General features: G+C 69.5%; 97 protein-coding genes (1 of these 97 cut by a window edge). 48 read left to right on the forward strand and 49 right to left on the reverse strand.

Annotated elements, in window-relative coordinates:
- Window positions 1-182: the 5' portion of a hypothetical protein gene (locus tag ACIRGA_RS14465; protein ID WP_400940862.1), read on the reverse strand. The gene continues 16 nt to the left of window position 1, outside the view; the window shows 182 of its 198 coding nt (coding positions 1-182); its start codon is at window positions 180-182; the stop codon falls past the left edge of the window.
- 32 nt (window positions 183-214) lie between these two features.
- On the opposite strand from ACIRGA_RS14465, the gene ACIRGA_RS14470 reads away from it, so the two are divergent.
- Window positions 215-1,168, forward strand: a complete 954-nt coding sequence (locus tag ACIRGA_RS14470) for a helix-turn-helix transcriptional regulator (protein ID WP_400940864.1) — start codon at window positions 215-217, stop codon at window positions 1,166-1,168.
- Here the strand turns inward: ACIRGA_RS14470 and ACIRGA_RS14475 are convergent.
- Window positions 1,147-2,085, reverse strand: coding sequence for an AraC family transcriptional regulator (locus ACIRGA_RS14475; protein WP_400940866.1), 939 nt, complete (start codon window positions 2,083-2,085; stop codon window positions 1,147-1,149). The genes ACIRGA_RS14470 and ACIRGA_RS14475 overlap by 22 nt on opposite strands.
- 81 nt (window positions 2,086-2,166) lie before the next feature.
- Here ACIRGA_RS14475 and ACIRGA_RS14480 point away from each other — a divergent pair, with 81 nt between their 5' ends.
- Together ACIRGA_RS14480 and ACIRGA_RS14485 are read left to right on the forward strand one after the other, a co-directional pair.
- The gene (locus tag ACIRGA_RS14480; protein ID WP_400940869.1) at window positions 2,167-2,994 is read left to right on the forward strand and encodes an NmrA family transcriptional regulator; all 828 of its coding nucleotides are present in this window, start codon (window positions 2,167-2,169) and stop codon (window positions 2,992-2,994) included.
- 32 nt (window positions 2,995-3,026) lie between these two features.
- On the forward strand, window positions 3,027-3,518 hold the full coding sequence (locus tag ACIRGA_RS14485; RefSeq protein ID WP_400940870.1) for a DUF1772 domain-containing protein: 492 nt from the start codon (window positions 3,027-3,029) through the stop codon (window positions 3,516-3,518).
- Between the two features lie 59 nt (window positions 3,519-3,577).
- Here the strand turns inward: ACIRGA_RS14485 and ACIRGA_RS14490 are convergent, their stop codons facing one another.
- From ACIRGA_RS14490 to ACIRGA_RS14500, 3 genes are all read right to left on the reverse strand, one after another.
- Window positions 3,578-4,351 (reverse strand): alpha/beta fold hydrolase, encoded by a 774-nt coding sequence (locus ACIRGA_RS14490; protein WP_400940873.1) that lies wholly within the window; start codon window positions 4,349-4,351, stop codon window positions 3,578-3,580.
- 76 nt (window positions 4,352-4,427) lie between these two features.
- Window positions 4,428-5,660: an RNA polymerase sigma factor gene (locus ACIRGA_RS14495; RefSeq protein WP_400940875.1), complete on the reverse strand. Its 1,233-nt coding sequence runs from the start codon at window positions 5,658-5,660 to the stop codon at window positions 4,428-4,430.
- Window positions 5,657-6,793, reverse strand: a complete 1,137-nt coding sequence (locus ACIRGA_RS14500) for a glycosyltransferase (RefSeq protein ID WP_400940877.1) — start codon at window positions 6,791-6,793, stop codon at window positions 5,657-5,659. The genes ACIRGA_RS14495 and ACIRGA_RS14500 overlap by 4 nt, the downstream gene beginning before the upstream one ends.
- An 83-nt stretch (window positions 6,794-6,876) precedes the next feature.
- Between ACIRGA_RS14500 and ACIRGA_RS14505 the strand changes: the two genes are divergently transcribed.
- Genes ACIRGA_RS14505 through ACIRGA_RS14525 form a run of 5 tightly spaced genes read left to right on the forward strand, consistent with a single transcriptional unit; the run spans window position 6,877 to window position 10,323 of the window.
- Window positions 6,877-7,815, forward strand: coding sequence for a hypothetical protein (locus ACIRGA_RS14505; protein ID WP_400940879.1), 939 nt, complete (start codon window positions 6,877-6,879; stop codon window positions 7,813-7,815).
- A gap of 37 nt (window positions 7,816-7,852) precedes the next feature.
- On the forward strand, window positions 7,853-8,140 hold the full coding sequence (locus ACIRGA_RS14510; protein WP_400940882.1) for a hypothetical protein: 288 nt from the start codon (window positions 7,853-7,855) through the stop codon (window positions 8,138-8,140).
- Window positions 8,137-9,537 carry a WXG100 family type VII secretion target gene (locus ACIRGA_RS14515; RefSeq protein ID WP_400940884.1) on the forward strand — a complete coding sequence of 467 codons (1,401 nt, stop codon included), beginning with the start codon at window positions 8,137-8,139 and terminating at the stop codon, window positions 9,535-9,537. Before ACIRGA_RS14510 ends, ACIRGA_RS14515 begins: the two co-directional genes overlap by 4 nt.
- Complete coding sequence (locus ACIRGA_RS14520; RefSeq protein WP_400940886.1) at window positions 9,521-10,060, forward strand: hypothetical protein; 540 nt, start codon at window positions 9,521-9,523, stop codon at window positions 10,058-10,060. The genes ACIRGA_RS14515 and ACIRGA_RS14520 overlap by 17 nt, the downstream gene beginning before the upstream one ends.
- Window positions 10,061-10,083: 23 nt before the next feature.
- Window positions 10,084-10,323, forward strand: a complete 240-nt coding sequence (locus tag ACIRGA_RS14525) for a hypothetical protein (RefSeq protein WP_400940889.1) — start codon at window positions 10,084-10,086, stop codon at window positions 10,321-10,323.
- Between the two features lie 113 nt (window positions 10,324-10,436).
- On the opposite strand, the gene ACIRGA_RS14530 is transcribed toward ACIRGA_RS14525, so the two are convergent.
- Window positions 10,437-11,231 carry a TetR/AcrR family transcriptional regulator gene (locus ACIRGA_RS14530; RefSeq protein ID WP_400940891.1) on the reverse strand — a complete coding sequence of 265 codons (795 nt, stop codon included), beginning with the start codon at window positions 11,229-11,231 and terminating at the stop codon, window positions 10,437-10,439.
- Window positions 11,232-11,299: 68 nt separating this feature from the next.
- Here ACIRGA_RS14530 and ACIRGA_RS14535 point away from each other — a divergent pair, with 68 nt between their 5' ends.
- Both ACIRGA_RS14535 and ACIRGA_RS14540 read left to right on the forward strand, forming a co-directional pair.
- Window positions 11,300-14,017 (forward strand): DEAD/DEAH box helicase, encoded by a 2,718-nt coding sequence (locus tag ACIRGA_RS14535; protein ID WP_400940893.1) that lies wholly within the window; start codon window positions 11,300-11,302, stop codon window positions 14,015-14,017.
- Window positions 14,014-15,174: an SWIM zinc finger family protein gene (locus tag ACIRGA_RS14540; RefSeq protein ID WP_400940896.1), complete on the forward strand. Its 1,161-nt coding sequence runs from the start codon at window positions 14,014-14,016 to the stop codon at window positions 15,172-15,174. Before ACIRGA_RS14535 ends, ACIRGA_RS14540 begins: the two co-directional genes overlap by 4 nt.
- On the opposite strand, the gene ACIRGA_RS14545 is transcribed toward ACIRGA_RS14540, so the two are convergent.
- The 6 genes from ACIRGA_RS14545 to ACIRGA_RS14570 all read right to left on the reverse strand — a co-directional run bounded on the left by ACIRGA_RS14545 (window position 15,111) and on the right by ACIRGA_RS14570 (window position 19,679).
- Window positions 15,111-15,758 (reverse strand): DUF4865 family protein, encoded by a 648-nt coding sequence (locus ACIRGA_RS14545; RefSeq protein ID WP_400940898.1) that lies wholly within the window; start codon window positions 15,756-15,758, stop codon window positions 15,111-15,113. The two genes, ACIRGA_RS14540 and ACIRGA_RS14545, sit on opposite strands and share 64 nt — an antisense overlap.
- 87 nt (window positions 15,759-15,845) lie before the next feature.
- A complete protein-coding gene (locus ACIRGA_RS14550; protein ID WP_400940900.1) occupies window positions 15,846-16,277 on the reverse strand; it encodes a hypothetical protein in 432 nt (143 codons plus the stop codon).
- 148 nt (window positions 16,278-16,425) lie between these two features.
- Window positions 16,426-18,045 (reverse strand): acyl-CoA dehydrogenase family protein, encoded by a 1,620-nt coding sequence (locus tag ACIRGA_RS14555; RefSeq protein WP_400940903.1) that lies wholly within the window; start codon window positions 18,043-18,045, stop codon window positions 16,426-16,428.
- Complete coding sequence (locus tag ACIRGA_RS14560) at window positions 18,029-18,634, reverse strand: TetR/AcrR family transcriptional regulator (RefSeq protein WP_400940905.1); 606 nt, start codon at window positions 18,632-18,634, stop codon at window positions 18,029-18,031. The genes ACIRGA_RS14555 and ACIRGA_RS14560 overlap by 17 nt, the downstream gene beginning before the upstream one ends.
- Before the next feature lie 32 nt (window positions 18,635-18,666).
- Window positions 18,667-19,125, reverse strand: a complete 459-nt coding sequence (locus ACIRGA_RS14565) for a peroxiredoxin family protein (RefSeq protein WP_400940907.1) — start codon at window positions 19,123-19,125, stop codon at window positions 18,667-18,669.
- A 20-nt stretch (window positions 19,126-19,145) separates the two neighbouring features.
- Window positions 19,146-19,679, reverse strand: coding sequence for an RNA polymerase sigma factor (locus ACIRGA_RS14570; RefSeq protein ID WP_400940910.1), 534 nt, complete (start codon window positions 19,677-19,679; stop codon window positions 19,146-19,148).
- A 144-nt stretch (window positions 19,680-19,823) separates the two neighbouring features.
- Between ACIRGA_RS14570 and ACIRGA_RS14575 the strand changes: the two genes are divergently transcribed.
- The 4 genes from ACIRGA_RS14575 to ACIRGA_RS14590 are packed head-to-tail and all read left to right on the forward strand — an operon-like array spanning window position 19,824 to window position 22,516.
- On the forward strand, window positions 19,824-20,339 hold the full coding sequence (locus tag ACIRGA_RS14575) for a DinB family protein (protein ID WP_400940912.1): 516 nt from the start codon (window positions 19,824-19,826) through the stop codon (window positions 20,337-20,339).
- A 2-nt stretch (window positions 20,340-20,341) separates the two neighbouring features.
- Entirely contained in the window at window positions 20,342-21,109 is a 768-nt protein-coding gene (locus ACIRGA_RS14580) for an NAD(P)-binding domain-containing protein (RefSeq protein ID WP_400940915.1), read from the forward strand.
- On the forward strand, window positions 21,106-21,864 hold the full coding sequence (locus tag ACIRGA_RS14585) for a putative protein N(5)-glutamine methyltransferase (RefSeq protein WP_400940917.1): 759 nt from the start codon (window positions 21,106-21,108) through the stop codon (window positions 21,862-21,864). Before ACIRGA_RS14580 ends, ACIRGA_RS14585 begins: the two co-directional genes overlap by 4 nt.
- 10 nt (window positions 21,865-21,874) lie before the next feature.
- Window positions 21,875-22,516 (forward strand): class I SAM-dependent DNA methyltransferase, encoded by a 642-nt coding sequence (locus ACIRGA_RS14590; protein ID WP_400940919.1) that lies wholly within the window; start codon window positions 21,875-21,877, stop codon window positions 22,514-22,516.
- A gap of 1 nt (window position 22,517) precedes the next feature.
- Here the strand turns inward: ACIRGA_RS14590 and ACIRGA_RS14595 are convergent, their stop codons facing one another.
- Together ACIRGA_RS14595 and ACIRGA_RS14600 are read right to left on the reverse strand one after the other, a co-directional pair.
- Window positions 22,518-23,357, reverse strand: a complete 840-nt coding sequence (locus tag ACIRGA_RS14595; protein WP_400940922.1) for a class I SAM-dependent methyltransferase — start codon at window positions 23,355-23,357, stop codon at window positions 22,518-22,520.
- A gap of 49 nt (window positions 23,358-23,406) precedes the next feature.
- Window positions 23,407-24,246: an SDR family oxidoreductase gene (locus tag ACIRGA_RS14600; protein ID WP_400940924.1), complete on the reverse strand. Its 840-nt coding sequence runs from the start codon at window positions 24,244-24,246 to the stop codon at window positions 23,407-23,409.
- 92 nt (window positions 24,247-24,338) lie between these two features.
- Here ACIRGA_RS14600 and ACIRGA_RS14605 point away from each other — a divergent pair, with 92 nt between their 5' ends.
- Entirely contained in the window at window positions 24,339-24,710 is a 372-nt protein-coding gene (locus tag ACIRGA_RS14605) for a winged helix-turn-helix transcriptional regulator (RefSeq protein ID WP_400940927.1), read from the forward strand.
- Here the strand turns inward: ACIRGA_RS14605 and ACIRGA_RS14610 are convergent.
- Window positions 24,676-25,116, reverse strand: a complete 441-nt coding sequence (locus tag ACIRGA_RS14610; protein ID WP_400940929.1) for a VOC family protein — start codon at window positions 25,114-25,116, stop codon at window positions 24,676-24,678. The genes ACIRGA_RS14605 and ACIRGA_RS14610 overlap by 35 nt on opposite strands.
- A 102-nt stretch (window positions 25,117-25,218) precedes the next feature.
- Entirely contained in the window at window positions 25,219-25,740 is a 522-nt protein-coding gene (locus tag ACIRGA_RS14615; RefSeq protein ID WP_400940932.1) for a DUF4303 domain-containing protein, read from the reverse strand.
- 608 nt (window positions 25,741-26,348) lie between these two features.
- Here ACIRGA_RS14615 and ACIRGA_RS14620 point away from each other — a divergent pair.
- Window positions 26,349-27,329: a tyrosine-type recombinase/integrase gene (locus ACIRGA_RS14620; RefSeq protein ID WP_125787875.1), complete on the forward strand. Its 981-nt coding sequence runs from the start codon at window positions 26,349-26,351 to the stop codon at window positions 27,327-27,329.
- A gap of 1 nt (window position 27,330) precedes the next feature.
- Here the strand turns inward: ACIRGA_RS14620 and ACIRGA_RS14625 are convergent, their stop codons facing one another.
- The gene (locus ACIRGA_RS14625) at window positions 27,331-27,714 is read right to left on the reverse strand and encodes a hypothetical protein (RefSeq protein WP_400940935.1); all 384 of its coding nucleotides are present in this window, start codon (window positions 27,712-27,714) and stop codon (window positions 27,331-27,333) included.
- Window positions 27,715-27,780: 66 nt separating this feature from the next.
- Between ACIRGA_RS14625 and ACIRGA_RS14630 the strand changes: the two genes are divergently transcribed.
- Window positions 27,781-28,560 carry a glycerophosphodiester phosphodiesterase gene (locus tag ACIRGA_RS14630; protein WP_378415854.1) on the forward strand — a complete coding sequence of 260 codons (780 nt, stop codon included), beginning with the start codon at window positions 27,781-27,783 and terminating at the stop codon, window positions 28,558-28,560.
- A 57-nt stretch (window positions 28,561-28,617) separates the two neighbouring features.
- Here ACIRGA_RS14630 and ACIRGA_RS14635 read toward each other — a convergent pair whose 3' ends face one another.
- Window positions 28,618-29,292, reverse strand: coding sequence for a transglycosylase family protein (locus ACIRGA_RS14635; protein WP_400940938.1), 675 nt, complete (start codon window positions 29,290-29,292; stop codon window positions 28,618-28,620).
- Window positions 29,293-29,562: 270 nt separating this feature from the next.
- Here ACIRGA_RS14635 and ACIRGA_RS14640 point away from each other — a divergent pair, with 270 nt between their 5' ends.
- The 3 genes from ACIRGA_RS14640 to ACIRGA_RS14650 all read left to right on the forward strand — a co-directional run bounded on the left by ACIRGA_RS14640 (window position 29,563) and on the right by ACIRGA_RS14650 (window position 32,326).
- Complete coding sequence (locus ACIRGA_RS14640; protein WP_400940940.1) at window positions 29,563-30,963, forward strand: MFS transporter; 1,401 nt, start codon at window positions 29,563-29,565, stop codon at window positions 30,961-30,963.
- 30 nt (window positions 30,964-30,993) lie between these two features.
- Complete coding sequence (locus ACIRGA_RS14645) at window positions 30,994-31,752, forward strand: thymidine kinase (RefSeq protein ID WP_400940942.1); 759 nt, start codon at window positions 30,994-30,996, stop codon at window positions 31,750-31,752.
- A 226-nt stretch (window positions 31,753-31,978) separates the two neighbouring features.
- The gene (locus ACIRGA_RS14650) at window positions 31,979-32,326 is read left to right on the forward strand and encodes an RNA polymerase-binding protein RbpA (RefSeq protein ID WP_005151365.1); all 348 of its coding nucleotides are present in this window, start codon (window positions 31,979-31,981) and stop codon (window positions 32,324-32,326) included.
- A 231-nt stretch (window positions 32,327-32,557) separates the two neighbouring features.
- Here the strand turns inward: ACIRGA_RS14650 and dapA are convergent, their stop codons facing one another.
- Window positions 32,558-33,460, reverse strand: coding sequence for a 4-hydroxy-tetrahydrodipicolinate synthase (gene dapA, locus ACIRGA_RS14655; RefSeq protein WP_400940944.1), 903 nt, complete (start codon window positions 33,458-33,460; stop codon window positions 32,558-32,560).
- A gap of 73 nt (window positions 33,461-33,533) precedes the next feature.
- Here dapA and ACIRGA_RS14660 point away from each other — a divergent pair, with 73 nt between their 5' ends.
- Window positions 33,534-34,526 (forward strand): LysR family transcriptional regulator, encoded by a 993-nt coding sequence (locus ACIRGA_RS14660; RefSeq protein WP_400940947.1) that lies wholly within the window; start codon window positions 33,534-33,536, stop codon window positions 34,524-34,526.
- Here ACIRGA_RS14660 and ACIRGA_RS14665 read toward each other — a convergent pair.
- From ACIRGA_RS14665 to ACIRGA_RS14675, 3 genes are all read right to left on the reverse strand, one after another.
- Entirely contained in the window at window positions 34,419-35,204 is a 786-nt protein-coding gene (locus ACIRGA_RS14665) for an SDR family NAD(P)-dependent oxidoreductase (protein WP_400940949.1), read from the reverse strand. The two genes, ACIRGA_RS14660 and ACIRGA_RS14665, sit on opposite strands and share 108 nt — an antisense overlap.
- Before the next feature lie 63 nt (window positions 35,205-35,267).
- Complete coding sequence (locus tag ACIRGA_RS14670) at window positions 35,268-36,536, reverse strand: RNA polymerase subunit sigma-70 (RefSeq protein WP_400940952.1); 1,269 nt, start codon at window positions 36,534-36,536, stop codon at window positions 35,268-35,270.
- A 33-nt stretch (window positions 36,537-36,569) separates the two neighbouring features.
- On the reverse strand, window positions 36,570-36,944 hold the full coding sequence (locus ACIRGA_RS14675) for a DUF4406 domain-containing protein (RefSeq protein ID WP_378371139.1): 375 nt from the start codon (window positions 36,942-36,944) through the stop codon (window positions 36,570-36,572).
- Between the two features lie 51 nt (window positions 36,945-36,995).
- On the opposite strand from ACIRGA_RS14675, the gene ACIRGA_RS14680 reads away from it, so the two are divergent.
- Window positions 36,996-37,793, forward strand: a complete 798-nt coding sequence (locus tag ACIRGA_RS14680; protein WP_400941095.1) for a DeoR/GlpR family DNA-binding transcription regulator — start codon at window positions 36,996-36,998, stop codon at window positions 37,791-37,793.
- Here ACIRGA_RS14680 and ACIRGA_RS14685 read toward each other — a convergent pair.
- From ACIRGA_RS14685 to ACIRGA_RS14695, 3 genes are read right to left on the reverse strand one after another with little or no spacing between them, the layout of a single operon-like run.
- Entirely contained in the window at window positions 37,747-38,514 is a 768-nt protein-coding gene (locus ACIRGA_RS14685; protein ID WP_400940955.1) for a polyprenol monophosphomannose synthase, read from the reverse strand. The genes ACIRGA_RS14680 and ACIRGA_RS14685 overlap by 47 nt on opposite strands.
- 26 nt (window positions 38,515-38,540) lie before the next feature.
- Window positions 38,541-40,133: an apolipoprotein N-acyltransferase gene (lnt, locus tag ACIRGA_RS14690; RefSeq protein WP_400940957.1), complete on the reverse strand. Its 1,593-nt coding sequence runs from the start codon at window positions 40,131-40,133 to the stop codon at window positions 38,541-38,543.
- Between the two features lie 9 nt (window positions 40,134-40,142).
- Window positions 40,143-41,753 carry an amidohydrolase gene (locus tag ACIRGA_RS14695; RefSeq protein WP_400940959.1) on the reverse strand — a complete coding sequence of 537 codons (1,611 nt, stop codon included), beginning with the start codon at window positions 41,751-41,753 and terminating at the stop codon, window positions 40,143-40,145.
- Between the two features lie 142 nt (window positions 41,754-41,895).
- Here ACIRGA_RS14695 and ACIRGA_RS14700 point away from each other — a divergent pair, with 142 nt between their 5' ends.
- The 16 genes from ACIRGA_RS14700 (at window position 41,896) to ACIRGA_RS14775 (ending at window position 68,606) form a co-directional block, all read left to right on the forward strand.
- Window positions 41,896-43,287: a KamA family radical SAM protein gene (locus tag ACIRGA_RS14700; RefSeq protein ID WP_400940962.1), complete on the forward strand. Its 1,392-nt coding sequence runs from the start codon at window positions 41,896-41,898 to the stop codon at window positions 43,285-43,287.
- A 162-nt stretch (window positions 43,288-43,449) separates the two neighbouring features.
- Complete coding sequence (locus ACIRGA_RS14705; RefSeq protein WP_400940964.1) at window positions 43,450-44,193, forward strand: SAM-dependent methyltransferase; 744 nt, start codon at window positions 43,450-43,452, stop codon at window positions 44,191-44,193.
- A 151-nt stretch (window positions 44,194-44,344) separates the two neighbouring features.
- Window positions 44,345-45,250: a LysR substrate-binding domain-containing protein gene (locus ACIRGA_RS14710; RefSeq protein ID WP_400940967.1), complete on the forward strand. Its 906-nt coding sequence runs from the start codon at window positions 44,345-44,347 to the stop codon at window positions 45,248-45,250.
- Window positions 45,250-46,353, forward strand: a complete 1,104-nt coding sequence (locus ACIRGA_RS14715; RefSeq protein ID WP_400940969.1) for a mandelate racemase/muconate lactonizing enzyme family protein — start codon at window positions 45,250-45,252, stop codon at window positions 46,351-46,353. Before ACIRGA_RS14710 ends, ACIRGA_RS14715 begins: the two co-directional genes overlap by 1 nt.
- Window positions 46,354-46,379: 26 nt before the next feature.
- Window positions 46,380-47,231, forward strand: coding sequence for a catechol 1,2-dioxygenase (catA, locus tag ACIRGA_RS14720; RefSeq protein ID WP_400940973.1), 852 nt, complete (start codon window positions 46,380-46,382; stop codon window positions 47,229-47,231).
- Between the two features lie 25 nt (window positions 47,232-47,256).
- Entirely contained in the window at window positions 47,257-47,535 is a 279-nt protein-coding gene (gene catC / locus ACIRGA_RS14725) for a muconolactone Delta-isomerase (RefSeq protein ID WP_400940976.1), read from the forward strand.
- A gap of 89 nt (window positions 47,536-47,624) precedes the next feature.
- Window positions 47,625-50,063, forward strand: coding sequence for an ATP-binding protein (locus ACIRGA_RS14730; RefSeq protein ID WP_400940978.1), 2,439 nt, complete (start codon window positions 47,625-47,627; stop codon window positions 50,061-50,063).
- A gap of 258 nt (window positions 50,064-50,321) precedes the next feature.
- Window positions 50,322-55,331 carry an amino acid adenylation domain-containing protein gene (locus ACIRGA_RS14735; RefSeq protein WP_400940981.1) on the forward strand — a complete coding sequence of 1,670 codons (5,010 nt, stop codon included), beginning with the start codon at window positions 50,322-50,324 and terminating at the stop codon, window positions 55,329-55,331.
- Window positions 55,328-62,170, forward strand: coding sequence for an amino acid adenylation domain-containing protein (locus tag ACIRGA_RS14740; protein WP_400940983.1), 6,843 nt, complete (start codon window positions 55,328-55,330; stop codon window positions 62,168-62,170). Before ACIRGA_RS14735 ends, ACIRGA_RS14740 begins: the two co-directional genes overlap by 4 nt.
- A complete protein-coding gene (locus ACIRGA_RS14745; RefSeq protein ID WP_400940986.1) occupies window positions 62,167-63,111 on the forward strand; it encodes a threonine/serine dehydratase in 945 nt (314 codons plus the stop codon). Before ACIRGA_RS14740 ends, ACIRGA_RS14745 begins: the two co-directional genes overlap by 4 nt.
- Window positions 63,098-64,093 carry a 2,3-diaminopropionate biosynthesis protein SbnA gene (sbnA, locus tag ACIRGA_RS14750; RefSeq protein WP_400940989.1) on the forward strand — a complete coding sequence of 332 codons (996 nt, stop codon included), beginning with the start codon at window positions 63,098-63,100 and terminating at the stop codon, window positions 64,091-64,093. Before ACIRGA_RS14745 ends, sbnA begins: the two co-directional genes overlap by 14 nt.
- A 10-nt stretch (window positions 64,094-64,103) precedes the next feature.
- Window positions 64,104-65,024, forward strand: coding sequence for an ornithine carbamoyltransferase (locus ACIRGA_RS14755; RefSeq protein ID WP_400940992.1), 921 nt, complete (start codon window positions 64,104-64,106; stop codon window positions 65,022-65,024).
- Window positions 65,025-65,026: 2 nt separating this feature from the next.
- Complete coding sequence (locus ACIRGA_RS14760) at window positions 65,027-66,064, forward strand: ornithine cyclodeaminase (protein ID WP_400940994.1); 1,038 nt, start codon at window positions 65,027-65,029, stop codon at window positions 66,062-66,064.
- Between the two features lie 21 nt (window positions 66,065-66,085).
- Entirely contained in the window at window positions 66,086-66,466 is a 381-nt protein-coding gene (locus tag ACIRGA_RS14765; RefSeq protein WP_400940997.1) for a YrdB family protein, read from the forward strand.
- 41 nt (window positions 66,467-66,507) lie between these two features.
- Window positions 66,508-68,241 carry a tetratricopeptide repeat protein gene (locus ACIRGA_RS14770; RefSeq protein WP_400941000.1) on the forward strand — a complete coding sequence of 578 codons (1,734 nt, stop codon included), beginning with the start codon at window positions 66,508-66,510 and terminating at the stop codon, window positions 68,239-68,241.
- On the forward strand, window positions 68,238-68,606 hold the full coding sequence (locus ACIRGA_RS14775; protein ID WP_400941098.1) for a hypothetical protein: 369 nt from the start codon (window positions 68,238-68,240) through the stop codon (window positions 68,604-68,606). The genes ACIRGA_RS14770 and ACIRGA_RS14775 overlap by 4 nt, the downstream gene beginning before the upstream one ends.
- Before the next feature lie 7 nt (window positions 68,607-68,613).
- Here ACIRGA_RS14775 and ACIRGA_RS14780 read toward each other — a convergent pair whose 3' ends face one another.
- The 5 genes from ACIRGA_RS14780 to ACIRGA_RS14800 form a co-directional block, all read right to left on the reverse strand.
- Window positions 68,614-69,822, reverse strand: coding sequence for a hypothetical protein (locus ACIRGA_RS14780; protein WP_400941003.1), 1,209 nt, complete (start codon window positions 69,820-69,822; stop codon window positions 68,614-68,616).
- On the reverse strand, window positions 69,806-71,098 hold the full coding sequence (locus tag ACIRGA_RS14785; protein WP_400941101.1) for an RNA polymerase sigma factor: 1,293 nt from the start codon (window positions 71,096-71,098) through the stop codon (window positions 69,806-69,808). The genes ACIRGA_RS14780 and ACIRGA_RS14785 overlap by 17 nt, the downstream gene beginning before the upstream one ends.
- A gap of 185 nt (window positions 71,099-71,283) precedes the next feature.
- Complete coding sequence (locus ACIRGA_RS14790; protein ID WP_400941006.1) at window positions 71,284-72,042, reverse strand: hypothetical protein; 759 nt, start codon at window positions 72,040-72,042, stop codon at window positions 71,284-71,286.
- Window positions 72,043-72,193: 151 nt separating this feature from the next.
- Window positions 72,194-73,225: a hypothetical protein gene (locus ACIRGA_RS14795; RefSeq protein ID WP_400941008.1), complete on the reverse strand. Its 1,032-nt coding sequence runs from the start codon at window positions 73,223-73,225 to the stop codon at window positions 72,194-72,196.
- 129 nt (window positions 73,226-73,354) lie between these two features.
- Window positions 73,355-74,923 carry a discoidin domain-containing protein gene (locus tag ACIRGA_RS14800; RefSeq protein WP_400941010.1) on the reverse strand — a complete coding sequence of 523 codons (1,569 nt, stop codon included), beginning with the start codon at window positions 74,921-74,923 and terminating at the stop codon, window positions 73,355-73,357.
- Window positions 74,924-75,096: 173 nt separating this feature from the next.
- Between ACIRGA_RS14800 and ACIRGA_RS14805 the strand changes: the two genes are divergently transcribed.
- From ACIRGA_RS14805 to ACIRGA_RS14825, 5 genes are all read left to right on the forward strand, one after another.
- Window positions 75,097-76,632, forward strand: a complete 1,536-nt coding sequence (locus tag ACIRGA_RS14805; protein ID WP_400941012.1) for a PucR family transcriptional regulator — start codon at window positions 75,097-75,099, stop codon at window positions 76,630-76,632.
- 109 nt (window positions 76,633-76,741) lie between these two features.
- On the forward strand, window positions 76,742-78,004 hold the full coding sequence (locus ACIRGA_RS14810) for an NAD(P)/FAD-dependent oxidoreductase (protein WP_400941015.1): 1,263 nt from the start codon (window positions 76,742-76,744) through the stop codon (window positions 78,002-78,004).
- Window positions 78,004-78,174: a hypothetical protein gene (locus ACIRGA_RS14815; RefSeq protein ID WP_400941017.1), complete on the forward strand. Its 171-nt coding sequence runs from the start codon at window positions 78,004-78,006 to the stop codon at window positions 78,172-78,174. The genes ACIRGA_RS14810 and ACIRGA_RS14815 overlap by 1 nt, the downstream gene beginning before the upstream one ends.
- Before the next feature lie 89 nt (window positions 78,175-78,263).
- Complete coding sequence (locus tag ACIRGA_RS14820; protein WP_400941019.1) at window positions 78,264-78,725, forward strand: GreA/GreB family elongation factor; 462 nt, start codon at window positions 78,264-78,266, stop codon at window positions 78,723-78,725.
- A 201-nt stretch (window positions 78,726-78,926) separates the two neighbouring features.
- Window positions 78,927-79,904 (forward strand): DMT family transporter, encoded by a 978-nt coding sequence (locus ACIRGA_RS14825; RefSeq protein WP_400941021.1) that lies wholly within the window; start codon window positions 78,927-78,929, stop codon window positions 79,902-79,904.
- Here ACIRGA_RS14825 and ACIRGA_RS14830 read toward each other — a convergent pair.
- Window positions 79,852-80,526 (reverse strand): GntR family transcriptional regulator, encoded by a 675-nt coding sequence (locus ACIRGA_RS14830; protein ID WP_400941023.1) that lies wholly within the window; start codon window positions 80,524-80,526, stop codon window positions 79,852-79,854. The genes ACIRGA_RS14825 and ACIRGA_RS14830 overlap by 53 nt on opposite strands.
- Window positions 80,527-80,585: 59 nt before the next feature.
- On the opposite strand from ACIRGA_RS14830, the gene ACIRGA_RS14835 reads away from it, so the two are divergent.
- Entirely contained in the window at window positions 80,586-81,602 is a 1,017-nt protein-coding gene (locus ACIRGA_RS14835; RefSeq protein WP_400941026.1) for a proline racemase family protein, read from the forward strand.
- Between the two features lie 12 nt (window positions 81,603-81,614).
- Window positions 81,615-82,541, forward strand: a complete 927-nt coding sequence (locus ACIRGA_RS14840) for an ornithine cyclodeaminase family protein (protein ID WP_400941029.1) — start codon at window positions 81,615-81,617, stop codon at window positions 82,539-82,541.
- On the opposite strand, the gene ACIRGA_RS14845 is transcribed toward ACIRGA_RS14840, so the two are convergent.
- From ACIRGA_RS14845 to ACIRGA_RS14925, 17 genes are all read right to left on the reverse strand, one after another.
- Complete coding sequence (locus ACIRGA_RS14845; protein WP_400941031.1) at window positions 82,514-82,918, reverse strand: SRPBCC family protein; 405 nt, start codon at window positions 82,916-82,918, stop codon at window positions 82,514-82,516. The two genes, ACIRGA_RS14840 and ACIRGA_RS14845, sit on opposite strands and share 28 nt — an antisense overlap.
- The gene (locus ACIRGA_RS14850) at window positions 82,891-84,078 is read right to left on the reverse strand and encodes an 8-amino-7-oxononanoate synthase (RefSeq protein ID WP_400941104.1); all 1,188 of its coding nucleotides are present in this window, start codon (window positions 84,076-84,078) and stop codon (window positions 82,891-82,893) included. The genes ACIRGA_RS14845 and ACIRGA_RS14850 overlap by 28 nt, the downstream gene beginning before the upstream one ends.
- Before the next feature lie 15 nt (window positions 84,079-84,093).
- The gene (bioB, locus tag ACIRGA_RS14855) at window positions 84,094-85,101 is read right to left on the reverse strand and encodes a biotin synthase BioB (RefSeq protein WP_400941033.1); all 1,008 of its coding nucleotides are present in this window, start codon (window positions 85,099-85,101) and stop codon (window positions 84,094-84,096) included.
- Window positions 85,102-85,125: 24 nt separating this feature from the next.
- A complete protein-coding gene (locus ACIRGA_RS14860; RefSeq protein WP_400941036.1) occupies window positions 85,126-85,311 on the reverse strand; it encodes a tautomerase family protein in 186 nt (61 codons plus the stop codon).
- A gap of 72 nt (window positions 85,312-85,383) precedes the next feature.
- Window positions 85,384-86,355, reverse strand: coding sequence for a biotin-dependent carboxyltransferase family protein (locus ACIRGA_RS14865; RefSeq protein ID WP_400941038.1), 972 nt, complete (start codon window positions 86,353-86,355; stop codon window positions 85,384-85,386).
- The gene (locus tag ACIRGA_RS14870) at window positions 86,345-87,238 is read right to left on the reverse strand and encodes an allophanate hydrolase subunit 1 (RefSeq protein ID WP_400941040.1); all 894 of its coding nucleotides are present in this window, start codon (window positions 87,236-87,238) and stop codon (window positions 86,345-86,347) included. Before ACIRGA_RS14870 ends, ACIRGA_RS14865 begins: the two co-directional genes overlap by 11 nt.
- Window positions 87,235-88,602 (reverse strand): acetyl-CoA carboxylase biotin carboxylase subunit, encoded by a 1,368-nt coding sequence (locus ACIRGA_RS14875; RefSeq protein WP_400941043.1) that lies wholly within the window; start codon window positions 88,600-88,602, stop codon window positions 87,235-87,237. The genes ACIRGA_RS14870 and ACIRGA_RS14875 overlap by 4 nt, the downstream gene beginning before the upstream one ends.
- Entirely contained in the window at window positions 88,599-88,847 is a 249-nt protein-coding gene (locus ACIRGA_RS14880) for an acetyl-CoA carboxylase (protein ID WP_400941045.1), read from the reverse strand. The genes ACIRGA_RS14875 and ACIRGA_RS14880 overlap by 4 nt, the downstream gene beginning before the upstream one ends.
- Before the next feature lie 52 nt (window positions 88,848-88,899).
- A complete protein-coding gene (gene pxpA, locus ACIRGA_RS14885) occupies window positions 88,900-89,622 on the reverse strand; it encodes a 5-oxoprolinase subunit PxpA (RefSeq protein ID WP_400941048.1) in 723 nt (240 codons plus the stop codon).
- 19 nt (window positions 89,623-89,641) lie between these two features.
- The gene (locus ACIRGA_RS14890; protein ID WP_400941050.1) at window positions 89,642-89,977 is read right to left on the reverse strand and encodes a Rieske 2Fe-2S domain-containing protein; all 336 of its coding nucleotides are present in this window, start codon (window positions 89,975-89,977) and stop codon (window positions 89,642-89,644) included.
- 14 nt (window positions 89,978-89,991) lie between these two features.
- Window positions 89,992-91,023 carry a 2Fe-2S iron-sulfur cluster-binding protein gene (locus ACIRGA_RS14895; protein ID WP_400941052.1) on the reverse strand — a complete coding sequence of 344 codons (1,032 nt, stop codon included), beginning with the start codon at window positions 91,021-91,023 and terminating at the stop codon, window positions 89,992-89,994.
- A gap of 7 nt (window positions 91,024-91,030) precedes the next feature.
- The gene (locus ACIRGA_RS14900) at window positions 91,031-92,017 is read right to left on the reverse strand and encodes an aromatic/alkene monooxygenase hydroxylase subunit beta (protein WP_400941055.1); all 987 of its coding nucleotides are present in this window, start codon (window positions 92,015-92,017) and stop codon (window positions 91,031-91,033) included.
- Window positions 92,014-92,340: an MmoB/DmpM family protein gene (locus ACIRGA_RS14905; RefSeq protein ID WP_400941057.1), complete on the reverse strand. Its 327-nt coding sequence runs from the start codon at window positions 92,338-92,340 to the stop codon at window positions 92,014-92,016. Before ACIRGA_RS14905 ends, ACIRGA_RS14900 begins: the two co-directional genes overlap by 4 nt.
- A 9-nt stretch (window positions 92,341-92,349) precedes the next feature.
- Window positions 92,350-92,604, reverse strand: coding sequence for a toluene-4-monooxygenase system B family protein (locus ACIRGA_RS14910; RefSeq protein ID WP_400941060.1), 255 nt, complete (start codon window positions 92,602-92,604; stop codon window positions 92,350-92,352).
- A 24-nt stretch (window positions 92,605-92,628) separates the two neighbouring features.
- The gene (locus ACIRGA_RS14915) at window positions 92,629-94,125 is read right to left on the reverse strand and encodes a YHS domain-containing protein (protein ID WP_400941062.1); all 1,497 of its coding nucleotides are present in this window, start codon (window positions 94,123-94,125) and stop codon (window positions 92,629-92,631) included.
- A gap of 38 nt (window positions 94,126-94,163) precedes the next feature.
- Window positions 94,164-94,868 (reverse strand): hypothetical protein, encoded by a 705-nt coding sequence (locus tag ACIRGA_RS14920; RefSeq protein ID WP_400941065.1) that lies wholly within the window; start codon window positions 94,866-94,868, stop codon window positions 94,164-94,166.
- Window positions 94,869-95,012: 144 nt separating this feature from the next.
- Window positions 95,013-96,521: a PucR family transcriptional regulator gene (locus tag ACIRGA_RS14925; protein WP_400941067.1), complete on the reverse strand. Its 1,509-nt coding sequence runs from the start codon at window positions 96,519-96,521 to the stop codon at window positions 95,013-95,015.
- Window positions 96,522-96,677: 156 nt separating this feature from the next.
- On the opposite strand from ACIRGA_RS14925, the gene ACIRGA_RS14930 reads away from it, so the two are divergent.
- Genes ACIRGA_RS14930 through ACIRGA_RS14940 form a run of 3 tightly spaced genes read left to right on the forward strand, consistent with a single transcriptional unit; the run spans window position 96,678 to window position 102,023 of the window.
- Window positions 96,678-97,652: an allophanate hydrolase subunit 1 gene (locus tag ACIRGA_RS14930; protein WP_400941070.1), complete on the forward strand. Its 975-nt coding sequence runs from the start codon at window positions 96,678-96,680 to the stop codon at window positions 97,650-97,652.
- Window positions 97,649-98,656 carry a biotin-dependent carboxyltransferase family protein gene (locus ACIRGA_RS14935; RefSeq protein ID WP_400941072.1) on the forward strand — a complete coding sequence of 336 codons (1,008 nt, stop codon included), beginning with the start codon at window positions 97,649-97,651 and terminating at the stop codon, window positions 98,654-98,656. The genes ACIRGA_RS14930 and ACIRGA_RS14935 overlap by 4 nt, the downstream gene beginning before the upstream one ends.
- A gap of 19 nt (window positions 98,657-98,675) precedes the next feature.
- A complete protein-coding gene (locus ACIRGA_RS14940) occupies window positions 98,676-102,023 on the forward strand; it encodes a molybdopterin-dependent oxidoreductase (protein ID WP_400941075.1) in 3,348 nt (1,115 codons plus the stop codon).
- Between the two features lie 35 nt (window positions 102,024-102,058).
- Here ACIRGA_RS14940 and ACIRGA_RS14945 read toward each other — a convergent pair whose 3' ends face one another.
- Window positions 102,059-102,280, reverse strand: coding sequence for a hypothetical protein (locus ACIRGA_RS14945; RefSeq protein WP_400941077.1), 222 nt, complete (start codon window positions 102,278-102,280; stop codon window positions 102,059-102,061).
- Between the last annotated feature and the right edge of the window lie 891 nt (window positions 102,281-103,171).

The raw sequence follows: 103,171 nt of genomic DNA on the forward strand, positions 1-103,171 counted from the left end.
GACAGCTCTCCCGGAGTGTCGGCCTGGATGATCGCCGCGTTGTAGACCGCGACATCCGGTTCGCCGTGCTCGTGTGCGGCGGCGTCGAGGGCGGCTTTGAAGGCAGCCTCGTCGGTGACGTCTGCCCGGTCCCGAGCTCGGCGGCCAGCGGCTCCAGGGTCGCCGCGCCGCAAAGTGTTCACCGGGTGAGCGGTTTGGCTGCGAGACTGGGTGCATGCGTGCCGATCGCCTGGTGGCCACCCTTCTGCTGATGCAGGCACGTGGTCGCGTCACGGCTTCAGAGCTGGCGGACGAGCTGGAGATCTCGGTCGCCACCGCCCGGCGTGACCTCGAGGCGTTGTCGGCCGCGGGCGTGCCGGTGTACCCGCAGCCCGGCCGGGGCGGCGGATGGTCGCTCGTCGGCGGCGCGCGGACCGACCTCAGTGGACTGTCGGCGCCGGAGGCTCAGGCGCTGTTCCTGCTCGCCGGCCCGGCCGCGTCGATCTCGCCCGACGTGAAATCCGCGCTGCGGAAGCTGGTCCGGGCCCTGCCGGACACTTTCCGTGCCGACGCCCAGGCCGCCGCGGACGCGGTCGTCATCGACCCGTCGCGGTGGGGCGAGCGGGAGAAGGAACGGCCTGAACCGCTCACCGTGCTGCAGTCCGGGATCGTGCGCCGCCGCAAAGTCCGCTTCGGCTACGCGAAGAAGGGCACGGAACCGGTGGAGCGGGTCGTGGATCCTTGGGGGCTCGTGGACAAGGACGACATCTGGTACCTCGTCGCGGGCACCGAGAAGGGGCAGCGCACCTTCCGCGTCGACCGCATGTCCGACGTCGAGGTCGTCGACCTGCCCGCCGAGCGTCCGGACGATTTCGAACTGTCGCGGGCGTGGGAGCAGGTGGTCGACCGGGTCGAGCAACGGCGTTCGGGGCTGGACTCGACCGTGCTCATCGCCGAACGGCATCTGCCGATCCTTCAGGACCACTTCGGACGGCAGGCGCACGTCGAGGAGACACTCGACGACGGGCGCGTGCGGGTGACGGTGTCGGCTCCGGCGGCGTGGATGATCGCCCGGCAGCTCGCGGGCTGGGGCTCGATGATCGAGGTACTGGGCCCGCCCTCGGTCCAGGAGGAACTCGCGCGGATCGGCGCGGAACTGGTCGAGCGTTACGCGGCCCCGGTGCGGTAACCCTGCGGGCTGACGCCGTGTTCGCGTTTGAACGCGGTGCTGAGCGCGAACGAACTGCCGTAGCCGACCTGCCGGGCGACCGCGCCGATCGTGACGTCCGGGTGCTGGCGCAGGAGATCCGCGGCGAGCGCGATCCGCCAGCTCGCGAGGTAGGCCATCGGCGGTTCGCCGACCGCGGCGGTGAACCGCCGGGCGAACGCGGCACGGGAGATCCCGGTGTCGGCCGCGAGGCTCGCCACGGTCCACGGTTCGGAAGGCTTGTGCTGCAACAGTTTCAGCGCGCGCCCGACGACCGGATCGCTGTGCGCGCGATACCAGGCGGGTGCGGCGGCGTCGGGCCGGTCGAACCAGGTTCGCAGCGCGGCGACCAGGAGCAGGTCGAGCACGCGGTCCAGGACGGCTTCCTGACCGGGGGTGTCCTTGACGATCTCGCCGGCGAGCAGTGTCACCAGCGGGTTGTCCCACTCCTCGTCCCGGACGACCAGCAGCGGCGGCAGCGCGTTGAGGAGCCGTTTGCTGATCTCGCCCTCCAGCGGATAGGTGCCGGTGAGCAGGACGACGGGGCCGTCCGGATCGTCACCCCAGGTGCGGACGCCGAGATCCGACAGTTCGGTGAGGTGTTTTCCGTCCGGGGTCAGGCATTCCTGTCCCGGCAGGATCATCGCCTGCGGTGGGGTGGCCGGGTCGTCCGCGACGAGATACGGGTCCGGGCCGCGGGCGATGGCGATGTCTCCGGTGCCGAGGCGGACCGCGTCCCCGTGATCGGGCACGACCCAGGACTCACCGCGGACCTGCGCGATCACCGTCAGCGGCGCTTCGTCCTCGATCCGCAGCGACCACGGCGGGGTCATGACCGACTTCAGCAGGAACGCGCCGCGGGCGCGGGGTCCGTCGAGCAGACCGGCGAGAGGATCCATGCCGAGAAGTGTAGACGATGAAACATGGAAGAGAGTCTTTGAACTATGTTCCGTCTCATCCGTAGGCGCTTGACTAGTGCCATGACGAACACGAAGAACAACGAGACGGTCCTGGTCCTGGGTGCGACGGGCAAGACCGGGAGCCGGGTCGCGCAGCGGCTGACCGACCTCGGGATCGACGTCCGGAAGGCCTCGCGGCCGGCGTTCGACTGGGACGACCGGTCGACCTGGACGGCCGCGGTCACCGGAATCAGCGCCGCCTACCTGACCTACTACCCCGACCTCGCCTTCCCCGGTGCCGCCGAAGCGATCCGCGACTTCTCGAAGCTGGCCGTGGACCACGGTGTCCGGCGGCTGGTCCTCCTGTCCGGCCGCGGCGAAGAGGAAGCCGTCGTCAGCGAACAGGGTGTACGGGACTCCGGTGCCGAGTGGACGGTCGTGCGGGCCAGCTGGTTCGCGCAGAACTTCAGCGAGCACTTCCTGCTGGAACCGGTGCTCGCGGGGGAGATCGTGCTGCCCGCCGGGCCGGTGACCGAGCCGTTCATCGACGTCGAGGACATCGTCGATGTCGCGGTGACAGCGCTGACCACCGACGGGCACGACGGCAAGGTGTACGAGCTGACCGGCCCCCGGCTGCTGAGCTTCGCGGACGCGGCCGCGGAAATTGGCAAGGCTTCGGGGCGGGATGTCCGGTACGTTCCGGTCTCCGCCGCGGAATTCGCCGCGGGAGCGGCCGAACAGGGCGTGCCGGAGGAGGAGATCGAGGGCCTGACCGACCTGTTCACGCGAATCCTCGACGGCCGGAACTCTTCGCTCACCGGTGACGTCGAGCAGGTGCTGGGCAGGCCCGCGAGGGACTTCTCCGAATACGCCACGAAGGCCGCAGCGACTGGGGTATGGAATCGATGAAACGAGCTGGAATCGGAAGGGAGGCGACAGGAATGGTGACGCTGAGCGAGATCGTCCTGATCGCGGCCGTCATCACGGCGGGGTTGATCGCCGGCTTGTTCTACGCCTACACGTGTTCGGTGATGCCGGGGCTGGGGCGGGCGGACGCCCGGACATATGTGACGGGGATGCGGGAGATCAACATCGCGATCCTCAACGGCTGGTTCGCGCTGAGCTTCGGCGGCGCACCGTTGCTCGCCGCCGCGGCGGCGGCGCTGCACTTCCGCTCGGAACTGCGGTCGGCGCTGCCGTGGATCATCGCGGGATTCGTCCTGCTGCTGGTGATGCTGATCGTGACGATGGCGATCAACGTGCCGCTGAACAACGCGCTCGAAGCGGGTTTCGACGGCGACAACACCGACTTCGAGGCACTGCGCGCGAAGTTCGAGGGTGTCTGGGAACGGTGGAACCTGGTCCGGACCTTGGCCGCGATCGGCGGCTTCGGCGCTCTGGTCGGCGGGCTGATCGCACACGTCCGCGCCTGACGCAGGTCGGGAAAGGGTCGTTCAGGACGAAAAACGTCTTGGACGACCCTTTCCCGACGTCAGGCGTCGAGCAGTGCCAGAAGCTGCGGGGCGAACGCGGCGGCCTCGGCGGCGAACCCACCGTGGTCGCCCGGGAAGTAGGCCGGTTCCACCCCGAGACGGCCGGCGGCCAGCACCGCCGCCTCGTGCGCGGGTTGCCCGGCCGAATCCTTCCCGACACCGACGACGATCCGGGTCCCCGACGCCTTCAGCGCCTCGTAATCCGGAGTGAAGTCCCCGATCATCTTCATCAAGTGCACGACGAAGAACTCCATGTTCTTCCGCATCTCCGGCGGGAGCGCGCTCGCGTCCATCTCGAAACCCGCGTCGGCCATGAACTTCGCCATCGCCGCCTCGATGCCGTGCTTACGGTGCAGGCGCAGCAACTCGTCCGGGTCACCGTCAGGCTGGCCGGGCAGCAGGGTCGTCAGCGGCGGCTCGTGCGCCAGGAGCGTCTTCACCCGCCCGGGATGGCGGGTGACGAGTTCGAAGGCCTGCATGCAGCCACCACTGGACGCGAAGATCACCGCGGGTTCCGTGCTCACGCTGTCGAGCAGGCGCAACGCGTCGTCGGCGTGGACCTCGATCCGTTGCTCCTCGTCCGGATCGTCGAGGACGCTGCGGGAGATCCCGCGCGGGTCGTAGGTGATCACCGTGTAGTGCTGCGCGAGCAGGCCCGCGATCGGAGCGAACATGGCGGAATCGGCCGCGCCACCGGGGATGCACAGCAGTACCGGACCGCTGCCGGTCACGGTGTGGTGCAGCCGGGCGCCGGGGACGTCGAGAACGGCCATCGGGATGACCCCTTCCTCTTCTTCGGGACTTGTCGCCCACCGACGAACGGCGACGCCGGGAACAGACAGCCGGAAGTCAGGAGATCTCGGCGAGTTTTCCCGACAGGTAGGCGCGCTCGGCGTCGGTACCGGCGAGCGCGAGCGCCTCGCGGTATGCGTCGGCCGCCTCCTCGCGCCGGTCGAGCCGCCGGAGCAGGTCCGCGCGGGTCGCGGGAAGCAGGTGGTAACCGGCGAGGCCGTCGTCCGCCGTGAGCTCGTCGACCAGTGCCAGCCCGGCCTCGGCACCTTCGGCCATGGCGACGGCGACCGCGCGATTCAGCTCGACGACCGGCGAGGGCACGAAACGCAGCAGTTCCCCGTACAGGGCGGCGATCTGCGCCCAGTCGGTGTCGGAAGCGCGGACGGCCGTCGCGTGGCAGGCGGCGATCGCGGCCTGGATCTGGTACTGCCCGGGAACACCACGACGGAGCGCGGTCTCCAGCAACTCCGTGCCCTCGGCGATCTCGGCGGTGTTCCAGCCGCCGCGGTCCTGGGCTTCGAGCGAGACGAGCGTGCCTTGACCGTCCACACGGGTGGCGCGGCGCGCGTCGTGCAGGAGCAGCAGGGCCAGCAGTCCGAGGACCTCCGGTTCACCCGGCATCAGGCTCACGAGGATGCGGGCGAGCCTGATGGCCTCCGCGGACAGGTCGGGCCGGAGCAGATCGGTGCCGGCACTGGCCGAGTAGCCCTCGTTGAACAACAGGTACAGCATCCCCAGCACCGCGGCCGTGCGCTCGGGCAGCAGATCCGCGGGCGGGACCCGGTACGGGATGCCCGCCGTGCGGATCTTCCGCTTCACCCGGACCAGGCGCTGCGACATCGTCGCCTCGGAGACGAGAAAGGCGCGGGCGATCTCGGCGGTGGTGAGCCCGGCCAAGGTCCGCAGCGCGAGCGCGACCTGCCCTTCGAGCGGCAGCGCGGGATGACAGCAGGTGAAGATCAACCGGAGCCGGTCGTCGTGGACGCCGCTCTCGTCCCGATCCGGCTCGGCGGGCGCGTTCAGTTCGGCGGCTTCGCGTAGTTTCGCCGCGCCGACCGCCTCTCGCCGGATCCGGTCGGTGGCGCGGTTGCGTGCCGTCGTCGTCAGCCAGGCGCCGGGTTTCGCCGGGACGCCGTCGCGGGGCCAGGTGCGCAACGCGAGCGCGAACGCCTCCTGGAGGCATTCCTCGGCCAGGTCCCAGTCGCCGGTGACGCGGATCAGGGTGGCGATCACCTGGCCCGATTCCTCGCGGAACGCCCGGGTGATCGCGGCGTCGAGTTCGGAAGTCACCTGAGCAGCCCTTCCAGCAGCGGCACGACCTTCTCCGGCGCCGGGTACGCGGTCACCTCGTCCCGCAACCGCCCGGCCGCCTCCCGGTAGGACGGTTCCCTCAGCACCGTGGACACGGCGTCGCGGATGTCCTCCGGTGTCGCGTGGATGACATCGAGGACGGTGCCGAGCCCGAGTTCGGTGACCCGATCGCCGTTGTGCGGCTGGTCGGCGCCCATCGGGAGCAGCACCATGGGCAGCCCGTGGGCGAGCGCGCCGAGCAGGCTGCCCGAACCGCCGTGGCTGAGGACAGCGTCGCAGTACGGGAGGACGTCGTCCTGCGGCAGGTAACGCGTGAGATGGATGTGCTCGGGCTGAGGACCGAACTCGGCGGGATCGACGAGGTTCCCGACGGTCACCACACAGGTCGCGTCGACCTCCCGCAGGCCTGCCAGCGCCCGGGCGAACAGATCTCCGGATTCGGTGTTGAAGATCGTGCCGAGGGTGAAGTAGACGGTGGGGCGGCCTTCCACGTGCCACTCCGGCACCCGCCCGCGACCGGGAAGCGGACAGTGGAACGACCGCGCGGTCGACGGCAGCGGGAACCGGGGATCGCGGAAGCTCGACGGGAACGGGGAAAGCACGAGGTGGCGGTACGCCATCTCCAGGTTTCGTTGCGGCGGGAGACCATGGACGGCGCGGACCTCGTTGAGCGCGTCGTCGATCAGCTCGGCGCGGATGAGAACGCCCGCCGCGATCACCAGGACGGTGGCGTGGGGGAGACCGAGCCCCTCGGCGGCGATCATCGCACCGTGATCGGCTTCGTCGCAGACGAGCAGATCCGGCTTCCACTCCTCGCAGAGCGCCATGACGTCCTTCGCGCGCCGGGGCGCGGTGCGGCGGACGAAACCGTCACGGAGGTCGCTGTCCTCACGCTCCCGGTCGACGGCGAGCAACGGGCGAAGTCCACCGCCGGCACTGCCGAGATTCGGCCCCGACGGGAACGCGGTGAACCCCGTCGCCTCGACGATCGGGACCATCAGCGGTTCGCCGGTGAACGCGATCGTGTGCCCGGCGTCGGCGAGGGTGCGGGCGAGGGGGAGCAGCGGCTGGAAGTGGCCGTTGCCGCCGGCGAAGGTGAACAAGACACGCATGTCAGCGACCCTATCGGCGGGACCAACCGGTTTCCCGGTGTCGCCTCGCGTCTCGCGCGGGCGGACGGCGCTACCCTGCTGCGGTGATCGATACGGACGCCGACGAGGTCCGGCTGTGCGCGCTGGAAGGCTGCGAGAATCCCTTGCCCCCGCCCGCGGTGGACGCCGAGGGGAAACGCAAGGGCGGCCGTCCCTCCGCCTACTGCGGTAAGGCGCACGCCGACGCCGCGTCACGTGCCCGGCGGGCGGCCGCGGTGGCGAGCGTGGCCGATCCGCTGCTGGAGGTCCGCCGGATCGCCGACGAGTTCACCCCGGCCGCGGCGTCGCTCGTGGAATTGCTGGCCGCGATGCGGTCGCGGTTCGACGACGCCTCGAAGGCGGCGCTGGGCCGGGTGACCGAAGCCGAAACCGACGCGGCCACGGCCCGGCGCGAGGCCGAGGACGCGCAGCAGGCGGCGGCGAAGGCCGACACCGCGCGCGCGACCGCGCTGGCCGCGTCCCGCGACGACAAGGCGGCCAAGGCCAAGGCGGAACGCGCCGCCGAACAGGCCATGAAGGACGCGGAGGAGATCCGGCAGCGCTCCTGGAGCGAGGTCGCCGCCCACGAACGGGCCCGGGGCGCCGCGGAAGCCGCGACCGTCGCGGCGGAGCGCGCCCGCGATGAGCTGCTCGCCGAGCTTCGGACGCTGCGTGAGGAGAAGACCCGGCTGACCGGGAAGCTGGCCGAACGCGACACGGCGCTGGCCCGGGCGGCCGCGGAACTCGAAGCACTGCAGCACCGGCTCGACGAGGCCAAGACGCGGACGACGGTGTCCGAAAAGGAATCGGCCGGGCTTCGGGCGTCGCTCGCGGAAGAACACACGGCCAGGAGCCTCGCCGAAGCGCGGGCGACGGCTCTCGCCGAGGAACTGGAGCGCGCACACGCCCGTGCGGCCGCCGATCAAGCACGATACGACGACGTCATACGGCGGCTTGCCGCCCCTTCGCGCGAAACGACTGTGGAGACTTCCGAGCTGACGTAGAGTGCCGCTCACCTATCCAGGGTTGGGGGCACGGGCTGTGAGCGGGTACGAGGTCCAGATCGGTCAGCTGCGGACCGCGGCCAAGGCCGCGGGATCCGCCGCAGACCAGGCCAGAGCCGTGGAACCCGGCACCGGTTTGGATGCGATCGCGACGGCATTGCCCGGCGGAGAAGCCGCGAAGAACGCGTCCACGCTGGCGTCGACGTGCACTGAGCGCGCGAAGGGATGGGCGGGCGAGATCGACCGCTGGAGCGAATCGATCACGAAAGCCGCCGACGCGTACTCCGAAAACGAGAACTCCGCGGAGGAGGCTTTCGGAGGATGACGGCCGGCTACGACGACGTCCGCAAGTGGGACGCTGAGGCGCTCGAGACGACGGCCACCAACCTGGGTGGGCGGCGGGACAAGCTCATCGGGCTGCAGGACGAACTCGACGACGCGAGGAAACTGCCCGATTGGCGCGGCCCCGCCGGCGAGCGCGCACGCGGTTCGCTGGGCGATACCCGGAACAAGGCCGAGATCCTGATCGCGGAGCTGTCCGCCCTCGAAACCGCCCTGCAGAACGCGTCGGACGACGTCGCCGCCCTGAAGACCAGGGTGGCCAACAACGACTCCCTCGCCGGCACCTACCAGTTCCGCATCGCCGCCGACGGCGCGATCGTGGACGACAAACCCGCAGACCCTCCGCCGAAGTCGCGGTTCGAAGCCGAGGAGTACGCCGAGGCCCGACGGCACCGCGAAACCATCAAGAAGCAGCTGGAGCAGGAAACCAAAGCGATCCTCACCGCGGCGAACAGCATCGACGCAGGCCTCGCCCGGGTGATGCGGCTCGTCCAGGACGGCCAGATCAGCGACCACGAGGCGACCGACCTGGCCGGCGCCAAAAAGGGCGGGGAGATCGACGCCAAGGTGATCGACATGGAGCAGGCGCTCCGCGACGCCGGTCTGCTGAGCGGGCCACCCGCCTCCGGGCACTACCGGCAATGGCTCGAGAACGCCGTACGCCGGGGCGTATCGATCGACACCATCAAGAAGATCGCCGACGAACACGACATCACGCCCGAGGACTTCAAGGTCCTCGACGGCATGGAGGAGATCCGCGAGGACGAAGACGGCGACGGGACCTACAAGTCGTACTTCCTGATGCCGACCGACATCAGCGGGGACGACGCCGCCAAGGCGGTGCGGATGACCTACATCATGAACGCGGGCACCGACTACGGCACCGAAGGCGAGAAGACCGACTTCGCGCCGACCCCGTACGGATCCGAAGAGCTGCGGCGGATCACCGACCGGCAACGGGAGAACTCCTGGAGCTATGACGACGATGTGGGCTTCGTGCACGACAACGGCGGGCGGCTGGTGACCACCCCGAACGGCATGATGATGGGCTTGGGCGGAAACCTCGTCCAGGACCAGTTCAGCCAGCGCGGCGGGACCACCTGGGGCGACACGTTCATGCTGAACATCGACGACCCGAAGGATCCGGCGCAGCAACTGCGGGAGGTCGCGAAGTCGGGCCACGCCTGGTACGAGGACGACAACGGCGCGTCCCAGGGCTCGCTCGACATGGACCGGTTGCTGCACCACGAGGAGCGCCACTCCCGGCAATGGGGGCGCGAAGGCTATGCCGGCTTCCTCGCCTCCTATTTGTGGGAGCAGGCCACCGGCGGCAACGAAACCGAGGAAGACGCGGGACTTTCCGATGGCGGATATCACTAGGCGGGCCTGCGCCGCGTTGCTCGTGGTGGCCGTGACCGCGGCGTGCGACACCAAAGCGCAGTTCGCGCCGTCGCTGCCGCCCGAGGCCGGTTTCCGCGTCGACGACGGCGTCCTGAAACTGTGGACGGGCACTCCGTGCGAGGGCGTCACCGGCCTGAGGCTGACGTTCGACTCCGGTACCCAGGCGAGCACGGAGCAGGTGTGGACCGCGCCGCGGCCGGGCGTGCGGGTCGAGCGGCTGGATCTGCTCGGGGTGTCCTTTCTGGACACCGCCGGCCCGCTCCAGGTGCGGACACCGCTGCCCGCGGGTTACGACTGGACCAAGGCGGGCTCGATCACCGTCACCGTCGACGGCCCGAAAGCGTACGGTGCCAAGGCCGACGTCGCCCAGGTGCTTCGCGAGTCGGCCAGCCATCCGTCCGGGAGCTACCTGTTCGGCCGGAGCGGCTGGCTGGACGCGTCGGACGTCCAGCGCGAGAACCGGAAGTCGTTCCTGACCGTCTGCACTCCCGACCCGGAGTGACGTTTCGAGCAGCGGAGCCGCATATGGACACGCCGGAAAGTACATCGCGGACGGTGTTCCGACGCGTCGTGCTCGGCGCTTTCGCCTGCATCGCGGCGGTGATCGTGCTGCTCGTCGGCAGTGTGGTGCTCAGCGCGACCGGATCGTCGTCCGATCCGCATGGCTACGGGATTTTCGCGGGGATCCTGTTCACGGCGATCCTGATGCCGGTCGCGCTGGCGCTGTGGCTGCTGTACCGCTCACTGCGACGACGCGGCAAGTGATCCCGGCGCTGCCAGGAAGCCGTGAAGGCCTCCTTCCCTACCTTCAGGGTAGGCAAGGAGGCCTTCACGGACCTGCGAACACCTGGCCCCGACTTCAGAATGACCCCACGCGCTCACGAGGGAAGTTCGGTCCCCGATGCGCCGGAGCCTCCGGTGATCAGCTGCTCGACCCCGTCCAGGATCCGCGCCAGCCCGAACCGGAAGGTGTGCAGTGGCGCGCTCGCCGCACCGTGGGTTTCTCCTGCCGCCTGCCCGATCCGCGCCGCCAGCGGGAACAGTCCCGCGTCGGCTTCGGGGATCTCCGCGAGCACAGGCGCGCTGGCCGTCCACCACTCCATGTCGGTCAGGCCGGACCGCCGCACGAGGCTCGCCGATTCCACGGAACCGCGCGCGATGCCCTGGACGAACCCGTTGACCATCGCCACGACGGCGTCCATCTCCAGGTCGGTGAGCCCGATCGCGTCGACGGCCTCCAGCTCGCGTTCGTGCTTGGCGAAGGTGTGCGGGCCGAGGGGCAGACGGCCGGTGGTGAGCTGGAGCATCCACGGATGCCGGTGGTACATCTCCCAGGCGTCTTCGGCGAGGATCGTCATCGTGACCCGCCAGTCGTGGCTCTCCGGGGGATCGGTCAGTTCGCCGTGGACCCGGTCGATCATCAGGTCGAGCAGTTCGGCGCGGCTGGCGATGTAGGTGTAGATCGTCATGGGGGAGACGCCGAGTTTCTCCGCGCCCCGGCGGACCGACAGCGCGGTGATCCCCTCGGTGTCGGCGATCTCGATCGCGGCGGTGACGATCTCGTCGACGCTGAGCTTGGGTTTGGGGCCGCGACGGGGTTTCCCGCGCACGCCCCAGAGCAGTTCGATGGTCCGTCGTGGATCGCCCGTCCCGCTGTGGTCCGCGTCCGTCATCACGTTCTCTCTACGGTGTACAGAGTTGTGTTATCCTGAACTGTACACCGTACAGAGATTGGGGTTGAGTGGCGTCTCACGACGGTTTCGGCAGTGTTGTTTTCGAACCGAAGAATCCACCTCGGACCAGCGGATTCGTCTTCTGGAACGCCGAGGGGCACACGCCGGGGACCGGGGAGGTGACAGTCGCCCTCCCCGAGATCGTCACCGTGCCGTGCGTACGGCTCTCGATGGCCGAGGCGCTCCCCGCGCTGCTGCGGCTCAGTGAGAGCGACGATCCCTCCGCGCGTTTCTGGAGCACAGCCGCCGCGGCGGCGTTGAAGCTCGCCGAGGCGGGCCGGTTGCTTCCCGGGCTCACGGAGTCCGATGTGGACGCTTGGCGCGCGGGCCCGCTGGAACCCGCCGACGCCGCTTGGCTGCGCGAGCTGTCCGAAGCGATGCCGGCCCGGGCGAGGGCGATCCCGGGTGAGGGAAATCTGCTTCCCGCCCGGTACCCGTTGCTGCGCGCGTTTCTCGACGCCGTGGCCGACACCCTTCCCCGCACGCCCGCGGCCGCGCAGGCGGCGGGCGTCAAGGCGTTCGCCGCCGCGCCCGCGCACCGGCTCCCGCGGCTGCGGGACTGGGCGGCCGAGGTCGCGGCCGGGCTGGATTCCGGGGTCCGGGTCTCGGTGCGGATCGAAGCGCCCGGGGACGATTTCACGATCGGCCGGTTCAGCGGGGTCGTCCAGGTGCACAGCCTCGCCGACCCCGGGGTCCTGGTCGACGCCGCCGCGCTTTGGGCGGGTGACGACCGGTTCGGCCCGAGGGCGCGGATCGACGTCATGCTGGCGTTGCGCCGTGCCGCGCAGTTGTGGCCGCCGCTGGAGCCGCTGCTCAATGCCGCGGTCCCCGACGAGGTCGTGCTCGGCGACATCGACATCACCGAACTGCTCACCACCGCGGCGCCCCTGCTGGCCACGGCGGGGATCGACGTGCACTGGCCCGCCGATCTCGTCCGCGACCTGAGCGCGAAAGCGGTCGTCGGCGGCGGTGACGCGCCGCCGGACGACCTTCCGTCGTTCTTCGCCGGCGGCACGCTGCTGCAGTTCGACTGGCAGCTCGCGCTCGGCGGCGCGCCGCTCACCGTGGCCGAGATGGACGCGCTGGCCGAGGCGCACCGTCCTGTCGTGCGGTTGCGCGACCAGTGGGTGCTCGTCGATCCGGCGCTCGCGGCGAAGGCGCGGGATCGCGCGCTGAAGCCGCTCACGCCGATCGACGCGCTCGGCGCCGCTTTGAGTGGGACCACCGAGATCGACGGTGAACGCGTCGACGTCCTCACCGACGGCTGGCTCGCCGCGTTGCGGGAGCGGCTGCTCGCCCCGCCGGAACCGCAGGCACCGCCGCCCGGCTTGGCCGCGACCCTGCGCGACTACCAGATGCGCGGCCTGCAGTGGCTGACCGCCATGACGTCGATCGGGCTCGGCGGTTGTCTCGCCGACGACATGGGTCTCGGCAAGACGATCACGCTGATCTCGCTCCACCTGCACCGCGCGGACGGCCCGACGCTGGTCGTCTGCCCGGCCTCGCTGCTGGGGAACTGGGAACGCGAGATCACCCGGTTCGCCCCCGGTGTCCCGGTGCGGCGGTTCCATGGCACCGAGCGCTCGCTCGACGAGCTCGGTGACGGCTTTGTGCTCACCACCTACGGAACCCTGCGCGTCGACCCGGAACCGCTGGGAGCCGTCCATTGGGGACTGCTGGTCGCCGACGAGGCCCAGCACGTCAAGAACCACCGCTCCGGCACGGCGAAGGCGTTGCGGACGCTGACGTCGTCGGCGCGGGTGGCGCTGACGGGCACCCCGGTGGAGAACAACCTCTCCGAACTGTGGGCGATCCTGGACTGGACGACGCCGGGACTGCTCGGCACCATGGCCGATTTCCGCCGTGTGTGGGCGAAACCGGTCGAGTCCGGAAAGGACCCCGAGGCCGCGGAACGGCTATCGCGGCTGGTCCGCCCGTTCCTGTTGCGGCGCCGCAAATCCGATCCGGGGATCGCGCCGGAGCTGCCCGCCAAGACCGAGACCGACCGGCCGGTGACACTCACCGCCGAGCAGGCGGCCCTGTACGAGGCGACGGTGCGGGAGCTGATGGCCGAGATCGCCGGAAGTGAGGGCATCGCGCGCCGCGGCCGGATCGTCAAGCTGCTCACCGGGCTCAAGCAGATCTGCAACCATCCCGCGCAGTACCTCAAGGAGCCGTCGGAAGCGGTGCTGGACGGCCGGTCGGGCAAGCTCGAGCTGCTCGACGAACTGCTGGGCACGATCCTCGCCGAAGACGGCGCGGTGCTGGTGTTCACCCAGTACGTCGCCATGGCCCGGCTGCTGGAACGTCATCTCGCGCAGCGCGGTATCGGCACGCAGCTGCTGCACGGCGGCACACCGGTGCCCAAACGCGAGGATCTCGTGCGCCGGTTCCAGGCCGGTGAGGTGCCGGTGTTCCTGTTGTCGCTCAAGGCGGCGGGTACCGGGCTCAACCTGACCCGCGCCGATCACGTCGTGCACTACGACCGCTGGTGGAATCCCGCGGTGGAGGACCAGGCGACCGACCGCGCGTACCGGATCGGGCAGACCAGGCCGGTCCAGGTGCACCGGCTCATCGCCGAGGGAACGGTCGAAGACCGGATCGCGGCGATGCTGCGGGAGAAACGCGCGCTCGCCGACGCGGTGCTCGCCGGCGGCGAGGCCGCCCTGACCGAACTGACCGACGAGGAGCTGGCCGATCTGGTCGAGCTGAGGAGCCGCCGATGAGTACGCCCGACGATCGCGTCCGCGGCTTCCCCGCCTTCGGGCGGCAGGGTGGACACGGCCAGTTCGCCCGCTCGTGGTGGGGCCGCGCGTGGATCACCGCGATGGAGGACACCGCGCTGGACCTGAGGCAGCTCAAACAGGGCCGCAAGTACGCCGCGGCGGGCCGGGTCGGCCCGATCACGGTCAGCCCCGGCCGGATCGCCGCCGTGGTCGACGACCAGGAAGGCCAGTACCGCACCGAGGTCCGCCTCGCGGAACTGACCGAGCACGAATGGGACCGCTTCCTCGACCGGGTCGCCTCCCGCACCGGACATCTCGCCGCGCTGCTGGACCGGGACATGCCACACGACCTCGTCGAGGCCGCGGACGACGCCGGAGTGCATCTGCTGCCCGGCATCGGTGACCTGGACCCGGACTGCGACTGCCCCGGCTGGGAGCTGCCGTGCCGCCACGCCGCGGCGCTGTCGTTCCAGGCCTCGTGGCTACTCGACGCGGATCCCTTCGTGCTGCTGCTGATGCGGGGCAAGGGGGAGCGGGAACTGCTCGACGAGCTCCAACGGCGCAACGCGCCCCGGTTCGTGCGCACAGGGGACGACGGCGTCCCGGCCGAGCGTGCCTACGCCGACGAGCCGGGCCCGTTGCCGGATCTCGCCGCGTTCGTACCCGCCGGAGGCCCGACCGTGCCGGGAGCTCCCGACATCCCGGCCGAGACCATCGCTCTGCTGGTCGCCAACGCGGGACAGATGGCCGGCGCGCTGCTGGCGTCACAGCCGAAGCTCACCCGCAAACAGGACGCCGTCCGCCTGGCCGCCACGCGTCCGGAGACCGCGGACAGGCTGCGCCCGGCCGGGAGCGGTGAGGACTTCGACCGCGCGGTACTCGCTTGGCGGCACGGTGGACGCGCCGGTCTCGAGGTCCTGGAGACAGCGTGGACGCCGCCGTCGCAGGCGATGGGCCGGGCACGGGCCGCGTTCACCGAGGTCGTGGACGATCCCGGCCAAGGGCTCGACGTCGAACGCAACCACTGCACCGTCCACGGGACCGGGGTGCAGGTGCGGCTGGGCAAGGACGGGCTCTGGTACCCGTACCGCGATCAGTGGCCGGCCGGCCCGCCCGAAGCCGATCCCGGCGCGCTGTTCGCCGCGTTGCTCGGCTGATCCCACTGCCGTCCTCGCCGCAGCTGATCCAGCCGCGGCGAGGACAGGTGAAGGATCCGGTACCGGACTTCATCCGACTCCGGTGCCTCGCCCGCCCAGAGGCTGTAGCGGACGACCTCCCACGTCCGCGGGTCGACGGCCAGCGCGCCCGAATGCGCACCGTCGTGGCGCAGGTGCTCGCGAAGCCCGTCGAGCGCTTCGCCGAGGAAGGCGACCGGATCGCTCTCGTCGGGGATCCGCACGACGTGCTTTCCCGCCGCGACCGGAGCAGAGCCGAACGCCGGTCCCTCTTCGAAGCCGAGCACGGTCCAGTGCCGCACGGCGGGACGCCCGAACGATTCGACGATGCCGCTGAACGGGCCACCGAACAGGAACGCGTTCATCCCGGCCTCGTCGTGCCACAGGTAGAAGGGCGAGTACTGGTTGAGCGTCGAGCCGTCGACACCGCGCTCACGGATCCCGTAGACCTTCAGCCCCAGGCCGCCGAAGTCGTCCAGCAGATGCCCGCGCGTGGCGACGCGCTCGCGGATGATGCCCATGTCGTAGTCGGCGGGGAGGGTGATCTCGTACTGCATCGCGTGCATGCCGTACATACTAGTAGGTACAGAACGCGGACAGGGGACTCCGATCCGAACTTCCGGTGGGAACTTCACGACCCCCGGCGCGGTCCGTTACTTCCTGCTGAGCCGGACGATCCCTTCACCGTCCTGTACCGCGACGATGACGATCACCTGCCGGTTGATCTGATGCGTCATCCCCGGCGGACCGGACACCGCACTGCCCATCCCGCCGGATGAGGGGGCGAGACCCACCTTCCCCGCCTGGACCGTGACCGACAGCGGCCCGGCACCGCCGTCGTTGGGAATCTGATCGCCGGTCCGCACCAGCACCTCACACTCCCCGTCGGAGCAGGCTCTCAGATCCCGCCCGTCCACCGCGACGAACGGCGCACCGGACGGAGCCGCGACCCCGGCCAACGGCACGTTCTCCGCAGGCGTAGTCGAACTCGCCGCGGCGAAGATCGGCGTCGGCTCGGCCGTCGAACAACCGGCGGCGAACAGCACCAGGGGAACCAGGACCAGGCATCTTCGACGATCGACCATGACCGACGAACGTAGCCGACCCGCGGGCTCCTGGATGCACCCGAATTCCGCAATCCCGCGGCCGTTCGCAGTGCCCTGGGCCGGTCCGGCCGGGGGAACCGACCGGACCGCCGCACGACGTGGTCATGCGGGCACAGAGCGTGGGACCTCAGACCTCCGCGCGGGCGATGATCGCCTTGGTGTCCACACCGGACGGAAGCGTCCCGAACGCGACACCCCAGTCGCCGCCCAGCCGCGACGCGCAGAACGCGTCGGCCACCGCCGGCGTCCCGTGCCGTACCAGCAACGAACCCTGCAGCACCAGCGCCATCGACTCGACCAGCCGCCGCGCCCGGTACTCGATGTCCGACAGGTCGGACAACTCCTTGCGCAGCCTGCCCACCGCGTCGTCCAGCCGTGTGTCGGCGCCGGACGCCTGCTCGACCTCGGTGAAGTACGCCGCCACCGACTCCGGCTGCTTCGCCATGGCCCGCAGCGCGTCGAGCGCCGCGACGTTGCCCGAACCCTCCCAGATCGACATCAGCGGAGCCTCGCGGTAGAGCCGCGGCATCCCCGATTCCTCGACGTACCCGTTGCCGCCCAGGCATTCCAGCGCCTCGACCGCGTGCGACGGGCCGCGCTTGCACACCCAGTACTTCGTCACCGCCAGCCCCAGCCGCCGGAACGCCTGCTCCTGCTCGTCGTCCGGCCGGTCGGTGGCCGACGCCAGCCGCATCCCGACCGTCGTCGCCGCCTCGGACTCCACGACGAGGTCCGCCAGCACGTTGCCCATCAGCGGCTGATCCACCAGATTCGCCCCGAACGCGCGACGATGACGCGCGTGGTGGATCGCCCGCACGGCGCCGTACCGCATCCCCGACGCACTCCCGACCGCGCAGTCCAGCCGGGTGTTGTTCACCATCTCGATGATGGTGCGCACGCCACGGCCTTCCTCGCCGACCAGCCAGCCGATCGCGTCGTCGTACTCGATCTCCGACGACGCGTTGGACCGGTTGCCCAGCTTGTCCTTCAGCCGCTGCAACCGGATCCCGTTGCGCGAGCCGTCCGGCAGGACCCGGGGGAGCAGGAAACACGACAGCCCGCCCGGCGCCTGGGCCAGCGTCAGGAACATGTCCGACATCGGCGCCGAGGTGAACCACTTGTGCCCGACGATCACATAACTACCGTCCCCGAGCGGACGCGCCGTGGTCGTGTTCGCCCGGACGTCGGAACCGCCCTGCTTCTCCGTCATCGACATCCCGGCGATGAGACCGCGCTTCGAACTCGGCTCACGCAGCCCGAAGTCGTACTCCGTCGCCGCCAGCAACGGCTCGTACCGCGCGGACAGCTCGGGGTTGAACCGCAACGCCGGGACCGCCGCGTACGTCATCGAAATCGGGCATGTGTGCCCCGCGTCGACCTGGCCCCAGACGTACATCTTCGCCGCCCGCGCCGCGTGCGCGCCCGGCCGGGGATCCCGCCACGGCGCCGCGTGCAGCCCGTAGGACACCGCGACGTCCATCAGCTCGTGCCAGTACGGGTGGAACTCGACCTCGTCGATCCGGTTCCCGACCCGGTCGTGCGTGCGCAGCACCGGCTCGTTCTCGTTGACCAGCCTGCCCCACTCCTGCGCCTGCTCACTCCCGGCCAGCCTGCCGAGGGCGTGCACCTCGGCCACCGCCCAGCCCGCGCCCGCCCGCTCCAGCCCCTCCAGCAACGCCGGATCGGCGGCGACGTCGTACTCCGCCAGCGGCGGGACCTGATTGGTGACCTCATGAGTGCTCGGCATCGGAACCTCCCAAGGAACGCAGGACGAAAGTGCGCAGCCCGGACACCTCGTCCGCACTGCCGGTGGTCAACGGGCCGATCAGCACCTCGGCGGCCGCGCCGACGAGCGCCGCCGCGGTGATGTCCGCGTCCTGGGCGGGCAGGGCCCCGGACCGGACGCCATCGGCCACGTGCTGGGCGACGACGTCACGGAACGCGCGCCGGAACACCAGCCGCTCGGCCTCGATCGGCGCGTCCACAGGCTCGGCCAACAGCGCGTACGCCATCCGCGGGGTCTTCAACGCCCGGCTCGCGAAGGTGTCGAAGACGGCCACGACCCGCTCGGCCGGTGCACCGGGCAGCTCCGACACCTCGCGCACAGCCTCGACCTCACGCGTGACGACCTTCCGGAACAGCTCCACGACGAGCGCGGCCTTGGTGGGGAAGTGGCGGTACACGCTGCCGACCGCCACCCCCGCCCGTTCCGCGACCGCCGAGACCGAGCAGCCCGCGTACCCGCGCTCGGCAAGCTGCTCCATCGCGGCGGCGAGGACGGCGTCGCGCTGGGCGTCCAAACGCTCCTGGACCTTCGGTGTACGTCGATACGGCACCCAAGAAGTGAAGCACCGATTCACACCTTCAGTCAACGCACCTTGGTGAGCTCCTCGACGGCCCTGGCGATGCCCTTCTTGTCATAAGCGCTGGTCGGCATGGTCGCCGCATGGGCATGACGGACCACCCCGCCCCGGTCGAACAGCACGCTGCCCGACTGCTGCATCAGCTTCTTCCCCAGCCCGAAGGCCTCGTGCGGCGTACCACCCCGGCCGGTCACCACCCGGAACGGCACCCCACGCTTCGCCCGCCACGCCTCCGCCTCCGCCCGGCGCTCCGGGACGGCGACCAGCACGCGCACATCGGCGGCGGCCAGCTCCTCGGCCCGCCCCACGAGGTCCTTCACATGGCTGTTGCAGACCGGGCACGAGGTCGACCGCATGAAATAGATCAGCACGTTCCCCGTGCCACGAAACTCCGAGAGCCGCACGACCTGCCCGGCCGTGTCCTCCAGAGCGACATCAGGGACGGTGGAACCGATTTCGAGCATGAAGACTCCTCAAAAGAAGATCAGGAAGTGGGGTTGTCGAGAAGGGACCGGACCGTCGCCCGCGCGCGGTGCAGCCGGGACTTCATCGCCGCCGGGCTCAGCCCGAGCGCGTCCGCGACCGCCCGGCCCGAAAAGCCCTGGATGTCACGCATGATCAAGACGCGACGTTGGTCAGCGGGCAACTCGGCGATCGCCGCGGCCACCCGTTGCGCCTCCAGCCGATCCAAGGCGTCTTCTTCGGCCGACACCATCACGACGGAATCCGCCAGATCGTCACCACGCAACGTCCGGCGGGCCCGCCGGAGACATTCGTTGCGCACGATCCGGAACATCCACGACGCCAGCGCACCGGTGGCCCGCAGCGTGCCGATCTTCCGGTACAGGATGATCAGCGCCTCCTGCGCCGAATCCTCCGCGTCCTCCGGCGAAGCGCACAACGACCGCGCGAACCGCTGCACATGCGGATGGGAACCCGAGACCAAAGCGGCGATGGCGGACGCGTCCCCGCCCTGCGCCGCCACGATCAACGAGTCCCGCGGCCAATCGGCCTCCACGACAACCTCCTCCCGCGCCGAGCTTGTCCCGGCCCTTACAAGAGCCGCGAACCCCGCGAAAGGATTCAGCCCGCCCAACGTGACCCCGCTCACCCCGGCAGGCGCACCACGAAGCCCACGTCACCCGATGGCATGATCGCCGCTATGACATGGACCGCCCCCGAGGTGACCCGACCCTCCGGCGACACCGCCGCCGACGAGCAGGTCCTCCTGCCCTCCCTGCTGAACTGGCACCGCGGCACCTTCCTCCACAAACTCGCCGGTCTCACCGGAGAACAACTCGCCCAGGCGTCGGTCCCGCCCTCCAACCTCACCCTCCTCGGCCTCGTCCGCCACCTCGCCAAGGTCGAACGCATCTGGTTCCGCCTGCACTACACCGCCCAGGACATCGGACCCCTCTACGACCCCGCCCTCGGCAAGGACCACGACTTCGAAGCCATCGACGCCGCCAAAGCCGAAGAGGCCTACGACATCCTCCTCGAAGAGATCCGCCTGGCCGACGAGGCCGCCGCCGGACGACCCCTCGACGACACCTTCGACGTCGGCGGAAAACCGTTCTCGCTCCGCATGCTCTACATCCACATGATCGGCGAGTACGCCCGCCACAACGGCCACGCCGACCTCATCCGCGAACGCGTCGACGGTCGAACGGGAGCCTGAGGATGGAATACGGATTCATCGGCACGGGCGAGATCACCGCCGCCATCGTCGAAGGCCTCAGCAAGGACATCGCCGACCCGCCCTCGATCTTCCTCTCACCCCGCAGCCGCAGCGTCGGACAAGAACTCTCAGCCCGCTTCGCCAACGTCGAAGTCCGCGACAGCAACCAAGCCGTCGTCGACAGCGCCACGACGATCATCCTCGCGGTCCGCCCGCCGATCGCCGAAGAAGTCCTCCGGGACCTCACCTTCCGGCCCGAGCACGTCCTGATCAGCGCCCTCGCCGGTGTTCCCCTCGACCGGCTGCGCGACTGGGCCGCCCCCGCGGGCGAAGTCGTCCGGAGCATCCCGCTGCCGCCGGCCGCGCGCCGCCAAAGCCTCACCGCGATGTACCCCGACAACACCGAAGCCCGAGCCCTCTTCGACAGCATCGGCGGCAGTGTCGTCCCCGCCGCCGAAAAAGACCTCAACGTCTTCAGCGGCGCCACCGCCACCTTCGCCGCCCACCTCGACTACCTCGGCACCATCGCCGCCTGGATGACCGACCAGGGCATCGACGACACCACGGCGACCGCCTTCACCAGCCACATCTTCGGCCAGCTCGGCCATTCCCTCGCCGTACAGAAAGGCTCCCTCGAAACCCTCACCGGAAAACACATGACCCCCGGCGGGCTCAACGAACAGTTCCTCACCGACCTGCGCACCAACGGCGTCCCCGACACCGTCCGCGAGGCACTCGACGGAGTCCTCACCAGACTGCGGGACGAATGACCATCACCGACCGGCTCCGGGCGGCCGGGTGCGTCTTCGCCGAAGACGAAGCCCGGCTCCTCACCACCGAAGCCCGGACCCCGGCCGAGCTCGACACCATGGTCCGACGCCGCGTTGACGGCGAACCACTCGAAGTCATCCTCGGCTGGGCCGGATTCCACGGGCTCCGCATCGCCGTCGAACCCGGCGTCTTCGTGCCACGGCAACGCTCCGAACTCCTCGTCCGCCACGCCGTCACCCTCGCCCCGCCGGGAGCGGTGGTCCTCGACCTCTGCTGCGGCACCGGCGCGCTCGGCGCCGCCATCGCCGCCGAACTCGGCGAAATCCGGCTCTACGCGGCCGACATCGAACCCGCCGCCGTCCGCTGCGCCCGAAAGAACGTCGCCCAAGCCGGGGGAGAGGTCTTCGAAGGCGACCTCTACACACCACTTCCCGCGTCGCTCCGAGGCCGCGTCGACATCCTGGTCGTCAACGCCCCGTACGTCCCCACCGACGCCATCGCGATGATGCCGCCCGAGGCGCGCGAACACGAACCCCGCGTGGCACTCGACGGCGGACACGACGGCGTCGACGTCCACCGCCGTGTCGCCGCCGAAGCACCCCAGTGGCTCGCACCAGGCGGGCACCTGCTGATCGAAACCGGCGAAAGTCAAGCCGCGAACACTGCGGAAGCCATGGCGCACAACGGTTTGACCCCGGAAGTGATCACCGACGACGAGCTGTACGCGACGATTGTTGTCGGTGCCAGGGGCTAGGGTCGCCGCCGTGACCGACTACCTCCAAACGACCCGCACCGCCTACGACACGGTCGCGGCCGACTACGCCGAACTCCTCCGCGACCACCTCGCCGGATCCACCTGGGACAGGGCCATGCTCGGCGCGTACGCCGAACTCGTCCAGGCCGCCGGCGGCGGACGCGTCGCCGAGATCGGCTGCGGACCCGGCCGCATCACCGAGTACCTCCACGGCCTGGGGCTCGACATCCACGGCATCGACCTCTCCCCGGAGATGGTCGCCGTCGCCCGCAAGTGGTATCCGCACCTCGACTTCCAGGTCGGGGAGATGCCCGGTTTGTCCATTGAGGACGGTGCACTGGCCGGCGTCGTCGCGTGGTACTCCATCATCCACACACCACGAGAGCGGCTGCCGGAGATCTTCGCCGACTTCCACCGCATCCTCGCCCCGGGCGGCCACCTGCTCGTGGCCTTCCAGGTCGGCGACGAAGTACGCCACATCGAGCACGCGTACGGGCACGACATCTCCTGCGACGCCTACCGCCTCTCGCCCGAGAAGATCGCCGAGCAGCTGGGGGAGGCGAAGTTCAGCGTGCTCTCCACCCTCGTCCGTGAACCGTCCGAAGAATTCGAAAGCACACCACAGGCATACCTGATCGCCCGCAAGCAGTAGCTCAAGGACGCCGGGCCTCGACGAGCCAGGCCGCCGAGCCGTAGAAAACGCCTCGGTCGGCCTGGTGCTCGGCGAGATCGGCCCGCAAAGCCTCGATCGCACCGGCTCGCGCGGCCTCGTCCAGATCGCTCAACCGCCCACCGTGCTGCTCGACGATGAACTCTGCCGCGTCATCGACGTCCTCGCCGAAGTACATCGGCTTGTTCACCGCGGTGCACCGGACGTCGGCGTACCCGGCGGAGACCAGCAACTTCTCGGTCTCGGCCGGATCGCTCAGCGCGAGATCCGACGAAGGCACCTCACGACCCGCCGCGAAGATCGTCCGGAACGTGGTGATCCATTCGTTGAGCCGCAACGGCTGCCACGTCAGCAGGACCAGACGACCACCCGGCCGGGTCGCCCTGGCCAGATTGGCGAACGCGGCCAGGGGAGTACCGAAGAACATCGAGCCATGCCTGCTGATCACCACGTCGAACCGCGCCTCGCCGAACGGATGGACCTGCGCGTCCACCTGCTCGAACGAGACGTTGGGAACACGCTCCTCCTCGGCGAGCCGACGAGCGACCCCGAGCATCTCAGTGGACAGGTCCACACCGAGCGCCGAACCGTCAGTGGCTTGCCGAGCCGCGTCCCGCGTCGTCTGCCCCGCACCGCAACCGACGTCGAGCACCTTGTCCGTCGGCTGGATCCCGGCCGCGGCGAAAAACGTGTCGCCATAAGCAGCGACACCGTCGTTGAAACGCTGCGCGCGCCTCGCCCAAAACGAGCCGTCGTCACCGTCCCACGCCTTCAACATCCGCTCGTTGGACGGATCGACGCGGACAGCGGTGCTCTCGGACATTTCGGTAACCCCCAGGTTCGATATAGGGGACGACCCTAGCGCGAACCCGTCAGCGGAAAGCTTCGACGTTCCTCGCCGCCCAATCGGCGAACGACCGCGGAGCACGGCCGAGGACCCGGCTCACATCCGGGCTCACCCGCAACTCCGCCGGAGTCGGAGAACTCAAAATGTCCAGCGTGTCGTCCGCCAGCTCCGCCGGCATGCTCTGGGCCATCCCCGCCTTGGCCTCGGCACGGGTGAGCTCGTGAAACCGCACCGGTGAGCCCAGCGCGTCAGCGAGGACCTCGGTCTGCTCGCGCGGCGTGATCACCGCCGGACCGGTCAGCTCGTAGACGTCGCCGAGATACCGATCGTCCACCAGACAAGCGGCCGCGACCTCCGCGATATCCGCCGGATCGACGATCGGCACCCCGGTATCCCCGAACGGCGCCGCGACCACCTGCCGCGAGCGGACCGAATCCGCCCACCACAGTGCATTGGACGCGAAACCACCCGGCCGCAGGATCGCCCAGTCCAAACCGGACTCCCGCACCACGTCCTCCAGCTCACGCATCGCGATCCGCGTCGTACCGAACGGTCGCGTCGCCACTCCCAGCGAGGAGAGCAGCACGACCCGGCGGACCCCCGCCGCAGCGGCCCGGCCGATGATGTCGGCCGGGTTCGCCCCGATGGCATGCAGATCACCGGAAAGCAGCAAGAACAACGCCTTTGCTCCGGCCAACGTCCGCTCCAGCCCGGCAGGGTCGGCCAGATCGGCCACCACATGCCTGCCGCCGGGCGGTGCCACCGCGGCATGCCGCGACACCGACGTCACCTGCTCGCCTGCCTCGGCCAGCGCCTGCGTCAACGGCTTGCCGATGTTCCCGGTAGCTCCGGTCACCACGATCATGAACAGCTCCTTCGATCGATCTTCTCGTGGCGACGACGCTAGGGAAGGCGGCTAACTTTTGGTAAGTACATACCCCGAGGTAAGCTCCTGGCATGGCAGGAGGCACGCAGTTCAAACCGGCCGACGCAGAGCCGCGCTATGAGGTGTTTCACACCGACTGCGCCGCCAGTGACGTGGTCGACCACGTCACGAGCCGGTGGGGGATCTGGGTGCTGATCTCGTTGCAGCACAACGATCTCCGCTTCTACGAGCTCCGCGAGAGCATCCAGGGGATCAGCGAGAAGATGCTCGCCCAGTCCCTGCGCGCGCTCGTCCAGGATGGCCTGATCTGGCGACAGGTCGAGCCCACGACGCCGCCGCAGGTCACCTACGGGCTGACGGACTTCGGCCGGGACGTCAGCGAGCCGCTGGTGGAACTGTTCGACCGGATCACCCGGCGAGTGGCTCCGGCCGAACCGAAGTAGCGCTGGTGATGTTGAACATCCAGGAGATCCCGAACCTGTCCACGAGCGCGCCGGCCTCGTCACCCCACACTTGCTTCTCCAGAGGCATGGTCACGGTGCCGCCGACGGACAACTGCTCGAAATACCCGCGAAGCTCGCCATCGCCGCCGAGGTAGACCGCGACGTTGTTGCCAGGGGAGTGGGGCACGTCCTCGACCTGGCCGGCAACATCGCAAGCCATCAGCGTGAATCCGCTCGAAGTGTCGAGCTGGGCGTGCATGACCTTGTCGGCGCTGAGGGAGCCAGGCGAGCCGAAATCCGCGATCGTGCCGATCTCCAGCTTGCCGCCGAGCACCTCCTGGTAGAACTCCATCGCCTGACGTGCGTTCCCGTTATACCTGATGTACGGGTTGAGTCGAGACCCCATCTGAATGCAATTCCCCTTCGTATAAGCGAATGGCTAGAGCATTCCACTGAATACGCGACATCTTGTGTCGTGTATTCAGTGGCTGCCGAAGGGGAGTGCTGATCAGCCGAGGTCCCAGCAGGCGAGCCAGGCATCCAGTGCCGGCCCAGGCGGATTGAGCCGGCGGGCCCGGGCGACGTTGTCCTCGTCGTCAGGAACGACCTCGACCAGAACCAGCACATCCGCGCGAGCCTCGCCGACGCCGAACAGTCCTTCATCGGACAGCCTGCGCAGCGCCGTCTCCATCGCACGCAGCCGAAGATCGAACTCCGCGTCGGACGCTTCGTCGTCGAGGTCGAACACCTCCGGCCGGGCGGCGAACAGCTCGCGGACCGGCTTCAGGTATTCCTCGCCCACAATCGAAAACGGCGAATCGGCGTAGGAGTAGCGGACAGCGTCGGCATCGGCTCGCTGCGCCAGCGTCTCACGCGACCACGCCGACAGCGCCGGGCCGAACGCCTCGCTGGGCGTGGTCAGCGTGACGTAGTAGAACGTGTGGCCGGGGTTGTCGCGGAACAGGTCGGTGACAGCCGCACGAGCGGCCGTGGTCAACGCGTCGGCAAGGTCGGCTTCGGCGGGAATCACGAGGGCATCGAACCACACCTCGCCGCGAACCGAGGGAGGATGCCCCTTGACCCTACTTGACATAATGTACATTATCGGCACTTTGGCTGACCTGGATAAGGTGGGCCAAGAGGGGTCTCTGCAGTGCGCCGAAGGACCCTTTCGTCGCATGTCATGCAGGGAAAGGGCCCCTCGCCGCGTCCGACGCGAGCATCCGCCCCTTCAGCTCTCCCCGCAGGAGGCCGGAGCCTGACGCTCCAGGACGCCTCGGGACGCCCCCGAGGATGAGAAACCGAGGTCCGATCACTCGGCCTCAATACGTCACTGTGACGAATCGATGTGGATCTCGCAGGGCTGTTGATGATCAATGGACGCCTCATGCCTGGATGGATCTTGCCGGGCAGCTCAGTCCGGCGCCGGCTCGGACTCAAGTCCCAGTCAGGCGACCCGGAGTGTCATGAAAGGGCCTGCAGGACGAAAAACGTCATGAGCACCCTTTTCCGGCACTCCGGAGAGGGCGAGCGAACCGAGATCCCCCGTGAGGGGTTTCCGGACCCGTCACTCCGTTTCATGCATAATCACTATTATGCATGAAACGGAATATAACCCAGTGTAAGACTGTCGGTGCCATGCGGTACAAGATGCTCATGAGGGTTTCCGAGGCACAGCAAGCCTTTTTCGCCGCACGTCGTCCCCGTAAGGATTCTCCTCACACCACCGACGCCTACCGCCGCGACCTCGCCGGCATCACCGCCCTTCTGCTCCGCGAGCTGGGCCGCTCCCCTGACGAACTCACCGTCGAGATGCTTACCGCCCAGGCGCTCCGCAACGCCTTCGGTGCCTTCGCGGACACCCACGCGAAGAGCTCCGTTCTGCGCGCGTGGTCGACCTGGAACCAGTTTCTCACCTTTTGCGTGTCCGATGGGCTGCTCGCGGGCAATCCGATGGGCGCCGTCGCCCGGCCGAAGGCGCCTCCGTTGACTCCGAAACCCTTGCGGGGCGAGGAAACCCCGGAGCAGTTGCTCGCGGCCGCCGCCGACGGTTCACGCCGGACGCGGGATCCGTGGCCGGAGCGGGACGTGCTGGTGATCGCGCTCGGCTTGGTCGCCGGGCTGCGCGCGGCGGAGATGCGAGCCCTGACGGCGCGGTCGCTGGTCGGCCGTCAAGGTGAGATGCGGTTGCACGTTCACGGAAAGGGAAGCCGAGATCGGTCGATCCCGGTGCAGCCGATCATGGAGAAGATCATCGAGGAGTACTTGGCTTCGTGCCGTCGGCGCTTCCCGCAGCAGCGGTTCGGGCCCTCCACTCCCCTCCTCCGGGATCGCGCCGGCGAGCCGATCGGCCGCGGCGCGTTGGAGTACCTGGTCAAATCCTGCTACCGGTGGGCGGGCCTGCACGACCGCGTGCCGGTCGGGGCGAACCTCCACGCGTTGCGGCACACCTTCGCGACACGGCTGGCGGAGGACGGCGCGACGGCGTCGGAGATCATGGCACTGCTGGGGCACGCGAGCCTGGCGACCAGCCAGAACTACATCGAGGCGACTGGTCGTGAGCAGCGGGCCGCGGCCGCGAGCAACCGGACGTACCGGGCACTCGACGGGATCGTGTAGGTCAGCGGAGCTGCTCGAGGTCCTTGGCTGCCTGGGCGATTTCCCCCGCCAGGCTGCGAAGTTCGGTGACGGAGGCGCCGTCGTCGGCCGCGGTGACGACGTCCTCGGCGGCGCAGCGGAGCTGGAAGAGCCTGTCCTGCAGGGTGGCGATCTCGGTGTCGGAGAGGACGACGGCGTCTTCGGGAAGGCCGCTGCGCTGGAGCGCGGTCCGGCGTTCGTAGGCCCGCTGACGGCACGATTGCCCACAGTAGCGGCGGCGCCTGCCGACGTTGCCGCCTTGTTCGAGCCGACGGCCGCACCATCCGCAGTGTTTGGGTGCCCCCGCACGGCGTAACTCGGACACCTCTTCGGCGGACGTTTTCGGGTGCTCGGCCACTTCCCTCACGGATCAGACCCTAGCTGGCCATCCGACGATCATGCCGGGGCCACGGCCGAAGTGCACACTAGTGGGGTGCCGACACTCTTTCCGTACCTCGCCGATCCGCTCCCGCGTGCCTTCGCCCATCGTGGCTGGCACCTCGGTGACCTGGAAGGACTGGAGAACTCGTTGCCGGCCTTCCAGCAGGCGGTGACGGAGGGTTACCGCTATCTCGAGACGGATGTGCACGCGACCTCGGATGGTGTGGTGGTCGTGCATCACGACGCGTCGTTGGACCGGACGACCGATGGCGCTGGATTGATCTCCCGGCAGACGTGGGCGCAGCTCCGGACGGTCAAGATCGGGGGTCGTGCGCCGTTGTCCCGGCTGGAGGACGTGCTCGAGGAGTTGCCGGAGGCGCGGTTCAACATCGACGTGAAGTCGAACGAGGCGGTGGAGCCCTTCGTCCGGGCGATCGAGCGGACCGGTGCGCATGACCGGGTCGCGGCGGCGTCGTTCTCCGATGCGCGGTTGGCCCGGATCCGGAAGCTGGCGGGGCCGAAGCTGGTGACGGCGATGGGGCCGCGTTCGGTGGCGGTGATGTGGGCGAACGGGTTCTTGCCGTTGTTCTCGCTGCGGGCGTTGTCGCGGGGTGCGATGGCGCAGGTGCCGGTGCGGCAGGGGCGGTTGAAGGTGGTGGACCGCGCGTTCCTGCGGCAGGCGACGCGCGGGGGTTTCGAGGTGCACACGTGGACGGTGGACGATCCGGCGGAGATGCGGTTGCTGCTGGATCTGGGGGTGCACGGGATCGTGACGGATCGGCCGGATCTGCTGCGTGAGGTACTTCGCGAGCGGGGTTCTTGGCCTTCCTGACCCGCGTTTAGTCCTCTAAATGCGTTCTAAGCGCATTTAGAGGACTAAACGCGAGGGTTACCGGGGTGCTTTGCCGTTCCAGGCGGCTTCCCAGGTCTTGGGGCCGAGCCGTCCTGAGTCGTTGATGCCGTTCGCGCGCTGGAGGGCGAGGACGGCTTCGCGGGTTTTGTCGTAGTAGCAGCCTGTTCCGGTGAAGCCGTAGCCGAAGGCGTTCATCCGCAGCTGGAACTGCTTGAGCGGTACCGCGCAATCGCCGTAGGCGTAGACGACGCCGGGCCAGTCGGGTTTGGGGCCGCCAGGCGGACCGGGCGGGGTGGGCTTCGGCTTGGGCGGGGGCGGCGGTGCGGGTTGTCCTCCCCCGCCGATGTAGGCGGAGTCGGCGTAGGACGGGACGCGTTTGCTGCGACCGTCGCTGTCGTTGCGGAAGCCGAGTTTGCCGGCGCATTCCCAGGGTTGCCAGCCGCGCATGCGGTAGAGGTAGAGGGCCCGGTAGTCCTGTTCGCGGGGCGCGGCCTGGTCGGGGCGTCCTTGGCCGCCGACGCTGCGCCACGTGGGCAGGTCGAACTGGTAGGCGCCGTAGTAGCCGTTGCCGGTGTTGATGTTGTAGCGCCCGCTCGATTCACACATGCGGAGCTTGGACCAGTAGGAGCCGTGGGGATCCGCGGCGGCGGATCCGGTGGTGGCGATCTGCAGGCCCGTGACGGCGAGGGCGAGCAGGAGCGTTCTCGCCACTACGCGGTGTGCTGTGCGAAGGCGATGGGTCCTCATGAGCGGAACAGTAAATACTGGACACTTGCTTCACAAGAGTCACAGCTCGCACACCAGCCTCACATGAAACACACGGGAATCGTGGCAGCGACACGCCGACGATGGTCGGGAAGGTGTCCGGAGAGGGTTCGTCTCGCGTCGAAACGAACACGGTCCGGACTAGTGCCGGACAGGTGGGCGTGATCGCCAGTAGTCTCCCGCTGACCTCGACGTTCTCGACTTCAGGAGCTGTGCATGACGGTGGCCGTGACCCGCGAACGCAAGCGGGTGTGGCGGGCTTGGTACCTCTACGACTGGGCCAATTCGCCGTTCTATTCGTCGGTGATCACCGTCTTCGGCGCGCTCTATTTGAGCGAGATCGCGTCCGCGGACGCGAAGGCGAATTTCACCCTTAACGGGGACAGGGCGTGCACCGATTCGAGTGGAGCTTCGAGCACTCTGCAGAACTGCGACGTCTCGTTGTTCGGGCTGCAGTTCCCGGCCGGGTCGCTGTGGGGGTATCTGCTGTCGATCGCGACGGTGACCCAGGTGCTGGTGCTGCCGATCGCCGGTGCGATCGCGGACCGCAGCAGGCACAAGCGGCGGATCCTCGGCGGGTTCGCGTTCCTGGGGGCGGTGGCGTCGGCGCTGATGTTCTTCATCGCGGGGACGAACTGGGAGGTCGGGGTCTGGACGTTCATCCTGGCCAACATCGGCTACGGCGGTGCGCTGGTCGTCTACTACTCGTTCCTGGTGGACATCGCGGAGCCGGACGAGCGGGACGCTGTGTCGTCGAAGGGGTGGGCGTTCGGGTATCTCGGCGGCGGTTTGGCGTTGGCGCTGCAGCTCGGGTTCTTCATGGGGCACGAGTCCTTCGGGGTGAGCGAGTCGCTCGCCGTCCGGATCTGCTTCCTGACGTCGGGGATCTGGTGGGCGGTGTTCACGTTCCCGGCGGTGCGCGCACTCCCCCAGACCCACGTGCCGAAGTCGTCGGAGCGTGGTCTGTCGGTGCTGACGGCCGGGTTCAAGGAGCTGAAGCGGACGATCAAGGACGCGCGGGCCTATCCCCTGACGCTGGCGTTCCTCGGTAGCTACCTGATCTTCACCGACGGGATCACGACGGTGGTGGCGGTGTCGGCGCAGTACGGCAAGGACGAGCTGAAGTACAGCACCCAGGTGCTGATCGTCACGATCCTGGTGATCCAGTTCCTGGCGTACGCCGGCGCGATGATCCATGGTGCGATCGCGGCCCGGATCGGGGCGAAGAAGACGATCTTGGGCAGCCTGGTCGCGTGGGTGGTGGTGCTGTGCTTCGCGTTCTTCATCGAGGCCGGCCAGCCGCTGCAGTTCTACGCGGTGGCCGTCGGGATCGGGTTGGTGCTGGGTGGAACGAACGCGTTGTCCCGGTCGTTGTTCGGGCAGATGATCCCGGAGGGGAAGGACGCGCAGTACTTCTCGCTGTACGTGGTCGGCGAGCGGGGGACGTCGTGGCTCGGTCCCCTGTTGTTCGCCGCGGTCGGGCAGATCACCGGCTCGTTCCGGTACGCGATCATCGCTTTGGTGATCTTCTTCGTGCTCGGTTTCGTGTTCGTGTGGCTGGTCCCGGTGCGCCGGGCGATCGAGGCGGCGGGCAACCGACCACCGGCGGTGCTGTGAGGGCGGAGCGTGCCGATAGGGTCGAGCGTCGTGACCGTACTGAAGGAGAGTGGCCCGGACCCCACGGACGCGTTGTCGTCGGTGCCGGTGGCGGGTTCACGGCGGGGTGTGCCGGTCGTCGGGAAGTTGAAGTTCTGTTACGGGCCGATGGACTGCGGGAAGTCGACGCTGGCGTTGCAGATCGACCACAACCACGCGCGGCAGGGTCGTCGCGGGATGGTGCTGGTGCGGCACGACCGGTCCGGGGAGCCGCAGATCACCAGCCGGATCGGGTTGACGCGTAAGGCGACCGAGGTGGGGAACGAGACCGATCTGCGGTTGCTGGTGCGTGAGCAGTGGGCGGCCGGGCGGCACGTGGACTACCTGATCGTCGACGAGGCGCAGTTCTTGTCGCCCGATCAGGTGGATCAGCTGGCTGAACTGGCCGATGACGTCCAGATCGACGTGTACTGCTTCGGGATCGCGACGGATTTCCGGAGTGTGTTGTTCCCGGGTGCGGCGCGGTTGTTCGAGCTGGCGGACGAGTTGCAGCCGGTTCAGGTCGAGGTGTTGTGCTGGTGCGGGCAGACGGGGCGGTTCAACGCGCGGGTTTCCGACGGTGAGGTGCTGCGGGCCGGGGACACCGTGGTGGTCGCGGATACCGAGCAGTCGCTAGTTGAAACTTCATCGGCATCACGTTCCGAGGCTGAGCCGAACACGGTCCGTTATCAGGTATTGTGCCGTCGGCACTTTCGACTGGGCGACCTGGGGCCCACCTCGGCCCAACACGGTCAGTTACGGTTGACGTGACAGGCGTACTACTAGCCCATCTGGGGGATATCCGCACCAAGATGGCCGTATTGACGTCACGCCAGAGCGCGAAACCACTCCTACTAGGAGAAGCTGTTGCCACCGGGTGACACAGCTCATCGTGAGCAAGGACATGCTGTTCAGGGAATCCTCTGGCCCTCATTGTCGTTGCATAGGGTGAGCATCACCCTGGCTCCACCCGGAGCTGACTGAAAGGACCCCCATCATGGCCGACCGTGTTCTCCGTGGAAGCCGGCTGGGAGCGGTCAGCTACGAGACCGACCGCAACCACGACCTCGCGCCTCGGCGCACCGTGCGCTACGCCTGCCCCAAGAACCACGAGTTCGAGGTGCCCTTCTCCGACGACGCCGAGATCCCCTCGGTGTGGGAGTGCAGGCTGCACGGCAGCGAGTCCGAGATCGTGGACGGCGGGCAGCCCGAGCAGAAGAAGGTCAAGCCCCCGAGGACGCACTGGGACATGCTCCTGGAGCGCCGTTCGATCCCGGAGCTCGAAGATCTGCTCAACGAACGTCTCGCCGAGCTGAAGGGACGCAGGACCACCCGGTCCGCCTGACGCACGGCACAAGTAGCTAGCCCCACCACGAATCGGCGAAGCCCCCGCGACCTCCCTCCGCGGGGGCTTCGCCGTGTCTAGGGGAACTCAGGGATGGACCGCTACCCGGTGCCCCCAATGTGGCATTGGAGACGCCCAGTGTCCCCAATGCCACATTGGGGACACCGAGCCCATCGCGCACGACCACCGCGCGAACGGATCCCGTTCTGGGATCGGCCGCAGCGTAGGTGGCTAAGACACCGCGACAGCCCCGAGGCCGAGGGGCGTCAGGGCTTCGCGAAGGCGCCGCAGGTGCTCGGGCGGTGATTCGAGCAGCGGGAGCCGGACGGTCGCGTGCGGGATGACGCCGAGCTCGGCCAGTGCGGCTTTGGCCATGATCGCTCCCTGCGAGGTGCGCATGACGGCCTCCGCCAGCGGAAGCAGTGCGGCGTTGAGCGTTCGCGCGGTGTCGAGGTCTCCCCCGCGTACGGCGGCGATGAGTTCGGCGTTGCGGTCGGCGAAGGCGTTGCCGACGACGCTGACCAGGCCGGTGGCGCCGGCGGCGAGATAGGGCAGGTTGAGCTCGTCGATGCCGCAGTAGTAGGCCAGCGGGGTGCGGGCCATGACGGTCATCGCTTCGAACAGGTCGCCCTTCGCGTCTTTCACGGCCCGGATCTTGGGGTGGCGAGCGAGTTCGATCAGGGTGGCCGCTGCCATGGCCGTCCCGGTGCGGGCCGGGACGTCGTAGAGCATCACGGGCAGGTCGGTGGCGTCGGCGACGGCCTGGCAGTGCGCCACGATTCCGGCCTGTGTCGGCTTGGAGTAGTAGGGACAGACGAGCAGGAGCGCGTCGGCGCCCGCCGCCTCGGCTTCCTTCGCGCGTCGGATGCAGGCAGTGGTGTCGTAGGTGCCGACGCCGGCGATGACGCGCGCCCGGTTCTCGGCGCGGTTCGCCACGGTGTGGACGAGCCGCGCGGCTTCGGTGTCGGTCAGGGTGGGCGACTCCCCGGTGGTTCCTCCGACGACGATGCCGTCGCAGCCGGTGGCCAGCAGGTGGTCGACCAGGGCGGTGAGGCCGGATTCGCTGACCGCCCCGCCAGGTTCCATCGGGGTGACCATGGCGACGAGGTTGGAGCCGAAGTGTGTTTCGGTCATGTGGTCGATCCTGTCGGCGCCGATACCTGCGGTCCAGCGATGGTTTTTGGAGAGTAATGCGTAGCCTGGCTTCATGATCGAGGTCGGGGCTCTACGGGCATTGCGGTCAGTGGCCGCGCTGGGGACGTTGGCGCGGGCGGCGGACGAGCTGGGATTCACGGCGTCGGCGGTGTCGCAGCAGATCAAGCGGCTGGAACGCCAGATCGGGATGCCCGTACTCGCTCCGGCAGGCCGTGGCGTGGTGCTGACTCCGGCGGGCCAGGCCGTCGTCGACTCCTCGTTGGAGGTGTTCCAGGCACTCGAACGGTGTGCCGAGGCCGCTCGGTCGGTCGCGGAGGGCGCGCCTCGCGGTGTGTTGCGGGTGGCCGCGTTCTCGACCGGTATCCGCGGTTTGCTCGCCCCTGTCCATCCGCGGCTGCTGAGGCGCTACCCCGACCTCCGGCTGCACATCACCGAGCAGGACCCTGACCAGGCGTTGCACAGCGTCGAAGCCGGAACCGCCGATCTGGCGCTCCTCCATGACGCCGACGGCCTGCCGGTTCCGCTCTCCCCCGCGTTGTCACGGCGCCTGGTGCACACCGACCTCGGTGACGTCGTGATGGCCGAGACCCATCCGCTGGCGCGCGCCGAGCCACCGCTGGACGGCGTGGACCTGGCCGGGCACGCGTGGGTGACCAGTCCGCCGGGCACGGTCTGCCATCAGTGGTTCCGGCGGGTGTTCGCCGGTCTGCCGGAGGAGCCCGACGTGCGACATCTGGTGGACGACTTCTCGACGCAGCTGTCACTGGTCGCCTCGGGCGAGGTCGTCGCGTTGATCCCGCGGCTGGCGCGCCCGCCCGTGGCCGAAGAGCTCGTCGTCCGGCCGCTGCGGCGCCCGCCGACGCGCGAGGTGCACGCCGCGTGGCGCCGCAGCGCCGAGTCGAGCCCCGCGATCCGGGCGGTGCTCACGGAACTCGGCTCAGCTGGGATACATGCTGGTCACGTTGACGAACGTGCCGGTGATACCCATGGCGTCGTCGGAGGCGAGGAACGCCAGCGTGGCGGCGACCTCGGCGAGGCGCGGTGAACGTTTGGTGATCCGGGCCTCGGTGAGGCTGTCGAGGACGTGCCGCATCATCTCGGGGCTCGCCGGCAGCTGGTTGTTCACCGCGGAGAGCTTCTCCGGTGTCAACGTCTCCGGGATACCGGCGACCCAGATGCCGAGCGCGCGGACCCCGTGCGGTCCGATCTCGACCGCGAGGTTGCGGATGAAGGTGTCGAGCGCGGCATCGATCGAGCCGGTGGCGCCCATCATCGGGCTGCCGTGGGCGGATCCGCTGTCGAGGGCGAGGATCACGCCGGAGCCCTGGGCGATCATGTGCCGGGCGGCGGCTCGTGCGGTGATGAAGTTCGTCGTGACGCCGGCGGTGATCGGGCGGACGTAGTCCTCGACCGACATCTCCACGAGCGGGATGCCTTGGACGTCGCCACGCGGGACGAGGTTGAGTGAGATGTCGAGGCTGCCCGCCTCGGTGGCCACGGATGCGGCGTGCTCGTCGACGGCGGTCTCGTCGATGGCGTCGACCACGGCGACTTCGGCCTGTCCCCCGGCCTGCTCGATCTCGCCGGCGAGCTTCGTCAGCGCCGGCCGGTGCCTTCCGGTGAGGAAGACGCGGGCGCCGCGCGTGGCGAACTCCTTGGCGACGCCGTCGCCGATCGCGCCGCCGGCGCCGTAGATGATCGCGTTCTTGTTTTCGAGGCTCATGGGTTTCCTTCCGCGTGGTCGGGTTCGAACGTTGAGACGAGGAAGGGGCGTGAACCTCATTGGTCAGGTGATCGTCAGTGGCAAGCCGAACGCGGGGAACAAGTGCGGTTCGAAGGCGGTGATCTCCGCGACCTTCCCGTCTTCGATACGCAGCACGTCGAGCACCTGTGCCCGGTAGATCCGGGTGCCGGGCCGCCGGACGTAGCCTGCTGCGGCGGGGAGGCCGTTCGCGCTGGTCGGGAGGTGTTTCCAGGCGCCGAAGTACGTCGGTGACGCGGGGTCGAGGGACCGGGCGACGAAGTCGAGGAAGACGTCGCGGCCGGAGAACCACAGCGGGTTCGGCGGCATCGTGACCAGCACGTCTTCCCTGAGCAGCTCGGCCATGACCCGGCTGTCGCCGTCGGCGGTGGCGGCGGCCATGTAGCGCCGCAAGATCGTCTGCTCCTCCTCGGTCGGCTGGACCGTGTGTGCCCAGTCGGCGCGGCGTTCCGGCAGGCGTTCGCGCAGTGTGGGGCGGGCGCGCTGAAGTGCGCTGGTGACCGACGCGACGGTGGTGTCCAGCAGGTCGGCGGTTTCCGCGGCCTTCCAGCCGAGGACGTCGTTGAGGATCACCACGGCCCGCTGTTTCGGCGGGAGGTGCTGGATGGCGGCCAGGAAGACCAGTTCCATCGTTTCCCTGGTCTCCGCGAGCTCAGCGACGTTGTCCGGGAACGGTTGCAGCCAAGGCATGAACTGGGGCGGTTCGCCTTGCTGTTCGACGCCGGGCAGCGGGTCGTAAGGGCGCGGGACCCGCTCGTTGCGCCGCAAGAAATCGAGACAGGTGTTGGTGGCGATCCGGTAGAGCCAGGCACGGAAACTCGACCGGCCTTCGAACCCTTCACGCCCGCGCCACGCTCGCAGGAAGGTCTCCTGGACCAGGTCTTCCGCGTCGTCGTAGGACCCGACCATGCGATAGCAGTGCACGCGCAATTCTCGTTGGTGCTGCTCGATCCTCCCGGCGAAGGCGACCTCGTCCACGATTTCCGTCACGGGCGCCGGTGTGACGTTTTCGGCTTCGGTCCGCAGCGCCAGCTGAGCGATGCGTCGCAGCCTGCCGACGTCGGAGCCGAGCGAGGTGAGATCCGCGAGGAACGCCTGCGGCGGCCGAGGTGTCAGCCGGTTCGCGACACGGCCGACCTCCGCGATGAGCGTGTCCAGATCTGGGGCGGGGTCGCGCCGTGACCGGTAGGCCCGCTGACGGCACGCGGCCGAACAGTAGACGGCCGTGCGCCCGCGCGAACCCGCCTTCGACGGCAGCGGGCCTTCGCAAACCCCGCAGACCTGACCGGCCACGGCTCACCTTCCCCCGGAAACGTCAGTTACGCATTATGCGGCTTGATAACCCGGGATGTCCTCGACGCGGTGATAGACGTCGAGCCCGCGGGACAAGGCGATGGCGACGTCCTGGTCGGCGCCGGTGGACTCCCCTGGCAGCCGGAGGACGGCGTCGCAGTGGTGCAGCAGCCGGTCGGCCGTCGGGTACATGACCTCCTTGGCGATCGGGTCGGCGACGGTCTTCCCGCCGGCGCCGCGCAGCACCGGCAGCGCGACCCACTCGCCGATCATCGGCACGTGCCCGCTGCGGAAGATCGGCCAGGCGGCCTCTTCGAGCCGGGCGAGGTTGCGGGCGAGGAGTTCGGGGTCGTCGCCGGTGCCGGAGCGGAACGGTCCGGCGATGAGGATCATCAGAGGTTTGCTCATGCGATCGAGCATAATGTGCAACAATCGGCAGGAACAAGGAGGATCGTGCACATGTTGGCTGCGCAGCGTCGAGACCTGCTGATGGAACGACTCAAGACCGAAGGCCGGATCGTGGCCAAGGACCTCGCCGCCGAACTCGGCGTATCGGAGGACAGTATCCGCCGTGACCTGCGAGAACTCGCGGACGCCGGACTCTGTCAACGGGTCTATGGCGGAGCCTTGCCGGTCTCTCCCGCCACCGCGGACTACGCGACGCGCATGGCGGTCAGCATCGCGGGCAAGGAGCGGATCGCGAAACGTGCAGCAGCGTTGATCCGGCTGGGGTCGACGGTCATCCTCGACGGCGGCACGACCGCGCTCGCGCTGGCGAAGGCGCTCCCCGTCGACCTCGAGGCGACGATCGTCACGCACAGCCCCACGGTCGCGGCCGCGCTCGTCACGCATCCGAAGGTCGAGGTGTTCCTCATCGGCGGACGGCTCTTCAAGCACTCCGCTGTCACCTGCGGGGCGGCGGCGGCCGAGGCGGCCGACGGGATCAACGCCGACCTGTTCTTCCTGGGCGTCACCGGCGTGCACCCCGAAACCGGGCTCACCACCGGGGACTCCGACGAGGCCGCGATGAAACGCACCCTCGCCAAACGAGCCGCCGACACCTACGTGCTGGCCAGTTCCGAGAAGATCGGCGCGGCCTCGCCGTTCACCGTGCTCCCCCTGTCCGACGTCGCGGGCGTGATCACCGACGCGGCGCCGGACGAGCCGACGGTGAAGGCGCTGGGGAAACTCGGAGTGAGCGTGCTGGGCGTCAGCCCTTCTTGGCCAGCCCGCGAAGCTGCTGCCAGCGACGCTTGATCCCCCACAGACCGACCAGGACGATCGCCTCGCGCACGACCGAACCGCTCATCTTCGACTGACCGACCTCGCGTTCGGTGAAGGTGATCGGCACCTCGACCACCTCGAAGCCGGCGAGCGCCGTGCGGAACGCCAGGTCGATCTGGAAGCAGTAGCCGCGCGAAGCGATCTCGTCGAGCGGAAGCTTCTCCAGCACCGGGCGGCGGTACGCGCGGAAACCCGCGGTGATGTCCTTGATCTTCGTGCCGAGCGCGATCCTCGCGTAGAGGTTCGCCACCCACGACAGCGCCTTGCGCTGGAACGGCCAGTTCACCGTGCTGCCGCCGGGAACGTAGCGGGAACCGATGGACAGGTCCGCGTCCTCCAGTGCCGCCAGCACCCGCGGCAGATCCTCCGGCGCGTGCGAGCCGTCGGCGTCCATCTCGACGATGGTGGCGTACTCACGGGCGAGCCCCCAGCGGAAACCCGCGACGTACGCGGCGCCGAGGCCGGCCTTCTCGGTCCGGTGCATGACCTGGATCCGCTCGTCGGCCTTCGCGAGCTCGTCGGCGATGTCACCGGTGCCATCCGGGCTGCCGTCGTCGACGACGAGGGCGTTCACGTCCGGAAGTGCCTTGAGCAGACGTTCCAGGATCGGGCCGATGTTCTCCCGCTCGTTGTACGTCGGGATCACCACCAGCACCGGGTCGATTCCCTGGGCCCCCCGCGGCGCCTGCGCCATCCGCTTTTCCTCCGTGTTCCGGCGGGTCAGCCCGCCGCTTCCCTCGTTGCCTTGGCGGCGCTCGCGCGCCGGGTGCGGAAACGGAGCACGTACCCGCCGGTAACCCCGGCGATCGCCAGGGCCAGCAGCCCGTACTCCGTCGTCACACCGAGTAGATCCGACAGCGTAGTCTGCTGCCTCAGCGGTACGCGCCCCACCAGGGAGTCTCCGGTGAACAGGCTGGTGGAGGCACTGATCGAACCGTCGGGCGCGACGATCGCGCTGACCCCGCTGGTGGCCGAAACGATCACAGCGCGCCCGTGTTCGACCGCCCGCAGCCGTGACATCGCCAGCTGCTGGTAGCTCATCTCCCCCGGGCCGTACCAGGCGTTGTTGGTCGGCACGACGAGCAGTTCGGCGCCGTCGGCGACCGATTCCCTCGCCGGGTAGTCGAACGCGGTCTCGTAGCAGATGAAGACGCCGACCTTCGTGCCCGCGACCGACAGTGCGGCATTGGCGCCGTCACCCGGTGTCATGTTCGCCACGCTTTCGACGAACGGTGTCACCAGCTTCGCGACTTCGCGGGCCGGGACGTACTCGCCGAACGGGACGAGCTGCTGCTTGGCGTAGCGCTGGCCCGGGCCGGTGACCGGATCCCAGACCAGCGCGGAGTTCTGGGCGGTGCCGTCGGGCAGCCGGACCAGCGCGCCGATGATCGCCTGCGTGCCGTAGTCGCGGACCATCTGATCGACCCCGGCGTCACCGGTGCGCATGGCCATCGCGGTCTCGGGCCACACCAGCAGATCGACCTTGGTGTTGCTCGCCTTGAGCTTTTCCAGCAGGCGGGCGCTCTCGGTGAGATGGTTGCTCCGGAGTTCGTCGCGGCGGCCTTCCAGCGCCAGGCCGATGTCCGGGGCGTTCCCCTGCACCGTGGCGACGGTGAGTTCGCCGTCCTGGGCCTCTGTGCCGATCGTCGGCCACACCGCGAGGCCCGCCACCACCGGCGCCAGCGTCACCGCCGACGCGGCCACCAGCGAACGCCGCGGGTCGGCGCCCCTCAGCCGGAGGCACAGCGCCGCGAGCCCGAAGCCGGTCGCCACGACGGCGAGACCGACCAGCGGAGCGCCGCCGATCGAGGCCAGCGAGACGAACGCTCCCTCGGGCTGGCTGAACGCCACCCGGCCCCACGGGAAGCCGCCGAAGGGGAACCAAGCGCGCGGTGTCTCCAGCGCGATGATCACCAGCGCCGCCCACAACGGTCCGAGCGGCAGCCTCCACACCACGGTGGCGAACGCCCCGCCGAAGCCGAGATACACCGACAGCGCCATCGCCAGCCCGAGCCATGGCCACGGCCCGAAGCCCGGGCCGAGGAAATCCAGGAGCCAGGTCAGCAGCGGGAGGAAGAACCCCAGCCCGAACACGAACGCGTAGCCGAACGCGCCCCGGAACCGGCGTCCGTGCACCACCAGGGCGAAGCCGGTGAACGCCAGCGGCGCGAGCCACCACAGCGGGCGCGGCGCGAAACTGAGGTACAGCGTGAAACCCGACGCCGCGGCGACGAGGAAACGCACGAGCCAGGCGCGGGAGAACCGCTTCCGGGGCACCGCTTCGGGGTCCGGATCGGTCACGGTCGAGGACACCACTGAAGCCTAGGCCGCCCGGGTGAACGCATCGTGGATGACCTCTCCGTCGCGGACCGTGCGCAGGCAACGAGGCAGCGCCGCCCCCTCAGCCAGGTTCGGCAGCGGGGGCACCCCCGCGCGCGGGTCGGTCGACCAGCGTTGCACCCGCGAGTCCGGTGTCGCGACGACGAGGTCTTCGGCGTCCCAGATCGCGTAATGCGCGGGAGCTCCCGGGACCAGGCTGCCGGTGACACCGTCGTTCAACCCGGCGGCGCGATGTCCCGCGCGGGTGTGAGCGGTGAAGGACGCGCGCGCGGACAGTCCCGAGCCCGGCGTGCGGTGATAGGTCCCGGCGCGGACGGTGGCCCAGGGGTCGACCGGCGTGACAGGGGCGTCGGAGCCGAACGCGAGGAGCAGCCCTTCGGCGGCCATGGCGGCGAAGGGGTTGAGCTTCGAGGCCCGCTCGGCGCCGAGTCGGTCGACGTACATGCCGTGCTCGCCGCCCCATTCGGCGTCGAACTGCGGCTGGACCGACGCGACCACGCCCCAGTCGGCGAGCGCCTTCGCCTGCTCCGCGTCGATCATCTCGACGTGCTCGAGCCGGTGGTGCCGGGCGGCCAGCGCTCGGCGGCCGACGGCCTTCTCGGCGAGCCGGAACCCTTCGACCACCTCGGCGACGGCGGCGTCGCCGATGACGTGGAAACCGGCCTGCAGTCCGGCCTCGGTGCAGGCGCCGACGTGCTCGGCGATGGCGGCGGCGTCGAGGTAGAGCGTCCCGGAGGTGCCGTGGGCGTCGGCGTACGGCTCGTGCAGGGCGGCGGTGCGCGAGCCGAGCGCGCCGTCGACGAACAGATCGCCCGCGACTCCCCTGGCGCCGAGCGCGCGGGCGGTGTCGATTCCTCCGCGCTCGCCCCAGTAACCGACGACCTCCGGCAGGCCTGGTTCGGACGCGAGCGTGAGCAGGTCGGTGAGGTCCTCGGCGCCGGAGATGTCCGGGCCCGCGCATTCGTGGACGCTCACGACTCCGCGCGCGGCGGCTTCGGCGAGGAACGCTCGCTGGGCTTCGCGGCGCTGCTGAGGCGTGATCGCCTCGCGCATCGCGGCGCGCACGAGGTGGTGCGCGTCGCGGGTCAGGGGTCCGTCGGCCGACCAGCCCGGCGCCTCGTGCACGCCGGTGGCCAGTGCGACGAGGGCGCTGGAGACGAGCGCCGAGTGGACGTCGACCCGGCTCAGGTACACCGGGGCGCCGTTCGCGGCCTCGTCGATCTCGGCGCGGCTGGGCAGCCTGCCGTCGGTCCAGCGGGATTCGTCCCAACCGTGCGCGACCAGCACCTGGCCGGGCCGGACGGCGTCGCGGACCGCGGCCAGCAGTTCGCCGGCCCCGCGGACGCCCGCCAGGTTCAGCCCGGTGAGGTGCAACCCGGTCGCGGTGGCGTGGACGTGCGCGTCGACGAAGGCCGGGGCGACGAAAGCGCCGTCGAGGTCGACGACCTCGGCGTCGGGATGCAGTGCCTTGGCCGGGCCGTCCTGTCCCACCCAGACGACGGTGCCGTCGGTGATCGCCATCGCGGTGGCGTCGGGAGCCGAAGGGCTGTAGATGCGCCCGCCGAGCAGGAGCGTGGTTCGCGCGTTCGTCACCCTCCCGAGTTTGCAGCGTGCGGACCACCACGTGACCAGCGGGTCGGCATGATTTCGACACACCACGCAGGACAGGAATATTTACGTCTTCCGAACGATGTGACAGGATATTTTCACGCGTTTCCGACGACGAGGAGTACAAGTGACTGCGATCCAGGAACCGACCTCGCCGGTGGCCGCCTACGATCAGCCCTACGACTACACCCGGGTCGAGCTGACCGAACCCGACTGGCGCCGCTTCCCCGGCTGGCACGACGTGACCGAGGCAGAGTGGCGCGACGCGCAGTGGCAGCGAGTGCACTGCATCCGTAACGCCAAGCAGCTGCGCGCCCTCATGGGCGATCAGCTCGAGGAGCGCTTCTACGAGGACATGCTCGCCGACCAGCGCGAGATGGCCACGATGTCGATGCTCCTGCCACCGCAGATGATCAACACGATGGCGCCCAACGCGGGCACCGACCCGGCGAAGGTGACCGAAGCCTGGTACGCCGACCCGATCCGCCGCTACATGCTCCCGGTGCGCAGCGACCGCGACACCGAGTGGCCGAGCCACCCGCACTCCGAGCGGGACTCGCTGCACGAGGCGGAGATGTGGGTGGTGGAGGGGCTGACCCACCGCTACCCCACCAAGGTCCTCGCCGAGATGATCTCCACCTGCCCCCAGTACTGCGGGCACTGCACCCGGATGGACCTGGTCGGCAACTCCACCGAACAGATCGAGAAGCACAAGCTCTCGCTCAAACCGGTCGACCGCCAGGACGCGATGATCGAGTACCTGAAGAAGACCCCCGGCGTGCGTGACGTCGTGGTCTCCGGCGGCGACGTCGCGAACGTGCCGTGGCCGCAGCTGGAGTCGTTCCTGATGCGGCTGATGGACATCGACACCGTCCGCGACATCCGGCTCGCCACCAAGGCGCTCGCCGCCCTGCCGCAGCACTGGATCCAGCCGAAGGTCGTCGAAGGCCTCGAACGCGTCGCCGGCACCGCGCAGCGCCGCGGCGTCAACCTCGCGATCCACACCCACGTCAACCACGCCCAGTCGGTGACCCCGCTGGTCGCCGAAGCCGCCAGGACCGCGCTCGACGTCGGCGTCCGCGACGTGCGCAACCAGGGCGTGCTGATGAAGGGCGTGAACGCGACCCCGGCCGAGCTGCTGGACCTGTGCTTCGCGCTGCAGGGCGAGGCGAACATCCTGCCGTACTACTTCTACATGTGCGACATGATCCCGAACGCCGAGCACTGGCGGGTTTCCGTGCACGAGGCACAAGAACTGCAGCACGCGATCATGGGCTACCTGCCGGGCTACGCCACTCCGCGGATCGTCTGCGACGTGCCGTATGTCGGGAAGCGCTGGGTGCACCAGCTCGCCGAGTACGACCGTGAGCTCGGGATCTCGTACTGGACCAAGAACTACCGGACCGGGATCGAACACGAAGACCCCGAGGCCTTGCAGCGCAAGTACCCGTACTACGACCCGATCTCGACCCTGCCCGAAGCCGGTCAGCGCTGGTGGCGAGACCAGCCGCAAGGATAAGGAACGCAGAGGGGCGTTCGGGCTCGTAACGGAGCTTCGGACACCCCCTCTGTCCGCAAGGGCCGGTGCACCGGCCGACGCGGAATCTCGATTGCGTGCCCGTTCGGCGCCTGGCTAGGGTCCGGCCTTCCCACATCTCGGTCGACCCCAAGGACTCCGCACTTGAACCGCGAACGAATGTCCCGTATCGCCCATGCCGATCATCCGATCAAGTCGCCGTTGGGCGACGCTTCGGTCGACCGGCTCCTTGATCGGGGGCTCCCCAAGGGTGACGAGCGCGTGCTCGATCTCGGGTGCGGTAGCGGGGAATGGCTCCTGCGCGCCCTGTCCACGCGGCCCGACCTGCGCGCCGAAGGGGTGGACATCTCGGAGGGCGCCTTGGAAGACGCGCGTCGCGCGGCGAGCGATCGTGGCGTCGCGGACCGCCTCGTCCTCCACCATCGGGAGGCCGAAGGCTTCGTCTCGGCCGAGCCGTTCGACCTGGTACTGAACGTCGGATCCTCGCATGCCTTCGGCGGGCTGCTGCCCACCCTGGCCGCGGTCCGCCGTCATCTGGCGCCAGGCGGCCGCGTCCTGATCGGCGAGGGCTTCTGGGACCGCGCTCCCTCTCCTGAGGCCGTCGAAATGCTGGGCGACTTCACCGACCTCGCCACCACAGTGGACCGTGTGGTCGCCGACGGATGGACCCCGATCCACGGACATGTCAGCACAAGGCACGAATTGGACGAGTACGAGTGGGCATGCTGGGGCTCGCTGGCTTCGTGGGCGCTCGACCATCGCGAAGACCCGGACAGCGCGGAAGCGCTCTCGATGGCGAGCCTCCGCCGGACCGAATGGCTGCGCGTCTACCGGGACACCTGGGGCTTCCTGTCCCTCGTCCTGCGCCGCACGCCCGACCACACCTGAGACGGCGCACCACCTGGACTTGACCGGCGCTCCCGACGCGGCCTATTGATAATCGACGTTTATCAATAGGCCGAAATAAAGTCTTTGTCTTCGATGAGTTTGCTTCCTACCGTGAACGAATCGGAGACAGAGGCAAGGGAGGAGGCGTCTCGTGGAACTTCGCCACCTGCGTTACTTCGTCACCGTCGCTGAGACATGTCACTTCGGCCGGGCGGCCGAGCAACTGCACGTCGCGCAGCCGGCTCTGTCGCACACCATCCGGCAGCTGGAGGAGGAACTCGGCGTCGTCCTGCTGGCCCGGACCACCCGGCAGGTCCGGGTGACACCGGCGGGTGAGTTCTTCCTCGCCGAAGCCCGGCGCGTGCTCGCGGGGCTGGACGTGGGGGTTCGCGGAGTCCGGCGTATCGGCGAAGGGAAACTGGGCCTGCTCCGGGTCGGGTTCACCGGCACGGCGGCGTTCTCCCATCTGCCGCGGCTGGCCAGGGAGCTCGCCCAGCGGGTGCCGCAGGTGGAGCTGGAGATCCGCGCCGACCTGCTGACCGCCGAGCAGTGTGAACGCCTGCGCACGGGAACGCTGGGGATCGGGGTGCTCCGTCCTCCGGTCACCGGGGACGACATCGACTTCCGGGTGATCGAGAGCGAACCGCTGGTCCTCGCCGTCCCGGCCGACCACCGGCTGGCCGTCGAGCCCGTCGTCGCGATGGCGGATCTGCGGACCGAACCGCTCGTGACCTACGACCGGCGCAACTCGGTCGTGTATGAGGCCGTCGCGCGCAGCTGCCGCGAGGCCGGGCTCACGCCCCATCAGCTCCACGAAGCCTCCGGAACCGCGGTGCTGCTGGCACTGGTCGCCGGCGGACTGGGAGTCGGCGTGGTGCCCGCCTCGGCCCGCGCCCTCCCGCTGGCCGGTGTCGTGTTCCGCGACCTCGCCGGAGCGGCGACCGTGGAGCTTGCCCTCGCCTGGCACCGCGAGACCTCGTCCCCGCTCGTCACGACCGTCCTCGACGCGCTCGAGGACGTCTTTCCTTCCGTCGCACCGTCCACAGGGGGCACCTGATGAAGATCACCCGGATCGAGGCGATCCCGTTCGCCATCCCGTACCGAAAGCCGCTGAAGTTCGCGTCGGGAGAGGTGCACGTCGCCGAGCACGTCCTCGTGCGGGTGCACGCCGACAACGGCGTCGTCGGCGTGGCCGAAGCGCCGCCGCGGCCGTTCACCTACGGCGAGACCCAGGCGGGGATCGTCGCGGTGATCGACTCCCTGTTCGCCCCGCAGGTCGTCGGCCTCAGCCTCCTCGACCGCGAAACGGTGCACACCCGGCTCGCCCGCACGGTCGGCAACCCGGCCGCGAAATCCGCGCTCGACATGGCCATCTGGGACGCCCTCGGCCGCAGTCTCGACGTGTCGGTGACCGAACTTCTCGGCGGCTACACCGACCGCATGCGCGTGTCCCACATGCTCGGCTTCGACGAGCCGTCCGCGACGGTCGCCGAAGCCGAGCGGATGCGCGACACCCACGGCATCACCACCTTCAAGGTCAAGGTCGGCCGCCGCCCCGCCTCACTCGACACCGCCGTCGTGCGCGCGCTGCGGGAACACTTCGGCGACGGCGTCGACCTCTACATCGACGGCAACCGCGGCTGGACCGCCGCCGAATCCGCCCGTGCGATGCGGGAGATGGCCGACCTCGACCTGCTCTTCGCCGAGGAACTGTGCCCCGCCGACGACGTCCTCGGCAGGCGCTGGCTCGTGCGGCAGCTCGACGTCCCGTTCATCGCCGACGAATCCGCGGTGACCCCGGCCGACGTCACCCGCGAGGTGCTCGGCGGCTCAGCCACCGCGATCAGCATCAAGACCGCTCGCACCGGCTTCACCCGCTCGCAGCGCACCCACCACCTCGCCGAGGGCCTCGGCCTGGAAGTCGTGATGGGCAACCAGATCGACGGCCAGCTCGGCTCGCTGTGCACGGTCGCCTTCGGCTCGGCCTACGAGCTGACGTCCCGCCGCCCCGGCGAACTCTCCAACTTCCTCGACATGAGCGACGACCTGCTCACCGAGCCCCTGCGCGTCACCGACGGCGAACTCACCGTCCGCCCCGGCGCCGGCCTCGGTGCCGAAATCGATCCCGAAAAACTCCGGCGCTACCGCCAGGACCACTGACGCCCACCACGAATCAAGGAGGATTCATGACCGCCATCCACGAGACGGCCACCGCGGCCGCGTCCGGCGCCAACGCGACCGAACGGTTCAAGAGCGACAAGTTCGCCGGCGTCGCCGGAACACCCAAGGAACGGGTCAGCCTGCTGGCCCGCGAGGTGCTGGAAGCCGTCCACGGCACGATCCGGAAGCACAAGGTCACCTACGACGAGTACAACGCGCTCAAATCGTGGCTGATCAGCGTGGGCGAGGACGGCGAGTGGCCGCTGTTCCTCGACGTCTGGGTGGAGCACGTCGTCGAAGAGGTCGCGACCGAGCACCGCGAGGGCAACAAGGGAACCATCGAGGGCCCGTACTACGTGCCCGACGCACCCGAGCAGGGCGCGCGCGGCTCGGTCCCGATGCGCGACGGTGAGCCCGGTACGCCGCTCACCTGGACCGGCCAGGTCACCTCGACCGACGGCACCGCGCTGGCGGGCGCGAAGGTCGAACTGTGGCACGCCGACGCCGACGGCTTCTACTCCCAGTTCGCGCCGAACATCCCGGAGTGGAACCTGCGCGCGAGCTTCACCGCCGACGCCGACGGCAAGTTCGAGATCCACACCGTGCGCCCGGCCCCGTACCAGATCCCCACCGACGGCGCCTGCGGCAAGCTCATCGCCGCGGCGGGCTGGCACGCGTGGCGCCCGGCGCACCTGCACGTCAAGGTCTCGGCTCCGGGCCACGAACTGCTCACCGCACAGCTGTACTTCCCCGGCGACGAGCACAACGACGACGACATCGCGTCGGCGGTCAAACCGGAACTGGTGCTGGACCCTCGCCCCTCGGGCGACGGCGAGGCCATCGACTACGGCTTCGTCCTCGACCCCGAACGTTCCTGACCAAATGTCCTTTTTGGAGTGATCGATGCTCTACCACGTTCGTATGGACGTTCGCCTGCCACCGGACCTCGATCCGGCGGAACGTACCGACATCATCACGCGCGAAAAGGCGTACAGCCAGAAACTGCAACGAGAAGGCAAGTGGCCACAGATCTGGCGGATCGCCGGCGAGTACGCGAACTTCTCGATCCTCGACGTCGCGGACCACGACGAGCTGCATACGCTTTTGTCCGGTTTGCCGTTGTTTCCGTATATGGACATCGAAGTCACGCCGCTGGCGGCACATCCGTCCAAAGTCGCCTGACCGTGCCGGACCGGCTGCGGACGGTCACGCGGCGGCCGGATCGGCCCGTTTTCCCCTGTCCCGCAGCAAAAGCGGACTAACCTGCCGCAGTGGACGGTCAGCCTGGGACGAACCTGCTCGGAGAACTGCGGCGCGTGGCCGGGCTGACGCAGGAGGAGCTGGCGGAACGCACCGGGCTGACGGTGCGCGGGATCAGCAACATCGAACGCGGCCGGGTCGCCCGGCCGCGGCGGCGGTCGCTGGAGGCCCTGGCTCGCGGACTGGGCCTGCGGAACGATCGGATTCCCGGTTTCGTGCGGCACTATCTGCCGGACGCCGACCCCGCGCCGAGACCGGCCAGCGCACCGCCTCCGGCCTCCGTGCCCGCCCAGCTGCCGTCCGGCAGCACGTCGTTCACCGGACGGCGTGACGAGCTCGCGACACTCGACGACCTGGCCGCCCGCCGCGACCGGGCCGTGGTCGTCGCCGTCCTCGAAGGTATGGGCGGGGTGGGCAAGACGTCGCTGGCCGTGCACTGGGCGCAGTCGGTCCGCGCGGAGTTCCCGGACGGTCAGCTGTTCGCGAACCTGCGTGGCTACGGCCCGGGCGCGCCTGCCGACCCGAGCGAGGTGCTGCACTCGTTCCTGCGCGCGTTCGGCGTGCCGGGCGCGGAGGTGCCGGCGGACCTCGACGGCCGCTCGGCGCTACTGCGCAGTGTGCTGGCCACGCGTTCGGTGCTCGTCGTCCTCGACAACGCGCGATCCGCCGATCAGGTCCGGCCGTTGCTGGCTGGGCACGCGGGATGCGTCGTGGTCGTGACCAGCCGCTCGACGCTGCAGGGGCTGGCTGTCAGCGACGACGCTCACCGGGTCACCGTGCCACCGCTCGACGACCACGAGTCGGTCGCGTTGCTCGGCCGGTTCACGGGCCGGGCGCGGCTCGGCGCCGACGAGACCGCGCTCGCCGACATCGTGTCCGGCTGCAGCGGGCTGCCGCTCGCGCTGCGGATCGTCGGCGAACGGCTGGCGCACGATCGCGGCCTGGCGGAGGTGGCCGCGGCGATGCGGTCGGCGAACGACCGGCTCGACGCGTTCACCACCGAGGAAGCGAGGACGTCGCTGCCCGCGGTGCTCTCGTGGTCGTACGAAGCGCTGCCCGGCGATGTCGCGAGTGCGTTGCGGCTGCTCGGTGTGCACCCGGGTCAGCATTGGGACCCGGCCGCCGCGGCGGTGTTGCTGGACACCGACGCGGCCGAAACACGGCGGCTGCTGCGGGCCTTGGTGGCCGGGCATCTCCTGGAGCACCGCGCGGACGGCCGTCACGAGTTCCACGACCTGGTCCGCGACTACGCGCGCAGCCTCACCGATGGACGGCGACCGGCCGCGATGCGCCGTCTCGCCGGGCATTACCTGTCCGGCGCGGCGGCCGCCGCCGACGCCATCGCGGCGCGGGACCCGAACCGGCGGCCGCTCTTGACCTCGGAGGTCGGCGGCCGGACGTTCGAGAGTTCCGAGGAGGCGGCCGCCTGGCTGGCCACCGAACTGCCCACGCTGCTCGCGATCGCCGAGGTGTCTGCGGCCGCGGGCGGGACGGCGTACGCCCGTGACCTGTCCACCGTGCTGTGGCAGGCTCTGCGGCTCCATGGCCACTACGACGCCTTGCACACGTTGCACGGCTTCGCGCTCGCCGAGGCCCGTCGTGCCGGGGATCCGTTCGGCGAACAGCAGGCGCTGACCGACGTAGCCGCCATCTGCGCCCGCGTCGGCCGGTACGACGAAGCCGTCGAGCACCTCACCGCCTGCCTCGAAGTACCGGGCAGCCGGACCGCGACCGCCCGCGCGCTCACCACGCTGGGCACGGTGTACGCGCAACTGGGCCGGTACCCGGAAGCGGCACACCACCTCCGGGAGGCCGTCGAACTGGCCCGCGAAGTCGGCGACACGCTCAACGAAGGCCGGGCCTACGGCAATCTCGGGTTTGTCCACGAGCACTTGGGCGAGCTGGACGCCGCGCTGGGGAGTTATCAGCGGGGGCTCGACATCGCCGAACAGATCGGCGACAACGCCGCCGTCGCGATCTCCCTGCACAACCTCGGCGACGTCTACCGCGCGCTCGGCCGCTACGAGGAGGCTCGCGAGCACCTCGACCGGTCGCTGATCGTGAGCCGGGCCCTCGGGCACCGCGAGGCCGAGGGCTACGCGCTGGTGTACCTCGGGCTGGTGCACCTGCATCTCGGCGACCCGGTGACCGGGCGCCAGTACGAGGAGCAGGCACTCGCGATCGCCGCCGCGACCGGCATCCGTCCGCTGGAAACCCTGGCGCACAACGGCTTGGGCGACAACGCCCGGGCAGGCGGCGACCGCGCGGCGGCGCTGGCGCACTACCTGCGGGCCCGCGAAGTCGCCCAGATGACCAGTGAACAGCACGAGGAAGCCCGGGCACTGGACGGGATCGCGGCGACGTACGAGGACGCCGGAGAGACCGAAAAGGCGCGCCCGTACCGCCATCGCGCGCGGGCTCTGTACGAAGCCATGGGCATCTCCGGCTGAGCCCAGCGGCGATCTCGCGTGATTGAACAGCGCACACGCGTGATTGGAGAGCGCACACGCGTGATTGGAAGTGTCTTCGGGTCCCGGCTCAATAGCGGTCCGTGTGCCCGCCGTTCCGGTTGGTGAGCGAGGTCCGCCGACCGGAACTTCCGGCCCCGAAGTTCCGGTCGGTTGTTCATGGACCGTGCCGGTCCGGCCCCAGTTGAATCGGCCGAGGTCCTCTTCGGACCGACTGGGGTGTAAAGGAGTTCGGCGGAGTTGCGGGCAGAACTGGGCAGGGCCGGCCGGGTACACGAGGCGTTCGAGGACCAGGCGGGCAAAACTCCGCACCGCGAGGCGGTCGTCGCCGGAGAACGGCGGACGACCTACCGGGAATTGGACGAGGCCGCGAACGCCGTGGCGCACGCGTTGCTCGAACGAGGGTTCTCGCGCGGGGAACTGGTCGGCGTGCGGCTGCGTCGCGGGCCGTGGCTGGTGCCGGTGCTGCTCGGCGTGCTGAAGGCGGGTTGCGCGTACGTGCCGCTCGACCCGGCCGCCCCGCGTGCGGCGGTCACCGAGATCGTCGAGGACGCCGGGCTGCGGCTGGTCGTGGTGGACGAACCCGGCGCGGACGAACCGGTTCCCGTGCTCGCCATCGCGGACATCGACCTCGCGCGCACTTCCTCCCCCGGCGTCACGGGTGAGGGTTCGGACCTCGCCTACGTGATCTACACGTCCGGCTCGACCGGACGGCCCAAAGGCGTCGAAGTCGAGCACCGCAACGTTCTCGCGTTGTTGCGCTGGGCGGCCGCCACCTACTCCGACGACGAACTGCGGGGCGTGCTCGGCGCGGCCTCGGTGTGTTTCGACGCGTCGGTGGCGGAACTGTTCCCGCCGTTGGTCACCGGCGGCAGCGTCGTCCTCGCCGAGAACCTGCTGGCGCTGCCCCGTCTTCGCCACGAGGTGACGTTCGTACAAGGAGTCCCGTCCGTGCTCGCCGTGCTGGCCCGCACGCCGCTGCCACCGTCCGTGCGGACCGTCGCCATCGCCGGCGAGCCACTGAGCCGCGCGCTCGTCGACCGGCTCCACCGCAACGACGGCGTCCGCCGGATCGTCAACTGCTACGGCCCGACCGAAGCCACCGTGAACTGTTCGTCGTACGAGGTCGGCCGTGACGAACAGGCCGACCCGCCGATCGGTACCCCGCTGCCCGGCGCGGAATTCTCCGTACGCGATCGGGACGGCAGTTGCCTCGACGACGGCGAAACGGGCGAGCTGTGGGTCAGCGGGGCGCTGGTGACCCGGGGCTACCTCGGGCGGCCCGAGCTCACCGCGAGCAAGTACGTGACAGAGAACGGCATCCGGCACTACCGCACCGGCGACCTGGTCCGGCGACAGGACGGCGTGTACCACTTCGCGGGCCGTGTCGACGACCAGGTCAAGGTCCGCGGGTTCCGGGTCGAACCCGGCCAGGTGCAGGCCGTCCTGCTGACCCACCCCGCTGTCGGCAACGCCGTCGTGCTCGCCCCGGCCGACGAGTCCGGGGAACGACGGCTGATCGGGTTCGCGGAGCCGGACGGCGACCGGCCGACCGAAGCGGCACTGCTCGGCTGGCTACGGGCGCGGCTGCCCGGGCACCTGGTCCCTTCCCGGATCGCGGTGCTCGACGCCATCCCCCTCGGCACCACCGGGAAGGCCGACCGGGCGGCACTGGCGGCCTGGGTGTTCGATCGCGACGCCTCGGCCGAGTTCGTCGCTCCGCGCACCGGCACCGAACGGTTGGTCGCCGAAGCCGTCACGGCGGCCTTCGGCCTGGCGGACATCGGCGTACACGACCGGTTCACCGACTCCGGCGGACACTCGCTCGCCGCGGCGCGCGCCATCGCGCGACTGCGCGAAACCACCCACCGAGTGGTCAGCCTGGAGGACTTCCTCGCCGACGGCACCGTGGCCGCCGTCGCGCGGCGGCTCGACGAAACCTCGCCCGTCGAACCGGCGGCCGAACCGGTCAGCGACCCTCGGCGCGAGGTCTTCCCACTCACCCACACGCAACGCGACCTGTGGACCCTCGCCCAGCTCAGCCCGACGGGCACCGCCACGACGGCCGCCTGGCGTCTGCGTCACCACGGTCCGTTCTCGCGCGAGGCGATCCAGCTCGCGGCGGACGCGCTGGTGGCCCGTCATCACGCGCTGCGCGGCACGGTCCAGGATCAGAACGGTGAGCCGATGCTCGTCATCGGTTCACCAGCGCCGGTTCCCCTCGACGTCCACGATCTCAAGGGAGCCAACGCCGAGGAACTGGCCGCCGCCGCGGCGCGGCACGCGTTCGACCTGAGCACCGAAACGCCGTTGCTGCGGATCACGGCGCTCCGCGTCGCCGACGAAGTCACCGAGCTGATCGTCGTGTCGGACCACATCGCCACCGACGGCGTCTCGATCGGCGAGATCATGACCGGTCTGGCTGGAGCGGACGCACCGGAGCCGGGGGCACAGATCGGCGATGTCGCCCTCCGCGAACAAGCGCTCGGTGGGCGCGACCGGCTGACGCGGTACTGGTCGGCCGAACTGTCCGGTGCGGTCCCGCCGGACGCGCTGTTCGACCGGCCCGCTCCGGGGGCACAGCGGTTCCTCGGCGAGCGGGTGACCGTTCCGCTGCCCGAAACGCTGCGTGCGGAGGTCGACCGGCTCGCCTCGGCGTCCGGGGTCACGCCCTTCGCGGTCTACCTGTCCGCTCTGGGTGTGCTGACCGGTTCGCTGGTGAACGGCTCGGACGTCCTCCTCGGGACGGCGGCGGCGCGGCGGGATTCCGTCGATCTCGCCCATACGGTGGGGCCGCTGGTGGAGGTGCTCCCCGTCCGGCTGCGCCCCGATCCGGCCGGTTCGTTCCGCGATCTGCTGCGCACGGCCATGACGACCACCGTGCGGGCGATCGACCATCGCGGCCTACCGTCGGGCGAGCTCACCGAACTCTGGGGCGGCGACCGTCCGGCGGGGATGCCGCTCACCCCGGTGTCGCTTTCGGTGCAGCCCGCCGGGCTCCCGATGTCGGTACACGGGCCGGGCGTCCGGCTGGACCTGCTCGGCGAACTGCCCACCGGCGGCAGCCACACCCCGCTGACGGTCTTCGTCAACGAGCACGTCGGCGGCGGCGAGCTGATCCTCGAGCACGATCCGGCACTGCTCTCCCCTGCCCGCGCGCACTGGTTCACCCGGTCACTGCTGCACATTCTGCGGACCGCACTGTCCACTCCGGACTCTAAGCTGTCCACTTTGGACCTGATCGGCGACGAAGAACGCGCGGAGCTGACCGGCTGGGGCACCGGCGTCACGCTGCCGCCGTCGGAAGCACTGAGCGTCCCGGACGCGGTGCTTCGCCATGCCGAACGCACCCCGGACGCGATCGCGGTGTCCACGCTGACCTACCGGGAGCTCGTCGCCCACGCCGACCGGGTCGCCCGTGGCCTCATCGCGGCGGGCGTCCGGGCGGGGGACGCGGTCGGCGTGTGCCTTCCCCGCGACGAACTGCTCCCCGCGATGCTGCTGGCCGTGTGGCGAGCGGGCGCCGGATATCTGCCGCTCGACCCCGACCTGCCGGCGGCGCGGCTCGCCCAGCTCGTCACCGAGGCCGGCGTGACGGTCGTCCTCACTCGCGGAAGCGCGCGCGATGTCGCCGCCGCGTTGCCGGGCACGGTGCTCGACGCCGACCTGGTACCCGACGCCGAAGCCGAGCTGGCCGTGCCGAGCGGAGATTCGCTGGCCTACGTGCTGTACACGTCCGGCTCGACCGGCCGACCCAAAGGCGTCGAAGTGACGCACGCGAACCTGCACGCCTTCGTCCGGTCGCGCCAGATATCGCACGGCATGACGGCCGGCGACACCATGGCGGCGATCGCGCCGCTGGCGTTCGACGTCTCCGTGGAAGAACTCTGGTGGCCGCTCGCCACCGGGGCGCGCTGTGCGATCGCCGAACGCGACCAAGCCGTCGACGGTCACCAGCTCGCCAGGTGGCTCGCCGAGAGCGGCGTCACCATCGCCGACCTGACGCCGACGAGCCTGCGGATGCTGCTCGCGGCGGACTGGCCGGGAGACCCGTCGCTGCGGCTGCTCCTCGGCGGTGAGGCACTCGACCCCGACCTCGCCGCACGCGCGTTGCCGCTGGTGGGTGAGTTGTGGAACGGGTACGGCCCGACGGAGGCGACGGTCGCGGCGACCGCGCACCGCGTCACGCCCGGTTCCGCCTGGGTGCCGATCGGAAAGCCGACGCCCGGTGCTCGCCTGTCGGTGCGCGACGGCGGGGGCAGGCCCGTGCCGTCGGGCGCGATCGGCGAGCTGTGGATCGGCGGGAGCGGTGTAGCCCGCGGCTACCGCGGGCATGTGGAGCCGGCCGCGTTCGTCACCGAGGACGACGGCCGCTGGTACCGGACGGGCGACCTCGTCCGATGGCGGCCGGAGGGCACGCTGGAGTTCCTCGGGCGCGCCGACGACCAGGTGAAGGTGCGGGGCAACCGCTTCGAGCTTGGCGAGATCGAGGCGGCGTTGCGGTCACTGTCCGATGTGGACGACGCGGCGGTGACGGTGGTCGAGGACGGCGTCGACGCCCACCTGGCCGGCTACCTCACCCCGGCGACGGCCGACCCGTCGGCCGCTCAGCGGCACCTCCGCAAGCTGCTGCCGGGGTACATGGTGCCGAGCCGATGGCTGACACTGGACGCGCTTCCCTTGCTGCCCAACGGAAAACTCGACCGGCGCGGGTTGCCTCCGGTGCCGGCCGCCGCGACCGCCGCGGCGGCGCCGCTCTCACCGGACGAGGCGGTGGTCGCCGAAGTCTGGCGTACCTGCCTGGACGTCGGCGAAATCGGCCCGGACAGCGACTTCTTCGCCCTCGGCGGCCGATCCCTGGCGGCGACGCGGGTGGTGGGATCGCTGCGGGAGCGGGCGGCCCGCCGGATCACCGTGCGGACGCTGTTCGACCACCCCGTGCTGGCGGACTTCACCGCACAGCTGGGCGGCCTGCGCGCCGAACCGGCGGGCCCGGTCGAAGAACTGGTGGCGGTCGTGTGGGCCCAGGCCCTCGGCCACGACCGGGTCGGCGCACTGGACGACTTCTCGGCGCTCGGCGGCGATCCGGCGAAGGCCGCTCAGGTGGCGGACCGCCTGGCGGCGGCGCTGGGCTTCCCGATCCCGGCGGAGAGCGTGCTGGCGCACCCGATCCTGCGCGAGTTCGCCAAGGCGCTGAACGCCATGGCCATCACGGCCCTCGAATCCGTGCCCACGGGCGGCACGGCATGACCATCGACCAAAGGCACCACATGACCGCGGCACCGCACCTTCCCAGCCTCCTCGCGCAGCGCGCCGCTGCGGCCTTGCGTGGCGACACCAGCGAACGCCCCGCGCCGCTCTCCCCCGCGCAAGCCCGGCTGTGGTTTCTCGCCCGCTTCGAGCCCGACGGGCACGCCTACAACATCCCCGTCACTCTCGAACTCACCGGGCCCGTCGACACCACGGCGCTCCTCGCCGCCGTCCGGGACGTCGCCCGGCGGCACGTCGTCCTCCGCAGTGTCTACCGGGAACTGGAGGGCGAACCCCGGGCCGTTCCCCGGCCCGCAGACGACGTTCCCGTGTCTACTGTGGACACCCCCGCTGAAGAGGCCGACCGGCCCTTCGCCCTCGCCGAGGAGCCGCCCATGCGGGCCACGCTCTTCCAGGCCGCGCCAGACCGCCATCTGCTGGAACTGACCTTCCACCACATCGCCATGGACGCCGCCTCCGTCGACGTCGTGCTCGAAGACCTCGCCACCTGCTATGCCGCACGGCTCGGCACCCGCCCCGCGCCCGAACCACCGGCCCGCCAGTACGCGGACTTCACGCCCGCCCTGCCGCACGAGGAGGATCTCGCCTGGTGGTGCCGGAAGCTCGCCGGGACCGGGGTGCTGGAACTGCCCGTCGACCGGCCGCGACCGATGGTCGCCTCCGGCGAGGGCGCCGAAGTACCTGTCGAAATCCCGTCCGCGCTCACGAGCCGGCTCGAGGACATCGCCAGGGAGACCGGCTGCACGCCCTTCGTTGTCCTGCTCGCCTGCTGGCAGGCGCTGCTCGGACGCCTCGCGGGGACCGACGACGTCGCGGTCGGCGTCCCGGAATCGGGGCGGCGGCACCCAGGGTCGGAGCGGGTCGTCGGCTGCTTCGTCGACACCCTCGTCCTGCGCACGGACCTCTCCGGCGTCACCACCGGCCGCACCCTGCTCGCCGCCGTCCGCGACACCGTGCTCGACGCCTTCTCGCACCCGGACGTGCCCTTCGAACGGATCGTCGAACGGCTCGCACCCAAGCGGAGCCTCGACGCCTCGCCGGTCTTCCAGGTCATGCTCAACGTCCTCGACGACCCGCCGGGCACGCCCGAATGGCCCGGCCTCGACGCGCGGGTGCTCCCGGCGCCGGTACGCGGCGTCAAGTTCGACCTGAACCTCGCACTGTCCCGAGTGGACGGTGCCTACCGCGGCGGGCTGTCCTTCCGCACCGACCTGTTCGACCCCGGCACGGCCGAGCGGATCGTCCGCTGGTTCGTCGCGCTCCTCGACGGGGTCACCGCGGACCTCGACCGGCCGGTCGCCGACGTCCCCCTCGAGACGGTGACCGGCCCCGTGCTCGCCGGACCGGCTCCGGAGGCCACCGAGTACCCGTCGGTGCCCGTGCTCATCGAGCGGACCGCCGACCGCGTCCCGGACGCCGTCGCCGTGGTCGGCGCGACCGGTTCGCTCACCTACCGTCAGCTCGACGAGCGCGCGAACCGCCTCGCGCACCGGCTCCGCGAACTGGGCGTGACCGCCGACGAACCGGTCGGGATGCTGCTGGAACAGGGCACCGACGTCGCCGTCGCGGTGCTCGGCATCATGAAGGCGGGCGGGGCGTACCTGCCGATGGACACCACGTACCCGCAGTCGCGCGTGGCCGCCATCCTCGCCACCGCCCAGGCGCGGATCCTGGTCGCCCAGCCCGGCCTGTCCATCACCGTTCCCGGCGTCACCGTCCTGACCGTCGACGACGCCGTCGCGGGGCAACCCGCCACACGGCCGGACGTCACGGTGGCCGGGCACGACCTCATCCACGTCATCTTCACCTCCGGCTCGACCGGCTCCCCCAAAGGCGTCGCGGTCGAGCACCGCAATGTCGCGCACTACCTCGCCGGGATGCTGCCCCGCCTCGGCGACGTCGGCGGCGCGTCGTTCGCGGTCGTCTCCACCCCGGCCGCTGACTTCGGCCTGACCTGCGTGTACGGCGCACTCACCACCGGCGGCACGGTGCATCTGGTCGAACGGGACACCGCGATGGATCCGGAGGCGTTCGCCGGCTACCTGGCCGAGCACCCGGTCGACGTCCTCAAGTGCGTGCCCAGTCACCTGGAACTCCTGGCACGCCACGGAGATCTGGCCTCGGTGCTGCCTCGTGCGCTGCTCATCCTGGCGGGTGAGGCCTGTCCGTGGTCGCTGGTCGAACGCGCCGAAGCGGCCCGGCCCGGACTACGCGTGCAGAGCCACTACGGGCACACCGAAAGCACGATGATCTCGATGACCTGCGACGTGGCCACCGTCCCCGGCCACGAGCGGGACGGCTACGTACCGCTCGGCACGCCGTTGCCCGGCGTGGTCGGCTACCTCGTCGACCGCGCCGGTGCGGTGGTGCCGCCCGGGATGACCGGCGAGCTGGTGATCGGCGGACCGCAGATCACGCGCGGCTATCTCGGCGACGACACCCAGACCGCCGAACGATTTCGGCCGGACCCGCTCGGCACGGGCGTCCGATGCTTCCGCAGCGGGGACCTGCTGCGCGTGCGCGCCGACGGCACCGTGCAGTTCCGCGGCCGCGCCGACGACCAGGTGAAGGTCCGCGGCAACCGGGTCGAACTGGGCGAGGTCACCGCAGCGCTGCGGGACGTCGACGGCGTCGCCGAGGCCGTGGTGCTGCCGGTGGGCGACGGCCTCGACCGGCGCCTGGCGGCCTGGCTGGTCGGGCCGGGGCTCGACGTGGCACTCGTGCGCCGCACGCTGCGGGAGCGGCTGCCGGACTACATGGTCCCCGCCTCGCTGACGGTGCTGGAACGCCTGCCGCTCAACGCGAACGGCAAGATCGACCGCGCCGCGCTGCCCGACGTCGCCGCTCCCGCCCCGGCGGTGCGCCGTCCGGTCGCCACCCCGGCGGAACGCCTGGTCGCCCGCGTCTGGACGGAGGTCCTCGACCGGTCCGACGTCGGCGCGGACGACGACTTCTTCGCCGTGGGCGGCCATTCGTTCGCCGCGGTCCGGGTCGCCGGACGGCTCGGTGAGGCATTGCACCGGGAAGTGTCGGTGCGGACGCTGTTCGAGTACCCGGTGCTGGCGGATCTGGCCGCGGAACTGGAGACCGACACGAACGGCGTGTCCGGCGGCGCGCCGATCCCCGTGCGCCCCGATCCCGAGGCCCCCGCCCCGCTGTCGTCGGCGCAGGCCCGGCTGTGGTTCCTCGACCTGCTGGAGCCCGGATCCGCCTACAACCGGGACATCGTGCTGCGTCTGCGCGGCCCGTTGGACACCGACGCCCTGGCCCGCGCCGTGCGCGAGGTCGCGGCCCGGCACGTGGTGCTGCGCAGCGTGATCGAAGACCGCGACGGCGTCCCGATGGCCGTCCCGCTACCCGCGGACACGATCTCACTGTCCATTGTGGACACAGCGGATACAGATGATGTCACTGCCGCGTACCGAGCCGAGGTGGAACGGCCGTTCGCGCTCGACCGCGAACCACCATGGCGGGCGAAGCTGTTCCGCGTCGCCGACGACGACCACGTCCTGGCGATCACCATCCATCACATCGCCACCGACAACTGGTCGCGGGGCATCATCGGCACCGACCTCGCCGTCGCCTACAGCGGACAGACGCCGGCCTCGGTTCCCGTGCAGTACGCGGATTACGCGGCCTGGCAGGCCACCCGGCAGCGTCCGGAAGACCTCGACTGGTGGTGCGAGCGCCTAGCCGGCCTTTCGCCTCTGCTCACCCTGCCCACCGATCGTCCGCGGCCGCCGGTGGCCGCCTGGTCCGGCGGGCACGTCCGCTACACGCTCTCCGCCGGCCTCACCGCGACGCTCCGCCGCGTCGCCGGCGAGACGGGCGCGACCCCGTTCATGGTGCTGCTCGCCGGCTGGCAGGTGCTGCTCGGCAGGCTCGCCGGCGCCGACGACGTCGCCGTCGGTGTGCCGGAGTCCGGACGCCACCATCCCGACGTCGAGTCCACGGTCGGATGCTTCGTCAACACGCTCGTGCTGCGCACCGATCTCGGTGGCGACCCGACCGTGCGCGAACTCCTCGGCCGGGTCAGGGAGACCGTGCTCGGCGCGTTCGCGCACGCGGAAACGCCACTGGAAGCGATCATCGAGCGGCTCAGACCGGACCGAACGATGTCCGCGACGCCGCTGTTCCAGGTGCTGCTCAACGTCCTCGACCAGCCCGCGCCCGAACCGGAGATCCCCGGCCTCGACGTCACGCCGCTGCCCTCGACCACCGAACGCGTGAAGTTCGACCTCAGCATGGCGCTGGTCAACGACGGCGACACCTACTCGGGCGAACTCGCCTACCGCACCGACCTGTTCGACGCCGCGACCGCCGAACGGATCGTCGCGGACTTCCAGAACCTCCTCGAAGTCCTTCTGTCCGATGTGGACGCCACGGTCGGCATCACGGTCACGCCCGGGGAACCGGCCGCTCCTGCCGCGGCGAAACGAGGAGGCGGCGTCCCGGCGACACCCTCCGAACAGCGGGTCGCCGAGGTGTGGGCGCAGGTGCTCGACGTGCCGAAGGTCGGCGTCGACGACGACTTCTTCGCACTCGGCGGGCATTCGTTCACCGCGGTGCGCGCGGTGCGGCTGCTCGACGAACGGCTGCGCGTCATCGACCTGTTCCTGCGCCCGACCGTCCGCGAACTGGCCGCCTACCTCGACGCGGGCGAGGAGACCGGCGGCATGCTCCACCGCCTTTCCCCCGCACGGGCGGGCGCGGCGGAGGCGACGCTGATCTGCGTGCCGTACGGCGGCGCGTCGGCCGCGGTGTTCCAGCCCCTGGCCAACGAACTCGACGGCGTCGACGTCCGCGCGGTCGAACTGCCCGGCCACGACGTCGCCCGCCCGGACGAGGACTTCGGCACGATCGACGAGATCGTGGCCGCCCTCGCCGACGAGATCGGGCGGACGGTCACCGGCCCGGTCGCGCTGTACGGACACTGCGTCGGCTCCGCGGTGGCGACGGCACTGGCCGCGCGGCTGGAGGCCGACGGCCGGACCGTCCTGGGCGTGATCGTCGCGGGCAGCTTCCCGGCTGCCCGCCTGCCCGGCCGTCTCTCCGCCTGGCTGCAACGGAAATTCCCTCGCGAACGCTGGGTGTCCGACCGGCTCTATCGCGATACGCTCCGGGCGGGCGGCGGCCTTCTCGACGACATGGACGAGAAAGCGAGCGCCGCGATGCTGCGGGGCCTGCGGCACGACGCAGCGCAGGCACAGGCCTGGTTCGGCCGCGAGCTCGGCACCGAAACCCGGCTCTCGGCGCCGATCCTGTGCGTGGTCGGGGCGAGCGACCCGGCGACCGAGCTGTACGAAGAACGGCACCGCGAGTGGGGCGCCTTCGCCGACCGCGTCGACCTCGCCGTACTCCCGAAGGCGGGCCACTACTTCCTCCGGCACCAGGCGGCGGAGGTCGCCGACATCCTGCGGACGCGGCTTTCCCAGTGGGCGGCCGGGCAATTGCCGCCGCGGGTGGACGACGTCCCGGTGGCCGCCGGGCGCAGGGGGCTGCGGGCCTTCTACACGGTCGCCGGTGGCCAGGCGATGTCGATGATCGGCAACGAGCTCAGCTCGTTCGCCCTCGGCGTCTGGGCTTACCAACGCAGCGGGCGGGTGTTCGACCTCGCGCTCGTGGTGCTCCTGGCCCGGCTGCCGAGCATGCTGCTCACGCCGGTCGGCGGCGCGCTCGCCGACCGGTTCGACCGCCGCCGGATCATGCTCGTCTGCGATCTGGTGAGCGGGGCGGCGATGGTCGCGCTCGCCGTCCTCGTCGCGCTGGGACGGCTGGACCTGCCGACGGTATGCGTGATCGTCGGGGTGACGTCGCTGGCGTCGGCCTTCCACCGGCCCGCGTACCTCGCCGCGATCGCCCAGCTGGTACCGAAGCCGTACCTGCCGCAGGCGAACGCGCTGGCCGACATCGGGATCGGGCTCGGCACCGTGCTCGGCCCGATCCTCGGCGGTGTCCTCATGGGACTGTCCGGCCTCACGTCGGTCGTCGTGGTCGACGCCGCCACCTTCGCCGTCGGCGTCGTGACCCTGCTGGCCGTGCGGTTCCCCGACCGGCTCTTCTTCACCCGGCAGGAGCCGTTCCGCAAGGCGCTCACCGGCGGCTTCCAGTTCGTGCTGCGCCGCAAGCCGCTGCTGGCGATGGTCGGCTATTTCGCCGTGGTCAACTACTTCACCGCGCTGATGTGGGTGGTGATCACGCCGCTGGTGCTGTCGATCGGCACCCCGGGCGAGCTCGGGTTCGTCAGCGCCGCCGGTGGCGTCGGCGCCGCGGTGGGGGCCGTGGTGGTGATCTGGTGGGGCGGCACGAAACGCCGCGCCACCGGGATGATCGGATTCGTCATCGGCTCCGGCCTCGGGGTGCTGCTGATGGGGGTCTGGCCGTCGGCGCTGGTCATCGCCGCGGGCCTGTTCATCCGGCTGGCCTGTATGAGCATCGGCAACGCGCACTGGCTGTCGATCATCCAGACGAAGGTCGGCCAGCATCTGCAGGGCCGGGTGCTCGCCATCAACGTCATGCTGGCCACGGCCATGTCCCCGCTCGGGTTCCTCACCGCCGGCGCGTTGTCCGACTGGTTCGGCCCGCTCGCCCGCGGCTTCCACGCGCTGGATCCGGTCACGGCCAACGACTCCCACGCCGGAGTCGCCGCGCTGATGGTGTTCTCCGGGATCGTCCTGGTCGTCTGGGGTGTGCTCGGACTGCGGTACCGGCGGCTGCGCGACATCGAGGACCTCTTGCCGGACGCCGCCCCGCCCACCGAGGTCGACGCCGATCTCGACCGGGTCCAGGCGCTGGCAGACCGGGCCGTGACACGATGACGCGCCTGGTGACCGGGGCCGACGTCGCGCGGGCGGCGGACCGAATCCGGAACTCCGTGCGCCGCACGCCCGTGCTCGGGCCGGTCGACGGACTGTGGATCAAACCGGAGAACCGGCAGCGGACCGGCTCGTTCAAGGTCCGGGGCGCGCTCAACGCGGTCGCCGGGCTGACGGGCCACGTGCTGGCCCAGTCTTCCGGCAACCACGGCCGCGCGGTGGCGTACGCCGCGGCCCGCGAAGGGGTGAAGGCCACGGTGGTGCTGCCCGAAACGGCGCCCGCGTTGAAGGTCGACGCTGTCCGCGCGCTCGGCGCCGAAGTGGTCGTCGTGCCCCCGGGCGAACGGGAATCCGCGACGGCCGAACTGCTGGCCCGCACCGGCGCCACCCTGATCACGTCGGCCGACTTCGCGGTGATCGCCGGCCACGGCACGGTCGGCGCGGAGATCGTCACGGATCTGCCGAACGCGGGCGCCGTCCTGGTCCCGGTCTGCAACGGCGGCCTGCTCGCCGGCGTCGCCGTCGCGGTCAAGGCGTACTCGCCGGGCACGCGGGTCATCGGCGTGGAGCCCGAACTCGCCGCCGACGCGGCCGATTCGTTCCGCACCGGCCGCCTGACGCGCTGGCCGGTGTCGCGGACCTACCGGACGATCGCCGACGGCCTGCGTGCCCCGGTGCTCGGCGAGCTGGCGTGGGAGCACGTCAAGACGCTCGTGGATGACGTCGTCACGGTCGACGAGGAAAGCATCGTCGCCGCGCAGGCGTTCTTGTTCGACCGGTTCGGCGTGGTCGCCGAACCGAGCGGTGCGGTGGCGACGGCCGCTCATCTGACCGGGCGTGCCGGACCACTCGGAGGGGCGACGGTCGCCGTCGTCTCCGGCGGGAACGTCGCCGCGCCACCACTGGGGGCTAGGAGAGAGCAGGTGTCCGTTGAACACGGCTGAGATCGGCGGCGTGCTCGCCACGATCGGGAACACCCCCTTGGTCGCCCTGGACCGGGTCGTCCCACTGGCGGGCTCCCGGGTGTTCGCGAAACTGGAGAAGTTCAATCCCGGCGGCAGCGTCAAGGACCGGACCGCGCTGAACATGCTGCGCGGCGAGATCGGCTCCGGCAGGCTCGTGCCGGGCAGATCGGTGGTCGTCGAGTCCACTTCCGGCAACCTCGGCGTCGGGCTCGCGCAGATGTGCGCGTATTTCGGGCTCGATCTGGTGTGCGTGGTCGACACCCGCACGACCGCGCAGACCCTCGCGCTGCTGCGGGCCTACGGCGCCACGGTCGAGGTCGTCACCGCCCCGGTGGACGGCGACCTGCTCGGCGCCCGGATCGCCCGGGTGCGGGAGCTCCTCGCACTGCTGCCGGACGCGTTCTGGCCCGATCAGTACGCGAACCCGCTCAACCCGGCGGCGCACGAGCACACCATGCGCGAGATCGCCGACGCGCTCGACGGCCGCGTCGACTACCTGTTCTGCGCGGTCAGCACCGGCGGCACGATGCACGGCTGCGCCGACTACATCCGGCGCGAAGGGCTGAGCACGAAGCTGATCGCGGTCGACGCCGCGGGCAGCGCGATCTTCCACGTGCCGACGGAAGAGCGCCGGATCCCCGGCCACGGCGCCGGTCGGCGGCCGCCGCTGGTCGACACGTCCGCGGTGAGCGAGGTCGTCCACGTGACCGACCTCGAATGCGTGCGCGCCTGCCGGACGCTCGTCGCCCGCGAGGCCATCCTCGCCGGCGGCTCGTCCGGTGCGACCGTGGCCGCGCTGGCCAAACTGCGCGACCGCATCCCACCCGGCTCCCGATGCGTGCTCGTCTTCCCCGACGACGGCAACCGCTACCTCGACACCATCTACTCCGACGCCTGGGTCCGCGGTCACTTCGGCGAAGTGCCCGAAGTGACCGCCCGCGCCCTGGCCGCCATCCCCTGAGGAGCTCCCCTTGCGTCACCTGATCTCACTCGACGACCTGACCGACGACGACCTGCGCGCCATCGTCCGCCGGGCGGCCGCCCTGGCGGAACGGCCGCGCGCGACGTATTCCACTTTGGACGGTGCGGTCGTCGGCATTCACTTCCGCAAGACCTCCACCCGCACGCGCACGGCGTTCTCCGCGGGCGCGCTGCGGCTGGGCGCCCGGATCATCGCATACGGCCCGAACGACCTGCAGACCAACACCGGGGAGACCATCGAGGACACCGGCCGCGTTCTGTCGTCGATGCTGGACTTCCTGGTGGCGCGCACCGCGGCCGATCCGGCGGAGCTCCGGGCCATCGCGGCACAGGACCGGATGGCCGTCGTCAACGCGATGAGCGCCGACGAGCACCCGACCCAGGCACTCGCGGACCTGACGACGATCGTCCAGCGTTTCGGCCGCGTCGACGGCGTCCGCATGCTGTACCTCGGCGAGGGCAACAACACGGCGGCGGCACTGGCGCTGGCGCTCAGCCGTTTCCCCGGCACCGAACTGCACCTGCGCACCCCGACCGGCTACGGCGTCGACCCGGACATCCTGGAACGCGCGGGCAAACACGCCGCCCGCCACGGATCGTCCATTGTGGAGCGACACGACATGCTCGATCTGCCCCGTGGCGTCGACATCGTCTACACCACCCGGTGGCAGACCACGGGAACGTCCAAACCGGACCCCGACTGGCGCACGGTCTTCGCGCCGTTCCAGGTGACGGCGGACCTGTGGCGGACCAGCCCGGACGCGCTGTTCCTGCACGACCTGCCCGCGCACCGGGGCGAGGAGGTCACGGCCGACGTGCTCGACGGTCCGCGTTCCATCGCCTTCGCCCAGGCGGAGAACAAGCTGTACAGCGCGATGGCCGCGCTCGAATGGTGTGGCGGGGAGGACTAGGCATGAGCTGGTTCGATGTGGCCGACAGCGGCCTGGCCGGTGCGGGCGAAGTGACGATGCTGTCCCGTGAAGACGTCCGCAAATGCCTGACGAACCTCGACCCGGTCGACGTCGTCCGCGAAACACTCGCAGACCACGACCGCGGGCTCGGCCTCCTGCCCGCCGAGGCGTACCTGCGCTGGGAGAACTCGCGAGGCGCCTACACGCGGTCGATCGGGATGCCGGGCGCGATACGGTCGGCGTACGGGATGAAGATCATCAACGCCAGCGTGTCCAACCCGGCCCGCGGTCTGGAACGCGCGGGCGGGATCGGCCTGTGCTTCGACGCGGAGACCGCCCGGATCACCACGATCATGGAGGCCGGCCTGCTGAGCGCGGTCCGGACGGCGGCGGTGAGCGCGGTCGGGGTGGACGTTCTCGGATACGGTGGGGCGGCCTCGCTGGCCGTCGTCGGCTGCGGCGCGCAGGGCCGGATGCACGCGGCGCTGCTCGCCGAACGGCTGCCGTCGCTGCGGACGGTCACGCTGTACGACCGGTCTCCGGAGGCAGCGCAAGCACTGGCCGCCACCTTGCCTGGGATTTCGGTGCAGGTGTGCTCCACAGCGCGGGAAGCGGTGTCCGCGGCCGGGATCGCGGTGTTCACGACCACGATGGACGAGGGTTACGCCGAGCCGGACTGGGCCACGCCGGGCGCGTTGCTGATCAACGTCTCCCTGGGCGACCTGACGGACACGACGTTCCGCGACGCGGCGGCGGTCTATGTCGACGACGTGGACCTGGTGGCCGAGAACCCGCGCCGTCCGCTGGGCCGTCTGATGGCGGAGGGCGTGTTCGGGCGCCCCGATTCCGCCGGGCCGGCACGTCCGCTCGATGGCACCTTGGGCGGAATCCTGACGGGACGGCACGGCGCGCCCGGTGTCGCGTCGCCGTATGTGGTGCTGAACCCGTTCGGCATGGGAGTCCTGGACGTCGCGCTGTACGCGGCGGTCTCCGCCCGGGCCGCGGCCGAGGGCCTCGGTACCGTCGTCCACCTCGGCTGAACAGCCACCCAGGAGAACCACGTGAGAGAGCAGCCGTCCGAACCACTCCACGGTGTACGCGGTGCCGCGCTGATCGTGCGATTCTTACTCGAACTCGCCCTGCTGACCGGTGCGGCGGTCCTCGCCTGGCGGCTGGGGCCGGAAGGATGGCGATGGGCGGCGATGATCCTCGCACCGGTCGCCGTCGCGGTGTTCTGGGGATTCTTTCTCGCCGAGAAGGCACGCGTCGTGCTGGCCGAGCCGGTCCGGCTCGTCCTGGAAACGGCGCTGTTCCTCAGTGTCGGAGCCGGACTGATCGCCGGCGGGCCGGCCTGGCCTGCCGTCATCGGCGTCGCGCTGTGGGCCGCCGACCGGCTCGTTCTGGCAGTCACGCGCGGGAAGTCCCCTGCTCCCTTGCGGTGAATGGAGCCGGAGAGCGGGAAATACGGCACTAACCTCGAGCCGTGGACAGTCCGAGCCAGCACACGACCAACCACATCTCGCACCAAGATGGTGGCTCCGTCGTCCAAACCGGCCTCGTGCACGGCGACATCCACGTCCACGGCGTCCGGGTCGGGCCGGTGCCTCGTCAGCTTCCGCCGTCACCCGCACACTTCAGCGGGCGTACCGGCGAACTGAAGGCGTTGACCGACGCCCTGACCGGAACTCACCGGGAAGCGCCCGCACTCGCGGTCGTGTCCGGCCCTGGAGGCGTGGGTAAAACGGCGCTCGCCGTGCACTGGCTGCACAACGCGAGCGAGCGCTGGCCCGATGGGCAGCTGTACGCGAATCTCTCCGCACACGGTCCCACCGGGCCGGCCACCCCGGTCGAGATCCTCGGCGACCTCCTCCATGGGCTGGGAGTGCCGTCCTCGGACATCCCGCCTCGCTTGGCACAGCGAGCCGCGGCCTACCGCTCGCTCACCGCCGGCAGGGCGATCGCCGTGCTGCTGGACGACGCCGCTTCCACCGCACAAGTGACGTCGCTGCTCCCGGCTTCCCCGAAGAGCGTGGTGATCGTGACCAGCCGTCGACGCTTGGGCGGCCTTGTCGCGTATGGCGGAGTCACGGTGCCGGTCGACGTCGTTTCCCCGGACGTGGCGGTGGAGTTGCTCGGCCGCGCGATCGGGCGTGAACGCGTCGCGGCAGAGCCGGAACCGGCCCGGAACCTCGCAGATCTCTGTGGAGGCATGCCGATCGCGTTGCATCTCGCGGCGGCGAGGCTCGCTACTCGGCCGCACTTGCCGCTGGCGCGCGTAGCCGAAGAACTCGCCGACGAACGCCGTCGGCTGCGAGCCCTCGTCGGCGAGGACGGGACGTCGTCCGTCGAGCTGTGCTTCGACCTTTCCTATCGCGGGCTTCCGCCCGCCGCCGCTCGTCTCTACCGGCTGCTGGGGCTGTACCCCGGCGGCGAGTTCGGTACCGGCGTCGCGGCCGCGCTCGCCGGCACGTCCGAGGCGGAGGCGGAGCACTCGCTCGCCGCGCTGGCCGACGCGAACATGATCACCGACGCGGCTTTCGACCGCTACGGCTTCCACGACCTGATTCGGCTGCACGCTCGGCACCTGGCCGAACAGCAGGAACCGGAGGCCGAGCGCGAGCGGGCGGTGTGGGCGGCGGTGTCGTATTACCGGGACCGCGCGACGGCGGCCGACAGCGTGGCGACACCACTGCGGCCGCGTCGCGGTGCTGTATCGACGGAGTTCGGCACCCGGGTGGCGGCGCTGGACTGGCTCGAGCGCGAGTCACCGAACCTGATCGCCTGCCTGCGGACCGCGTTCTCCCGCCGCCGATACGAGCTGGTGTGCCAGCTGTACGACGCGCTTTGGGGTTTGTTTCTCTACCGAGGGCACTACGCGGAGTGGCTCAGCGCCGGAGTACTCGCGGTCGAGGCCGCGACGTTGTCCGGGGCTTCCGGCGTCGAGGTACGGATGGTGAACCAGTCCGCCGCCGTCCACCTGCGCATCGGTGAACCGGCCGAGGCGCTCGAACCGTACCGGCGTGCGCTGGGCGTCGCCCGCTCGATCGGCGACTGGGCCGGCGAGGCGACCGCGCTGGAAGGGCTCGGTGCGGCGACGCACGCGTGCGGACGGCTCGCGGAAGCGGTCGAGTACTACCGAAACGCCCTCGAACTCAACGAAACCCATGACCGCCCTCGGGGAACGGCGCTCTCCACTGCTATCTCGGCCACGCGCTGACGGGGCAAGGCGAGTTCGAGGCCGCCGCCGACCACTTCGGACGCTCAGCGCGGCTGGCGGCGTCCATCGGCGATGTTCATTGCCAGGCGCAGGCGATCGCCGGGCTGGGCACGGTCCACGCGGCACGGGGCTCGCTCGCCGAAGCGATTTCCGAGCTGCGGCGGGGACTGCGATCGCTCCCGACGTCGGAGGCCACCGCGTTACGGGCGCCCGTGCTGGAGAAACTGGCCGACGTCCTGTCCGACTCCGGAGACCACGAAGGTGCGCGGCACTACTGGGCCGAAGCACTCGAGGCGTACACCTCCATGAACGATCCCCGCGTCGAGCGGATCCGGACCAGGATCCGCTCGACGCGGCCGGAGTGAGTTCCGTTCATCCGATCGGTTCGGGCAGGGACGCCGGGGAGACCGGCACCTTGTGCGAGGGCTGGGCCAGCCCGAGCAACGCGTAGCAGGTGCCGCGCAGGATGTTCAGCGCCTGACCAGGACGGCCCGTGATGGTCCGCACGACCTGTTCGCGCTCGCCATCGGTCGGCGGCTCGGCCCGGGACACCTGCGGCGCCAGGGGACGATCGAGACGCAGCGGGGCCGCGATGCGCGACACCAGCTCGGCGGGGCTGCCTGGTCGTACGCCGTCGAGGGAGCAGGTGCTCATCAGCGTCGGTACGCCGAGCCCCGCCGCGTACTGCAGCACCGAGCCGAGATCGCCGACTGCGACATCGGCCACCGCGAGCGCCGCACGCCAGCCCTCCTCCGGCGGAAGGACGACCAGCCCCGCCTCACGTGCGCCCGCCAACCACGCGAGAACCTGACGGCGGCCGTACCCGTGCCAGACGAACGGATGCAGAACAGCCACCACCAAATGCTCCGGCCGAGGCAATTCCTCGGCCAGCCTGGCGAAGACGGTCGGATCGGAGCCGAACAGCGAATGCTTCGACCACGTCGACGAGACCACCACGATCCTCTGCCCCGGCGCGGCACCGAGTGCTTCGCGATACGCCTCCCGATACGGGCGGCCCGCCAGCATCCGGTCGAACGACGGATCACCGGCGACGACCGCGCCGGGAAGCGCCTCGGCACAGGCTTCGCCCAGCGCGCCCTTTTCGTCGTCGGTCGCGAGCGCCAGAACGGTGGGGATCACGGCGTCGCCGAGCATGAGGTGATCGCGGTGCAGGTTGTGCCGGTCGACGTCGCCGTCGTGGCCGATCCTGGAGCCGAGACTTCCCGCGCCGTGCCCCATCAACAGAATCGGGCCGTCGAGCTCGGCCAGGCCCCAATTACAGGCGCCCAGTATCAGATCGAACCGTGTGTTCACGGCCTGGTGCCAGGGGATGACCAGGCCCTCGAGCCGCCTGACGTATTCTCGGATGCCTGACCACCGATACCCGGTTTCCGGCGTGGAGATCATGACCTGCACCCGCATGTCGCTCTCCAACGCGGGCAGGACGTCCAGCAGCCGTTCGCCTGCCTGGAGGTGAGGAATCACGATCAGCACGCGTTTGAGGCCAGGACGGCTCATCCAGAATTCCGCGATCGGGTCGCCTGGCGCGATCACGCGGGGCGCGTCAGCAGGGGTACACATCGATCGTCCCGAGAGCCCGAGTCGCCCGTGCGCCGTCGGTACCGACGACCTCGACACTGATACCGAGACTCGTCCGAGCGTCCTCGTTCGGCACCGGCCCTACCATGCCTGACCAGCGCGTTCCCCCTTCGCTACCGTGCATCTTCAAGGAGAAGCTGGCGCCAGGGACGGAAACGACGATCGACGCCGACTCGGCGCCGGGCGCGACGGTCACGCGCACTTCCGACGAGGTCGGCTCATTCCGGCAAGTACCGTCGTCGGCCGCGGCGATCCGCCGAAACTGCACCCACGAATCAGTCACGGCGAGGGCGGCCTGCGGGGCGACCACGCCCGTGGCACCCGGTGCGCCGGTCGTCGGCGCGGCGTTCGTCGGGGTCGGAGCCGGGGCGACGGTGGTCGCCGGTGCTGTGCCCGGCGGGGCCACCGGTGCCGGTGCGGGCGCGAGCGGTGCGGAGAGCCCTGGACTCGGCGTCGAGGGCGCCCGAGTGCCCGGGCTGGACGGAGACGCGTCATCCCACCCGGGCAACTTGATGTACGGGGTCGCGACCACTGCCAGCATCACGAAACTCGCGACCGCGACCTTGTGCTGTGCGGTCGGCAGCATGCGGCGGAGCAACTCGCCGGCCATCGCCAGCCCCGGGATGGCCAAGACGAATCGCATCAAGCCATTCCGGTCATCGCGACGACGGCGACACTTCTCGCAGGCCTTGACGTGGGTCCGAACGTCGTCGAGCAGCTCCGGCGAATCCTCTTTACGGCTGGCAAGGCCGAAGGGGATCACACACCGGTTTTGTCCTTCGCCGGGATCGGTGACGAGGACCGCGACCGTGGCCGCCTCGCGGAGCGCTCTCTTGCCTCGCCAGCGCGCGTTCCGCACCTCGTGGAGCCGGATGCCCAGCTGCTCGGCCAGCTCGGCTTCCTTGCGGCGTCCGAAGGTCACTTCCAGGTACAGGGTGACGTCTTCGTGATAGGTCTTGTCGAGGAGGTTCCAGATCCGGTCGAGTAACTGCATCGTGTCAAGGCGCAACGTGACGGATCGGCGGAAGTCGGCGTGCGGATCCGCGTTCTCGTGATCTCCCTCCTCGGGGACATCACGACTCGCCTTCAGCTGTCGCCTGAGGTCCTTCGCCGAGTTGATCGCGAACCGGCACAGCCACGCCTGCAGATTCTTGATTTCCTTGCCAGGCGGTCGTTTCAGCACGTTTTCGACCGCTGTTTGAGTCGCGTCCTCCGCATCACGGTGGTTCCTGAGGATCCGGAAGCAGGCGGCATTCATGTCGAACAGGTACTCTTTGACGGCGCGCTCGACGATCGCGCGGTCCAGCGGGGAACTCGGTTTTTTTGCCTTCACGAATTACAAAGACGGAATGCGAAATGAGCCCAACGAGTGCACGCGGGGAAGTACGTCCCTTCGGGTGACGGGTCGGACGTACTTGTCACCTGATGGGGTGGGTTCGGTCGTCACCCCTGCTCGCGCCGGAGGTCGCCGTGCAGGTGCCCGATCTGGATCGCGGTATCGAACGCGCCGCCGGTGATGACGTTCGTCGTGGCCGCCGGTCGTGGCGGATCCGGGACGACCGGGCCGTCCCCGAAACCGTGCGTCAGCAGGTCGCCGCTCGGCCGGGGAACGTAAAGGTGGACCGTGCCCGAATACTCCTTGACCTCGACCCGCCGGGCTACCAGCAGCGACGGCGGGAGCAGTGCGTACTCCGTCCGCAGCACGTCTTCGAAGATCCGCTGAGACAACGCCACCACCAGGAACGTCTGTGCCGGATCGGAACGCGCCAGCAGGTCACGCACCTCCGGCGCGTCGAGCAGCCGATGCGTCGTGATCACCGCGCTGCCGACCGCGGCCGGTCCGGGATCCCGGACCGGGCCGACGTGCAGGCTCGCCCGCATCCGCAACCGGACTCGCCGCCCGACGGCGGGCCACCGGGTGTCCCGTTCCGCCAACACCTCCTGAAGCGAGCCGAAGAACCGCATGACCACGGCGGGCAGGTGGCGCGTCGCGAAACCGAGCCCGAAACCGTCACCGGTGTCGTGGGGGAACAACGCTTCGCGCCAGACGTGACCGAGCCCCGCCCGTTCGAAGGCGAGAGCCAGCACCTCGGGAATGGCGTCCGCCAGTGCCGCCTGCCCGCGGTCGGAATGACCACCGAACTCCTGCGTGTCCACGACCAGCACCGCACGGTACGGCGGCAATTCGTCGATGTCCGTCATCGCGCTCCCTGCCTCGGTTCGCGATTTCGGAGAATACCGTGGTGGAGGAAGGTGGCGTGCCGTTCGATGTCATGGACTCGGGCCTGAACGGGAAAGGGACACTGATCGACGTCCGAGTGGCCGATTTGAGGCTTTGTACGGCTTCTGTCACTTACCGGGAAACACCCGGGACCGAAGGCGACGACGCGAACGGGACCAGCAGCCGCGCCGCGCCGGTGCCGTCCGCGGGCACGGCCCAGATGTCGCTTTCCTTCCCGTCCCCGCGCGGCAGGCTGTAGCCGATCGTGTCGTTGTCCAGCCAGACCACCTGGTCGTCCACACTGCGCGTCTCCGCGAGCGGGGTCTCACGCATCGTGGCCAGGTCCAGCACGTGTTCCCGCCATGGGTTGACGTCGCCCTCCGTCACCCGCTTCTTGAACGCGAGCTTCTTCCCGTCCGGCGACAGCGAGGGACATTCCGCGTTCTCCCGCACCGTGCGAGCGTTCCACGCCACGTTGTCGCCCTGCACCAGATAGGTCCGTCCGCCGGTGGCGACCGTGGCGTAGAACGTCCGCTCGTCAGAGGCGAACGTGACGCCCCAGTAGTTGACGTCCTCGCCACGATGGGGCACGTCCCCGATCCGCAACGGGATGCCCTCGATATTGCTCGACAGCTCGTTCAGCTCGCGATCCATGATGGCCGTACGCGTCGAGAAGGTGCCTGGCGTCGAGTACGAGTCACCGGTGACGAAGGTGGTCCAGCTGCCCATCCGGCCACCGGGCGAGAGCTTCGCGCGGTTGGGGATTCCGGGCACGTCGACTCGTTTGACCTCGCCGAGCGCGGCATCGACGAACCGGGCGACCGCACCCGCCATCGGAGTGGAGTCCTTCGCGAGACACAGGCCGCCGTTCGCCGCGGTGTAGAACCGTTCGCAAGTGAGCGAGCTGATCCGTCGTGGCCCTCCAGGGCCGGCGACTGGGACCGAGGCGACGTTGCCGTATCCCGGCCCCGGCGCGCCGTTGCGGAACAGCAGCCTTCCCGGCTCCTCCAACACGACCGGCCCCGAGGACTCCACCGCGACCGCCGCGTCGGCCAACTGCCGCTCGGGACTGTTCGCCTTGGCCTGCACCACGTAGACCACCGAGGCGGCGGCGAGTGCGGCGACACCCGCCAGCGCCACGACGAACTTCACCGGAAGCTTCACGCCGTCTCCTTGATCCGGCTGATGTCCGCCGGGCCGCCGCATTCGATTCACCTGTACTCCTGGGTGTTCCTGCGTCGTCGTGAACCACGGACCGGGTCCGGTGCCGCGGACGGCACCGGACCTCGGCTGTCAGCGGCAGGTGTACGGACCCGCCTTGTCGAGCACGTTCCCGTTGGTGTCGACGATCTCCCAGGAGTACGACTTCCCGTTCAGCATCAGCTTCATCACCCCGTGCTTGGCGAAGATCTTCTCCACACCTTCGCGTTCCTTGTAGTTCGTGTAGAGGTAGTCCCCACCGATGCCGGTGATGACCGAACGAACGCCGTTGGCCTCGTCGACGTGCCCATTGACGTCCAGCGGCTTCGTCCGCTCGTAGTGATGGTCGTGCCCGGACATCACCATGTCCGCCTTCACCTTGGCCAGCTCGTTCCACAACGGCGCGATCTGCTTCTTGTCGCCGTATTCCCCCGAATTGAAGCGCGGGTGGTGCCAGTACCCGATGACACAGGCCTTGGTGTTCTTCGCCAGGTCGTCGCGCAGCCAGGCCACCTGCTCGGAACCGCCGCCGCCGTAGATCGGATTCGAGTCCATCGCGACGAAGTGGAACTCGCCGATGTCGTAGCTGTAGTACGGCAAGCCCTTCGGATACGCGATCGCACCGAAGTATTCCTTGTACCCCCTGAGCTGGTCGTCCCATTCGTGGTTGCCGGTCGTGGGTTTGGTGATGCTCTTGAACTTGCCCCACGTCTTGTCGTAATGGGCGCGGTACTCGGAAATGGTGCCCTTGTGGTACTGGTTGTCCCCGACGGTCAGCACGTACTGCGGGTTCATCTTGGCGACCTGGTTCGCGGTCGCCTGATGCGTCGAGAAGAGCTCGGGATTGGCGATGTCACCCCCGACCGCGACGGTGATGGGACCGGTTCCGCCGGGCTGGGTGGACGCCTTGACCGCCGAACTCGCCGCGGAGACGTTCCCGGCCGCGTCCCGCGCCCGCACGGAGTAGCCGAACTCCGCTCCGGACGCCAACCCGGAGTCGGTGTAGGTGGTCGTCGCCGTGGTTCCGACGACGTTCCCGTCGCGGAGCACCTCGTACTCGGTGACGCCGACGTTGTCCGTGGACGCGGTCCAGCCGAGTGAGACGCTGTTCGTGGTGCTGCCCGTCGCGGCGAGACCGGTCGGCGCCGTCGGCGCCTGGGTGTCTCCGCCGCCGGAGCGGTCGCCGTAGATTTCCAGCTCCCACAACGAATAGCCGTACGCCGTGCCTCGGGCCGTTCCGTGGATACGGATGTGACGCGCGGACGCGTTGAGGCCCAGGTGTTCGTCGGTGGCGCCGTTCCCGCCGGTGACCGATTTGATGTCGGTCCAGGTCCTGCCGTCGGCCGAGCCCTGGATCTTGTAGGTCTTGGCGTAGGCGGCTTCCCAGTTCAGCTTGACCTTGGTGACGGTCGCGGTGCCGCCGAGGTCGACGGCGATCCATTGCGGATCGACCCCTTCCTCGCTCGCCCACCTGGTCGTGGTGCTGCCGTCGACCGCGTTCCCGCCGGCGAACCCGGCGGCCTCGACCGACGACGTGGTGGTCGGCTTGCCCGCCGACAGCAGGGATTCCGCTTGCGCGGTGGTCCCTGAAGAGATCAAGGTCTGCCCCAGCAGGGCCAGGGTCGCCACCGCGACACCGGCCAGGGGTGTTCTCCGTTTCATGCGAACTCCTCGACGTTGCGGAGTCGGCGAGTACCGGCGGTGGGCGGCGACTGTCAGCCGGAGTCGCTTAGTTAAGTAAGTTTCTTAACGATCAGAGTGTAAAAGGTTCTTAAACTCACAGTCAACGGGTGATCGCGCGGTGCCCGGCACCATTTGGTGGCAGGGTCGCGGCCATGGTGACGCTGGATCGGCTCGTGAACGTCCTGGGTGGATACGGGGCGCGCTTGTGGTGCTGCCCCGTATCGCGCGAGGTGGCCTTGCGCGACGTCGTGATGCACGACGCCGCAGACCCGCGCGACCTGCGCGGGGACGTCTACCTCGCCGTCGGCACGGAGTCGGTCACGGCCGCCGTCGAGCTAGCCGCGTCGGCACAGGCCTCGGTCGTTCTTGTCCGCGGCTCGTCGCCGGATCCCGAGGCGGCCGAACGGGCGGAGCGCGGCGGCGTCGCCGTGCTCCTGGTGGAACCGGACGTGTCCTGGGGTCAGCTCGCCGGCGTGGTCTACGGGCTCGTGCTGGAGGGCCGCGAGACGGAGTCGGGCCGCGGGCCGACCGATCTGTTCGCGCTGGCCGACAGTCTGGCGGACGCGCTCGGCAGCGCGGTGACCATCGAGGACCGGCTGTCCCGGGTGCTCGCGTACTCCAGCCGCCAGCACCTGGCCGACCGGGCGCGGCTGGAGACGATCCTGGGCAGGCGTGTCCCGGAGCCGGTCCGCGAGCTGTTCGAACGGCGGGGCGTGTTCGCGCACCTCGCCGAATCCGACGAGCCGCTGTTCGTCGATGCCGATCCCGAACACGGGCTGACCGGGCGCATGGTGGTCGCGGTCCGCGCGGGCCGGGAGCTGCTGGGCTCGATCTGGGTGGAATGCGACCGGCCGCTGACCGACGCCCGGCGTGCGGTCCTGCGGGACAGTTCGCGCACGGTCGGCCTGCATCTGCTGCGGTCCCGGGCGAGCGCGGATCTGGAGCGGCAGGTCGAATCCGATCTGGTGATCCGGCTGGTGGAAGGCACACCGGACGCGGCGGCCGTGCTCAGCAGGCTCGGCCTGCCGCCCGGCCGGTTCCGGGTGATCGCGCTGCAGGCCCACATCGGCGACGAGCGCCACGCCGCGCTGTTGCTCGCGTTCGAGCGGGCGACCACCGGCTTCGGCTGGTCACGGCCGGGCCGCAGCACGTTGTTCAGCAACACCGTCTACACCGTCCTGCCCGGGGACGACGTCGAGGCGGCCAGAGCATGGGTGCGGTCCATCCGCGAGGCGCTGCCCCGGCAGGTGACGATGCTGGCCGGCATCGGGGCGGGCGCGGCGTCGGCGGAGCTGCCCGCCAGCAGGCTGGAAGCCGACGAATGTCTCGCGCTGCACAGCGTGCGTCCCGGCACGAAATCCGCGATCGCCTACGACGAGGCCTGGGACGACATCCTGGTGCAACGGCTGCGGGCGGCCGCGGCGTCCGGCCGGGCACCGGCCCGCGGCCCGATCACCGAGCTACGGCGGCACGACAGTGCGAACGCCACCAGCTACGTCGCGACGCTGCGCGCCTGGCTCGAGGCGCAGGGAGACCTCGCGGAGGCCGCCGAGCGGCTGGAGGTGCACCCCAACACGATCCGCTACCGGCTCCGGAAGATGGCCGAAGTGACCGACCTACGCCTCGACCAGCCCGCGAAACGGCTCGCGATGATCATCGAGCTCGCCGTGTCCGACCCCGCCTCTTGACCGTTCCGGCCAAAACACCCCGCCCAGGTTGTCGGATCCGGACAATCACCACGGCACGGATCCGAGCCATCCTGACCGCGACAGCACCACTCGTGCAGCGGAGGAATTCATGGGCGAGCTCGACCGGATCGACGGCGGCCCGCGTTCGGCGATCGTGATCGGAGCCGGCGTGGTCGGCCTGTCGACCGCGTGGTTCCTGCAGGAACGCGGCGTCAGTGTCACGGTGGTGGACCGTGCGGGCATCGCGGCGGGAGCGTCGTGGGGCAACGCGGGCTGGCTCTCCCCCGGCCTCTCGATCCCGCTCAACGAACCCGGCGTTCTGCGCTACGGACTGCGGACGCTGCTGGACCGGCAGGCCCCGCTGCACGTTCCGCCGTCCCCCGACCCGCGGCTGTGGTCGTTCCTCGCGCGGTTCGCCGCGAACTGCACCGGCCGATCGTGGACCCGGGCGGTCGAGGCGAACGCGCCGCTGAACGAGGAATGCCTGGAAGCCTTCGACGTCCTCACCGCGAACGGGGTGGACGCGCCGACCATCGAAGCGCCGATCACGGCGGCGTTCGAGACCGCCGACCACGCCGCGGGACTGATCGCCGAACTGCGGCGCATCGGGGAGGCCGGGCAGGACATCTCCTACACCCGGCTCAGCGCCGCCGATCTCGCCGAGCGGTTCCCGCAGGCCACCGCCAGGCTCGGCGCCGGTGTCCGGATCGACGGGCAGCGCTACGTGGACCCGGGCCGCTTCGTCGAGTCGCTGGCGCGGGCCGTCGTCGGCCGGGGCGGGACGATCCGTCACAAATTCGAGGTCGCTTCCCTGCGCGCGCACCGGCACGCGCTCAGCGTGCGCTCGAAGACGGGCCAGACCGTGAACGCCAACGCGGTCGTGCTCGCGACCGGGGCCTGGCTCGGAGACCTGGGCCGGAAGTGGGGCGTCAAGGTCCCTGTGCGGGCCGGACGCGGCTACTCCTTCACCGTCCCGACCGACCGCCCGGTGCCCGGACCGCTTTACCTGCCGGACATCCGCGTGGCGTGCACGCCGTACCGGGGCGGCCTCCGCGTGGCCGGGACGATGGAGTTCCGGAAACCGGACGCGCCGCTCGATCCCGCCAGGATCGCCTCGATCATCGCCTCGGCACGGCCGTTCCTCACCGGCCTGGACTGGGAAGGCCGCACCGACGAATGGGTCGGCTCCCGCCCGGTCTCCACCGACGGACGGCACGTGATCGGCGCGACGAGCACCCCCGGGCTCTACGTCGCGGGCGGGCACGGGATGTGGGGACTGACCCACGGCCCGATCACCGGACGACTCCTGGCCGAGCACATCACCACGGGCAAACAGCCCGAGGCACTTCGTCCCTTCGATCCCCTTCGCTGATGGCTCCGGACAACGAAACCCCGTCCGGCGAACAGTCCGAACTGGACCGGCTCCGCGCCGAGAACGCCCTGCTGCGCACCGAAAAGGACCTTCTGCTGAAGGCCGCGATCGGGTTCGCCACCGACGCGGGCGCCTTCCAGCGGCGGTCCCGTGAACCAGAGGCCCGCTGACCGACGCGGGACTCACCGAAGGTCTGTGGGGGCCGGGGCTTTCCGCACCCGGCCCTCACAGACGTATCCACCGAAAGGCGATCACCACCATGTCCACCGTCTCGTCAGGCCCTTGGCTGACCCCGGAAGCGCACGCGCGGCTGGTGCGGGAGCTCGCGACGTTGCGGCGTCCCGGCACCGACGACCGGTACGGCGACGACGAAATCGCGCACAACACCCACCGGCAGGCCCGGATCCGGCAGATCGAGGACATGCTCCGCGGCGCCGTCGTCGGGCAGGATCCGCCCGACGACGGGATCGCCGAGCCCGGCATGGTGCTCACCGTCCGGTACGACGACGGCGACACAGAGACCTTCCTGCTCGGCACGCGCGACGAGGCGGGACACGGCGAACTCGAGGTCTACTCCCCCGACTCCCCGCTCGGCCGCGCACTGCACGGCGCGAAACCGGGCGACCGGCGGGAATATCGTGTGCCCAACGGCGAGGCCGTCCGCGTGACGCTTCTCGACGCCAAGCCTTACGGGCGCCATCGGGAGACCGGTCGTGAGTGACAAGGGTCGTCAGAGCGGATCGGTATTCGCTGCATCGTCGAGGGACCGGTACGCCGGCACCTCGAGCGGGGAGGATCCCGGACACTGAACGTCCGGAATCCTCCCCGCTCACCACCATCGACTCCACCGAGGCACCCGGACGCTCTCTGTCGGCTCCAGGCCGCCTTGCCCTCGAATGCCCTGGCTGCCACCATCAGGCCAGTGACTGGGCGTGAGGACTCGGTGGGACACGGCCGGGATGTCGTTCCGATGGCGGGGGCGGTGGCCGCCGGGGTGGGGCTGGCGCTCCAGTCCCGCTTGAACGGGGAACTGGGCTCGCGCGTGGGCGACGGGATCACGGCGACTCTGGCGTCGACCTCTGTCGGCCTGATCCTCCTGCTCGCGGTGGTTCCGCTGCTCTCAGCCGGTCGGCGTGGACTGAGGCTGGTCCACGCGGCCGTGCGCGTCGGCGAGTTGCGGTGGTGGCATCTGACCGGCGGCGTGTGCGGAGCGGTATTCGTGGCCGGTCAGGGAATCAGTGTCGGCTCCGTCGGGGTGGCCGTGTTCACGGTGGCCGTCGTGGGCGGCTCGGCCGTCGGCGGTCTGGTCGTGGACCGGTACTGGGGTGGCCGCCCGATCACGATGGCCCGAACGGCCGGCGCGGTGGCCTGCGTGGCGGCGGTCGCGGTGGCCGGGCACGGTGTGTGGCGCGGACCCGGGGTTCTGGCACTGGTGGCGTTGCCCGTGCTCGCCGGTGTCGCTATCGCGATCCAGGCGGCGTTGAACGGGCGGGTCGGAGCGGTCGCCGAGTCGCCGTGGCCATCCACGATGGTCAATTTCGCGGTCGCGGCCGTGTCGCTCGCCGTCGCCCTGACGGCGCGCGTCGCGTTCGGCGGAGGCATGCCTGGGAACCTCCCGGCGGAGCCGCTGCTCTACCTGGCCGGAGTGATCGGCGTGGGCATCATCGCGGTGGCGACGATCGTCGTCCGGCGCATCGGTGTCTTGCTCTTCGGGCTGGCGAGTGTGGCAGGCCAGCTGGCCGGAGCGGTCCTCCTGGACGCGATCACACCGGGCCCGCGGCCGTCGGCCGCCACGATCGCCGGGGTCGCGATCACCTTCCTCGCACTGGTGCTGGCCGCTCGGACGGCTACGGCTCAGCCGCCCAGATACCGCGGACATGCCCGATGTGACGACGCATGAGCGCCTCGGCGCCGTCCGCGTCACGAGCCTCGATGAGATCGACGAGTTCCGCGTGCTCGCGCGCCGAGGGGACGAGTTGCCCGCGTTCGGCCAGGACCTTGAGGCCGTAGATCCGTGACCGGGCGCGCAACGACCGGACGACTTCGACGAGGTGCTCGTTCCCGGCCAGGCCGAGGAGCGTGAGATGGAATTCCATGTCGAATCTGACGTGACCGATGAGGTCCTGGTCGACGGAAGCGCGCTCGATCCCGGCCGCGAGCTCGCGGAGCCGCTTCACCGCGTCGGCGTCGACGCCCGTCTCGGCGATCCGGCGCACGGTGGGCACTTCGATCAGAGCGCGTAGCTCGGTGAAGTCGTCGAGTTCCTGTTCGGACGGCTCGGTGACCCGGAAACCCTTGTTGCGCACGGTTTCCATGAGCCCTTCCTTCACGAGGTCGAGCATCGCCTCGCGCACCGGTGTCGCGGACACCCCGAACTGCTCGGCCAGCGTGGGTGCGGAGTAGACGACACCGGGGCGCATCTCGCCCGAGATCACCGCGCCGCGAAGGTTTTCGATGACCTCGTCGCGCAGGTTGCGACGGCCACCGATCGAGGAGAGTCCCTTGACCGCGCCCACAGCCATCATCGACCCCTTCATCAGGCGTTGTGTCAGTACAATGTCACATGTTACGTTCGTTCACCATGACAACCGACGGGATCGACGCGGTGGATTACCACTGCGGTGGCGAACCGTTCAGGATCGTCACCGCGACGGCGGGACCGGCCGGAGCGACGGTCGCGGAAAAGCGGGTCGCGGCCGCCGCCGACCCCGAGGTCGACGGACTGCGGCGGCTGCTCTGTTCCGAGCCACGCGGGCACGCCGACATGTACGGCGGGTTCATCGTGGCGCCGGACGATCCGGGTGCCCACTTCGGCGTTCTCTTCTGGCACAAGGACGGCTTCTCCGCCGCGTGCGGCCACGGCACGATGTGCCTTGGCACCTGGGCGGTCCAGACCGGGCTGGTGCCCGCCGCTCCCGGCGGCGTCACCGACGTCGTGATCGACGTGCCGTCCGGTCGGGTGACCGCACGCGTCACCACGGCCGAAACGAAGGTCACCGCGGTCGACTTCGTCAGCGTCGCCGGCTACCACCTCCACGACGAGGTCATCGTGGACACCTCACGCGGCGCCGTCCCTTGCACGATCGCGTTCGGCGGCGCGATCTACGCCCACGTTCCGGCGGCGCTCTTCGGCCTTTCCGTCGACACAGCCTCGCTACCCGCATTGATCGAGCTGGGCAGGGAGACCAAGAACAAGCTCAACGTGACCGCCTATGCCGAGCACCCGCTCGATCCGCGTCTCAGCGGCGTCTACGGCGTGATCTTCTACGACGAACTCGGCGGAGAGGACGACCGAGACGTCCACCAGCGCAACGTGACCGTCTTCGCCGACGGGCAGGTGGACAGGTCGCCTTGCGGTTCGGGGACCGCTTCCCGCGTCGCGGCGCTGCACTCGTCCGGACGGCTGGCGGCGGATGCCACGCTCGTCCACTCGTCGATCGTCGGTTCGACGTGGTCCGCCCGGATCGCGGACACGACCGTGATCGCCGGCCGGAACGCGGTGCTGCCCGTCGTGACCGGCCGCGCGTTCCGCACCGGTCACCACCGGTTCGTCGTGGATCCCGACGACGACCTGGTCCCGGGCTTCGTACTGCGCTGACAAGGAGGATTCGTGGACGTCGTCACCCTCGGCCCGGACGAGATCCGGTCCGCCGTGTCCATGCCCGCCGCGATCGACGCGGTACGGAACGGGTTTCTCGCCCTGCGCCGCGGCGAGTTCGAAATGCCGACGCGAACCGTTTTGCGCGACGGCGGTTTCCTCGTGATGTCGGCGCATCACCGCCCGACCGCGTCGGCGATGATCAAGACGTTGAGCCTCGACTTCGATCGCGACCCGGCCATCGTCGGCACCGTCGTCTGGAGCGAACTCGGCCACAGCCGCCAGCTCGTCGCCGACGCCATCGAGGTGACCCGCATCCGCACCGGCGCCATCAGCGGTGTCGCGACCGATCTGCTGGCTCCGCCGGAAGCGAAGACGTGCACCCTCATCGGCGCGGGCGGGCAGGCGGCCGATCAGGTCCGCGCCGTGCACGCCGTCCGGCCGCTGACCGAGCTCAGGATCGTCAGCCGCGGCCTCGAACGCGCCGAAGCGCTCGGCAAGGCACTTCGCGCCGAGTTGGGCATCGACACCGCCCTCGTCGCCGATGCCGACGAGGCCGTTCGTGACGTGGACATCGTCTGCTGCGCCACGACGTCGACCACACCGCTGTTCTCACTCGCTTCGCTGGCCGAGCACGTCCACGTCAACGCCATCGGTTCCTATCGCCCCACCATGCGAGAACTGCCCGACGAACTTCTCGCCGACGCGACCGTCGTCATCGACGAACGCGAAGCGATCCTCGAGGAGTCCGGTGAGATCATCCACGCCCTCGCGGCGGGGGCGATCACCGAAGCCGATCTCATCGAGCTGGGTACCGCGCTGGCCGAGGGAGTCGTGAAGCGAGAAGGCCGAACGGTCTTCAAATCCGTCGGGGTGGCCATGCAGGACTGGACGATCGCCGGTCTGCTCGCTCAAACGTGCCTCGGCCGGGAAAAGTAGGCGGGCAGGTTCGCGACCGCGTCCCCGATCGCGCCGTCGAAGGCCGCGGCGGCGGACTCGGGCTCGATCTCGGTCCCATAGACCACCAGGCACGAGCCATCGCCCAGATCGAGGACGTCCACGGTCCCGAGGTGGTGGTCGACAGCGAGGTCACCGCCGACGACGCGGTACTGGAAGCGCCGGAGGTAGGCGTCGCTCGTCACCACGGCTTCCTCCAGCTTCGAGCCGTCCCGCAACGTGACCGTGCGGCGTTCGCCGTCACCCGTCGACCCGGACATCGCGGGGAACCAGTCCGCGACGTTCGCTGCGTCGCTGAGCACGCGCCATACGAGTTCGGCGTCGGCGTTGATCAAGGCGTGTGAACGGAGAGTCGCCATGGGTCGTCCTCCCTGCTGTCGATGGTTCGGCCGAGTACGACGCGGAGCACGTCGCAGGCGTGCATCAGGTGGTTCCGCGACAGGTTCGCCCGCGCGGTCAGTCTCAGGCGGCTCGTGCCCTCGGGTACCGACGGCGGCCGGAAGCAGCCGACCCGGACGCCGAGCTCGGCACACCTTCGGGCGGCGGCCACCGCGGCCGCCGGGTCACCGATGAGCACCGGCACGATCGCCGAGTTCGTGGCGGATACGCCCGCGGCGGCGGCGAGAGTGTCCGCCACCCGGATCGCCGCGCGACCGAGCCCGGGTTCCTCCCGCAGGACCCGCACCGCCGCCAGCGCCGCACCCGCGGCGGCCGGGGCGAGGCCGGTGTCGAAGATCATCGTCCGCGCCGAGTCGATCAGATGCTCGGTCACCCGGCGCGGTCCGAGTACGGCGCCGCCTTGGCTGCCCAAGGCTTTGGAGAGCGTGACGGTGGCGACGACATCGCCGAGCCCGGCGAGACCGGCTTCGGCCACGGCCCCGCGCCCGCCGGGCCCGCTCACCCCGAACCCGTGCGCCTCGTCGACGACGAGGACCGCGCCCTGGCGACGGCAGACCTCGTGCAGTGCCCGCAGCGGCGCGTGGTCCCCGTCGATCGAATCGACGCTTTCGGTGACGACGACCGCCCGGCGCTCGGTGCGTCGCGCCAGCGCGGCCTCGAACGCGGCGAGGTCGTTGTGCGGAACGACCTCCACCCGGCCGCGGGCCAGGCGGCAACCGTCGATCAGCGAGGCGTGGTTGGCAGAGTCCGAGACCACGAGCGACCCCGCCGGGCACAACGCCGTGATCACCGCGAGGTTCGCCGTGTAACCGGACGAGAAGACGAGCGCCGACTCCGTGCCGACAAAGTACGCCAGCTCCGCCTCGAGTTCGGCGTGCAGCTCGGTGGTGCCGGTGACCAGACGCGATCCCGTCGAACCCGCTCCCCACGTCCTTAGCGCCTCGACGCCGGCCGCGACGACGCGTGGATCGGTGGTCAAGCCCAGATAGTCGTTGCCTGCCAGGTCCAGCAGCCCACCGTGCGGCGACCGCGGGGTCAGGACCCGCCGCAGACCGTCCGTCTCGCGCTGGCGCGCGACGGCGTCGAGCCAGTCCAGCGCGTGTTCTCCGGCTTGCGTCACCACGGCGTGCTCCTGTCAGAGGGTTTCGTTGAGCGCCTTGAGCGGCATCTTGAGTTCGCCGAGCAGATCGATGTCGGACTCGGCAGGCCGTCCCAGCGTCGTGAGGTAGTTGCCGACGATCACGGCGTTGATCCCGCCCAGCAGTCCTTTGCGGGCACCGAGATCGCCGAGTGTGAGCTCACGGCCGCCGGCGAACCTCAGCACCGTGCGGGGCAGGGCGAGCCGATACGCGGCGACGATGCGGAGCGCGTCGCTGCCGGGGATCAGTTCCCGGTCTCCGAAGGGCGTGCCAGGACGCGGGTTGAGGAAGTTCAACGGCACTTCGTGCGGATCGAGCAGCGCGAGTTGCGCGGCGAACTCGGCGCGTTGTTCGAGCGTCTCCCCCATCCCGACGATCCCGCCGCAGCAGACCTCCATCCCCGCTTCCTTGACGTAGCGGAGGGTGTCCCAGCGCTCCTCCCAGGTGTGCGTGGTGACCACGTGGGGAAAGTACGATCGGGCGGTTTCCAGATTGTGGTTGTACCGGTGCACTCCCATCGCGGCGAGCCGGAGCGTCTGCTCCTCGGTCAGCATTCCCAGCGAGCAGGCGACGTTGATGTCGACCTCGTCCTTGATCGCCTTGATCCCCGCGTCGACCTGTGTCATCAGCCGTTCGTCGGGGCCGCGGACCGCCGCGACGATGCAGAACTCGGTCGCGCCGGTCTTCGCCGTCTGCTTCGCGGCCTCCACGAGCATCGGGATGTCCAGCCACGCGGACCGCACCGGCGACTCGAACAGACCGGACTGAGAACAGAAATGGCAGTCTTCGGGGCAGCCGCCGGTCTTCAGCGAGATGATGCCCTCGACCTCGACTTCCGGTCCGCACCACCGCATCCGGACCTCGTGGGCGAGTTCGAGCAACCCGTCCAGCTCCGTGTCCGGCAGGCGGAGCACGTCGAGGACTTGCCGCTCGTCGAGCCCTTCGCCGCGTTCGAGCACCTGGGCCCGCGCCGAGGCGAGGACGTCATCGCGCATGGCCGTCATCGTGTTCCTCCTCGGGGATCGGGCTCAGTCGTCGGCGAAGAGCTTGCCCGCGCGAGCCCAGTTCTCGGTGTCGACGTCGGCGAAGACGATCCCGACCGACTCGGGCGCGCAGTCGCCGATCCGGCAGATCTCCCGCGTGAGGACCTCGGCGAGTTCGCGCTTCTGCTGGGTCGAGCGGCCAGGGAACCAATCGATACGGATGTGCGGCATGGGATTTCCTTTCTCTTGAGCGATAAGGCGGGGGTGAGTGGCGCTTAGCCACGAGAGAGCGCGAATTGCCACTCACGCCCGGGAAAGAAGTTCCGCGACCCTGCGGCCACGGTTCCGGTAGTCACGCCGGGCGGCGAGGGCTTCGTCGAGACTGACCGCGACGAACCTGGTCCGGGTGTTCGGCGCCGACTGCGCGACGACGTCGAGGTCGCCGCTGATCACCGTGCCGACCATCATGTAGCCGCCGCCGGACACCGCGTCGCGATGCAGGATGATCGGCTCGACCCCACCGGGAACCTGGATGGACCCGATCGGATAAGGCGCGTCGACGATGTTCGACGGGTCCTGCCCGGCACCGAACGGGGGTTCGCGGTCGACGGTCGCGAGTTCGGCGCCCTTGTAGCGGAACCCGACCCGGTCCGCCACCGGCGTCAAGGTCCACGTCGTGGCAAGGAAGTTCTCCCGGCTGTCGGCCGTCAGGACGTGGTCGTAGAGACCCATGACGACACGGACTTCGACGTCCTTGGAGAGGCTCGGCCGCAGGTCCTCCGGCAAGGAGCGCCCGGTCGCCCCGCCTCCCGGACCGACCTGGAGCAGGTCACCGGCGGCGAGCGGGCGCCCCCCGACACCACCGAGCCCGCCGAGGGCGTAGGTGGCGCGGCTGCCCAGCACGACGGGAACGTCGAAGCCACCGCCGACAGCGACGTAGGCACGGGCACCGTTCTTGCAGAAGCCGAACGTCAGCACATCGCCCGCGGCGACGGCGAACGACTCCCACAGCGGCCTGGTCTCGCCGTTGACCTTGGGTTGCATGTCCGCGCCGGTGACGGCCACGACGGCGTCCTCGGTGAACACGAGATCCGGTCCCATGTAGACGCACTCCAGGACACCGGCGCCAGGATCGTTGCCGACCAGGCGATTGACGACGCCGAAGGAGAACTGGTCGAGCGCGCCCGAAGGCGGGATGCCGACGTCGTAATAGCCGCTTCGACCGGCGTCCTGGATCGTCGTCGCGAGACCCGGTTTGCGCACTTCAATCGGCACGGAGCACCTCCAGCAGACGGGTGTTGAACGCGTCCGAGTCTTCGAGGAACGGCTTCAGCCCGAAGTCGACGTCCCTGGTCCGGATGCGGAATGTGCCGTCCTCCACCAGCTTGACCTGCTCGTCGTATTGATCCCGCGCGATCGGGGCGAATTTGACGATGTCGCCGGGGCGGAAGAAGACCATGAAGTCGTCGAAGTCCGGCAACTCCTGGGAAGGGTCGTAGATCGGCGCGGGGGTGACGCCGAACATCTGGTACCCGCCGGCGCCGCGCACCGAGTAGATGCAACCGAAACAGCCGCCGTGCCCGACCGTCTGTTTCGGCGTGTCGGTGCGGGGGCGCAGGTACTTGGGCACCACGAGCTGCCGTTCCCGGGGAACCATCTGGAACATGAACGGCAGCCCGGCCACGAACCCCACCATCGAGGTGAACCAGGGCGACGACGAGTGCGCCTCGATGAACTCGTCCACTCCGGACAAGCCGTTGATCCGGGCCGCGTACTCGATGTCGGTCGCGTCGGGATCCTGGTGGCGATCCCGGAACCGCATCAACGTCTCGGTGGTCCACGGGTCCTGATACAGGACCGGGATCTCCACCACCCGGGTGGAGAGCTGGAAATCCGAGGCGTCGCCGACGCGCTTCTCGATGTCCTGCAGCTGCGCCAGCAACGCCCGCGGTTCGAGCAGGTCCGGGTCGTACCGGACCTGGTACGAGGCGTTCGCGGGGCAGATCTCCAGGATCCCCTCCGGCCGTTCCTCCTTGAGGAGGGTGGTGATGGCCATCGCCCTGAAGTTCGCCTGCAGGCTCATCGATTCCGCGAGCTCGACGAAGATGTGCTCGTCGCCGCCCCAGCTGTAGCGGGCGGCCGTGTCCTGGCCCGTCATGCCTTGCCTCCCGTCGCCGCGGCGCGTTCGGCCAGCCACACTTCGAGGGTGCCGGTGTCGAACCGGCCCTCGGCGAACCATGGCTGGTCGAGCAGCTCCAGGAGGAACAGCGTGGTGGTGGGCACGCCGTCGATGACGAGTTCGCTCAGCGCCCGCCGTGACCGGGCCAGCGCGGTGGCCCGGTCGTTCCCCCACACCACGACCTTCGCGATGAGCGAGTCGTAGTACGGAGGGACCTGGCTGCCCGGTGTGAGCCAGGTGTCCGTGCGCACCCACGGGCCACCGGGAAGCTCGACGTGCCCGATCTTTCCGGGACCAGGCAAGAAGTTGCGCTCCGGATCTTCGGCGCACACCCGGAATTCGATCGCGTGCCCCCGGGGTTGCACATCTTCCTGCCGGATGCCCAGCGGCTCCCCCGCCGCTATCCGCAGCTGCCAGGCGACGAGGTCGATCCCGCTGATCAGCTCCGAGATCGGATGCTCGACCTGGATGCGGGTGTTCATCTCGATGAAGAAGAACTCGCCGGTGTCGTCGTCGACGAGGAACTCGCACGTACCGGCGCTGCGGTAGCCGACCTGCTTGCACAGCCGGACGGCCGCGCTGGTCATCTCGGCGCGGATCCGCTCGTCGATGCCCGGCGAGGGCGCCTCCTCGACGACCTTCTGCCGCCGACGTTGCAGCGAGCACTCCCGCTCGAACACGTGGATCGCGTCGGCGCCGTCGCCGAGGACCTGGACCTCGACATGCCGGGCGCTGCGGACGAACCGCTCCAGGTACATCCGGCCGTCCCCGAAGGCCTTGGCCGCCTCCCCGGATGCTTGCGGGAACGCCTTGCGCAGTTCAGGTTCGTCGCCGACGACCCGGATCCCCCGCCCGCCACCACCGGCGGCGGCCTTGAGCATCACGGGGTAGCCGATCTCGCGGGCGGCGGAGACCGCGGCATCGACGTCTTCGACACCGCCGGTCGTGCCGGGGACCGTGGGCACCCCGGCCGCCATGGCGACCTGACGGGCCCGGACCTTGTCGCCCATCTGCTCGATGACACTCGCTTCCGGGCCGACGAAGGTCAGGCCGGCCTTGGCGACCGCGTCGGCGAAAGCGGCGCGCTCCGACAGGAAGCCGTAGCCGGGATGGACGGCGTCCGCGCCGGCCTCCTTCGCCGCGTCGACGATCAGCTCCGGCACGAGGTAGCTCTTCGTGGCGGGCGCGGGCCCGATGTTCACCACCGAGTCGGCCAGCCGTGCGTGCCGGGCGTCGGTGTCGGCGTCACTGGCGACGGCGACGGTCTCGATGCCGAGGTCCTTCGCCGCGCGGATGATCCGGACCGCGATCTCGCCCCGGTTGGCGATCAGCAACCGTTTCATGACTCGACCTCGAGAACGACCACGGCCTGCCCCGCGTCGACGAGGTCGTCGGGTTCGACCGTGTACTCGACGACGGTCCCCGCGACGTCGGCTTCGATGGGGTGAAAGGACTTCATGACCTCCACCAGCCCGACGGTGTCACCGGGGCCGACCTGCTGGCCTGCCTTCACGTACTCGGGACTGTCCGGATCGGGCCTGCGGTAGAAGACTCCCGGGATGGGCGACACCACCTCGTGACGGGTCATCACGGCACCTCGCTGTATCGGATGGACTGCGGTCGGTTCGGGTTCGGGTCGGCTAGCTCAGGTACGGCTGCAGTGCTTCGTGCACGCTCTTCGCCAGATCCACGGCGCCGGGGGTGTCCGAATGCACGCAGATGCAGTCTGCGCGCATCGGGATGTCCTTGCCGTCCACAGAGGTCGCGACGCCGTCCGTCACCGCGCGCACCGAACGCCGGGCGGCTTCGACCGGGTCGTACGCGGCGTGCTCGCGGGTGATGATCAGCGAGCCGTCCGCACGGTAGTCGAGATCGGTGTAGTACTCGGCGATGAAACCCTGCGACCGCTTGCCCCACACCTGTTCGTGCACGGTGTTCGCCATACCCATGAGCGGCACGTCGAAGACGTCCGCCGCGGCCGCGATCGCCGTCGCCACGCTCTCGTCGCGGGACGCCAGGCCGTACAGGGCGCCGTGCGGTTTGATGTGGTTGAGCGGCATTCCCTGTTCCTTCAGGAATCCCGTCAGCGCGGCGACCTGGTAGATCACCGTGGCGGTCAGCTCGTCCTCGCCCAGTTTCATCTCGCGGCGGCCGAAGCCGTCGCGGTCGGGGAACGAGGGGTGCGCGCCGACCTTGACCTGGTGCTCCTTGGCGAGCGCGACGGTCTTCCGCATCACGACCGGATCCGCGGCGTGGAAGCCGCAGGCCACGTTCGCGATGGTGATGTAGGGCATGATCCCTTCGTCGTCACCACAGCGGTAGATGCTGTACGCCTCGCCCATGTCGCAGTTGATGGCAACCATCGTCAATCCTTCGTTTCGATCAGGAGTGGGCGACCTTCGGGGTGTCACCCTCGGGGTCGATGTAGATGTCCTCGCCGTCCAGCTTCACCGGGTAGCGGGCGAGTTCGGCGTGCCCGGGATTGATTCCCTTGCAGGTCGCCAGGTCGAACGTCCAGAGGTGGCTCTTGCAGGTGAGCGTCTTCTTGTCCAGCTCTCCTTCGACGAGCTCCACCTGCTGGTGCGGGCAGATGGCCTGGGTGGCGACGACTTCGCCGCCGTCGAGGTGGGCGACGAGGATTTCCCTGCCCTCCACCTCGAAGGACTCCATCTCGCCTTCCCAGATGTCTTCCAGGTTGCACACCCGAACGAATCCCATCGCGTGTGGTCCTTTCAGCAGAAGCGGTCGAAGTAGAGCCGGTCGGCGGGCAGGCCCTTCTCGAGCACGAGCGCACGGGCGAGCGCGTCGGTCATCGCGGGCGGGCCGGCGGCGTAGTAGGTGTGGTCCGTGACGGAGTCCCCGAGCAGGTCGAGCACGGCTTCGTGCGCGAACCCGCGGAACACCGACTCGCCGGCCGAAGGGTCGTTTCCGGCCGCGGACAACGCGGTGTGCAGATGGAACCGGCCGAGCCGGTCGCGCAGTCTCCCGACCGCCGCCGGTACGTGGATGTCCCTGGCTTCCTTGCCCGCGCAGAAAAGGTGCGCGGTCCAGCCGCCGGCGTCCGGCAGCGCCGCGATGCCCAGCAGGACACTGATCATCGCGCCGAGCCCCGATCCCCCGCCGACACAGACCACCTGCCTGGCGGCGTCATCGGGCCGTAGGTAGGCGTGCCCGAAAGGGCCGTCGAGCACCACGGAATCCCCCGGCCGGAGCCGGTCGAACAGGAACGACGTCGCCTTGCCCCCGGGCGTCCGCTTCACGACGAACCGCCACTCCCGCGCGCAATTGCTGAGATTGCTCATGGAGTAGGCGCGCTCGACGTCGCCGTCCGGCAGATGGATCATCGCGTACTGCCCGGCCGAGAACGCCGCGTGCTTCTCGGCGTCGAAGACGAACTCGGCCATGTCGTGGGTCAGCGGGCGCACCTCACGCAGAACCGCGTTCTGCCGGATCGGACGCGGCGTCGGGACCGGTCCCGGTTCCGCGACCTTGAGAACGCAGTCCGAGAGCGGCTCGCTCTGGCAGGCGAGACGGCGCCCCTTCCGGCGATCCCGCGCGCTCAACCCCGGCGCGTCGGGACGGCGGTCGTGGACCTCACCTTCCAGCAGCTCGTACCGGCAACTGCCGCACGAACCGCTGTTGCATTCGTAGCTCAGCCCGACCCCCGCGCGGAGGGCGGCGCGCACCAGCGTGTCGCCCTCCGCGCAGGGAAAGCGCACGCCGCTGCCTTCGACGGTGATGTGGTGTCCGGTAGCGGTGGTCATGACGACGTCAGTCCCCGAACCCGAGCTGGCGGTGGAAGGCCCGCACGGCGCCGATCGCGTTGTCCGCGGCTTCGGCGTTCTCCGGGATCTGTTCGGCATAGGCACGGATGGCCGCCGCGCCGAGCGGCTCCCACTTGCGGATCCACTCCGCCAGCTTCGGCACGTTCGACTCGACCTCGGTCATCTGCTGGACCAGCGCCAGCGTCCAGCGGCGGGAGCGCTCGCTGTCGCGCAGTTCGGCCTCCGCGAGCAGCGCGTGCAGGACGTCGCCGTGGCGACGGGAACTGACGCCCAGCTGCCGGAGCACGACCTCGTCCATGGCGGGTTTGGCGACGAGATTGAGCGCGACGAACGCCTCCGCCCAGTCGAAGGTGGTCAGCTGGCGTTCCATCAGCTCACGGAACCCTTGCCACGCGGGAAGTTCTTCCCAGTGCCGTCGCTCGTCCTTGCCGAACCCGGCGGCCGGATGCGCCAGTCCGAGCTCGGCGGTGCGGTAGGCCACCCGGGACAGCCAGCGCAGCGAGTCCGCGGCCTGGAACGCCGCGCAGTTCGCGATGGTGCTCGCCGGCGCCATGTGCACGAGGTACGCGCTGGCCATCTGCACGGTGTGCAGCAGATACCTGCTCGGGGCGTACAGCTGGGAGAGCGTCGCGACCCACTCGGCGGTGAGACCGCGGTCGTGGCCCTCCTTGTTGTGCTGGTCGAGCAGGCCGTCCACATAGGACTCTTGGCCGTCCTGGAGGATGTTGTAGGTCCGGTAGACCAGCTCGTCCGGATCGCGGAAGGCGTTCCAGTCTTCGTGCGTGATCGGGCTGCCGTTGCGGTAGCGGCGGTAGAAGTCCGCCATGAAGCCGGTGTGCCCGACGTCCCACGGCTGTTCCTTGTCGCGGGTGTGCCACAACAGGTTCGTCGAGACGATCTCGTACTCGCTGGGCTTGCGACGGCGTTTGGCCAGGTGCCCCCAGGTCTTGAGGGGCTTCAGCGGGGCACTCATGCGCGGGCCTCCTTCTTGTCGGACGCGCTGCCGAGGTAGAACCGGATGACATCCGTGCCGGTCTCGATCCGCCCCACGAAGGAGGGCATGATCAGTTCCAGTTCGGACAGTTTGAACGGGCGGCCGAGTTCGGCGGCGATGGTTTCGCGCCGGAGCACGCATTCGCCGCCGTCCACCTCGATGCGGACATAGGAACCGCGGTCCCGGACGTCGACGCGATGGCCCGCGTTGTCGATGACGGCCGCGTCGGCGATGGCGCGGGCGACCTCGCCGGTCTGCAGGACCGGGCCGACCGGGTCGGCGATGGGTTCAGTGTTGGTCACCGGTCCTCCTCACTCGTAATAGATTTCGATGCATTCGGTCGGCTCCAGACCGGAGTCGGCCACGGTGCTTTCGCGGGCGTAGGGCTCTTCCACGCCCTGCTTGCGCACCCGGAGGGTCCGGCCGGGCTGGTCGGGGACGTGGATGCCGACGGAGTTCGCGGCGGCCGCCGCGGCGACCTCGTCCATCGTGTTCGTCGTGTCGACCGGCAGCAGCTTGAGGACGAAGTCGCCGTGGAAATGGGCGGCGAGCGGGACAACGGCCATGATGATCTCCTCCTGTTCGCTCGCTCAGCCGACGTTCGCGAGCTTGGTGCGGTAGGCATCCACCCAGGCGAAACCGTGGGCGTCCTCCCCGCCGGGGCCGACGGTGCCCAGGCCCATGTACTCCAGAACGCCACCGAGATCGGCGGGCTGGATCTCGCCGCCGAGGAACCGGTCCACGAGATTCTTGTGATGCTTGTAGCGCTCCGGGTCGTCCTCGAAGATCCACCTGTCCACTTCGGACGCGAAGTGGTAGCGACGTCCTTCGTGCACCAAGGAAATGTCGCGCAGCGTCTGCGACGGCGTCCCGACGATGGGCAGCTGGGAGACGTTGCAGATCACCGGGAGCGTGCCGGGTACGGTCTTGTCCATCCGGTCGTGGACCATGTTGTCGATCAGGACGTCCCAGACCTTGCCGAAGGTTCCGTTCCAGCCGGGGTATTTCTCCTCCAGCCAGTCCCGTTCCTCCGGGCTGACGCCGGCGGCGGGGTTCCACCACAGGGTCGGCCGCCACGAGTAGGTGCCGAGATGCTGTCCGTGGTGGTGCTCGGAGATGTCACGCAGGAAGATGTCCCAGTACCACGGCTTGGAGAGCCCGAGGTCCTCCAGCGAGCGCATGAACTGGGTGACGATCCACTCCTCCATGAACTCCTTGAAGGACTCGCCGCGGACTTCGAGTGGCACGTAATAATCCATCGGAATCCCGGACAAGATGGTGAAAAGCCGGTACGAGCGCCAGAAGGCGATGTCGATCTTCTTCTGCGCCTCGGCCTTCTGGCCGTTCTCGATCAGCATCTGCAGCAGGGGCGTGCCCAGCTGCGCGTGCCGCGCCTCGTCGGACTGGATGCTCTGGATGAGCTTGGAGAACGTGAAGTCGCCGGCATTGGCGGCGTCACCGGAAAGCCCGATGAACTGCAGGTTGGTGAAACCGGTCTCGAAGGCGAAGTTCGCGAAGATCGACGTCGACAGCGCGTCGCGGGTCATCATGACGTCGTCGAAGAAGTGACGGGCGCCCAGCGTGACCCAGTTGTCGGTGAACATCGCCGCGTGCGACCACTCGAACTGCCGGTCCTTCGGCGCGTACTCGTGCGGGAAGAACAGCTGGATCTGACCGTGCCGGATCTCGTCGAGCATGCCGAACGTGGCCATGTTGCGCATACCCGGCGCCTTCGACCAGCGGATGAACCGCGATTCCTGGAAGGAGGCGCCGTACTCGACCAGCGCGACGGCCGCGTAGTGCTCTTTGAGGATGGAGATCCATCCCGGGTCGGCCTTGTTGTACAGATCGGCGCGCTCCAGCGCCGCCTTCACCGAGTAGGCGCCGGCGTCCTTCTGCCGCTGGATGTCGACGTACTCGCGATAGCTGATCTTGTAGGGCTCGTCGTAGGTGGACCAGATGTCGTCAGGAAGTCCCTCCCCGCCGCACAATTCGGTGGGGAAAAGCTCTTCCTGGGTCACGTATCGCGGTGTCCACTCGGTACTGCGGGCGATGTCGTACCACTGCGAACGTTCGAGCAGGGCCATTGAAAGCTCCTAATGTGTCTCTGTCTGGGTGGCGCCGGTCAGCTGCCGTGTTCGGACCCGAGCGGGCCCTCGCCCCCGGGGTAGACGAAGGACATCGACGGTGCGTAGAAACCGAAGGTGACCTGCAACGGGTCTGCGGGCCTGAGCGCGTAGGCCGGGTGGTTCTCGTCGAGGAATTCGAAGGAACGGACCTCGAATCGCTCGGCGAGGTCGGCCACGTAGGCGTATCGCCCGCTGATGAACTCGCCGTCCCGCTGGGTGATGTACCGCAGCTGGCCGACCGCGCGCCGCGTGGTGCCGACGGTGACGGTCGCGGTCGTCCGGATGATCGGCCGCCCGCCGATGGACGTCGTCGCGACGAGCGTGTCGCCCTCGAGGTCCAGTGTGGTCCGGCCGGGATCGCCCGCCGGAACACCGTGTGCCCTGGCGTAGCGGCTCATCACCTCGGAACTGTTGTGGTAGTGGGTCCACCAGCGGCCGGGGACACCGGCCTCGGTGTCCAGCCCCGCCAGGTTGGCGCCGAGATAGGTCAGCGAATACGCGCCGAACGTCTCGTCACCGTCCGAAGAGGTCTGATCGGCACCGTCCACCACGTACTGATTGATGTAGCACGAGCGGTCCTCGGCCGGCGTGAGTCCTTCCGGGACGAGCTTCGCCACCGCGTCCGGGTCGGCGGGAACCCAGACGAGATAAAGGGTTCTGGACCCGGTCACCAATTGCGGCGGATGCAGCGACGTACCCATGGCGCCTCCAAGCTCCCCGTTGAACTCCCTACCGGCTGTCTCGGGTAACCATCGGTGAAGCGGGGTCCGCCAGGTAGTGCGCACCTTGGACAACGGGAGGTGGCGCTTAGGACAACTTGGCGCAACGCAGCGAGAAATCGCAGCTCAGGGCCGGTCCACCAGTTGGAGGGCGATCCACAGTTCGGTGCGGGTCATCGGGTCGTCAAGGTCTCGATCGAGTGCTTCCGCGACCTTCCCCATCCGGTACCGGAGCGTGTGCCGGTGGATGCCGAGCGACGACGCCGAGGCGTCCGCCTGTCCGTTGTTCGCGAGGAAGGTGCGGAGCGTGTCCAGGAAATCGACCTTGGAGTTCTTGTTCTCGACGAGCGGCGCCAGCAGTGCCTCGGCCCAGCCCCGCGCCTCGTCGGTGTCGAGGTGACGCAACAGCCCGGCCGACGCGACGTCGGTGACGTGGGTCAGCTTTCCGACTTCCCCGGACGCGCTGTTGAACACCGATCTGACCTGCCGCCAGGCGTCCGGCAACTCGGCGGCGGGCGTCGGATCGCTCACCGCGCCGCGCGCGAGCGGGATCCGCCGGAGCAACGCTTCCAATGTCCTGGTGTCCCCTTCGGCGGGCGGCATCAGGACCACGACCCGGCCGGGTTCCCACTCGGCGACCAGCGCGCAGACGGCCCGCAGGCCGTAGTCGCTTTCGGCGTGTTCGAGCAGTTCGAGTTCGTGGCCGGAAGGCACGCCGAGGATGGCCACCCGCAGGTCGCCTTCGGGCACGTCGGTGCCGAGCACGCGACCGATCGGACCGGCCAGCGCGAGGCTTCCCTCGATGGCGACCTTCGCCACGGCCAGCCGGTTCCGGCGCTCGTTGTCGAGGACGCTTCTCGCGCTCCTCAACTCCGCGCAGAGCAGCGAGACCGCGGTGGCCACGACGGCTTGTTCGGCCTGGTTGAGCGGGGTGGACCGGCCGACGGCCAGGAAACCCTGCACGCGTTCGCGGACGGTCAGTGCCAAGAGGACGACCGACTCGCCCGCCACGGTCATACTGAGACTGGCCGTGCCGCCACCGGACCGCAGCCGGGGCAGTTCGATCCGCAGGCTCGGCGCGTGCATCCGGCCGGCGGGCGGTCCCGCCCGGACCGCGCCGTCGCGGTCCAGCAGCAACGCCCAGCCCTGCATCGCTTTCCCGAGCCGCTCGACGATCGCCCTCGCCGCGTACCGCGACAACGACGCGCGGATCAGATCGCGCTGGACGACGACCGCCGAGTTGAGTTCCTTCTGCCGCTCGTCGGAGATGCACTCGGCGACCACCCGGCTGACGGCGCCCAGCCCGATGGACGCGGGGACGACCAGCAGGGGAAGACCGGCACGTTCGGCCTCGGCGACCAGTCCTTCCGGGACATCGGGGTAGAACGCGCTGAGCCCGAACCCCAGCGCCGCGACCCCGGCGTCGACGAGATGGTCGACGTACTGGCCGAGTTCGGCGGGCAGACCCGAACCGGTCGTGAGGACCAGCTCGCTCCCGTCGAGATACGGCCGGGGATCCGGCAGCTCGCTGATCAGTGCCCAGTTCACCGTGCGGCGCAACGCCCCTGGCGCTCCGGAAAGGCAGCGCAACTCCAGATCGGCACGAGTCAGCAGGGCTTGCACGGTCAAGGGCATGGCGCCTCCAGAACCCATCGTCCCCGCGGCGAGCGTAACCTGATCGGAGGCGGCACACTGGACAGTCGTCGGCGGAAACGTATATACACCTTGCCTTGTCCGCCGAGTACACGCATTTCGAGCGTTTCACGGGCTACGCGGACCCGGAGGCCCATCTTGACACCAGCGATCATCGCCACCCCCGAACCCGAAGCCGGTCACCCGCCGGTGACCTATCGGACGGCGGGCGACCGCGCGCTCATGGTCGAGTACGGTCAGCCGTTCCCGGTCGACCTCGCGGCCAACTTCTTCGCGCACGCGGCGGCGAGGCACCTCGCGGCCGAGCCGGTCCGTGGTGTTCTCGAGATCGCGTCGGGCCTGCGTTCGCTGACCGTCTACTACGAACCGAACACCATCGACCAGAAGAGCGTCGTCGCCGCATTGGAAGAGGTGCACCGGGCCCTCCCCGAGCCGCGATCGATCGTCCTGCCCAGCCGGCGGCTGAAGCTGCCCATCGCGTTCGACGACTCCGCCTCCCGCGAAGCCGTTCACCGATACCGGATCAGCACGAGACCCGACGCGCCGAACGTCCTCGACGGGACCAACGTCGACTACATCGTCCGCTACAACGGGCTGCCCGACCGTGAGGCCTTCTACGCCCGGGTGCTGGATTCGCAGTGGTGGAACGCCTTCACCGGCTTCTATCCAGGGCTACCGTCCTTGCTCCCGCTCGACCCGCGATCCGAGATCATCGCGCCGAAGTACAACCCGGCGCGGGGATGGACGCCGGAGGGCGCCGTCGGGCTCGGCGGGCCCTGCATCGTGATGCACACGATCGAGTCACCCGGGTCGTACCAGCTCTTCGGCCGCACGGTGCCGATCAGCCAGCTGACGCGCAACCCGCGCACGCACCGGGTCGATCCCGCGCTCATCCACCCCGGTGACCGCATCTCGTTCTTCCGCGTCACCGAGGCCGAGCTCATCGACCTGCGGCGCCAAGCCTTCGCGGGCAGTTACGACTACGACGTCGAACCCGGCCGGTTCGCCACGGAGGAGTACTTCTCGACCGCCTCGGCGCCGGAGGTCTCCGCCGAAGCGGACCGTCGCCGTGCCGCCCGCCACGCGGCACAGGGATTGGTCAAGATCCCATGACGAAACCGATGTCCGGGAAAACGATTCCCGTACTGGAAGTGATCGAACCGGGCCTGCAGACCACGGTCCAGGACTATCCGGGGCGCGTCGGCATGCAGTCGATGGGGTTCTTCCCGGCCGGGCCGGTCGACCCGCTCGCGTTCCAGACGGCCAACCTGCTCGTCGGCAACCGTGCCGGGACGGCGGGGCTGGAGATCCCGCAAGGCCGGTTCCAGGCGAGCTTCCTCCACGACTGCACCATCGCCATCACCGGTCCGGACGCCGACGCCACGCTCAACGGCGAGCCGATCCCCGGTTGGGAGGCCGTGCCGGTGGCCGCGGGCGACCTCCTGGCCTGCGGCATCATCGCCGGGCCCGGCTACCGGCGCTATCTCGCGATCTCCGGCGGCATCGCGGTGCCGGAGGTGTTCGGCTCGCGGTCGACGTTCCTCGTCGCCGGTCTCGGCGGGCTCGACGGACGGGCGCTCGAACAAGCCGACGTGCTGGAGACCGTCGAAACGCGCGAACCCCGGGTCCTGCGCCGGGTACCCACCTCGTTGCGACCCTCCTACACCGACCACTGGGAGATCGAAGTCCTCCGCGGCCCGCACGCCGACCCGGACTTCTTCTCCGAGGAGGGCTATCGAGACTTCCTCGACGCGGTCTGGCGCTGCGATCTCAGCTCGGACCGGGTCGGCGTGCGGTTCAACCCCCGCCGCCTCCGCTGGGCGCGGGCTTCGGGCGACATCGCCGGCGGGCATCCGTCCAACCTTCTCGACAGCAGCTACCCCCTCGGCGGGATCCTCGCCTATGGGGACGTGCTGACCATTCTCTGCCCGGAGGCCAACACCTCCGGCGGGTTCGCGGTCGTCGCCACGGTCGCGCACGCGTCGTTCTGGAAGGTCGGCCAGCTCCGCCCGGGGCGCGACTCCGTGACCTTCAGGGAGGTCGACCTCGCGCAGGCCGCCGGGCTGGACGACCGCCTCGAACACGCCCTCGACGCGCGGAACTTCGATCGTCTCTGACAACCGCTGAGGAGCAGCCATGGCCGACGTGCGTGGTTACTGCACTTTATGCCGCTCACGATGCGGTGCGATCTACACCATCGAGAACGGGATGATGACGGGCGTTCGCCCGGACCCGGCCCATCCGACCGGCGCCGCCCTGTGCCCGAAGGGACGCGCCGCTCCCGAGCTGGTCCATTCCCCAGAACGTTTGACGCGGCCACTTCGCCGGACCACGCCGAAATCGGCTTCCGATCCACAGTGGACGGAGATCGGCTGGGACGAGGCGATGGCCGAGATCGCCGACCGGCTCGGCACGATCCGGGCCGAAAGCGGCGCCGAATCCGTCGCGTTCTCGGTGACGTCGCCGAGCGGAACGCCCATGTCCGATTCGATCGACTGGGTGGAGCGGTTCATCCGGCTGTTCGGCAGTCCGAACACTCTGTACAGCACCGAAATCTGCAACTGGCACAAGGACTTCGCGCACGCCTTCACCTTCGGCAGCGCCCTCCCCGCGCCCGACTACGCCGCGACCGACCTCGCCATCCTGTGGGGGCACAATCCGGCGAAGTCGTGGCTCGCGCAGTCCGCGGCACTGGCCGAGGCCAGGTCGCGAGGGGCTCGACTCGTCGTCATCGATCCGCGCCGGTCCACCGCCGCGCTGCAGGCCGACCTCTGGCTGCGGGTCCGGCCCGGCACGGATGACGCCCTCGCACTCGGTGTCGCGCAACGGCTTCTGTTCCGGCAGGGCCACGACGAACAGTTCGTCCGGCGCTGGACCAACGGTCCGCTGCTGGTCCGCCGGGACACCGGCCGGTTCTTGCGGGCGGCCGACGTCGAACCGGCGCTCGCGGGCTTCGTGGCGTGGAACGTGGCGACCGGGACGGCCGAGCCCGTCGACACGACCGCCCTGCCGTCGAAGCCCGAGCAGTTCGCTCTGCACGGAACAAGGCGAGTGCCGACTCGTGACGGCATCGTCGAATGCGTCCCGGCTTTCGCTCTGTATGCCGAAGTCTGCGCGGACTGGCCACTCGACCGCACCGCTTCGGTCACGACGATCGACGCCGCTTCGATCGAGGCGTTCGCCGAGGAGCTCATCGCCGCACAGAGTGTTTCCTACGCCGCGTGGACCGGGGTGGGCCAGCACGCGAACGCCACGCAGACCGAGCGGGCGATCGCGACGCTGTACGCCCTCACCGGCAGTTACGACGCGCCCGGCGGAAACGTCGTCATCCCCAAGCAGCCGACGAACTCCGTCACCTCGCCGGATCAGCTCGAGCCACGGCAGCGGGCCAAGGCGCTGGGGTCGGGCAACTTCCCGATCGGGCCGCCGTCGCAAGGATGGATCAACGCCCGCGACTTCTGCCGGGCCGCGACCGCCGGCGATCCGTACCGGGTGCGGGCCCTGGTCTCCTTCGGTGGCAACCTTCTGCTGTCCCAGCCGGATCCACAACGGACCGCGGAGGCCTTACGCGCGCTGGAGTTCTCCGTACACCTCGACCTCATCGAGAACCCGACCTCGCGCTTCGCCGACCTGTTGCTGCCGGTCAACACCCCGTGGGAGCACGAGGCCATCAGGGCGGGTTTCGAGATCACGCCGGCGGCTCAGGAGCGGGTCCAGCACCGGCCGCGCATGATCGAGCCGATCGGACAGTCCCGATCGGACACCGAGTTCGTCTTCGATCTCGCGTCGCGCCTCGGCATGGCAGGCGAATTCTTCGACGGGCGGATCGAAACCGCCTGGGATCACCAGCTCGCCGGCCTCGGGCTCACCACGGAGCAGCTTCGCGCCGAAGCAGGCGGCGTCGACGTTCCACTCCCCGCCGGGTACCGGAAGTACGCGGAAGAGAGTGACGGAGGGGTCGCCGGGTTCGGCACTCCGACCCGGCGGGTCGAGCTGTACTCGGAACGGCTCGCCGAGCACGGCCAGTCGCCGGTTCCGGTCGCCCGCACCCCGGAGGTCGACTCGCGATATCCCTTGGTTCTGACCTGCGCGAAGAACGGCTATTTCTGCCACAGCCAGCACCATGGGATCTCGTCACTGCGGCGCCGGTCGCCGGAACCGATGGTCGACATCAGCGCCGAACTCGCGAACGAACGCAGGATCACGACCGGCCAATGGGTCGAGATCGCGACCCTCTCGGCGACCGTCACGATGCGAGCGCGTATCGACTCCGCGTTGCACCGCGACGTCGTCGTGGCCGAGTACGGCTGGTGGCAACCGGCGCCCGACCTCGGGCTGCCGGGCTCGGACCCGCTCAGCGACGGCGGGGCGAACTACAACCTGCTGATCGGCGACGACGCCCGAGACCCGATCAGCGGCTCGGTCGCGCTCCGCTCGACCGCCTGCGACGTCCGCCCGGCCGGTCCGCCGCCGTGGAACACCGAACGCGAGTTCATCGTGGACAGTGCGGCACTCGAAACCGGCGACGTACTCACCCTGGACCTGCGCCCCGCCGACGGCGGCGAACTGCCGGACTTCCGCCCCGGTCAGCACATCACCCTGGCCGCCGCCGACGAACCGCTGGTGACCCGGAGCTATTCGCTGACGGCCGCGGCCCGAGACGCCGGACGCACCACTTACCGCGTCGCGGTCCGGCGGTTGCCGGGCGGACAGTTCTCCCCCACCGTCCACGAACGGTTCCACGCCGGCGCCCGGGTGCTGGTGACGCCGCCGTCAGGTTCGTTCGCCCTGCCGACGAACCACCGGCGGCCGCTGGTGCTGATCGCCGCGGGCATCGGGATCACGCCGTTCCTGAGCCTCCTGGAGACGCTGGCGAGCGACCCGGGATCCGCTCCGGAAATCGTCCTCCACTACGGGAACCGGAACGCCGCGAGCCACGCCTTCCGGGCACGGATCGGCGCTCTGGCGAACCGGCTCGACACGGTGCGGGTCATCGACCACTACAGCCGGCCCGATCGAGGAGATGACCACGACGTCCTGGGACGGATCTCGGCCGACAGCGTCGACGACTCGCTCATCCGGCGACGAGCGCGCTTCTACCTGTGCGGGCCCGGGAGCATGATCGAGGAGATCACCGCGGGCCTGATGGAGCGCCGTGTCCCCCGCGCGGACATCTTCGCGGAGAAGTTCCAAGCCGCGCCGACGCCGGTGGCCATCGCCGACGACGCGACGGCCACCGTGCGGTTCGCCCGCTCCGGTCGCGAGGAGACCTGGCACAAGGCCGACGGCACACTCCTTCAGTTCGCCGAGAAGAGCGGCCTCTCGTTGCCGAGTGGCTGCCGCCTCGGCCAGTGCGAAAGCTGTGCCGTGTCCGTGCTCGACGGCGCGACCGCCCACCTCGTCACGCCGCCCGACGGTCTTCCCGACGACCAGTGCCTGACCTGCCAGGCGGTCCCGGTCTCCGATATCACGCTCGACGCGTAGCGGTCAGAGTGGCTAGCCTGCTGTCCCTGCGGTATTCAGTGACCTTCGCGTTCGCGGCGCACCCGCGCTTCCCTGCGGCGGAGCTCGGCGCGTTCCGACCAGCCGTCGATCAGGTCGTAACCCGCGATGCTGAGGCCGAGCAGGCCGAGGATGCCGGTGATCACCGCTGCGGGGATCATGTCCAGCACCGAGCACAGCACGGCCGCCGCCATCAGGACGACGCCGATGCCGAGATTCCACTTGCCGAAGCCGCTCATGCTGGTTCCTGACTCTGAAGAGGACAAACCGCCAACAGAGGGACATGATGCCCCAGGGCAAGCGAGAGCGTGGAGAACGTGTCGGATGCGACAGGCGATCCGGCTGGTTCGAGGAGTGAGTGGCGGCTCTGAGTGTCCACAAGGGACACTCGCTGACGGTCAGATATCCCATATGTACGGCTTCACATGGGGTCGGGGGGGGGGTTTTGGTTTGATTAAAGACCGTGAACAACAACAAAAAAATCGAGCGCCAAAACCCCCCCCACAACGCGAGAATCCAAAAAAACACAAACCACAGCACCCCCGCTCCTGTTATTAAAACACAATTTCCCGTCTCAGGGGGGGGTTGTCTGTTATTATTTTTTTAAAACCCAAACTAACCCCCCACGACTCACCTGGGCCGCCCACCACCTCCGCTGACGTCGCGGAAGCCACTTTCGCGACTCCGCGACCGCAGCCCTAACCCCTCACCATTGAGGGGTAAGTCAAATATGGCGTGCCGTGCACCTTTGTGGCCTGGGTCCGCGCTGACCGATAAGGGCCGCCGACCGCGCCGCGAATGTCCACAAGGGACACTTTTCGAGCTGAATGTGTCCAATTTGGGTAGTCTGCACGGTCTCACGAGAGGGTCGTGAGTGGCAAAGAGTGTTCTAACCCTCATTGCCACTCACGACCCCAGTCAGGATCGTACATATAAATATAAATCGGACACCGAGCAGTCTGATAGTGTCCTTTGTGGACAATTCAGCGGCGCTTATTGAGCCGAAGGTCAAACGTGGCGTGTTTCTCGGGCGGCCCGATGGTGGGCTGAAGGCTCCCTTCGCCGCGTCTAATGCGGTGAAAGGAGCCTTCGGCCCTGGTCAAGCGCGGGTCGTGAGTGGCGTTTCGGGT

It is taken from the genome of Amycolatopsis sp. NPDC102389 (genome assembly GCF_044765885.1).
Classification (GTDB): domain Bacteria; phylum Actinomycetota; class Actinomycetes; order Mycobacteriales; family Pseudonocardiaceae; genus Amycolatopsis.

What these genes read in the sequence shown, in the direction of transcription:
- ACIRGA_RS14515 (WP_400940884.1), top strand. Translation starts at nt 8,137, where the DNA reads ATGACGGCCGGCTACGACGACGTCCGCAAGTGGGACGCTGAGGCGCTC.
- ACIRGA_RS14810 (WP_400941015.1), top strand. Translation starts at nt 76,742, where the DNA reads ATGGGCGAGCTCGACCGGATCGACGGCGGCCCGCGTTCGGCGATCGTG.
- ACIRGA_RS14890 (WP_400941050.1), bottom strand. Translation starts at nt 89,977, where the DNA reads ATGGGATTCGTTCGGGTGTGCAACCTGGAAGACATCTGGGAAGGCGAG.
- ACIRGA_RS14760 (WP_400940994.1), top strand. Translation starts at nt 65,027, where the DNA reads ATGAGCTGGTTCGATGTGGCCGACAGCGGCCTGGCCGGTGCGGGCGAA.
- ACIRGA_RS14675 (WP_378371139.1), bottom strand. Translation starts at nt 36,944, where the DNA reads ATGAGCAAACCTCTGATGATCCTCATCGCCGGACCGTTCCGCTCCGGC.
- pxpA (WP_400941048.1), bottom strand. Translation starts at nt 89,622, where the DNA reads ATGGTTGCCATCAACTGCGACATGGGCGAGGCGTACAGCATCTACCGC.
- ACIRGA_RS14780 (WP_400941003.1), bottom strand. Translation starts at nt 69,822, where the DNA reads ATGTGTACCCCTGCTGACGCGCCCCGCGTGATCGCGCCAGGCGACCCG.
- ACIRGA_RS14820 (WP_400941019.1), top strand. Translation starts at nt 78,264, where the DNA reads ATGTCCACCGTCTCGTCAGGCCCTTGGCTGACCCCGGAAGCGCACGCG.
- ACIRGA_RS14910 (WP_400941060.1), bottom strand. Translation starts at nt 92,604, where the DNA reads ATGGCCGTTGTCCCGCTCGCCGCCCATTTCCACGGCGACTTCGTCCTC.
- ACIRGA_RS14490 (WP_400940873.1), bottom strand. Translation starts at nt 4,351, where the DNA reads ATGGCCGTTCTCGACGTCCCCGGCGCCCGGCTGCACCACACCGTGACC.
- ACIRGA_RS14875 (WP_400941043.1), bottom strand. Translation starts at nt 88,602, where the DNA reads ATGAAACGGTTGCTGATCGCCAACCGGGGCGAGATCGCGGTCCGGATC.
- ACIRGA_RS14815 (WP_400941017.1), top strand. Translation starts at nt 78,004, where the DNA reads ATGGCTCCGGACAACGAAACCCCGTCCGGCGAACAGTCCGAACTGGAC.
- ACIRGA_RS14640 (WP_400940940.1), top strand. Translation starts at nt 29,563, where the DNA reads ATGACGGTGGCCGTGACCCGCGAACGCAAGCGGGTGTGGCGGGCTTGG.
- ACIRGA_RS14520 (WP_400940886.1), top strand. Translation starts at nt 9,521, where the DNA reads ATGGCGGATATCACTAGGCGGGCCTGCGCCGCGTTGCTCGTGGTGGCC.
- ACIRGA_RS14575 (WP_400940912.1), top strand. Translation starts at nt 19,824, where the DNA reads ATGACATGGACCGCCCCCGAGGTGACCCGACCCTCCGGCGACACCGCC.
- ACIRGA_RS14860 (WP_400941036.1), bottom strand. Translation starts at nt 85,311, where the DNA reads ATGCCGCACATCCGTATCGATTGGTTCCCTGGCCGCTCGACCCAGCAG.
- ACIRGA_RS14545 (WP_400940898.1), bottom strand. Translation starts at nt 15,758, where the DNA reads ATGCACGCGATGCAGTACGAGATCACCCTCCCCGCCGACTACGACATG.
- ACIRGA_RS14680 (WP_400941095.1), top strand. Translation starts at nt 36,996, where the DNA reads ATGTTGGCTGCGCAGCGTCGAGACCTGCTGATGGAACGACTCAAGACC.
- ACIRGA_RS14785 (WP_400941101.1), bottom strand. Translation starts at nt 71,098, where the DNA reads ATGAATGCCGCCTGCTTCCGGATCCTCAGGAACCACCGTGATGCGGAG.
- bioB (WP_400941033.1), bottom strand. Translation starts at nt 85,101, where the DNA reads ATGACGGCCATGCGCGATGACGTCCTCGCCTCGGCGCGGGCCCAGGTG.
- catA (WP_400940973.1), top strand. Translation starts at nt 46,380, where the DNA reads ATGACCGCCATCCACGAGACGGCCACCGCGGCCGCGTCCGGCGCCAAC.
- ACIRGA_RS14880 (WP_400941045.1), bottom strand. Translation starts at nt 88,847, where the DNA reads ATGACCCGTCACGAGGTGGTGTCGCCCATCCCGGGAGTCTTCTACCGC.
- catC (WP_400940976.1), top strand. Translation starts at nt 47,257, where the DNA reads ATGCTCTACCACGTTCGTATGGACGTTCGCCTGCCACCGGACCTCGAT.
- ACIRGA_RS14915 (WP_400941062.1), bottom strand. Translation starts at nt 94,125, where the DNA reads ATGGCCCTGCTCGAACGTTCGCAGTGGTACGACATCGCCCGCAGTACC.
- ACIRGA_RS14480 (WP_400940869.1), top strand. Translation starts at nt 2,167, where the DNA reads ATGACGAACACGAAGAACAACGAGACGGTCCTGGTCCTGGGTGCGACG.
- ACIRGA_RS14620 (WP_125787875.1), top strand. Translation starts at nt 26,349, where the DNA reads ATGCGGTACAAGATGCTCATGAGGGTTTCCGAGGCACAGCAAGCCTTT.
- ACIRGA_RS14600 (WP_400940924.1), bottom strand. Translation starts at nt 24,246, where the DNA reads ATGATCGTGGTGACCGGAGCTACCGGGAACATCGGCAAGCCGTTGACG.
- ACIRGA_RS14555 (WP_400940903.1), bottom strand. Translation starts at nt 18,045, where the DNA reads ATGCCGAGCACTCATGAGGTCACCAATCAGGTCCCGCCGCTGGCGGAG.
- ACIRGA_RS14500 (WP_400940877.1), bottom strand. Translation starts at nt 6,793, where the DNA reads ATGCGTGTCTTGTTCACCTTCGCCGGCGGCAACGGCCACTTCCAGCCG.
- ACIRGA_RS14585 (WP_400940917.1), top strand. Translation starts at nt 21,106, where the DNA reads ATGACCATCACCGACCGGCTCCGGGCGGCCGGGTGCGTCTTCGCCGAA.
- ACIRGA_RS14845 (WP_400941031.1), bottom strand. Translation starts at nt 82,918, where the DNA reads ATGGCGACTCTCCGTTCACACGCCTTGATCAACGCCGACGCCGAACTC.
- ACIRGA_RS14935 (WP_400941072.1), top strand. Translation starts at nt 97,649, where the DNA reads ATGACGAAACCGATGTCCGGGAAAACGATTCCCGTACTGGAAGTGATC.
- ACIRGA_RS14685 (WP_400940955.1), bottom strand. Translation starts at nt 38,514, where the DNA reads ATGGCGCAGGCGCCGCGGGGGGCCCAGGGAATCGACCCGGTGCTGGTG.
- ACIRGA_RS14540 (WP_400940896.1), top strand. Translation starts at nt 14,014, where the DNA reads ATGAGTACGCCCGACGATCGCGTCCGCGGCTTCCCCGCCTTCGGGCGG.
- ACIRGA_RS14665 (WP_400940949.1), bottom strand. Translation starts at nt 35,204, where the DNA reads ATGAGCCTCGAAAACAAGAACGCGATCATCTACGGCGCCGGCGGCGCG.
- ACIRGA_RS14660 (WP_400940947.1), top strand. Translation starts at nt 33,534, where the DNA reads ATGATCGAGGTCGGGGCTCTACGGGCATTGCGGTCAGTGGCCGCGCTG.
- ACIRGA_RS14650 (WP_005151365.1), top strand. Translation starts at nt 31,979, where the DNA reads ATGGCCGACCGTGTTCTCCGTGGAAGCCGGCTGGGAGCGGTCAGCTAC.
- ACIRGA_RS14745 (WP_400940986.1), top strand. Translation starts at nt 62,167, where the DNA reads ATGACGCGCCTGGTGACCGGGGCCGACGTCGCGCGGGCGGCGGACCGA.
- ACIRGA_RS14940 (WP_400941075.1), top strand. Translation starts at nt 98,676, where the DNA reads ATGGCCGACGTGCGTGGTTACTGCACTTTATGCCGCTCACGATGCGGT.
- ACIRGA_RS14835 (WP_400941026.1), top strand. Translation starts at nt 80,586, where the DNA reads ATGACAACCGACGGGATCGACGCGGTGGATTACCACTGCGGTGGCGAA.
- ACIRGA_RS14525 (WP_400940889.1), top strand. Translation starts at nt 10,084, where the DNA reads ATGGACACGCCGGAAAGTACATCGCGGACGGTGTTCCGACGCGTCGTG.
- ACIRGA_RS14895 (WP_400941052.1), bottom strand. Translation starts at nt 91,023, where the DNA reads ATGACCACCGCTACCGGACACCACATCACCGTCGAAGGCAGCGGCGTG.
- ACIRGA_RS14920 (WP_400941065.1), bottom strand. Translation starts at nt 94,868, where the DNA reads ATGGGTACGTCGCTGCATCCGCCGCAATTGGTGACCGGGTCCAGAACC.
- ACIRGA_RS14530 (WP_400940891.1), bottom strand. Translation starts at nt 11,231, where the DNA reads ATGACGGACGCGGACCACAGCGGGACGGGCGATCCACGACGGACCATC.
- ACIRGA_RS14610 (WP_400940929.1), bottom strand. Translation starts at nt 25,116, where the DNA reads ATGGGGTCTCGACTCAACCCGTACATCAGGTATAACGGGAACGCACGT.
- ACIRGA_RS14900 (WP_400941055.1), bottom strand. Translation starts at nt 92,017, where the DNA reads ATGAGTGCCCCGCTGAAGCCCCTCAAGACCTGGGGGCACCTGGCCAAA.
- ACIRGA_RS14945 (WP_400941077.1), bottom strand. Translation starts at nt 102,280, where the DNA reads ATGAGCGGCTTCGGCAAGTGGAATCTCGGCATCGGCGTCGTCCTGATG.
- ACIRGA_RS14470 (WP_400940864.1), top strand. Translation starts at nt 215, where the DNA reads ATGCGTGCCGATCGCCTGGTGGCCACCCTTCTGCTGATGCAGGCACGT.
- ACIRGA_RS14565 (WP_400940907.1), bottom strand. Translation starts at nt 19,125, where the DNA reads ATGCTCGAAATCGGTTCCACCGTCCCTGATGTCGCTCTGGAGGACACG.
- ACIRGA_RS14805 (WP_400941012.1), top strand. Translation starts at nt 75,097, where the DNA reads ATGGTGACGCTGGATCGGCTCGTGAACGTCCTGGGTGGATACGGGGCG.
- ACIRGA_RS14605 (WP_400940927.1), top strand. Translation starts at nt 24,339, where the DNA reads ATGGCAGGAGGCACGCAGTTCAAACCGGCCGACGCAGAGCCGCGCTAT.
- ACIRGA_RS14925 (WP_400941067.1), bottom strand. Translation starts at nt 96,521, where the DNA reads ATGCCCTTGACCGTGCAAGCCCTGCTGACTCGTGCCGATCTGGAGTTG.
- ACIRGA_RS14475 (WP_400940866.1), bottom strand. Translation starts at nt 2,085, where the DNA reads ATGGATCCTCTCGCCGGTCTGCTCGACGGACCCCGCGCCCGCGGCGCG.
- ACIRGA_RS14830 (WP_400941023.1), bottom strand. Translation starts at nt 80,526, where the DNA reads ATGGCTGTGGGCGCGGTCAAGGGACTCTCCTCGATCGGTGGCCGTCGC.
- ACIRGA_RS14595 (WP_400940922.1), bottom strand. Translation starts at nt 23,357, where the DNA reads ATGTCCGAGAGCACCGCTGTCCGCGTCGATCCGTCCAACGAGCGGATG.
- ACIRGA_RS14580 (WP_400940915.1), top strand. Translation starts at nt 20,342, where the DNA reads ATGGAATACGGATTCATCGGCACGGGCGAGATCACCGCCGCCATCGTC.
- ACIRGA_RS14740 (WP_400940983.1), top strand. Translation starts at nt 55,328, where the DNA reads ATGACCATCGACCAAAGGCACCACATGACCGCGGCACCGCACCTTCCC.
- ACIRGA_RS14550 (WP_400940900.1), bottom strand. Translation starts at nt 16,277, where the DNA reads ATGGTCGATCGTCGAAGATGCCTGGTCCTGGTTCCCCTGGTGCTGTTC.
- ACIRGA_RS14715 (WP_400940969.1), top strand. Translation starts at nt 45,250, where the DNA reads ATGAAGATCACCCGGATCGAGGCGATCCCGTTCGCCATCCCGTACCGA.
- dapA (WP_400940944.1), bottom strand. Translation starts at nt 33,460, where the DNA reads ATGACCGAAACACACTTCGGCTCCAACCTCGTCGCCATGGTCACCCCG.
- ACIRGA_RS14790 (WP_400941006.1), bottom strand. Translation starts at nt 72,042, where the DNA reads ATGACGGACATCGACGAATTGCCGCCGTACCGTGCGGTGCTGGTCGTG.
- ACIRGA_RS14800 (WP_400941010.1), bottom strand. Translation starts at nt 74,923, where the DNA reads ATGAAACGGAGAACACCCCTGGCCGGTGTCGCGGTGGCGACCCTGGCC.
- ACIRGA_RS14870 (WP_400941040.1), bottom strand. Translation starts at nt 87,238, where the DNA reads ATGACGGGCCAGGACACGGCCGCCCGCTACAGCTGGGGCGGCGACGAG.
- ACIRGA_RS14485 (WP_400940870.1), top strand. Translation starts at nt 3,027, where the DNA reads ATGGTGACGCTGAGCGAGATCGTCCTGATCGCGGCCGTCATCACGGCG.